This is a genomic window from Pandoraea morbifera, assembly GCF_902459575.1.
Taxonomy (GTDB): Bacteria; Pseudomonadota; Gammaproteobacteria; order Burkholderiales; family Burkholderiaceae; genus Pandoraea; species Pandoraea morbifera.
Genome location: NZ_CABPSD010000011.1, coordinates 57,672 through 168,634 on the forward strand (window position 1 = coordinate 57,672; position 110,963 = coordinate 168,634).

Genomic DNA, 110,963 nt, shown 5'->3' on the forward strand with positions numbered 1-110,963 from the left:
CACCGTGAAGCTCTGCACGAGCGTGGCGAACATCACGAGATGACCGTTGGTGGCGAGGAACACGAGCATGGCGACCACGTTGAGCAGCATGCCAAGCACGGCGGTGCTGCCGTCGCTGTTGGGAGTGAGCAGGGTCGCGAACGACAGGCCCATTTGCAGGCCGACGAAATCGCCCGCCATGCTGATCGCCGAGAACACGATCTGCATGCACCAACCCAGCGCGGCGCCGATCACGATCTGCTGCACCATGATCCACAGGCCTTCCCACGAAAACGGCGAGACGGCCGGCATCGGCCCGAGCACCGGCGCGAGCGCGAGCGCAACAATGCCGGCCAGGCCGATCTTGACGGTCGAGGGTACGGAGACGTCACCGAAGAGCGGTGCGCTCATCGACAATGCCAGCAGACGCACGAACGGAAACAGGAACGCCGCGATGACGCCCGAGAGCTGTTCGTAAGTGAAGCTGATCACCGCCGGTGCGCCCGCGCGGCCTAGCCGACCAGGCCCGGAATGCCGGTGAGCAGCTGGCGCATGTAGTCGACCATCAGGTTGAGCATCCACGGGCCGGCGATCACGAGCGTGACGAACACGGCGAGTAGTTTCGGGATGAACGACAGCGTCATTTCGTTGATCTGCGTGGCCGCCTGGAACAGGCTCACGAGCAGACCTGAGACGAGCGCGACGAGCAGCAGCGGCGCGGCGAGCAGCAGTGTCACCTGCATTGCCTGATGGGCCAGCGCCATGACGGTTTCCGGAGTCATATCCTGCGCCTCGCCGCTACATGGTGAAGCTCTGGGCGAGTGAGCCCAGCAGCAGTTGCCAGCCGTCGACCACCACGAACAGCATCAGCTTGAAAGGCAGCGACACCGTGGAGGGCGAGACCATCATCATCCCCATCGACATTAGCACGCTTGCGACCACCAGGTCGATGATGAGGAACGGAATGAAGATCGTAAAACCGATCTGGAAGGCCGTCTTCAGCTCGCTCGTGGCGAACGCCGGCACGAGAATGCGCATCGGCACGTCTTCCGGGCCGTTCATCGGCGGCGTCTTCGCCAGCTTGGCGAAGAGCGCCAGATCGGCCTCGCGGGTTTGCTTGAGCATGAACGCGTGGAACGGCTTGGCGCCCGTGTCGATCGCCTGCTCGAAGCTGATCTTGTTGGCGGCGAAGGGCTGATAGGCGTCGGTGTAAGCCTTGTCGAACACCGGCGACATCACGAAGAAGGTGAGAAAGAGCGCCAGCCCGATCAGGATCTGGTTCGGCGGCGAGGTGGTCACGCCGATGGCGTGCCGCAGCAGCGAGAGCACGATGATGATGCGCGTGAAGGCCGTCATCATCAGCAGCATCGCGGGGAGGAACCCCAGCGATGTGAGCAGCAACATCGTCTGCACGGACAGCGAATACGTCTGTCCACCGCCCGGCGCGGGGGTGCTCGTGAGCGCGGGGAGCGTGGCCTGCGCGAAGGCGGCGCCCGGCATCATCAGGGCGATGAGGGCGGCAGCCACGAGGGCGATCGGCATGCCCCGCGTGAGCCGCGCGAGCGGGGCCGACCCCGGCGCTGGTCCAAGCGCCGGACCCATCGGGCTCCGGGACTGACCGCGTGACATCAGGAATCCTTTTTCATCGATTCGCGCAACTTTTGCGCAAAAGCCTGCGCGGTACGGTTGGCTTGCGCGCCCGGATGGGCCGCGGGAGGCGCGGCGGGCAGGTCGGCGACCCGATCGGCGTCGATCACGTGCAGGCTGCGCACCTGCCCGGGCGCCACGCCCAGCACGACCCAGTCGCCCGCGACTTCCACCACCACGACGCGCTCGCGCTGACCGACCGCGGCGCTGCCGACGATGCGCACGTTGCCGCCGCCGAGCGGACGTTGCAGACCGAAGCGCTTGGCGAGCCACGCCAGCCCGAACAGCAGGGCCAGCACCAGCACGAGGCCGAGGCCCGTCTGCACGATGCCTGCTCCGCCGAGGCTCGGCACGGCCGCCGCCTGCGAGGCGGCGCCCTGCGCGTGGGCGGTGGCGACGAATGCCGCCGGGAAATACGTAATAAGCGTGGCTGTGGCCGCCACTCGGGCGGCGGCGGCGGCCGCGGCGCGCCACACGGGCTTGCCGCGGACATCGGAAGGAATCATCGGTTGAGCTTACGGATGCGTTCGGATGGCGTGATGATATCAGTCAGGCGGATGCCGAACTTGTCGTTCACGACCACCACTTCACCCTGGGCGATGAGGCAACCGTTGACCAGCACGTCCATCGGTTCGCCGGCCATGCCGTCGAGTTCCACCACCGAGCCCTGCGCGAGCTGCAACAGGTTCTTGATGGCGATCTTCGTGCGGCCGAGTTCCACGGTCATCTGGACCGGGATGTCGAGGATCAGATCGATGTCGTTGTGCGTGGCCGTGCCGGGGTTGCCGGCGGTGGCGGCCAGCGGCTGGAACACGGGGGCGGTCGGCTGTGGCGCGGCTTCGGCGACCGGTTCGGCAGCCGTCTGCTCCGCCATGGCACTGGCCCACTCGTCCGCCATGGCCTGGGCGTCGTCACCGGGCGTTTGAGGGGTATCGCTCATCAGTCGTTGTCCTTCGAGTAATCGCTGTGCGAATGGTTGATCATCTGGTTCACGCGCAGCGCGTATTGGCCGTTGAAGACGCCGTAATTGCAGTGCATCACAGGCACGCCATCGACCTTGGCTTCCAGCACCTCGGGCACGTCGAGCGGAATCACGTCGCCCACGCGCATGTTGAGCAGTTGCGACAGCGTCATGTCGATTTGAGCGAGATTGGTCACGATCTCGACATCGGCGGCCTGCACCTGCTGCGAGAGCAGTCGCACCCAGCGCTTGTCGACTTCGAGGGTTTCGCCTTGCAGCGGGCTCGAGAGCTGGTCGCGCAGCGGCTCGATCATCGAATACGGCATGCAGATGTGGAATTCGCCGCCGACCGAGCCGAACTCGATGTCGAAGGTCGTGGTGACCACCACCTCGTTTGGGGTAGCCACGTTGGCGAACTGCGTGTGCATCTCGGCACGCACGTACTCGAATTCCACCGGATGCACCGGCTTCCACGACGCGCCGTAGTTCTCGAACACCAGATCGAGCAGACGCGCGATGATGCGCTGCTCGGTCTGCGTGAAGTCGCGGCCTTCCACGCGGGTGTGGAACCGGCCGTCGCCGCCGAACAGGTTGTCCACCACGAGGAACACGAGGTTCGGGTCGAACACGAACAGCGCCGTGCCGCGCAGCGGCTTGATGTGGACCAGATTCAGATTGGTCGGGACCGGCAGGTTGCGGATGAACTCGCTGTACTTCTGCACCCGCACCGGGCTCACCGAGATTTCGGCGCTGCGGCGCATGAAGTTGAACAGCGCAATACGGAACAGGCGCGAGAAGCGGTCGTTGATGATCTCGAGCGTGGGCATGCGCCCGCGCACGATACGCTCTTGCGTCGCGATGTTGTAGGGCCTGATGCCGGAATGATCTACCGACTCGGACCGGTCATCCTGCTCGCCGGTGACACCCTTCAGAAGGGCATCGACTTCTTCCTGCGACAGGAACTCCTCATGCGCCATGAATCACTCACTGAATTACAAACGCGGTGAACAGCACTTCGCCCACGGCCTGCTGCGGCATGTTGGCCGCGAACGGTTGCGCGACCAGCGAGCGGATTTCGCTTGCCAGGCGACGCTTGCCGTCGATCGTGGCCAGATCCTGCGGCTGCTTGGACGACAACAACAGCAACACGCGGCTGCGCACTTCGGGCATGTGCTGCGTGATGCGGGCTTGCGTCTCGGCGTCCGCTACCTTGAGCGAGAGACCGATGTGCAGGTAACGTTCGCCGTCCTCGCCGGTCAGGTTCACCGTAAACGGGTCCATGCTCACGAAGACCGGGGGCGGCGGGGGCGGCGGTGCTTTCGCCGCTTCGTTGCGTCCGGTCAGCAAATACACGGCCGTTGCGGCGCCGGCGGCGGCCATGAGGGCGACCGCGACGATCAACAGAATCCATTTGCGCATGCCCCCGCCAGAGGGGGCCGCGGCTTGCGTCGATGCGGGATTTGCCATGTATTCGCCTGCTATTGGGTAATGATTGTCGGCCAACCCGCCATCGGGTGATCGGCCGAAAAGAAGGGACAATCGCGTCTAACTCGCGTCTTTGTCTTAACGGCAGAAACGCTCGCGGGCTTTAGGGGCGCTGCGGCGCACCGTCGCGCCTGTCCGGGCGGCCCCGCCGCTGCCGGATGTCGCCGAGCCGTACGCCAGTCGCGAAGGTCAGGCCCCGTCAGGCGAACGTGTCGACGAGACCGTTGACGGCGCGCACCGGCACATTGACCGCGGTGGCAACCGGTCCGTCGTCGGCCGGGCCGAAGCCGCCCGTGCCGCGCGCGTTTCCGTTCCCGCTACCGTTCCCGCTGCCATTGCCATTGCCGTTGGCGCCCTGCTGCGCGAAGGCTTGCTGCTGCGCGCTGTCGCTGCTCACGGTGGTATTGCCCAGGGCGATGCCATTGTTGGCGAGGCTTTCGCGCAGTTGCGGCAGCGCGGCCTGCACCGCATCGCGCACGGCGGCGTGCTGCGACACGAACATCGCCTGTGCCGAATCGTTCGCCACGTTCAGCACTACGTGGAGCGGGCCGAGATCGGGCGGGTTCAGGCTCAGTTGCGCGGTCTGCGCATGCGCGGACGAAAGCCACACGACCTGTTGCGAGAGCTGGTTGTTCCAGTCCTGCGTGCCCACGCGCGCGTTCAACGCGAGCGCCGCGGGCAGATTGGCCTGGGCCTGAAGCTGCGGCTGGGCATCCACGACGGGCGTTGACGCCTGCGCGGCCTGTGCGGCGGCCTGAATCGCCTGGGTGGCGGTGTTCGCCTGGGCAGCGGCGTCGCGATTGCCTTGGGCTTGCGTCATGGCATCGACCATGCGCTGGGCGTCTGCGCCCGTCGGCGACGTCGACTTGGCCTCGGCCGCGGCCGGTTGCTGCACGGCGGTCGGCTGCGCCGTCGTGGCGTTCTTTGCCAGGGCGTCGAGCGACAGGCCGCCGGTCTGGTTCGCCGGCGTGGCAGCTGGCGTGACGGTACCGGTCGCCGGCGTCTGGCCTGCGGCCGTGGCCGCTTTCGTGCCGTTCGCGTCGGCGCCGACCGGCGGTTGGGCGGCCAGTTGGGCGGCGCCGCTCGCTTGGAGGGCGCCGTTCGCGGCGGCCGCAATGGCGGCACCCTTGCCCGGTTTGGCATCGGCGGTGTCCGCGCCCGCCGTGGCGGCGGGCGTGGGCGCTTGCGGTGGCGCAAGCGGTGCGCCGTTCATTGCGGCAAGGGCGACGGCCAGGGCGGCTGCCGGGTCGCCGGGTGCTGCGGTGGCCTGCGCTTCGTCGTCGGCGTTCTCGTCTTTGTCGGTGTCGGTCGTCGTTGCCTTCGTCGCCTTGGACGAAGCATTCGAAGCGCTCGTTTGATTGTTTTGCGCCGTCTGCCCGGCCTGGCTCGCCGAAGCGTTGCCGTTGGCCGCGTTGTCGGCAGACTTCGTGCTGCCGGTGTTGTTCGAGGACGCGGCCTGCGCAGTGTTGCTTGCCGCCGGTGCTGCGGTTTGGCGCGTCTGCTGCGAGAGCACGGTGGAGAAGGGCAGCACACTGCCATCGTCGGCGTTCGACGCCCCGGTGCGATTGGCCCTGGCGGCTTGGGTGGCGCCGGCGGCGTCGGTCAGGAAGCTCAGCATCGACATGTCGGTTCGGTCCTTCAAATCGGGGATTCGGCGCGGCGTCGCAGGCTGCGCGCGGCGTACTCGTCGTTTTCCTTCTGTTCGCGACGCGCGACACGCAGCGCCGTGCGGGCTTCTTCGCGCGTGGCGAGCGTGCCGAAGGAATTCAGGCGGCGCTGTTGCGCTTGCCATTCCCGGCGTGCGGCCGCGAGACGCTCCTCGGCTTGCTCGAGCAGCATGGCCTGCTGTCCGATGGCCGTGTCGAGCGTGTCGATGAATTGCTGGAAGTTGCGCCAGTCGTGTCCCGCCATGCCTTGAACCGTCGCCGTCTGCATGCGCGTGCGGTATTCGTGGCGATATTGGCGCAAGGCGTCGAGCTGACGCTCGACCTCGGCCCGCTGCGTCTGACGCTCGCCGAGCAGGCGTGCGGCTTCGTCCACGTCCTTCTGGGCGAGTTCGATGAGCAACTTGAGGGGCAGGGTGGAATTCATGGCCGCCTCCGATCAGTGGAACAGGCCGCGCAACTGCTGCACGGCGTCCGGATAACTGGCCCGCTCGCGCATTCCCTGCTGCAGGAAGCCTTCGAGACGGGGATAGAGCTCGATGGCCTGATCGAGCATCGGGTCGCTGCCCGGCGCGTACGCGCCGACATTGATGAGGTCGCGGTTGCGCTGGTAGCGCGAGAGCATCTGCTTGAAACGGCGCACCGTGTCGAACTGGTTGTCGTCGATGAGCGCGGCCATCGCCCGGCTGATCGACTGTTCGATGTCGATGGCGGGGTAATGGCCCGATTCCGCCAATTGGCGCGAGAGCACGATATGGCCGTCGAGAATGGCGCGGGCCGAGTCGGCGATCGGATCCTGCTGATCGTCGCCCTCGGTAAGCACGGTGTAGAACGCCGTGATCGAGCCGCCGCCGTCCGGGCCATTGCCGGCGCGCTCCACGAGCGCGGGCAGCTTGGCGAACACGGAAGGCGGATACCCTTTGGTGGCGGGCGGCTCGCCGATGGCCAGCGCGATCTCGCGCTGCGCCATGGCATAACGGGTGAGCGAATCCATGATCAGCAACACGTCTTTGCCCTGATCGCGGAAGTACTCGGCCAGCGTGGTGGCATAAGCCGCGCCTTGCAGGCGCAGCAACGGCGAGACGTCGGCCGGTGCCGCCACCACGACCGAACGCGCCAGACCGTCCGGCCCGAGAATGTTCTCGATGAAGTCCTTCACTTCGCGGCCGCGCTCGCCGATCAGGCCGACGACGATGACCTCCGCTTGCGTAAAGCGGGCCATCATGCCGAGCAACACGCTCTTGCCGACCCCCGAACCCGCGAAGAGCCCCATGCGCTGGCCCCGTCCCACGGTGAGCAGGGCATTGATCGCGCGCACGCCGACGTCGAGCACCGACTCGATGGGCGCTCGGCCGAGCGGGTTGATCGGCACCGAGGCGAGCGACGCGCTGTCGGTCATGCCGAGCGGGCCGAAATCGTCGAGCGGGCGTCCGGCGGCATCGACCACGCGGCCGAGCAGCGCCTGGCCCACGGGCAGTCGTTTGCCGTTGTGGCGCTGGCTCGGCAGCGGGCCGTCGGCGGCCGGTTCCATGGGGAACACGCGGGCGCCGGGCAGCAGGCCGGAGACTTCCGTTTGCGGCATGAGAAAGAGGCGATCGCCGCCGAATCCGACCACTTCGGCTTCGGCGGTCGCCGGTTCGCGCGATGCGTCGTGCACCGGCAGCTCGATCAGGCAGCCGGCGCCCACGGGCAGGCGCAGGCCGACGGCTTCGAGCACGAGACCCGCGGCGCGGGTGAGCCGGCCGCAGCGGCGCGTGGGTTCCACGGCGTGCACGTGCGCGATGCGCTCGCGCAGGGTGTTCTGCCAGCGGCGCAGATGCGCGTCGCGCGCGATCTCGCGGGCGTTCAGGGCGTGAACGGCTGGCTTCGGCGCGGGCGCGTCGGCATCGGTCGGTCCGTCCGCTTCCCCGGTGACCTGTGCGGCAGGGCGCGGCGCGGGCTCGGCCGTGACGTCGTCGTGATCTTCGGGTTGCAGCGCACCGGCCTGCACGGGCGAGGCCGGTGTGTCGATCTCATCCCACAGTCGCACCGAAGGCGTCGTGCCGTCGTTCGCCGGCACCGGCTCGGGCGATGCAGCCGGTGCCTCGCCATGCGTGTTCTCTGTGCTTGCCAGCACCGGCGCATGGGCGGTGAGCGGGGTGAGCTCGGCGTTCACCATGGCAGATCCTTGCCGAGGGCGGCCATCACGCGCTGCCAGCGGGTGGCAACGGTGGCGTCGACTTCGCCGCTGGCCGCTTCCGCCTTGCAGCCGCCGCGCTCGATGGCCGGGTCGGCGCGCACGGTCCAGCCGGCGGCCTGCAATTCCGCGCCTACGTGGTCCTCGACGAGCGCCACATCTTCCGGGTTGAGCCACAGACGCGGCGAGCCGGTCAGCGGATCGTTGGCGAGCAGTTCGCGCACGATGGGCAGCAACGTTTCCGGACGCACCGCGAGCGTCTGGCGCAGCGCCTGGCGCGCAATGTCGAGCGCCAGCCCAAGCAGCGGCTCGGCGACTTCCCGGTCGATGGCATTCACCGCGTTGCCGAAACCATGGGCGATGTCGGCGAGTTGCGCCGCGCGGGTGTCGATTTCGTGCTGACCGGCGGCCTGACCGGCGGCATAGCCTTCGGCGTGGCCTGCCGCGTACCCTTGTGCATGACCCTCGGCGCGAGCCTCCTCGCGCCAGGCGGCGATCTGGGCGGCCAGCGCCGGATCGTCGAGCGGCCGCGGCGGTTCGGGTTGGGGCGGGGGCGGGGGCGGCGGCGGATCGAACGACGCCATCTCCCAGCGTTGCCAGGCGGAGAGGCGTTCTTTCGGAATGATGGTCGACATGCGCGCGGGCCCCGTTCAGTTATACGTAGGCGTCGTCGCCGCGGCCGCCGATCATGATGGCGCCTTGGTCGGCCAGACGCCGCACGACCTGCAGCACCTTCTTCTGCTCGGCTTCGACTTCCGAGACACGCACCGGACCGCGCGACTCGAGGTCTTCGCGCAGCAGTTCGGCCGCTCGCGCGGACATGTTCTTGAAGAACTTCTCGCGCAGCTCGGCCGGCGCGCCCTTGAGCGCGATGATGAGCGACTCGGACTCGATTTCCTTGAGCAGCACCTGGATGCTGCGGTCTTCCACGTCGAGCAGGTTCTCGAACACGAACATCTCTTCGACGATCTTCGCCGCGAGGTCCGAGTCGTAGTTGCGCACGGCTTCGATGACCGACTCTTCGTGTACCCCGCCCAGATAGTTGAGGATTTCCGCGGCGGTGCGCACGCCGCCCATCGGGCTGCGCTTGATGTTTTCGCTGCCCGAGAGCAGCTTGGTGAGCACATCGTTGAGCTCGCGCAGGGCGGCCGGCTGAATGCCGTCGAGCGTGGCGATACGCAGCACCACGTCGTTGCGCAGGCGTTCCGTGAAAAGCGCGAGCACTTCCGACGCCTGGTCGCGGTCGAGATGCACCAGGATCGTGGCGATGATCTGCGGATGCTCGTGACGGATCAGCTCGGCCACGGCATTGGAGTCCATCCACTTGAGGCCTTCGATGCCGCTGGTGTCGCCACCTTGCAGAATGCGCTCAATGAGGCCGGCGGCCTTGTCGTTGCCCAGTGCCTTGTTGAGCACCGAGCGGATATATTCCGACGAGTCGAGCGAGAGGGCGGAGTGCTGTTCGGCTTCGAGCACGAAGTCCTGGAGCACGTCGGCGATCTGGTCGCGCGTGACCTGCCGCAGCGAGGCCATGGCCGCGCCGAGCTTTTGCACCTCGCGCGGCGCGAGGTACTTGAAGACCTCCGCCGCTTCGTCTTCACCCAGCGACATCAGCAGGATGGCGCTGCGTTGGAGTCCCTCAGCCGCGCTCATCGCCACCACCCACCCATGATTTGACTACCGTTGCCACGATCTTCGGATCCTGTCGCGCGACCTGGCGCGCATACTGCAAGTTGCGCTCGTACGCGCTGAGTTCGCCCGACTTGCCGGGCGTGCCGTCGGCGCTCTCGCCCTCGGCGCCTTCCGCAGCCGCGCCACCCGCACCGGCGAGCGAGGGCTCGGCCGGCGGCGGCGGGGTGAGGTGCTTGCGGATGGCCGGGCGCACCACGCCGAACCACAGATAGATGCCGATCAGCCCGATCAGCGCCCACTTGCCGACCTGTTTGGCCAGCTCGATGTTCTGGCGCTGGCGCCACCACGGCAGGTTGGCTTCCGGATCCTCTTCCACGGTGAACGGGCTGTTCACGATGTTGAGCGTGTCGCCGCGCTGGGCGGAGAAGCCGATGGCTTCCTTCGACAGATTCTGGATCTGGTCGAGCTGCGCCTGCGTGAGCGCGACCATGGCGGCCTTACCCTTGGCATCGGTGCCCGGACGATAGTTCACCACCACGGCGGCCGACAGGCGCTTGAGTCCGCCCGTGGCCTGCTGTACGTGGCGAATCGTGCGATCGACCTCGTAGTTGACCGTGGCGTCCTTGCGATCGCTGCGCGGCCCCTGCGGCGCGCTGGCGGCGCTCGCCGGGTTCGCGCCCTGCTGGGCGAATTGTTGCTGCTGCTGCGTGATCGGTGCGGTGGCCTGGCCCGGCGGCTGGTTCGACAGCGCACCCGGCACGCCGCCCGGCGGCGTGATGCCGATCTGCGAGGCTTCGCTGCTTTGCTGGCTGCGCACCGCCTGCTCACCGGAGTTTGGCTTGTAGTTCTCGGACGTTTGCTCGACCTGGTTGAAGTCCACATCTGCCGTGACCTGGGCATGCACGTTGCCCGGGCCAACGATCGGGTTCAGGATGGCTTCGATGCGGCGGGCGTACGACTGCTCTAGCTCGCGCACGTACTTGAGCTGGCTCGCGTCCAGACCCAGCGCATTGCCGCTTTGCGCGGAGAGCAGGTTGCCATTCTGATCGAGCACGGTGACGTTCTTGACCGGCAGTTCCGGCACGCTCGACGCGACCATGTGAACGACGGCGCTGACCTGGGCGTCGTCGAGGACGCGGCCCGGGTAAAGCGTGACGAGCACCGAGGCGCTCGGCTTCTGCTGCTCGCGCACGAAGACCGACGGCTTGGGGATCGCCAGGTGCACGCGCGCGGCCTGCACGGCTGAGAGCGACTCGACCGAGCGGGCAAGTTCGCCTTCGAGCGCGCGCTGGTAATTGACCTGCTCCGCGAACTGGCTGATGCCGAACTTCTGGTTGTCCATCAGTTCGAAACCGACCAGACCGCCCTTGGGCAGGCCCTGGGAAGCCAGGCGCAGCCGAACGTCGTGCACCTGTTCGGCGGGCACCAGAATGGCACCGCCGCCCTCGGCGAACTTGTACGGCACGTTCATTTGCTGGAGCGACGTGATGATCGCGCCGCCGTCACGGTCGCTCAGGTTGCTGTACAGCACCTTGTAATCGGGCGCACGGCTCCATAGGAAAACGGCGATCAGCAACGCGATGAGCGCCGCACCCCCGATGAGCAGGGGCAGGCGTTCACGCGAACGCAACTGCGCCAGCAGAGGGGGTTTGGCGGCAACGTCGGCCGGCTGCGTGGCGGCATTCATGCGCGGCTCCACGCCAGCGGCATTGTCATGACGTTCATCGCGGTGGAAGTGCTCACTAACATGCGACAGGATTCTCCGGGGGTACGCTTGGCACGGCGCTCAGGTCCTGGGGAGCCAAGGAGCGGAAAGGATCCGGTCTCTGGCGCGCACGATGCCGATGGTCCTGATTATTCGTTGGCGAATGTGGAATCGTTCTGTGGATTAGGCGGGTGTTTTGCCGTTAATTAAGGTGTTGGGGGCTTGCCGACCGGTGCTAAGCTCCGACCTAGCTGATAAAAGGCTATCCATAGGCGAACAAGAGGCAAACCGGCCAGCGCCGCGCGATGTCGCGTGCCGCCGGGCCAATCGAGGACAGGCAATATGGCTATTCCGGGGATCGAATCGGTACTGCAGAAGCTGGGCGGCGTGGCGTCGCAAGCGGCGGGCTCGATCATGGGTACGTCGAACGCCGGCGCGGCGTCGGCGTCGAAGACGGGCGGCTTCGCGTCCGAGCTCGAAGCGTCGCTCAAGCGCGTGTCCGCATCGCAGAACGGCGCCGAGGCGCAAGCCCGGGCGTTCGAAATGGGCGAGCCGGGCGTGGCGCTCAATGACGTGATGGTCGATCTGCAAAAGGCGAACATCGGCTTCCAGATGAGCCTGCAGGTGCGCAACAAGCTGGTTTCGGCCTACACCACCGTGATGAACATGCAGGTGTGATGCCGTGGGCCGTTGCGGGCGTGCGTCGCCGCTGACATTGGCGGAGGCATAGCGTATGCAACGGGCATGAGGTGAATGCCGTGAATGAATAAGCCCCGTCGTCAGGCGGGGCTTTTTTATTGTGGGAACGGCTTGGCGTCGTGGTGAGATCGAGCCGTGCGAAGGCAGTCTGGCGCCCGCGGAAGTCAGGCCGCCGCTTCGGGCCCGGCAGGCGGGGCCGTCGGCGCGTCAGCGGCTTCAGGCGGTGCTTCGGGGAGCGCTTCGGGCGGCAGCACTCCCGGGGGCAGTGGCGGCGGCTTGCCGCCCCGGCCCGCTTCGAGCTTGTACAGCCAGGCCAGCAGTTCCGCCACCGCCTGGTAGAGCTGTGCCGGAATGCGCTGGTCGAGATCGACCTGCATCAGCAGGCTCACGAGTTCCGGCGACTCGTGCACGTACAGTCCATGCTCTCGCGCCGTACGCACGATGGTGTCGGCCAGCAGACCGTAGCCCTTGGCCACGACGCGCGGCGCGGTGTCTTTGGCGCCGTAGGCAAGCGCAACGGCGGTGCGGCGCTCGGGCGGTAGCGTCATGCGTTACCTCCCGTCGGCGAACCGCCTGCCCGCGTGTCATCCGATCCTTGTGCGGGAGGCGACGTCCGGCCTTCGCTCGTCGGGGAGGTGACGACGTCGGCGTCCAGGGGTGCAGACGACCCGACGGGCGCACTCGAACCGCTCGCGGCGCCTGTCGGTCCGCCGCCGAGTGTGTCGTCCACCTTGCCGTCCATCGCTCCGAACGACAACTGACTCGCGATGAGACCGACGGCCGCGAGCCGCTGGCGCAGCGCCTCACCCTCGTGCGAGAGCACATCCGCCGATGCCGTGGAATCGGTCAGCACGCGTGCCTGCAACTGCTGGCCGGACAGGCCAAGCGTAACGTCGACGGTGCCGAGCGACGGCAGCGAGAGCCGCAAGTGCGTGTGCCAGCTCGATGGGGCCGCCGCCTCGCCGGGGGTGCCTTGTCCGGCACGCTCCTCGACCTGCCACTCCATCGGTGCGCCGGGCCACGCCATGCCGTTCCATTGAAACTGCGGATTGACGAGCATGTCGAGCTGCTGGCGCACGAGCGTCACGCTCTCGGCCGGGGTATTGACCACGGCGGCGATTGCGCCCGCCGGTCCATGGGGTTGTCCGACGGCGGGATTGGCCGTGGCGGCACCGCCGTCGGCCGAGGGCACGGCGGCGAGGTCGTGACCGCTCGGCAACACGGCGGTCGTGGCGTGCGCCACGCTGGCCGCATGGGCCAGCGCCGTGGCGGTGTTCGGGAGATTCGCGCTCGCGTTCAATCCGCCGTCGGCGGTATTGCCGGGCGTGGGTTGGCCGGGCACGCCCGCCTGCACCGGCGCCGGCGGCGTTGCGCCGGGCAGGCCGGCCGCGCTGAGCGTCGGCCAGCCGGTCGCGAGCGACGCTTCCGCCCCCGCGGGTCCCAGCAAACGGGTGAGCGGGCCGGGGCCGGGCAGCGTGGCGTCGGCCCCCGCGGCGCGCAACTGCGCGGCAAGATTGGCCGACGCCGGCCAGCGTAGTTGCGGCTCGGCCTGCAACTGCTCGAACGAGCGGCTGCCCGAGGCCCATTGCGCCAGATGCGATTCGTAGAAAAGTCCGCTGGCGGACAGCGCTTCCTTCAATGCCGAGGCGAGCAGCGGCGCCAGCGCGGGCGCGCCCGTGCCGGGGGCGGCCGGCCACACCGGCGAACTGGCCTGCACGGGACCGGGCGAGTCGGGGGCGAGACGCAGGATCGTGTCGATGGTGCGGGCGGCGGCGGAAAGCGTCGCTTGCTGGACCGGCGTGGGCAGCCGGGCGGCGGCCTGCGACGGTGTGTTGCCCAGACCGACGGCCGTGGGTGAGGCCTTGGCGGCGAGGTCGCCGAGGGCCGAGGTGGCGTCGCCGGTCGGCTGCGTGCCGGCAATGGCGCTGGGCGCGTTCGTCGACGCCCCGCCCTGGCCGAGGCCGAGCAGCGAGTCGAGCCGCCGTGCGAGTGTCGTGGCCAGAACCGAGTCGAGACCGGCCATGCGTTACTCCGAAGTGCGAGCGTCGTGACGCGCCGCCGATGTCGCCGCGACGCGGCGCATCGGATGCGGGTCAGGCACCCAGGTTCAGGCCGTAGACTTCGTGCAGGGCACGTTGACGGCGCGTGCTGTGGATCATCGCATCGAGGTGCGCGAGACGCGGCACCACGAGATCCCGAATGGCGGCATCGTCGGCCAGAATGCGCCGGATGATCGCGTGCTTGCGCGCGCGCTCGTCTTCAGTGAGCGGCAGAGCGGCGTCGATTTGCTTGATCGAATCCACTTGCGCACGGTACTGCGTCTCGAGATCGATGAGCGCGTCCCAGTCGCCGTCGCGCGCCACGCCGAGCATGCGCTCGGTGAGGCCGGCAATACTTTCGTAGCAGTTCAGCAAAGTCGTGGCTTCATTCATAGCGCACTCCGGTGCCCGCCTGTGCGGCGGGGACACCCGTGCCGGTGGCCGGGGCAATCTCGCGCCAGGCCGAGGCAATCGTTTCGAGCAGGGTATCGACTTCCCGTACCTTGGCAACGTCGTTCTCTAGATTCGCCTCGAGCAGACGCTGACTCATGTAGTCGTAGAGATCGCGCAGGTTACGGGACAGTTCCCCGCCGACTTCCATGTTCAGGCCGTCGCGCAACCCGCCGATGATGCCAATGGCCTTGGAGATCGCCTGGCCGCGATCGGCGATGCGACCGTCCTCGAAATGAACGCGGGCCTTGGTGAGCGCTGCCTTGGCGCCGTCGAACAGCATCACGATGAGCTGATGCGGGCTGGCGGCGACCACCCCTGTTTCGAGACCGACCTTGCGATAGGCATTGGCGGCGTTTTGACCGTACATGACTTTCTCCGAAGCGCGTGGACGTCGAGCGTTGCGCGCTGGCTCCGATTACTTCGAGGACGAAGACGACGAGGACGAACCGCCCAGCACCTGCTTGAGGTAGTCGCTCGTGTTCTGCAGCTTGGCCATCGTGGCGTCAAGCGCGGTGAACTGCGCTAGATAGCGGTTCTGCATCTGCGTCATCTGATCCTGCCAATCCGATTCCTGCTGCTGGATCTGCTTGATCGTGGCGTTCAGGCTGCTCGTGGCGGACGAGATCGCGCCCTTCGTGCTGAGGAAGTCGGTGACCTGGTTGTTCAGCAGCGACGCGTAGCCTTGCGAGAACGACACCGTACCACGGCTGCCCGTATTCGAACCGCCGATTGTCAGCTTCAGGCCGTCCACTGCCGTACCCGCGCCGCCCGTGAGGGTCTGGCCGCTGCCCACGGCCGACAGGCCGCCGATGGTCCCTTGCACGTCGACGCCCGTCGTGAGCGTATTGGCGCCGAACACGCCGGCATACGCCGAGCCGCCCGTGACCTGCACGCGCGAAGCCGAGCCGTAGCGATTCGACGTGATCGTGAGAATGCCGTTCTTCTGCGCCACGCTCACACCGGAGCCGGCACCCGAGAATACGCTGTTGCCATTGATGGCCGACTGAATGGCCGTGGCGAGCTGGTCCGCCGTGTAGGTGCCGTTCGGAATGACAATGCTCGCGTTGTTGCCGTCGAGCAGGATGTTCAACTGATTGTTCGCCGCCGTGATGGTGGTGCTGGCGGGGAGCGTCACGGAGCCGGTCGCCGTGCCCTGCGTGGCGATCTGCGTGATGTTCACCGCGTAGTTACCCGGCTGGGTCTTGGTCGACGAGCTGTTGTACGTGATCAGACTGTCGGAACTGATGCCGTTCGTGGCGAGCAGCGATGCGAGTTGCTGAAAGCCGGTGCCCGTCGACATCGCCTTGTTCAGCGCCGAGGTATCGAGCGCGAGCGTGCCGTCGGTCTGGAAGTTCACGCCGATCTGCGCGAGCGACGAGAGGCCCGTGCTTTGCACGCCCGGGAGGCGTCCGTTCAGGATGTTCTGCAGCTGCGTTTGCACCAGGGTCACCGTCGAGTCGCCGATCAGCGCCCCCGTGGCCTGACCCGTCGGGTCGTACTTGGTGAGCGTGGTCATGGTGCTTTGCAGCGTGTTGTACGCCGTGACGAAGCTCTGGACCGCGCTGGTGACCGCGCTGGAATTGTTGGACAGGGTGACCGTGGTGGTACCTGTCTTGATGAGCGACAGCGACAGGCCCTGCACCGAATTCTGCACATTGTTCGTGGCGCTGGTGATGGCCAGGCCGTTGACGGTGAGCTTGGCATTCTGTGCCGCCGCCGTTTGCGTGAGGTTCTGCGTGCCCGTCGCGTCGTAGGTGAGCATGTTCGTGATCGTCGCGTCGCCACCGGCGGCCGCGGAGATGTTCATGCTCATGTTCTCGCCCGTAGTCTTGGACGTCAGCACGAGGCGATACGGAGTGCCGCTACCGTCATTGACGATCGTCGCATTGACCGGCGCGCCGGACGCGTTGATCGCGTCGCGGATGCCCTGCAGCGAGTTGTTGCTGCTGTCGATGGTGATGGTCACCGGCGTTTGCGACGCGTTGGCAGTGAACCCCGCGCCCGAATAGGTGCCATTGGTGAGCGTGCCACCCGTGATCGTGCCGAACGAAAACGTCAGTTTGGTTGCAGTGCCCGAACCGATGGCGCTCGTCTGGTTGGCCACCCCGCTCGTCGACAGGCTTTGCGCCTGCGCCAGTTGCGAGACATTGACGCTGTAGGCGCCGGCCGCCGCGCCGGTGGAACTCGACGCGGTGAGAATCGTGTTGTCAGCGACGTTGGCCGACATTTGCAGATACTGCGAGGCGCTCGACAGGGTCAGCAACGACGCCTGGAACGCGGACAGCGAGGATTGAAGCTGACCGAGCGCGGAGAGCTTGGTCTGGTAGCTGGACTCCTGGTTCTTCAGCAGCGTGAGCTTGTTGTTCGCCGGCTGCATCAAGCTCGTGACAAGGGCGTTGACGTCCAGCCCCGAACCGATACCGGGGGAGGAGATGCTGCCAGTCGAAGACGTTGAAGTTGCCATGTTTTCTGCTCTCGCTTTGTTGAACTCGGGCTTCCTTGCCGACGTGCCGCAACAGGCCGGTCTGTAAAGCTTAAGGCGGCGGCACCGCGTATTGCAGTGACGCCGCCGGCGGACCGCACGCTCGCGCGTGCGGTTTCACTTCAGTGCCGCTCTCCGGTATTACTGGAGGAGCTTGAGCACTTGCTGCGGCAGCTGGTTGGCTTGCGACAGCATCGAGATACCGGCTTGTTGCAGGATCTGCGAGCGGGTCAGGTTGGCCGTTTCCGCTGCGTAGTCCGTGTCTTGCACGCCCGAACGCGCTTGCGTCAGGTTTTGCGTCGTGGTCGACAGGCTCGAGATCGTCGACTGGAAGCGGTTTTGCGTTGCACCCAGCGTTGCGTTGAACGAGTCAACCGTCGTGATGGCCGCGTCGATCTGCGAGAGCATCTTCGTGGCGTTGTTCACGCTCAGCACGTCGGCCGTGGCCAGGCTGCCCGACGTCGTGTACGTGCCGGCGGTCAGGCCGAGCTGCGTCAGGGTAGGCGGCGTGGCGGTGCTGGTCGACGAGATCGCGAACGCCTGGCCCGAGCTGATGTGCATCGCGCCGGTCGAGTCGATGAACGCGTTGATGCCGATGTTCGCCGAGTTGATGGCCGTGGCCAGATCCGACGAGTTCTTGAACGTGCCGGTGATGTCGTGGGCAACGCCGTTGACCGTGAAGGTCAGGTCGCCGGTCGACAGGGTGGTCTGGAACTGCGAGGCCACACCGGTCGACGTGACAGCTGCGCCGCCTGCGGCGATGGTGGCCGGCAGGCCCAGGGTGGCCTGGTCGGCGCCGCCGACGGTCAGTGCGGCAGCCGGGTCGGTGTTGGCGATCACCAGTTGGCCCGACGAGTTGACCGAAGCGATGTTGGCGGTGAAGCCAGCCTTCGCACCTGCCGTGTTGATGGCGGCGGCCAGATCGTTGGCGTTGTTGTACGTGCCGGCGGCAACGCTCTGTGCCGTGCCGGTGCCGTCCTGAATCGTCAGGGCGCCGGCGGCGACCGTGAACGACAGCGGGTTCGTCGTCGAGTTGGCGGTTGCCACGGCGCCGATGCTCGACGTCGTCATGCTTTGCGTCAGGTTGACCGAGATGGTCTGGCCGGCGTTGGCGCCAACCTGGAAGTTCGCCACGCCCATCGTGCCGTTGAGCACCGACAGACCGTTGAACTGGGTTTGCGACGCCGTGCGGTTGATTTCAGCCAGACGCTGCTGGACTTCCTGGTCCAGGGCGGCGCGGTCCGAATCCGAGTTCGTGGCGTTGGTGGCCTGAACGGCCAGCGTGCGGATGCGTTGCAGGTTGTCGGTGATCGACGACAGGGCGCCGGCAGCCGTCTGCACCAGCGAGATGCCGTCGTTGGCATTGCGCTGGGCTTGCGTCAGACCGTTGACCTGGGCGGTCATGCGGTCGGTAATGGCCAGACCGGCGGCATCGTCGGCGGCGCTGTTGATGCGCAGGCCCGACGACAGACGCGTGATCGAGGTTTGCAGGCTGCCCTGCGAGGTGCTGAGGTTGCGTTGAGCAACCAGCGAGAAGATATTGGTATTGATGACGGATGCCATTTAGCAACTCCTTTCCCAAAGATTTTTTGGCTCCGGCTTAAGCGCCGTAACTTTGGCTCACCAGCCAATCGCCGAAAGCCGCCGTTGTAGGGGATATCGGACGCCCGTTGGGAAAATTTAGGGTGGTTTTGCAAAATGCTTCACCGACCCGCATCGACTGACCCCGTCGATGTCGGAAAAACACTAATGCAACAGTCTATAAATTTCCTCGGCGATCGATCTGCCGAGGAAAGGGGCAATCTGCCGCCTTTTCAAGTCCTGTAAGGCGCTGACGGGCGCAGGAGCGGCAAAAGCGGGACGACGTGCGGCGGCGATTTCGCCGTCAGGCGCAGGATTCGGCGGGGAACCGAATTTTTTCCGGGCGCCGCGAAAAAGAATTCGCAATGGCGCAATCGGACCCACGAAAAAGACCGTGGCCCGCTGTCGCGGGCCACGGAGTGAGTACTTAGTCCGGGGGTGTCGGACCGTCTACCGGCCGATGAGCATCACACGCCGACCGGGCCCATTTCGGCGCTGACCAGACCGTGTTGCATCACGTAATACGTGAGTTCGGCGTTGTTGTTCAGGCGCATCTTCTCCAGCAGCCTCGTGCGATACACGCTCACCGTCTTCACCGACAGCGAGAGCGCGTTGGCGATGTCGGTGAGGCGCTTGCCCGAGCCGATCATGCACAGCGTCTGGTATTCGCGGTCCGACAGGCGTTCGTGCGGCGGCTGGTCGGCGTCGGGGCCCAGATAGTCGGCGAGCGTCTCGGCGACCATCGGGCTCACGTACTTGCGGCCCGACGCGACCTGGCGCACGGCCGAGACCAGTTGCTGGGCGTTCGAGCGTTTGCTCAGGTAGCCGGCGGCGCCAGCCTTCAGGGCGCGCAGCGCGAACTGGCCCTCGCCGTACATGCTGAAGATCATGATCGGCAGACGGGGATGCTTGCGACGAAGCGTCTTGAGAATCTCGAGACCGTTCGTGTCGGGCAGCGAAATGTCGAGCAGGACGATGTCCCACTGCGCCGCGTCGGTCATCTCCAGCGCTTCCGCGCCGCAATCGGCTTCGCCGATCACGGCGATGCTCCCGCTATCGGTGAGCAATTGCCGCACGCCCTGACGCACGATGGCGTGGTCGTCGACGATGAGCACTCTAAGCGTCATGATGCGTATCCGTGAAGAGCAAGTGATTCCGGGGCTCGGGGGCCGGAGGCGAGTGCGGCCGCCGGGGACGACAGAATCTGGTGCCAGGGCAGCCGCGCACAGACGAGCGTCCCCGATCCTTGAGCACTGCCATTGCCATGACCGATACGAAGTGTGCCGCCGAGCGCCGTGCAGCGCTCGCGCATGCCAACAAGTCCGAAATGTCCCTGCTTGCGACGCGCGCCGCGGGCCAGGCCGCAACCGTCGTCGGAAATCGTGAGTTTGAGTGAACGATGGCTGCTGTCGAGCGCCACGACCACGCGCGAAGCGCGCGCATGCCGGGCGACGTTGGCCAGGGCTTCCTGCGCAATGCGGTACAGGGCCAGCATCGCGTCGGCGTTGAGATGTGCCACGCGCTCGCGCGTCACGTCGTCGCAACGCCAGATGCAGGCAAGTCCGCTTTGCTCGCCGAAGCCGCGCACCCATGCGCGCAGCGCCATCACGAGGCCGGCTTCCAGCGCGGGCGGGCGATGGCGGCCGACGAGCTCGTCCGCGGCATTCTGCGCGGCGCTCGCCGCTGTCTGAATCTGGGTACAGAGGGATTGCCACTCGGCGGCGTCCGCCGGCGCGTGCATCGCGAGGCGCGAAACCACCAACTGCAGTGCCGTGAGATGGGCGCCGAGCCCGTCGTGCATCTCCTGCGCCAGACGCGCACGCTCGGTTTCGCGAGCGGCGTCGATCTTTCGCGCAACGGCTTGCGACATCGGTCGCGCCGCCACCGCCCGCGCGGCTCGCGAGGCGGTCTCTGCCGGCAGCGCCGTGTCACAGGCGGCGGGCTGATCCGAAGCCGGGGCGGCGGCGCGCGCGTGCATCGCATCGTCCGGTGACGACGCGCGACGTCTCGCAGCCTGAACGGCAGGATCGACGAGATACGACATGAAGGCAAATCCCTGAGAGAAAAAGTCCCGTGCCGCAACCCACGCGGCGAGACCCATTTCAATTTAACAAACTTTACATTTCGTCACAAATACACGCGGTGGGCAACCGCATGGTTGACAGCGAAGCCTAACTATTTGATTTGGATCAAGAAGTTTTTGCTTGCGTGAGGAGGATTTCGCGAAGGCCCCGAATATATCAGGGTTTGTCCTAGCGCATCCAGTCGATCGTATGTTTCAAACGACATCTCACGGCTAAATGATTGTAACGCCTTAATTTTTATTGCAGCTTCATACGATTGCGATTTTCTTTCAGGCACGCACGCGGGTATACCACGCGCACCATCGGTCAGGGACTTCGCGTGACGTTGCCTACAGCGCGTTGCTTTCGGTGTCCGAATCCACGGGAAGCGTCACGGTCACGACCAGGCCCACCCCGTCGTCACCGGGCGCCAGCGTCACCGAACCGTGACTCGCGGCCACGATTTCCTTGACGATCGCCAGCCCGAGTCCGGTACCGGGCTGCCCGGGAGGGGCGTTGCGGTAGAAGCGCTCGAACACGCGTTGGCGCGCCTCGGCCTGGATACCCGGTCCGTCGTCGATCACGCGCAGCCTTGCCGTGCCGTCCTGGCGGTCGATGGCGACGGTCACGCGCCCGCCCTCGTGGATATAGCGGATCGCATTGTCGACAAGATTCATGACCATCGCATGAAACAGCTCGCCGTTACCCATGACCCAGACGTGGGTCTCCGAAGTTTCCAGCCCCAGGTCGATGCCGCGCCGCTGGGCAAGCGCCACCAGCTCCTCGAGCACGCCGGCCGCCACGCCGACGAGGTCGATCCGCGAACGGGAGAATGCGGGCGTGTCGGCCGCCTCGGCCTGAGACAGCAGCAGCAACTTGTTGGTCAGGTCGTTCAGTCCGCGACTGCTCGTCTGCATGGCAGCCAGCACGTCGGCCAGTGCGGTGCGGTCGTCCAGTTGCGCGGCGAATTGCAGTTGCGTGTCGAGCAGGGTGAGCGGCGTGCGAAGCTGGTGTGCCGCGTCGGCTACGAAGCGACGCTGCTGCTGGGCCTGGGCTGAGAGTCGCTGGATGCACAGATTGATGGCGTCGACGATGGGGCGCAATTCGGTCTGCAACTGACCGGCGCGAATCGGGACCAGCTCCTGCGGCGCGCGCCCGGCGACTTCGTCCTTCAGGCGAATGAGCGGGTGCAGCTCGACGGTAAGTCCGATTAGCACCAACAGGGCGGCGAGCGCAGCCATCGCGATCTGACGATGCAGCGACGGCTCCCACAATTGCGCGACCATCTCGTCGTGCGCGCGCATCGTCTCCGCGACCACGACCGCCACGCGGTGAGGTTTGCCCGAGTCGTACATGGTGCGTACGAAGCTGATGGCGCGAAGCGCCTCGCCATCGACCATGATGTTCGAATAGGCGGGCCCCGCTTGTGGAAAGAGCGGCGGGTGCGGAAAACCCGGTGGGCCGGCGAGCAGCTGGCCGGTCTCCGTGATTACCTGGTAGAACACCCGGTCGCGCGCGGGCGACGCGAACAACTCCAGCGCCGAGGGTGGAACTGTGGCGCGAAGTGCGCCGTCCACCCAAGTGAGCTGGCCCGCGATGACCTGCGCCGACGTCAGCAGCGCACGATCCTGCACGAGCTCGGCGGTATCGCGCGCGCTTCGATAGGCCAGCCACGCGCTCGCGCCGATATACAGCGACAGTGGCAGCATCAGCCACATCAGCAGCCGCACGCGCAGGCTAAGCATCTTTTTCGCGCAACAGGTAACCCAGGCCGCGCAGGGTCATGATCGCCGCACGGCTCGTCTCGAGCTTCTTGCGCAGCCGGTGGATGTAGATCTCGATGGCGTCGGCGCTCGGTTCGTCGTCCAGCCCGAACACGCCGTCGACCAGCGCGCTCTTCGCGACCGTCTTGCCCTGCTTGCGCATGAGAATCTCCAGCACGGCATGTTCGCGCGACGGCAGCGCGAGCGGCGCGCCCGCGATCGTAAACTGGCGCGTGCCCGAGTGATAAGCGAGGTCAGCGCACACGAGGTCGGCACTCTGCTCGGGGGCGTGCCGCCGCGCGAGTGCCTTCACGCGGGCAATCAGTTCGCGCACCTCGAAGGGCTTGACGAGGTAGTCGTCGGCGCCCGCGCCCAGGCAGTCGACTTTCTCGTCGACGGAGCCGCTGGCCGTCAGAATGATGACCGGCACGTTGTTGCGGCGTTCGCGCAGCCGCCGCAATACGTGCTTGCCGCCGAGTTTGGGCAGCATGAGATCGAGCAGCACCACGTCGTATGTCTCGGTCTGCAGCAGGCGATCGGCCGCGTCGCCGTCGCGCGCGGCGTCGACAGTGAAGTTGTCGTCGCGCAACATGCGCGCGAGCCAGTGGGCGAGGGTGTCGTTGTCTTCGATCAGCAGCAGTTTCATGACGGCAAGGGCGTGATACCTACAACGCGCGGACGACGCGCGTACAGGGCGTGGCGAACCCGGGGGCAGCACGACGCGACGGCGAGTGTGCCCGCGCAGCCGACGCAAGCCAACAGCGGGTAAACACCCATCCATCTCGCCCGAAAACCTGCATGGGACGAAAGCTTGATGAAAGCTTCCGTTTTCTACAATCGGCTCCAGGGTAGAGGAATCGATATGGAGAGCCGCTGCCCTGGCCCGCAACCGAACGACGCGAGGCCGGCCGGCGCCGACATCGTCGCCCGAGCCATTATCCCTAAAACGATGGAGACACCACAATGCGAGCAAGCCTTGGCGTGCGTGCGCCGAAAGCCTTTGTGAAACCCCTTCTGGCCGCCATGGTCGGCGCGTCGCTGGCGATGGCCGCCGCGCCGGGGTTCGCCGCCGACAACGGCAAGATCACGATCATGGTGGGCGGCATCACCAAGATGATCTATCTGCCGGCCAAGCTTGCCGAGCAACTGGGCTACTTCAAGGACGAAGGCCTGAACGTCGAGCTGCTCTCGCAGCCGGCCGGGGTCGACGCCGAGAACGAACTGCTCGCCGGTGCCGTGCAGGCGGTGGTCGGCTTCTACGATCACTCCATCGACTTGCAGAGCAAGGGCAAGGAAATCGAGGCCATCGTGGTGTTCGGCCAGGTGCCCGGTGAAGTCGAGCTGGTCAACGCGAAGAGCCGCGACACCATCAAGAGCATGGCCGATGTGAAGGGCAAGACCCTGGGCGTGACCGGCCTTGGTTCGTCGACCAACTTCCTTACGCAGTACCTCGCCGCCAAGCACGGCATCACGTCGGCCCAGTACTCGGTGCTGCCGGTGGGCGCGGACAATACGTTCATCGCCGCGATGAAGCAGAACCGGATCGACGCGGGCATGACCACCGAGCCGACCGCGTCGCAACTGATCAAGACGGGCGATGCCTCCGTGCTCGTGGACATGCGCACGATGGAAGGCACGGTCGCCGCCCTCGGCGGCGCTTACCCGGCGTCGAGCCTGTACGTGCAGCGCGCATGGGCCGACACGCACAAGGCCGAGGCCGCGAAGCTCGCCCGGGCATTCGTGAAGACGCTCAAGTTCATCCAGACCCACTCGGCCGCCGAGATCGCCGAGAAGATGCCCAAGGACTACTACGGCAAGAACAAGGACCTCTATCTGCAGGCCCTGCAGAACTCGCTGCCGATGTACTCGCCTGACGGGCGCATGCCGAAGGGCGGTCCCGAGACCGTGCTCAAGGTGCTCTCCGCGTTCAATCCGAACGTCAAGGGCAAGCACATCGACCTGTCGAAGACGTACACCAACGCGTTCGTCGACCAGGCGAAGTAAGGCGCCCGCCGCCTCGCGTCACCTTTTGACCTCGTAGTACCGGCGCACGCGGTCCCCTCGGCCGCCGCGCCAACCGAGCCGCCCGCACCCGACGACTGTCCGGTGTGCGGGCGAGCTCACCCTGAAAAAACCGCAACGACACCGTTTGCCCTTCGACGTAACTGAGGAGCCGGGCATGACCCAGACCATTACCCCCACGGCGCCGACCCGCGCGGCGAGCGCCGTCTCGCGCGACACGCCCGCCATCGAATTCGACAACGTGTCGTGCCGCTTCATCTCGCCGGACGGCAAGGCCACCGTCGCGCTGCGCAACTTCAGCATGTCGGTCGCGCGCGGCGAATTCGTCGCGATCGTCGGCCCGACCGGCTGCGGCAAGTCGACCACGCTGTCGATGATCACCGGCCTGCTGCGCCCGACCGCGGGCAGCGTGCAAGTGATGGGGCAGCCGGTCAACGGTATCGATCCGCGCATCGGCTTTGTGTTCCAGAACGACGCCGTCTTCCCGTGGCGCAGCGTGCGCGAGAACGTGGCGGCGGGCCCGCTCTTTCGGGGCCAGTCCAAGGATGCCGCCTACGCCCAGGCCGACGAATGGATCAAGCGCGTGGGGCTCGACAAGTTCGGCAGCCACTATCCGCATCAGCTCTCGGGCGGCATGCGCAAACGTGTCGCGCTGGCGCAGACGTTCATCAACAACCCCGAGATTCTGTTGATGGACGAACCGTTCTCCGCTCTCGACATGCAGACGCGCACGCTCATGCAGGACGAACTGCTGCAACTGTGGTCGTCGACCTCGGGCTCGGTGGTGTTCGTGACGCACGATCTGGAGGAAGCCATTGCGCTGGCCGATCGGGTGTTTGTGCTCACGGCGCGCCCAGCCACCTTGAAGAACGTCTACACGATCGACTTGCCGCGCCCGCGCGTGATGTCCGAGATTCGCTACGAACAGCGCTTCATCGAGATTTCGCGCGAGATCTGGGCCGACCTGCGTGAAGAAGTGAAGATCGGTTGAACGAGACCGGATGAACGAGTTTTCGCGGCCCACGGGGTCGCATCAGTGAATCGACGGGCCGCGTTGCCGGGAGTTGCAGCGCGTGCCTTTGCCGTCAGGAGGAGGGCATGAACATGAGTGAACAGGCCGTGCTGGCAGGATTGGGCGACGCCGATCTCGCACGCGAGGAAGCCGCGGCGCAACGTCGCATCAAACAACGTCGCGCGCTGGTGATTTTCCTGCGCGTGGCGATTCTGGTGATCGGGCTCGGCGGTTGGGAGCTGGCCGCGCGCGTGGGCTGGATCGACCCGTTTTTCTTCTCGCAGCCGACGCTGATCGTGCAGCAGATCTATGACTGGTGCGTGGAAGGGACCTCGCAGGGGCCGCTCTGGACGCAGGTGCTCGTCACGCTCGAGGAGACGGTGCTCGGCTTCTTTATCGGGGGGATTGCCGGGGTCATTTGCGGCATCGTGCTCGGACGCAACAAGCTGCTCTCGGACGTGTTCAGCCTCTACATCCAGATCGCGAACTCGATCCCGCGCGTGGTGCTCGGTTCGATCTTCGTGATTGCCTTCGGCCTGGGCATGGCCTCGAAGGTTGCGCTGGCGGTGGTCATGGTGTTCTTCGTGGTGTTCGCCAACGCCTTCCAGGGCGTGCGCGAAGCGGATCGTTACATGATCGCGAATGCGCAGATCCTGGGGGCCTCGCGTCGTCAGGTCACGATGTCGGTGGTGATTCCGTCGGCCCTGTCGTGGATTCTCGCGAGCCTCCACGTGAGCTTCGGCTTCGCGCTCGTGGGTGCCGTCGTCGGTGAATTCCTCGGATCGAAGCAGGGTATCGGTCTGCTCATCTCGACCGCGCAGGGGGCTTTCAATGCCAGCGGCGTATTCGCGGCGATGATCGTGCTCGCGGTGGTGGCGCTGGGCGCGGACTATCTGCTTACATCGCTCGAGCGCCGTTTGCTGAAGTGGCGGCCGGCCGCGTTCACGACCGAATAAGCGCAAGCTTGACCGAAGCGGAAAGTCAAAGCGGCGCCACCCGCAAAAGGTGGCGCCGCTTTTCCTTTGGAGACGCGCCGGCGCATCGCCCGGCGCCTGTCGGTCAGATGTTGAGCTTGGTGACCTTCGTGCCTTCCACGTTCAGGTTGGCCATCAGACCGGCATTGGTCATGACGATCACTTCCACCGGAGACGTGGCCGTATTCAGATCGACAGCGCCGTTCGCGCCGATCTTGACCAGGGCGACCGAGGCGTCCGCGCCGGCCGTCCAGCCATCGGTGCGCTGGAATTTGTCGAGGGCGTCCTGCGTCATGAACAGGAAGATCACGGCCTTCGACTGCGCACCGATCTGCAGGCCGAACGACGCCGTCACGGTGTTGTAGTAGCCCTTGGTCGCGCCGCCCACACGCAGCGCGCCTTCGCCATATTCGCCGCCCACGACGAAGCCGGCTTGCAACACCGACGGGAACACCAGCACGCCGCGGGCCTTGTTCACGAGCTCGCGCGAGCCCTGCACCGACGCATACATCTTGTCGAGCGCACCGTTGACGGCCGCGTCGATCTCGCGACGCTTGTTCGCGTTGGCGCCCGGCGCGCTGCCGCCCTTGTCGGCTTGCGACGGCGTGGTCGTGGTGCAGCCGGCCAGTGCGAAAGCCGCAGCGGCAACGGCGACGGAAGTCTTCATCAGGAATTCGCGTTTTTGCATTTTCTCCCTCCGGGTAGCGTGTACCGCCCCGCAGGGCAGGGCGGCATGGATGCGGATAAAACGTCGTGCCGCCGGAAGACCCCGAAAGGCCTCGCATCGCGGCAGTGAAGCGGATAACAAGGGCAATGTTTCGGCATCCGATGTGATTGCGACGACGTTCCCGACTTCGCATTCAGGCACGTACTGCGTGCGGCCCGTCGCGCCGGTATCTCGCGATATTGCACGGTAACGAGATCCAGGCGCGGCGCATCGGCATGACGACGATTATGCGGTCTCTGTCGGTATTGTCAAGAAAAGCACGCATTAAGTTCCGCTAACTTGTTGCTAACGTCGGCTAACTTGTAGGAGTCCGCCTACGTGCACTTGCGCATGTATTCTTCCTTGAGCGCCTTGCGCGGGTTTGTGCGTGTAGGAATGTCGACGCGATTGCCCTCGGGCGAATCGACGCGCTTCTTGCGCGTGTACACCGGCTTGTCCGGCGTGTTGGCAATCTTGTCGGCGAGGGCGCGGCATTCGTCGCGAAGCGAGGGGGAGGCTGCGCCGGCCGCGCTGGCCTGGGCGGCAGCCTGATCGCGTGCGGCTTGCGAGCATTGCTCGGGAGGAAGTGAACGACCAAGGCTGTCGAAGCACACCGGCGTCTGCGCGAATGCGATGCCGCTCGCACCGAACAGTATCGCGGCGGCGGCGGTTTGCCACCAGTGCCGGGACAGACGTTTCGGAGTCCTTGCCCTTGCGTGGGGCGGTACCGTCGCGAGGGCGGGGCGAGCGCAGGACAAGCACATCGGGGACAGCGTGGCGGTGCGGCGTGGCATCGTCGATCTCCTCAATGGACCCCGCCGTTGCGCGGGTGACCTATTCTGGCATCGCCCCGGTCGGATTGTCGATAGCCGCGACACGGTGTCGCGCGCCCGACTGGAATCGAACCCTGTGCCGACGCCCGCTCGGCAGCGTGCATGCTCGCGGTGGCAGATGCCAAAGCAAATGGCAACCTTGTCGTCCGTGCTTCGAATGGGCAAATGTTTGCAGTAGATCCCGCCGACTCTCAAATCCTGTCCGGAGACCCGAATCTCAAGGCGATGCTGTTGGAAGCGCAGAAGGGGAGTGCTTTCGGTGCGATTCTCTCGGCATTAATTATTGCGTCGGGTGGCTCGACGGAGACAGCCTTGGAGGGGGCGCAACTGGGGCAGGCTGTGGAGGGTGTCGGTGCGGGCGTAACGTCGTTTGGTACGCCGAGGACTGCATTACCTGTGGAGGTTAAGCCCGGAAATGCCACAAACAAAGGGCCGTTGACAATCGCCGAACAAATGGGGATCTTGCGGGAAGCAGCCGCCGGTGGTTCTCTTGGGAAAGGCAACTTCGGTCCAGGGCAAGCGACCGCTGCAGACTCAAATAAGCTCGGCGAAGCATGGGTTGGTCCGGGATACCGTATTTTGAGCGATGGCTCGTCATGGGTAAGTAGCGACGGTCTTCGGGTCTATCGTCCGCCGTCGGAGAAGCCGAACAGTTCGTATGCCACAACCGGCGTGCAGGCAAATTTCGAGGCAAAGCTCACGGCCGGAAGTAGGCCGATTAGCAACGGACATCTGAATATCACACCATGAAAGCTGAAATCAAATCGTTGCATTCCTTGCTGTTGGAAGACAGGTTGATCGACTACTGGCCAGATGATGTGTCGAACTTCGGCACATGGATTCGAGCCTACATTGGTCCACGAGGTGAGGTGAGTTCCGAATCGTTCGACATTCACGTTTGCACGCCGGAATGGCTCAAGGCGCAGTGTGCCACTCAAAGTCCGCTTTGGGGCAGGCACATGCTGATTGTCGAAGTCTACGATTACGACACCATTAAGACGGCTATTGAACGTTACGTAGCAGCTGTCGACGGTGACGATTGGGCGGACATCGCCGCAAAGTTGAGCCGAGTTGGTGCATGGGAGTTTGAAGATTATCAGGATCGGTAACGGGACCACCCGTCATAGGATTTTTGAACACACGCTCGCGGAGCACATTCAAACGGTTGCGGGTGAATTGCCTGTTGACGAAGTCGGCTTGTGGTAAATCGTACCGGCAGGTCGGCAAGGGTTTAGCTTAAGTGGTGCTGACTTGGAAGCGTTTGTGCGTCGCTGCAACCGAGCACGATGACGTTCTACTACGACCCGCAGCAAGAAGCGATCCAACTCCAACAAGCCGCTGTGACGCAAACGGGCAAGGCGAGCTTCGTCAATGGACTGTCGACGAACAGCACCTCGCAACTGACGGTAATGGACCAGCAGAAGCTGGTGCTGTACGGCAATGCCGTAGAGTACGCGAAGGCGAACAACATTCAGTCGGGCCAGGCGCTGACCGCGGGTAGCGACTTCCTGTAGTGCCTCCTCTCGCGAACTGCGTTGAGTTTTTCTTTTGATACCGAAGGTGAGGCAGTCCTGAACGGCGTCCACTCGATTTCAACTGGCGTCTGAGATATGGCTTTCCCATCCCATTTCCACATCGTGAAGTAGCGCCTTGAGACCATTTCGGCCCTTAAGATTCAGGCCGCTTTTGTCTGAATCCTCGTAATTTGTCGCAATGCGCATCCGATGCGTGGCCGATACGCAGAGATTGCTGTTGCCTGATTTTCTGTCGGGTATTTTTGATGCTCAGTGGACTTGATGGCCTGAACTGAGCATGTGACGCGGGCTGAAGGGTGGGAAGGCGAGCCGTCGCGTCGCAACGGCGACGATCATTGACATCATCACGCAAAAAATCGCCGCTGCCAGATGGATTTACGTGGATTGAGGCCGACTGGAAATGCCTACGTCACGCCTACACGTAGTCATGCGTTGCGTGTAGGCATTCCACAGAATGCACGCAAGCATTTGATTGGATTGGCGCGCCCGACTGGAATCGAACCAGTGACCCTCGGCTTCGGAGGCCGAACAAGCGGGTGTTTATCGATGTTGATCGATTCCCATGAAAATCGCCAAAACCAATGAAATACAAGGCTTTATTGTGGATTTTAAGATCGCCGTGAGTTGACTTGAGTTGATCGATTCGCTCAGAATCGGGTTACAAATGGGTTACAAGTGCTCTGTAACCCGGTTTCCGACTGGGGCGGATGGTGGCCAAAATCAACTTTACGGCGGCACGCGTGGAGCGTCATGAGTGCCCTTCCGGCAAGGTGCAATCATTTCTATGGGACTCCCGCGCGCCGGGCTTGGGCCTGCGCGCTACGGCGGGCGGCGCTAAGACCTATGTCTTTCAGGGAAAGCTCCACGGCCGCACCCTAAGGCTCACCTTGGGGGATCATCGAAGCGTCACCATCGAGCAGGCCCAGGACGAGGCGCGGAGATTGCAGCGGCTGGTAACGGCGGGCGTCGATCCGCGCGTGGACAAAGCTGAGACCTTGGAGGCAAGAAAGCGGGAGCTTGAGCAGCGCCGCCAGATCGAAGAACGCGGCACACTCATAGCCCGCGATGCGTGGAATACCTATATGGCCGAGCCTCACGAGCAATGGAGCGATCGTCATAGGCTCGATCATGAAAATGCTGCCGCCCTTGGCGGGCAGGCAAAGAAGCGAGGAAAGGGACTCACGACGGCAGGGCCATTGGCGCCATTACTGGCCTTGCCGCTGGCTTCGATCGACGCCGCAGTGGTCCGGGAGTGGGTTCGCAACGAGCGCGCTGCCCGTGAGACCGTCGCGGTGAACGCCTTCCGCAAATTCCGTACTTTCATCAACTGGTGCGCGAAGTCGTCGCGGTACGCTGGTATCGCGAACCATGACTGCTGCCGCGATGACTCGGTGATGAGCGCCGTCCCAAAGCAGCGCGCCAAGGAGCATGATTGCTTGCAGCGTGAGCAGTTGGTGCAGTGGTTCAACGCCGTCAGATCCATATCCAATCGGGTCATCTCCGCTTACCTTCAGGGATTGCTTATCACCGGCGCGCGCCGCGAGGAGCTGGCGGCGCTTCGCTGGGCTGACGTTGACTTTCAGTGGCGCAGCCTGCAACTGTCGGACAAGGTCGAGGAGACTGGCCGGACGATCCCGCTCACTCCTTATCTGTCGAGCCTGCTGGCGGCGCTGCCACGCCGGAACGAATGGGTGTTCTCTAGCCCGTTGGCAGCAGACGGGAAGCTGACAGAGCCCCGAATTGCGCATACGAAGGCTTTGGCGGTTGCGGGCCTCCCCCACGTTTCCCTGCATGGCTTGCGTCGCTCCTTCGGGACGTTATCGGAGTGGTGCGAGGTGCCGGTGGGCGTGGTTGCCCAGATCCAAGGGCACAAGCCCAGCGCACTGGCCGAAAAGCACTACCGCCGGCGGCCGCTTGACTTGCTCCGCATGTGGCATGACAAGGTGGAGGCGTGGATGCTGGAACAGGCTCGCATTGAATTCGATGCCGCCGTGGCCGACAAGCCGTCGCTGCAAGCCGTCAAATGAATGCATGTGCCTCGTGTGAGCGCCGCCGTCCAACGCCTCGGCTTTGGTGGTGGTTTATGTCGCGCGGCGCGGCGAGCGTGCATGAAATGATGTAATGCGCAAAAGGAACGTGATGAGCGATAGTAATTTCGACGCGGAGTGGATTCTGGCCATTCGCGATTTCCAGAGGCATGGGTATCCAGAGGACCTGGCCGAAATGCTTGAGTCCGATCGAGAAGTCCCCTTTTACGTTCGAAGCTTCCTTGCGGCCTATATAACTGGCCGCACCGTTATCGCCCAGCGCCGGGGAAAGCACAACGCCCAACTCCGCCCCCGGCACGTTCGGGAAATCGAGGCAGCCCTATTGGGACTCTACAGGGCCACGGAGTGGATTCTGATAAACATCACAGAGTTTGCCGATGAACGCAGGCAGGAGGAGCGTGAAATACGCAGAACCGTAGACGAGGTTCGCGCGGCAGGTTTGCAGCGAATCGCAGGGAAATATGGCGTGTCCGTCAGTAGAGTCCGGGAGCTCCATAAGGCCAAGGAGGACACAAGTTGGGCGAGGGTGGAAGCGGGGGAGTTGGAACTAGACATGGTCGGGCCAATGTGGGGGGCGGACGTGGTCGCTGCGATACGCACCACTATGCTCGCTAAAGCACGGCAGATACTGGATGACCCCGAGGCGTTCGACCCTTTTTCGGAATAACGCGTTTATTCCGTCAACCCGTTTTTACTAAAACCCCCACGAGCACGAAACTGGCACCCAAGCGGATCAACGGTGATTCGCAAAATTTGGGAGTCAGTGACTATGACGGTTCACCAGGCGGCAACTTCGGTGAGTTGCCCGTTCCTCACGACGGAGCAACTCGCCAGCGCGCTGCACTTGCGCCCGCAGAGCATCCGCAAGCGCTACATGGAAACCGGCAGCTATCACGGCGTGCGCCCGGTGAAACTGCCGAATCGCTTCCTCGCATGGCCGACGAACGCCGTTGAGCAACTGCTGAACGGGGGCCAGTGATGACACAAAAGAAAATGGGCGCCGGCCAGGGCGCCCACATCAGCTACATCAGTTCCGCTGCCGATCATACCGCACCCGCTATGCGTGCGTCGAACGAAATTGTCACGCGTCGCGTTGACGGTGCGCTGGTCGTGGACAGCCGCACTATTGCTGACGAGTTCGGCCGTCGCCATGACAACGTGATGGCCACGCTTCGCGACTTGATTCGGGACGGCACGATCAACGCCCTTGATTTCAAGGACGTTGAATATCGTGACGCGAAGGGAGAGCGCCGCCAGATGATCGAACTGAACGAGCGCGCTGCTTTGGTGGCGACGCCGTTCGTTGGCGGGCGGCGCTCGCGTGAGGGGCAGAAGCGGATCGTGTCCGCATTCCTGCACTACCGCTCCGTCGCGACGAGCACGAGCGGGCCGGATCTGACGAACCCCGGCGTGCTGCTGGGGCTGTTGGAGACCCACGCTCGGCAGTCGCTGCAACTCCAGCACCAGGTGACCGTGCTGGACCCCAAGGCACAGGCGCTCGATCGCTTGGAGTGCGCTGACGGCGCACTGTGCATCACGGATGCCGCCAAGAACCTGAAGGTGCCGCCGCGGAAGTTGTTCGGATGGCTCTCCTGCAATCAGTGGATCTACCGCCGAGGGGTATCGTGGGTCGGCTATCAGGCTGCGATCGTGCGTGGGCTGCTGGAGCACCGGGTATCGGTGGTGCCGCGTAATGACGGGTCAGAGGTCGTTTCCACGCAGGTAAGGGTGACGCCCAAGGGGCTGGCCAAGCTCGCAATCGAACTGGCGGCGCTGGCGTGATGAAAATTCCCTTGATGGCCGTAAACAACGCGGCGTATACTTTCTACGTCACCGAAACAACGGTGACCCGGGGTGAGAGCCGGAAAAACACAGGCGGACAGCCGCCGCACGCGGCTATTTTTTCGTCCGTCATGCCTTCGCGTGCCCCGATCAATGGGCGGGCCTTGGTGGGGAGGGCTTTGGCCCTGCCGGTCCCTGTGTTCCGGTCTCTCAACCCTGCTTTGTGCCCGCCCACCCCGTTTGAGAGCGGACGGCGGGCCTCCTTCGCAAACACAGGAGGTCGCATCATGCGCCAAGCCCTCGCTCGTCCTGAGCAAACGCAATCCCCCATCGAGATCATCCGCGCAGCATTGCGCGAAGCCGCTACCGCACCGACCGTCTTTGACGCGCTCGACGTCACTGGCGAAGCCCTTCGTCGTTTGGCTGAACTCGCTCAAGCTGAGGTGGCTCATGGATAAGGTCCGTTGCCGTCCTGGCGATATGGCGTTAATCAAGCGCTCGTGGAATCCGCTGCTCATCGGCAGTCTCGTCCTCGTGAAGACGATGAGGCCCGATGGTAACTGGCTGGTGAACTTGCTTGGCCAGCCCGCGCTCCTGCCGAGTGAAGACCGTCGTAAGTACATCGTCGCGTCCCGAGTAATCGCGGAAGACAACGCTTTCGTGCCGCTTCGTGGTGAAGTCGGCATGTCGGACATTGCTTTCCAAAACTGGAAAACGGAGGTTTGCGATGCGTAGCCCCACCGAAGCATTGGAGCGCGCTGAACGTGAGCTGCGTGCAGCGGCTCGAGCCCTCCGCCAGGCCGAAGCAATGTTCACGGCCATCGGCGCCGCGATCGACGCTGGCACACCGGTCGCGGCCGGCAGCCTTGCTGATATCGGCTTCGAGATCACGTGCACCTATAGCGAGCGCGCCGAATCGGAAGTCGAGTGGATCACGGAGGCCCGGCATGGCGCATAAACCCTCGTTGGAGCACGCCGGAAGACAACGCCTCGGTGAATTGCGGGTCGCTGGCGATGCCCTCCACCGGTTGGAGGGCATGAGCTATGCCTAGCCGCACCGGCCGGAAGGCGCTCGACCCGCGTGGCTTCATCGTCGTCGCACCGGGCGGAATGGCGTACTTCCCGCCGGTGCCCATCGACGAGGTACGGAGGGCCGTAGAGCGGCTCTCGCGCCCCAAAGAGACCGAGTGGGCAATTGTCCCCTTCACATTCTGGCTGAGGGAGTACTGGCCATATGGCTCGTTCGTGAAGGCGTACAACGCCGACCGCATCATGCGTCGCCACCGCGGAAACAGTGAGTGGAGGGGGCTGCCCGGCCATCCGTCCCGGGAGGGATGCGAATGAAGCGGCAACGCGTACCGGGCGACCCAAACGGACCGCACGCGCGCATCTATCATTCGCTGCTCAATAGCGCCGCCTGGCGGGTTCTAGGACCATCGTCGGTCAAGTTGTTCATTGACATGCGGGCGGCGCTCACCGCGACGAATAACGGCAATCTGGCGGCTTCGCTGGCCGACATGAAGCATCGGGGCTGGTCATCATCCTCGACGCTGGCCAAAGCTCTGTATGAGCTCCGGGCGCTGGGTTTTATCTCGGTGACGGTGCAGGGTGGATTGCGACGCGGCGCCAGGGTGCCGAACCTCTATCGCTTTACTGATCTGCCGACGCTTGAGCAACCCAGAGTTGGTGTGCAGGCCATGGAGGCGACGCACGACTATCGGCAATTCAGTTCGGTGAAGGAGGCGGAGCAAGCGCTGGTGAAGGGGCTCGAACAATTGCAGGAGGAAGGGCGGAAAAAGCAGCAGCCCAAAAAAAATCTCCCTGTGCGGAAATCGAACCCGTCCAGTTCGGAATCCGAACCCGAAGCACGATTTTCCAGTTCGGTTTTCGAACAGGGCGCGTGAATTCGGGTTCGGAAATCGAACACTGGCGAAAAGTGGAAAAAGCCTTTGATTTCGGGCGTTTCAGGGCGGTTTTTGGGTGTTTTTGAAAGTGACGATCCCTGTTCGAAAATCGAACTCCCTTTATATGTTGCCATACCTACGCGCAGCGAAACGCGGTTTTCAGGTGTGTTGGAGCACCGCAAAGGAGGGGGCAAACACGGTCGCGGTCAAATTTGCGCGAACTGGAACCGCTCCGAATTCGGGCCTGTTCCGAAAACCGGAACCGTTCCGGAAATCGGAACTCGCGGGGCGAGAGATTGAGGTACGGCGGATGTGTCACGTGCGACTCTCGCGTGTCCGCTCGGGGAGATCCGTCACTGGTGAAGTGCTCGTAACGGGCTCGCACCGTTGCAGTAACGTTCCACAGTGCGGCGGTAGGTCATGGTTTGCTTGGGTGTCCGATAACTGGACACCCCCGCACAAAATGCGCCCCCGCAGCAAATGCGCCGGCGCATTCCATGCACGAAGCGGTTCCGGCACCGGGGAGACGTAGGGCAGAGGATAGGAGTGATGGCAAAACAGAGTGGAGCGCCGCCACATGCCGGCGGCCGATACCCGGTAGAAGACGGCCCATTTACGGCCTACATGCCGCGGGCGTCGGATTCGTTGATCCGGGAGTGGCGGGCAGAGTTGGTCGTGCTGATCGACCGATGTGCTCATGAAATGGAGACAGACGAGGAGCGGATTGAACAGTTCATAGCGGCGGCGCTTCGTCAGCCAGACTATACGGTGTGGATTGACCTGGTGTACTACCGGGAGTGGGCGGCGCTGATCGAGCCCCGGGAGGCGGGCGGAGGATACCAATGAGGGCAATGGCGGACGTGTTCGTCCAAACAAAGATCGACGTGGCCGAGTTCCTGGCCATGTGGATGCAGGGGCTGCCAGACGGTGACAGGGCGGCGCTCGAAGATAAGTTGCGGGCCGGGCATCACCTCGGCTTTCACGTCGTCGCCACGGGGCCCGTGAGCGCGCATATCACGCTCACTCATCCGGCAGGCATTGTGCATATCGCGCGAACGATCGAGGCGGACATAGCCCGACGTTGAAAGGTTGGCCGACACCCGTCGGGGAGACGGTAGGTTTTTCAGTGGACAACCTTGGAGGAAAGTAACCATGACGGAGAAGATTCGAACGGTGCGCCTGTATGGCGCCTTGGGAGCGAAATACGGGCGCGTGCACCGGTTCGCGATAAGCTGCCCCAGCGAGGCATTCCGTGCGCTGGCAAGCCAGTGCAAAGGGTTCTATGAGGATCTGATGGGTAGCCGCGCCCGAGGTATCGGATACGCGGTGCTGGTGGGTAAGCGTCATCTGAGCTGCGCGGAACTCGACCTGCCGCCTGGCACGGATGACATTCGTATTGCACCGGTGGTGCTGGGGGCGAAGCGCGGCGGATTGTTTCAAGTCCTGTTGGGCGCGGCCATCATTGCCTCTGCCTGGTACCTCGGACCATCGTCATCGCTCGTTGGAACCTTCAGTGCTGGCGGTGCCACGCAGGCGGGTGCCTTGTTCGGTGCTGCGATGTTCGTGGGCGGCATCACACAACTGCTGTCGCCGTCGCAACAGGGGCTCTCAGTCAAGGATAGCCCCGACAACGGGGCGAACTATAACTTCAATGGCCCGGTGAACACGCAGGCTCAGGGCAACCCTGTGCCTGTTCTGTACGGCCGGATGATCGTTGGCGGTGCCGTCATCTCTGCGGGAATTTATGCAGAGGATCAGGCATGACGAACGCGATGGTCGATGGCGCCGAACCCGAGATGCAGGAAGACGCTGCGCCGAGTTACGGCGGTCTCGCAGGGTAATGCCGACGCGACCGTCTAAGCACAGGCCAGCGTTGCCCTCGACGGCCCGACATGAACTGCCGGAACTGAGTCGGCAGACGCGCCGCGAGATGCACACCGGTGTAAAGCGGTGGCTCGCGATTCGTGAGTTCACGCTGACGCGCGACAGGTTCACGTGTCAGGCGTGCGGGCGAATAGTCGCAGGCAAGGGCGAAGCGCACGTCGATCACGTGAATGGCGACAGTCACAACAACCCGCCCGACGGCAGCAACTGGCAGACGCTGTGCGTGCCATGCCACTTGGCCAAGACGGCAAAAGAGAACGGCGGATTCGGGAATTCCCCGTCAAATGAGAGTGGTTCGCGTCTGACGGGTGGGGGGAGGTCAAAACTTTGAATCGTTTTGCTCCCGGCACGGGCGCGTAGTGTTTTTTTCGCGTGCCCGCTTCAGAAATTCGGGTTTTTGATCTCTTCCTCCAACCCGCCGACCATTTAGGTCGAAACCCCTTAATACGTTATGCCAAACCCTGGAAAACCCCGCGCTCTTAAACTGCTCACCGGTAGCAGACGAGCAAACGATAGTGGCCCCGGAGTGGATCTGCCGCTTGTCCAAGAATATCCGGCGCCGCCAGACTGGCTACCGAACGCGTTCGCAACAAAGGAGTGGCATCGAGTGGTGCCGCTGCTCATGAACGTGGGGTTGCTTACCGAAGCCTCGCTTACGTCCCTCGGTCACATGTGCGCTGTGCATGGCCGGATCTTGCAGGAGTACGCCGCCGGAATGACGCCCACGGGAAGTCTCCTCAGCATCTTGCGCAACTACCAGAACGATTTCGGCCTGACCGCCATGGGGCAACAGAAGATCGGGTCACCCGGCGAGGCAAAGGGAGGGAACAAATTCGCCAATAACGGGTGCAAGCCCGGCCGAAAATAGTTCGACCATCCGTGCGTTTTGTGCGGAGAATCCCGAAAAACCGTTGAGTCGTCGAGACGCTAATCCCGATTGCTTGCCCTATAAGTCGGAACTAAACGATCGGGTTCCTCTAGGCTCTCACGGAAATCACGGCACATCGCACGTGGCCGATTGCGGTTATTCCGCGAAAAGAACACTGCGCTGCCGCCGCGGGATCGATATTCTGCGAAGGCGTTGTCGAATCTCCTCAAATTGAGGGAAACGACTTCCGCCTACGATTCCCGAGTAAGCGCCGCCATCAACTTTCATATGTTGATTGACATTGACGCCCGCTTGATTGTGGTGTAAGATCGAGCCCGAACCAAGGGGAGTTTGCGTAGCAAACTCCCCTTGCCCCTATGTGCAATACTAGGGTGAATTCTGCGACCGAAGGTTGCAGATTGGGGCGGAGACTATCCGCATTTACGCTTGGAGCAAAAAGATGACTATCGAACAAGGTTTCGCTTCGGGAAGCGATGCGGCCGTTTGGGCTAGCCTTGACGAAGCAAAAAAGCTCTACCAGTCGTACTTGGACGTGACCGAAACTTCCAATTGGACGTGGGATGCGAATGGCGTCTCATCGTCAATTGATGTTCAAGCAGATTTTCCCCCGCTATCTCTGTCAACGTACCGCTGAGGTCGAATGGCCTCGTGGAATGAACTGACCGCCGAGTACGAGCGGTTGTCCGCCGACAAGCGGAATGAATTTCTCACATCGCAGATAGCTCATAGTCTGAGGGAGATTGGCAAACTTCGCGGTGGCACAAACGTGCTTCTGTACGGTTCAGCCTTTCTTCAAAAGCCAGCGGTGCACCCGACTGCAATTCAGATCATGCCGGAGGACATTAACGGCTTCATGGCCACAATGTACGGCATGGATTGGAGTGCAGGTCTTACGCTGATTTTGCACACACCTGGCGGCGTCACTACTGCGGCGCAGACGATTGTTTCTTATTTGCTAAGTAAATTCGCCCACATTGAGGTGATAGTGCCGACTTTCGCTATGTCGGCAGGCACGATGATTGCGCTTGGATCCCAAAAGATCGTACTGGGTCGACAAAGCCAGTTGGGTCCCATTGACCCCCAAATGCCGGTGAACGGCAAGTTCGTCTCCGCACAGGCGATCGTGGATCAGTTCAACCGTGCTAGGGAGGAGATTTTAAAAAATCAGACTGCCGCGCACGTGTGGGCTCCGATTTTGCAGACGATCGGCCCAGCTTTGCTCCATGAGGCGACGAACGCCATTGACTACAGTAAGTCAATGGTGCGTCAGTGGCTTGCAGCTCGGATGTTCTCCGGAGATTCGGCGGCGGACGATAAAGCGAAAGCGGCAGCCGACCATTTTGGTGACGCAAGCAATCACAAAGATCACGGTCGGCGAATTGACCGAGATGAGGCAAGCAAATTCGTGTCGACGGAGGCGCTTGAGGACAATCAGGCATTGCAGGAGGTTGTCCTTACGACGTATCACCTAATGACGATTGTGTTTGAGCAATCACCGGCGACAAAGATGATGGCCACTGGCCATGATCGCCTCTGGTTGAAGAACTCGCCGAAATAATGATTCGGAATGTTTGCCCACATGAAGCCCTTGTGAATCACAAGGGCTTTGTTTTTTTCGTGGACCGCTGGACGTGTCAGCGCCGTCCTGCCGTCCCCATTCGCTCGTGATGCGATCGTCGCGCCGTAGCGCTTATATCTGCGCTGGGAACCCTCGAATCATGAGTTGAGTCGTTGCGTCGTCAAGCACAAGAGTGACTAATCATCTTGCCTTTCTGATCGGATAAATCGGAGGCCTGGAAGGGGGGGAGCCGTCGGGCCGCAGACCTGCCTTTTGGGCTAGGAGTGCCTCGAACGTCGCCCAGGTCATGATTATGTGTCCGTTGGCACGAGTCACTACGTCGATGCCGAACTGTTTCTTGAACCAGGCAACCTGGATTGAGCATCGCTTCTTCCCCGTGATCTGCACTAGATCGTCGTCGCTCAATAATCGACTGTCCATTCAATCCCTCCGATGGTCCGCGCGCTTGATACATGCAGTTTCGATCGTACTATGATATCCATTCGGCCATTTCCGGCGCCGCTCGAGCTATGCCCACCATCAATTTCGTGTATCGCGGCTGCACTGTCGACATCCAGATCGCGGATCAGGCCGACACCTGGGAGATTTCGATCAGGGTCATGCCATTTGATGGCGTCGAACTGATCGAGCCATTCGGAGCCAGAGAGCTGAAGCTGGCGAAAGGCGACTCGCTCGACCTGATCCAGGCGGCACTCATTGATGAAATCCAGTCGGCGATTGATCATCGGCTGGTCGGGGGGGGCTGACTCCCTTGGCGACTTACCGATAAGGGTTACGGCGACGATGCTCGGCTTGGTCACAAGGTTGGAACCGTCAAGGGGCATGGTCGTGCCCTTACGGTGGCTCGCTTCCGACTCGATCGCCCTCAGCGAGGTGTCACGACTGCGCAAAATGGCGTGAGCGCTGATCGCCGCCAGGCGGCTGGCCGAGAACTGACGCTTCCGGCTATGGCCGACGGGTTAGGCGGTGTTTGGATGTCCTCGATGCGCTGAGCGCGGCGAGTGGCGCAGCTATGAAATTTCGTTCATTGATAGTCGTTTGAAGTTCAAGCAACTGTCAAATGACCGTCAAATAAGATTTTTGCGATTATGTTATTGTTTTGTAAGGGTATTTTTGTGTTCCGCGCAGCTTTCGACCGTAATTCCCTTGCACAAGTCAAATAGAGCGCCGCCATCGCATACAACTCACACCCAGTGCGGTACGTACTTCATGAACTTCTTGCCGGCTTGCTCGTCATACGGACGGATCACGCCATGCTCCACCGCCTCTTTGATATATCGAGAGGCCATCGCACTGTTCTTCGGGTCTATGCCGAAGCGCTCCCGTAGAGACGTGTTGGTCATATAGTTTCGACTCACGTATCGCAGACATGCGTGGAGATAGCAGGCTCGGATACGATCGCGCTTGTCCATTTGTGCTAGAGCTTTATGCGCAAACAGCACGGCCCGCGTGCTTTCCCCGGACGTGGAAAACTCTGGTGCGGGGAGCTGATATATCTCGGTCTCGTATACGACTTTGTCGACGCCGCTCCCCCGCTCTTCGCATATCCCAAAGCGACGCATAAGTGATGCAAGGGCTTCATTTCTTGATCTCGGTGGCGTGTCCAGAAACCGCTCCACATCAACGAGCGGCACGCCGGGGTTTGAGACTTCCATGCGATCCGAAAAAATCTCGATCATGGGGCCGGTGCCGCCAACAGCGAGGTCTTGATGTATGAGCGCATTGACCACCAGTTCGCGCACGGCTAGCTCGGGATACATCGGCACCGTCTTCCGAAGCGCCTTCCCGATGACCTCGTTTGTTGGAAGAAGGTTGTTCACAAAACCAATCAGACCTTCGAATCCGGCGGCATATCCCTTGGTGCCGACTCGCTCGCGGAGTGTCGTGATGCGGTCGTTCCCCGCATAAGCAATAACGCGAACGGCTTTGCGTCGAAGGTTTGGAAAATCGTCCAGTCGTTTGGCGAACAACATGGCACCCAGGTTGGTGATGTTCCAACGTCCTGAAGTGTTCTTGCTGATCAATTGCTCTGTGGACAAGCGCTCGATTATTTGAGAGCGATTTTCCGGAAGTGGAGTCTCAGAAAGATCGAAATACGCTGGATAGTCTAGGACGTTTAAAACTTCCTCTTCAGGCATATCCTCGGCAGCGAGGAGTACCTCAAAGGGGGTTTGATCGAAGATGCGCCACAGTGCGCGCTCCTTCTCTGGAAACTCTTTTAGCTTCTTCGTATATGAGCCGATTCGGATGAATTCGTTGTGCTGGAACTGTACCGGGTGCCGGTAAGCGCGACCTATTTCCAGTAAGACGACGTGTTTTCCGTCCACGGCCGTCTCCATGAATTGAAAGGGTACCTTGGGATTCAGCATCCTCAGCAACCAGTTCTCAAGCATCTCACCGCCGACCTTCGCTGTTTTGGGGTCGAATGCCGTGCCAACGATTTCGTGCGTGTCATCGGCGACTCCCCAAAGCAAATAGCCGTATGCTTTGTCCAAGTGTGCAGCCGAATTCGAGAGCGCGGAAATGTACTCGCCGATTTCCTGAGGCTTTTCTTGGTTCTCCTTGAACTCAACCCATTCCGTTTCGGTAGGCAGTGCCACCAGTTCTCTAACTAGGCGAGTCAGCCTGTCACTATGGAGCGGTTGATGCATTGGCATTGGGGGAGGGAAGTGGGATGCAGCAATACTAGCAAACCTGGACTCGGTATCTTGCACAAATCACATAATCATTTACGTGACACAGGGGGTGGTGGTGATTGATGACACTAACGACAAAGTGCGCAGAAACGTCGTTACGCTAAGTGCAGCGATAGTCGTTATGGCTTTCTTCGGCCTATCGCTTTCACCCCAAGCCTCAATCGGTCTCTTTGTGAAAGGCGAGTTCCCGGCATGGAAAGTCTGGGCATGCTTGCTTGCAGCACTCGTGTACTGCTTTCTGCGATACCGATTCGAGTCGTCAACGGATCAGGCCATTCAGCATATGCAGAAAGAACACGGATCAATCCGAGACCGCTTGGTCGAAACACTGTTGGCAAAAGACATCCGTGCGCACATTCTTACGGGCAGGCGGCCCGTGTACATCACGGATATTGATGAAGAGCCATTCGTCGAAGAAAATCGCCGTCAAGGCCTGGGGCGACTCCGCGACGTCGGCGTTCGGGTGAGCTTTACAAAAGAGGAGCGCCCAACAAAATGGGCTGGGCGGGTTTCAGTGGCCCTCACGCTCGAAGGTGAGCATGGAATCTCAAATCGGCAGGGAGGGAACCTAAGGGAATTCCGTGTCTCTGGTATCAAGCGAGCGCAATTTCAACTGCGAGCCCTTGGCCGAGTCTTATATTCAAAAGGCGCTGTCGATGTTTGGATGCCGTTTGGCCTGTCGGCGATAGCAGCCTGTATCTGCGTTTATAGACTGCTGTACATCGCGGTGAATTGAACCGAGACCAACGGCGTTATTGTTGCCCGTACTCGTCTGAAGAGAAACCGCTCGTGCGCGCCGCCCGCGTTTCGGTCCGCGTGCGTCGATCAAAACGGGTTACAGGCGGGTTACAACCTCGCGGTTGGCGATTCGCAACCCTACTGCGAGTTGACGTAACCCATTGAGAAGATTGGCGCGCCCGACTGGAATCGAACCAGTGACCCTCGGCTTCGGAGGCCGATACTCTATCCCCTGAGCTACGGGCGCTATGCAGACCACCGGTGAGGAGTGCGCGAACGCGTTACCGGCAGGCAAAGAGGTAGAAGCATAGCGGTTTTGCGGCGCGCCGTCCATGCCCCGTGCATCGGCCTGCCCCACAATGCGGCATTTCGTTGCCGCAAGCCGCTCTGGCGCGGATTTCCTGTGGTTGCGTCAGGGCCGTACTTTGCGCACGAAGCACGCGGAACACCGCTTTGCCTTTCGCGTAAGTTAGGGAAAATACGGGACTTTTGCGGCGTCCGCGCACCGCCTCGGCGTGTCATCCGTCGAGGGATTGTTGCTACAATGGTTCGTTATTTTGACTGGATGGCGTAAGGGCCTGTCGGCCGTCCGGTGTGATGCACTCGGTTTCCACAAAAACTATTGAGAGATCCCGCATGAGTGAAGCACATAACGAGCACGAGTCTCCGATCAAAACACCCAAGCAGCTCATCGCCGCCGTCGTTGCAGGTTTTCTGGTTCCGATCGTCATCATCGTCCTGTTGGTCAACTACGTAGGCAACAGCACCCTTCCCGCCGCAGGCAGTTCCGCCATGACCGAAAAGGCCATCGCCGAGCGCATCGCGCCCGTGGCCAAGGTCGAAGTCAAGGACGCCAACGCGCCGCGCGTGTATCAGACGGGCGAGCAACTCTACAAGGCCGTATGCGCCGCCTGCCATGCCTCGGGCGCGGCCGGTGCCCCGAAAGTCGGCACCGACGATTGGGCACCGCGCATCAAGCAGGGCTACGACGAAATGCTCAAGATCGCGCTGGCCGGCAAGGGCGCCATGCCGCCGCGCGGGGGCACCAGCCCCGACGATGTGACCGACTATGAGATCGGCCGCGCCATCGTCTACATGGCGAACGCGTCCGGCGGCAAGCTGCAGGAGCCGGCGGCACCGGCCCAACCGGCGCAGGCCGCCTCCGATGCCAGCGCCGCCGCCCCGGCATCGGGAGCCCCGGCCGCCGGCGCCGCCGCGACCGCCGCCGCCGCGATGGCCGCGCTCAAGACGCCCGCCCCGGCCGCTGCCAGCACGGGCAGCAACCTCGAGGCCGGCAAGAAGCTTTACGACACGGTCTGCATGGCCTGTCATGCCGCCGGCGTGATGAACGCTCCGAAGTTCGGCGACAAGGCCGCGTGGGCGCCGCGCATTGCCACCGGCATCGAAACACTGCACAACGCGGCCCTCAAGGGCCTGAACGCCATGCCGGCGAAGGGCGGCGCCACCAATGCGTCGGACGACGACGTCAAGGCCGCCGTGGATTACATGGTGAGTGCGGCGAAGTAACCGGCCAGACACCGGTGCGATACAAAATCCCCGCTTCGGCGGGGATTTGCTTTTTGCTGCCGCTGCCGACGCAACGGTTCACGCGGCCGGTGGTCCCGCGCCGGATCAAGCCGCACTACCTACCGGGTACCACGCGGCACCACTCGATACCCGACACCATGCCGACGCCCGCCCGGCGGCAGGCCCCATACGCCCCATACGCCCCATGCGGCCCCATACGCCCTACACGCGCACGACCAACTGCGGATCGAATGCCGTGTTCTCGACGCGTCCCTCAAAGCAGTAACCACGAGGATTGCACAGCACGCGCGTGCGGCCGACCCGGTAATCGAACGAATCGTGCGTATGGCCATGGACCCACAATGCGGCGTCCGACTGATCGACGAACGACGTCAAATCCGAAATGAACGCCGGGTTCACGGGGGACCCGGCAAAGCGCGGATGAATGCTCTGCGGCGTGGGGGCATGGTGCGTCACGATCACCGTCGGCCCCTCATGGGGCGTGGCGAGTGCGCGCGAGAGCCAGGCGACATTCTCGCGACATAGCGCGGCAGAGTCGTCCGGCGAGAAAAACGGCAGATCGGACCACGGCGCCGCGGGGTCGCCCACCCGGATGCGCGTGAAGTCCCGCACGAACTTCCTCGATTCCTCGATGACCGTGTCGTGCTTGCCCTCGGCGTCGTACAGCGCGAAATCGGTCCAGAGGGTGGTGCCGATGAAACGTACGCCATCGATCACCACGGACCCCCGTTCCAGCATATGCACCTGGGTGCCCGCCGTCAGGCGCCGCAGCTCGGCAAGCGTGCCCGCGAGCGTGGCGCCGTAGAACTCATGGTTGCCAGCTACGTAGATGACGGGGCGCGAAAGTTGTTTGGCCCACTCGATGGCTTGCGCCGGACGGCTGATGTCGCCGGCGAGGATCGTGACGTCGGCGTCGACGTCGGGAATGGCCAACGGCGCCACGGACAAATGCAGGTCTGACAGGATATGCAGTCTCACGCACCACGCTCCACAAAGACTCGGGGATGGGTGCCGCACACGCGCGTCGCAACGGCGTGTGCCGGACGCATTGCCAGCGGTGCGCCGCAGGTGTGGGCATTGGGTCGAAATCGACGCAAACGGCGTGACTTTTCGCCCGTTTTTTACCGACTATCGCCCGCGCCGCGCCGATGGTCAAGATGTCTTTGGCTTCGAAAGGCTGCGCTCCTATAGTGAAACTTCACCTGACGAGTGGAGACGAGCCTATGCGAAAACTGTTGGTTGCTGTCCTGCTTTGTTTGACCGGTCTGACGGGGGTGGTCGTGGCGTCGAGCCCGGCGGCCGCGTGTGACCAAACGTCTTCGAGTGGTGGCAAATAGCAGCAAGCATTGACTTCACGGCGTGCCTGCCGCCGCCGACAGCCCCGGTATGGACACCGCCGTTCCTCAGGCCAGCCCCCGCACGCGGGGGCTTATTCATCTCAGGCGCCGGTCGAAGACGGCGTTTTGTTCGCGCCACCGGCGAGCATCGCCTTGAGGCTGGCGAGCCGGTCCTTGGGTGACATCGGGGCGTCTTCGGGCGGCGGGGGCGGCGCTTCGTCGAGTTGCATCTCGGGCACGAAGCGCGAAATTTCGCACGAATAGGTCTCGCGCGCCCGCTTGCGCTTCTTGCACCATGACAACTGAAGCGAGCGCTGCGCGCGGGTGATGCCCACGTACATCAGGCGGCGCTCTTCCTCGATCTTCTCGGCGGTGACCTCTTCGTCTTCGCGAATGTGCGGCAGGATGCCTTCCTCCACGCCCACGAGGAAGACATGCGGATACTCGAGGCCCTTGGAGGCGTGCAGCGTCGACAGGCGCACGGCGTCCGGATCGTCGCCGTCGCGTCCTTCGAGCATCGACATCAGCGCAATGGTCTGAGTGAGTTCCATCAGGCTCTTGCCGTCGTCGTCGAGCCCGTCGGCATTGTCGAATCCGGTCGTCTGCGCTTCGTCGCCGCGCGTGCCCTTGCGCTTCATCCATTCAAGGAATTCGAGCACGGTCGTCCAGCGCGACTGGGCCTGGCGCTCATCGAACGTATCGTAGAGGTAGGCCTCGTAGTGAATGCCTTCCATGAGATCGTCGATGACCTCGTTGGCCGGATCGCGCGCCGCGCGCGCCGCAATGCGCTGAATGAAGTCGCAGAACGCGCGCAGCGGTTCGAGCTGACGCGGTTGCAGCCGCGCTTCCACGGCGCCCATGTAGACCGCCTCGAACAGCGAGACCTTGGCCTGCCCCGCGAAGCCGCCCAGCACTTCCAGCGTGGTGCTGCCCACGCCGCGACGCGGGGTGGTGACGGCGCGAATGAACGCGGGGTCGTCGTCGGGATTGGCGAGCAGGCGCAGGTAAGCGCACAGATCCTTGATTTCGGCCTTGTCGAAGAACGACTGTCCGCCCGAGAGAACGTACGGAATGCGCTCGCGACGCAGCACCTGTTCGAAGATGCGCGCCTGGTGGTTGCCGCGGTACAGGATCGCGTAATCGCGAAACTCCGCGCGACGCTCGAACTTGTGCGCCGAGAGCCGAAAGACGACCGACTCGGCTTCGTGTTCCTCGTCGTTCATCGCGGTCACGGTGATCGGATCGCCCAGGCCGTGCTCGCTCCACAACTTCTTTTCGAAGATTTTCGGATTCTTCGCAATGACGTTGTTCGCCGCCGTGAGAATGCGCGACGTCGAGCGATAGTTCTGCTCGAGCTTGATGACCTTGAGCGTGGGGAAGTCGACCTGCAGCTGCTTGAGGTTCTCGAGCGTGGCGCCGCGCCAGCCGTAGATTGCCTGGTCGTCGTCGCCCACGGCGGTGAATGCCGCGCGCTTGCCCGCGAGCAGCTTGAGCAGCAGATATTGGCAGGTGTTGGTGTCCTGGTATTCGTCGATGAGCAGATAGCGCAGCTTGTTCTGCCAGCGATCGCGCACTTCCTCGTCGCGCTCGAAGAGCTGCGCGGGCAGCCGGATCAGATCGTCGAAATCGACGGCCTGGTAGGCCTGCAACGTGGCCATGTAATTGCGATAGACCAGGGCTGCCTGATGCTCGTCGGCGGTCTCGGCCGCGGCCAGCGCCACTTCGGGCGTGACCATCCCGTTCTTCCACAGGGAGATGGCCGTCTGCACCCCGCGGATCATCGCCTTGTCGGTCGTGCCCAATTGCTCCTGGATCAGGCCGAAGCAGTCGTCGGCATCGAGAATCGAGAACTGCGGCTTCAGACCGACGTGTTCCGCCTCGCGGCGCAGGATCTGCACGCCCAGCGAGTGGAACGTGCAGATCGTGAGCTGATTGACGGGCACCTTGCGCCCCTCCTTGCCGGGCGTGGTGAGTGTCTTGCCTTCGAGCTGCTTGGCCACGCGTTCACGCATTTCGGCGGCGGCCTTGTTCGTGAACGTGACGGCGGCGATGTGCTTCGGCTCGAATCCCTTCGCTTCGATGAGCCACGCGATCTTTTGCGTGATGACGCGGGTCTTGCCGCTGCCCGCCCCGGCCAGCACGAGGCACGGGCCGTCGAAGTAGTGCGTGGCTTCGTTCTGGGCGGGATTGAGCGGAAAGGACGACATGGTGTGAAGCGGATGGGGTGAGCGCGGCCAGACGCGGGCGGTGCCGGCCATGTGCCGGCGTGCGCGGTGGTGGGCAAGTCTATCACGCGGGGCGCCCCCGTCCGGCACGTGAGCGCGACGCTTTTGTCGCGCCGGTTTTACCCCGCGAACGCGCTTACCGTCGGCGCCCGCCGACTGTGGGGCGCGCGCGACGCCGGGTGGCGCGGCTGGTGCCGCGCGCTGGCGCCGACACAGACCGGGTGCCTATAATGCAAAACGTTGCCATCGTGGTGAGGTCGCCGTGCAATGTCCAACTTGTGGGACGAACAACGCGCCGCGCGCGCTGCACTGTGAGAAGTGCGGCGCCAGACTCGCGGATGCCGAGCCGGGTTTCCGGGGCGAGGGTCTCGCGGCGGGCGCCGTGGCCGGCGCGACGGCCGACGCTGCCGACAGCCGCCTGAGCGATTCGGCAAAGGCCACGGATGCCGCGTCGGCGATGCCCCCGAATCGGGCGCGCGACCGGCGCGATCGGAAGGATGAGGAGCCGGGCTGGCTCAATGGCGCGCTCGTTTTCGGTACCGCGGTGTTCGCGGCCATCGCGCTGCTCGGCATCTGGTGGAATTTGCGCGCGCCCTATGTCGACCCCACGCCCAAGGCGCCCGAGGGCATTGCGGTCGCGCCATTTAACAATGGCAACGACGCGCCGACGGCCACCGCGCCGGGCGATATTGGTGGTACGGGCGCAGGCGCGCCGAACGAGGCGTCGGCCGCACAGGCCAGGGCGCAGGCGCTCGCGGCGATCGATGCCGCAGCGTCCGGCGCCGCCGCCGATGTCGCGGCCGCGAGTCAGAGCGTGGCGCCGCTGACGGCGTCGGCCGCCACGGCGGCATTGACTGCCGCGGCGACCCAGGTGACGCCTCCCGCGCCGTCCGTCACGCCGTCCGCCACCGCTCCCGACGAGATGATGCAATTGCTCAGCCGACGCGTCGCGGGCGGCAAGTCCTCTCAGCCGCCGGCCGCCCCGCCGGATCTGCCGGCGCATTACGATGCGAACGACATCGGCGCGATTGCCGCGCAGAATACGCCGCCGGCGAGCGCCTCGGCACCGCTGGCCGCCTCGGCGCCATCGGCCGCGAGCACGATCGCCGCCGCGCTCGCGCGATGCGAGCGCTATCGCTGGTACGAAGTGATACCGAAGCAACGCTGCATCTGGGCCGTCTGCAATGGCAGATGGGGCCGCGACGGATGTCCGGCGGGCGCCAATCCGGGGGAATCCCACTGACGGTATTTGTGCCAAATTGACAGTGCCAGGCTTTCCCCGTAAAGTGCGCGAGCGTGGTCGGGAGAGCGCACCGGGAAGCACATGCCGGGGCCGCCGAAGGGGTAATACCCACAAACTCTCAGGCATCAAGGACCGTCCGCGCCGAAGGCTTTGCCTTCGATCTCTGGAGAGCGGTCGCGGCGTGCACGGCACGCGGGCGATCCACCGAAGGGGCTGGCGGGATCGACATGGCGTGCGCTAGGCACACCGATCCGCCGGGCAATCTCTCAGGTACCAAGGACAGAGGGGTCATCTCGCCAACTGGCATTGCGTGGGGCACGTGTACGGACACGCGCCCCATGCGGTAAGTGCCGGTCGTCGAGATGACCCCTTTTGCATTTTCGGACGCTGGTCTCCGAAGATCCCGAACCTTGACACCTGACGGCCCGACGCCCCGATGACCGATCTCAAACGTACCCCGCTCAACGACACGCACCGCGCCGCCGGCGCTCGCATGGTTGACTTCGGCGGCTGGGACATGCCCGTGAACTACGGCTCCCAGATCGAAGAACACAACGCCGTGCGCACCGACGCCGGCATGTTCGACGTCTCGCACATGTGCGTGGTCGACCTGCACGGCTCGGGCTGCCGCGAATTCCTGCGGTATGCCGTGGCCAACAACGTCGACAAGCTGCAAACCCCGGGCAAGGCCCTCTACACGTGCATGCTCAATCCGGGCGGCGGCGTGATCGACGATCTCATCGTCTACTTCATCGCCGAAGACTGGTTCCGCATCGTCGTGAACGCCGGCACGGCCGACAAGGACCTCGCCTGGCTTGGCCAGCTCAACGCCCACGGCGACTACAACCTCACTCTCATTCCGCGCCGCGACCTGTCGATCGTGGCGGTGCAGGGGCCGAACGCCCGCGCCAAGGTCTGGCAGGCCGTGCCGGGCAGCCAGACGGCGAGCGAAGCACTCAAACCGTTCAACGCCGCATTCGCCAGCGACACCCCCTTCGGCGAGCTGATGATCGCCCGCACAGGCTACACCGGCGAAGACGGCTTCGAGGTGATCGTGAACGCCGATCACGTGGTCGCCCTGTGGAACGCGCTGGTCGCGCAGGGCGTGCGCCCGGCCGGCCTCGGCGCACGCGACACGCTGCGCCTGGAAGCCGGTATGAACCTGTACGGACAGGACATGGACGACGATGTCTCGCCGCTCGACGCCGGCCTGGGCTGGACCGTGGAGAAGGAGAGCGAGCGCACGTTCGTCGGCAAGGACTCACTGATCTCGCGTGGCCAGACGTGGCGCTTCGCGGGCCTCGTGCTCGACGGCAAGGGCGGCGTGCTGCGCGCCCATCAGGTCGTGGTGACCGACGCCGGCAACGGTGAAATCACCAGCGGCACCTTCAGCCCGAGCCTGCAGCAATCGATCGCCTTTGCCCGCCTGCCGAAGGGCGTTCCCGACGGCGCCGTCGTGCAAGTGCAAATTCGTGACAAGCAATTGCCCGCACGTGTGGTCAAATTACCGTTCGTGCGTCACGGCAAGGCCGTGGTGGCCTGAGCAACACCGGCGCCACGGTACGGCGACACGATTTACCGATAACCGAATACCCCAATCACTGAATTCCGGAGCGTCAACATGGCGAATATCCCCGCTAACCTGAAGTACACCGAGTCCGACGAGTGGGCCCGTCTCGAAGCTGACGGCACCGTGACCGTGGGCATCACCGATTTCGCGCAGGAATCGCTGGGCGACATCGTGTTCGTGGAGCTGCCGGACACCGGCCGCACCGTCGCCCAGGACGAAGCGTCGTGCGTGATCGAGTCGGTCAAGGCCGCCGCCGACGTGCATGCGCCGATCAGCGGCGAGATCGTCGAGACGAATGCCGAAGTGCCGGGCTCGCCCGACATGGTCAACGCCGACGCGTACGGCAACTGGCTGTTCCGCGTGAAGCCGTCGAATCCGGCCGAGCTCGAAAAGCTGCTGAGCCCGGAGGCCTACGCGAAGAAGATCGGCGCCTGACGTTGCCGAACGACGCCCCGCGGGCTCCGGCTCGCGAGGCGTCGCCGGCCAGGCACCGCTACCTGCCCTTCGCGCAGCACGCGTACCCGCGCAACCGAGCAACTGAAATATCCCGCCGTCACTTGCCGTGATCGAACGAGAGAACTGACCCATGAACGCCTTGACTGACCTGCAAGCGCCGCGCCGCTCGCTCACCGAGCTCGAGCAGCGCGAGAACTTCTCCGCGCGCCACATCGGCCCGGACACCCCCGAACAACAAGCCATGCTCACCGAGCTGGGCTACGCCTCTCGCGCCGCGCTGATCGACGCGGTCGTGCCCGCCTCGATCCGCCGCGACGGCGAGCGCTTCGCCGCATCGCTCGGCCAGTTCGCCGCCGCGAAGACCGAGTCGCAGGCACTTGCGCAATTGCGCGCGCTGGCCGACCAGAACCAGGTCTTCAAGTCGTTCATCGGTCAGGGCTACTACAACACCTTCACGCCGGGCGTGATCCTGCGCAACGTGCTGGAGAACCCGGCCTGGTACACGGCTTACACCCCGTATCAGCCGGAAATCTCGCAGGGCCGCCTCGAAGCACTGCTGAACTACCAGCAGATGATCATCGACATGACGGGCCTGGCGATCGCCAACGCGTCCATGCTCGACGAGGCGACCGCCGCCGCCGAAGCGATGACGCTGGTCAAGCGCACCGGCAAGTCGAAGTCCAACACGTTCTTCGTGGCGGACGATGTGCTGCCGCAAACCATCGAAGTGGTGCAAACGCGCGCCAGGCCGCTCGGCATCGAAGTCCAGGTCGGTCCCGTGGCCGCCGCCGCCGAAGTCGAGGCGTTCGGCGTGCTGGTGCAGTACCCGGGCGTGGGCGGTGACGTGCGCGATTTCCGCGCGCTGGCCGACACGATCCACGCGAAGGGCGGCATGCTGGTCGCCGCCGCGGACCTGCTCTCGCTCGCGTTGCTCACGCCGCCGGGCGAGTGGGGCGCGGACGTTGCCGTCGGCAACAGCCAGCGCTTCGGCGTGCCGATGGGCTTCGGCGGCCCGCACGCCGCCTATCTGGCCACGCGCGACGAACTCAAGCGCTCGATGCCCGGTCGTCTGGTCGGCGTGTCGGTCGACTCGCACGGCAAGCCGGCGCTGCGACTGGCGCTGCAAACGCGCGAGCAGCACATCCGCCGCGAGAAGGCCACCTCGAACATCTGCACCGCGCAGGCGCTGCTCGCCATCATGGCCAGCATGTACGCTGCGTATCACGGCCCGCAGGGGCTGCGCGTCATCGCCGAGCGCGTGCACCGTCTGACGGCCGTGCTGGCCGCCGGTCTTGCCGCCCTGGGCGCCGCGCCGCGAAACGCCACGTTCTTCGACACGCTGACCGTGCCTGTGGCAGGTCGCGCCGACAGCATTCACACCGTGGCCGCCGCCCGCCGCTTCAATCTGCGTCGCGAGGACGCCGATACGGTCGGCATCTCGCTCGACGAGACCAGCACGCGCGACGACGTGATCGCGTTGTGGGAAGTGGTCGCCGAAGGGCTCGGCAAGCAAGCTGTCGCGCTGGACTTCGACGCCATCGAAGCCACCGTCTCGAACGGTTATCCGGCGGCGCTCGCGCGCCAGAGCGCGTATCTCACGCATGCGGTGTTCAATCGTTATCACTCCGAGCACGAAATGCTGCGTTACCTGCGCAGTCTTTCGGACAAGGATCTGGCGCTCGATCGCACGATGATCCCGCTCGGCTCGTGCACGATGAAGCTCAACGCCACCTCGGAGATGCTGCCGGTGACGTGGCCGGAATTCGGCCAGATTCACCCGTTCGCCCCGGCCGACCAGACGGTGGGCTACCGCACCATGATCGACCAGCTCGAGCAGATGCTCGTGGCCGCGACCGGCTATGCGGCGGTGTCGTTGCAGCCGAACGCCGGCTCGCAGGGCGAGTACGCAGGCCTGCTGATCATTCAGGCGTATCACGCCTCGCGCGGCGAAGCGCATCGCGACATCTGCCTGATCCCGGCGTCGGCGCACGGTACCAACCCGGCATCGGCCCAGATGGCGGGCATGCAGGTCGTGGTGGTCGCATGCGACGCCAATGGCAACGTCGATCTGGCCGACCTGCAGGCGAAGGCCGAGCAGCATCGCGACCGTCTGGCCGCGATCATGATGACGTACCCGTCCACGCATGGCGTGTTCGAGGCGGGCGCGCGCCAGATCTGCGAGATCGTGCATGCGAACGGCGGCCAGGTGTACGTCGACGGCGCCAATATGAATGCGATGGTGGGTCTGTGCGCACCCGGCGAATTCGGTGGCGACGTGTCGCACCTGAATCTGCACAAGACGTTCTGCATTCCGCACGGCGGCGGCGGCCCCGGCGTGGGGCCGGTCGCTGTCGGCGCGCATCTGGCGAAGTTCCTGCCGAACCAGCGTTCGACCGGTTATTCGCGCGATGCCGACGGTATCGGTGCCGTGTCGGGCGCTCCGTACGGTTCGGCCTCGATCCTGCCGATCTCGTGGATGTATGTGGCGATGATGGGCGCGAAGGGCCTGACGGCCGCTACCGAAACCGCCATTCTCAACGCCAACTACCTCGCGAAGAAGCTCGCGCCGCACTACCCGGTGCTGTACACCGGGCCGGGCGGGCTGGTGGCGCACGAGTGCATTCTCGACCTGCGTCCGCTCAAGGACACCAGCGGCATCACCGTCGACGACGTGGCCAAGCGACTGATGGATTTCGGCTTCCATGCGCCGACGATGAGCTTCCCGGTGCCGGGCACGCTGATGGTCGAGCCGACGGAATCGGAGTCGAAGCACGAACTCGACCGCTTCATCGAGGCGATGGTCACGATCCGCGAGGAAATCCGCGCGGTGGAAGAGGGACGCGCGGACCGCGAGGACAATCCGCTCAAGCACGCGCCACACACGGCCGACGTGGTGACCGCCGACGAATGGACGCACGCCTACGCGCGCAGCCAGGCAGCGTATCCGGTCAAGGCGCTGCGCGAACGCAAGTACTGGCCTCCGGTCGGTCGCGCCGACAACGTGTATGGCGACCGAAACCTGTTCTGCGCCTGCGTGCCGATGAGCGACTACGAGTGATCGTCGCGTAATTCGGACACATGGGGGCCGGCGGAAACATTGCCGGCCCCTTTTTGTCTCTCCGGATATCTCTCCGGATGCCTCTTCGGACGTAATACGGGCGTGGCAGACTCGACGGCCGACGAGACATCCTCACGTTTCAGATCTTCAGGAAAGCCTCATGGCCGTTTCAGTTTTCGATTTGTTCAAGATCGGTATCGGACCGTCGAGTTCGCATACCGTCGGGCCCATGCGCGCCGCGCTGATGTTCGTTCAGGGACTGGAGCGCGACGGCCTGTTGCCGCAGGTGGCGTCGGTTCGTGCCGAGTTGTATGGCTCGCTGGGTGCGACGGGCAAGGGGCACGGCACCGACAAGGGCGTACTGCTCGGCTTCATGGGCGAAGCGCCCGATACGGTTGATCCGTCGACGATTGCCGCGCGGCTGGCCACGCTGCGCAAGTCGAAGGTGCTGTCGATTCTCGGTCGCCACGATGTGCCGTTCGTCGAAAAGGAACACATGGTGTTCTATCGTCGCGAGGCGATGGCGGAGCACCCGAACGGCATGAAATTCCATGCCTTCGACGGCGCGGGCAACCCGTTGCGCGAGGGACGCTATCTGTCGGTCGGCGGTGGCTTTGTCGTGACTGCGGGCGCGTCGAACGCGCAGGTGCTTTCGGCGCACGATCAACTGCCGTACCCGTTCCGCACGGGCAAGGAGCTGCTCGAGATGTGCCGCGCTAGCGGTAAGTCCATCGCCCAGCTGATGTGGGAGAACGAGAAGGTCAGGCACCACGGCGATACGGCGGAAGCGGACATCCGTCGTGGGTTGCTCAATATCTGGCATGTGATGCAGTCGTGCGTGACGCGCGGTTGCGGCATCGGCAACGACGAGGCCGACGGCGAACTGCCGGGGCCGCTCCATGTGCGGCGTCGCGCGCCGGAGTTGTACCGCCAGCTCACGCAGCGCGCGGAACGCACGCTGTCCGACCCATTGTCGGTGATGGACTGGGTGAACCTGTACGCGATCGCCGTCAACGAGGAGAACGCGGCGGGCGGGCGCGTCGTGACGGCGCCGACGAACGGCGCCGCCGGCATCATCCCGTCGGTGCTGCACTACTACGACCGCTTCGTGCACGGCGCGAACGAGCAGGGTGTGATCGATTTCCTGCTCACGGCGGGTGCCATCGGCATTCTCTACAAGCTCAACGCGTCGATCTCGGGCGCGGAGGTCGGCTGCCAGGGCGAGGTCGGCGTAGCGTGTTCGATGGCGGCAGGCGCGCTCGCGGCCGTGCTGGGCGGCACGGTCGAGCAGGTCGAGAATGCAGCCGAAATCGGCATGGAGCACAACCTCGGCCTGACGTGCGATCCGGTGGGCGGACTGGTGCAGATTCCTTGCATCGAGCGCAATGCCATGGCGTCGATCAAGGCCGTGAACGCCGCACGTATGGCGTTGCGCGGCGACGGCGCTCACTACGTGTCGCTTGACTCCGTCATCAAGACGATGCGCGAGACGGGCGCCGACATGAAGACCAAGTACAAGGAGACGGCGCGCGGCGGATTGGCGGTGAATATCGTCGAGTGCTGACACGGCGCCACGTCGCACACGTGTCGGCGAACGATGCGCGTGCGACCCACGGGCCGCATGCGCGCGCCGTAAAAGACGTTTCAGCCGTCGCGCCGTTGCCGGTCCTGCCGGTCATTCAAACCCGCCTCACGGGAATCCCGTGGGGCTTTTTTTCGTCTTTGGGCGAGTGATTTCTGATTTCGCGCGAAGCCTTCGAAAGTTCCGGGCGTTTCCTAATCCCCGGTGTCGAGTCGTCGTCGAGAATGGCAAGTTTTGACGACTTTGCTGTCACGCCCGATGCGGCGCGAGGCGCTCAGACGAAAGGGGGTTCGACCATGCGAAAGCAACAATCCGGGATCTTCCTGATCTCGGCGGCGATTGCCGTCGCCGTGCTGGGGGTGATGATTTCCTTCTGGGGCGTGCATCAGGCAAGGCAGATGCGCACCGAAAAGGCCGAGCGCATGGGCGAAGCGCTGAAGCTCATGGGCGACAAGGTGCAGAGCTTCGTGGTGGAGCATCACAACGACATCGTGGCGTTGCTGGGCCCATCGGCAAAGCCGTTCACGGTTCGGGGCGTCACCTTTGAAAGGCGCCAGGATTGGCTCGACCGGCCCAGTATCGACAATCTGACGGCGAGCAGGCTGCTCGCGGCCACCAACGCCACCGGCATGGGCGCGCGTCCGCCGGGAAGTCGCGGCGAATACGGCATTCACGTGTATCTCGAATGCGACAAGACCACAAATGTGTGCAACATCGAAACGCTCACCTACATCGACACACCGATCTACAAGACCTACGGCAGCGCTCCCGACTGGGACGCGGCGGCGGTCGCCGTGCGCAAGATCGGCGCACTGGGCGGCATTCAGCACGAAGGCGGTCAGGTGTTCCGGTTCCTCGATTCATCCGGTCAAACCGGGACCGTCGCGAGCCCGCTCGGAAAGCCGGGACTCATCGCGGTGCGCGGGGGCTATTCGACCAGTGCGATGGACGTTTACGTCCGGCGCGATGGCTCGACGATGCGGGGACCGCTTGATTTCGAAGAGAAGGACGCGCAGGGCGGGAGGGTGAAGCGGCACGACATTGTCGGCGTGGGCAAACTCGACGCGGAGCGACTCAGTGGCACATCGTTGACTGCCAGCGCGGCGACCGTCAGTGGCCCGCTCGTCGCGAACTCGGCGACGCTTCAGGGCCAGCTCGACATGGGGGGAAATGGGGCATACCACAGCATCGTGGGCGTGCAGGACATCAGCGGCAATGGCACGTTGCACATGGGGGCCATGGAGCTCACAGGCCCGGCGGCCGCGCAAAGCCTGGTCGTGGGAGGACCTGCGAACGTCGGCGCGCGGCTGAGCGTGGCGGGGGATACCGTGCTGGAAGGGACGCTGAGCGCGAAGAACGGCGCGAAGCTCGACGGGAAGCTCGAAATGTCGGGCAATGACATCGTCAAGGCCGACAAGGTCGAGGCCGACCTGTTCCGCTCGGCGAAGGGCGTGGTCGAGCTCAACGGCGCCAAGCAGCAGGGCGAGGAGTGCCACGTCTGGGGATTGACACGCGACGCCGACGGCCGGCTGCTTTCGTGCCAGCGCAGTCGGCCGGGCAGCAACACGTGGCATTGGAAACTCGCGAGCACCCCCGGCAGCGTGACGGATGTGCCGACCTACATCGTCAAGGAGATCGAAAAACTCGTCCGCGTCGACGACAACTGGAAAGTCACGCGCTACTCGCTGACGCCGTCGCGTGCGGGGCTGAGGTTGGGATCGGCGCTCTACTTCTACGTGGCGTCCCAATCCGACGCCACGCTGCTCGCATGCGCGGTCACGAATGTGGGGCGCGGTGGCGCGTCGATCCGGCCCGGCGCCAGTCAGGGCGAGTACATCGTGACGCAGTCGCCACGCGGGACCGAGCAACTGGTGTGCCTGTCGAAAGGGGCGGGTACGCCGTACGTGCGCGAGAACGCCTGGTTCTGGCGAGGGTGGCCGACGATCGATGTTCACGGCAGCGTCGTGAAGAGCGGCTTCTGGTCCGTGCGCGATTTCGTTTCCAAACTGCCATCGATTCATCGCGACGTTCGAAAGCCGGACAAGATCCTGAAGGACACCGACACGGGGTTTGCCCGCGAGTTGAAGCAGTTGTTCGACACGTTCGGTACGTGGGCATCCGCCGGCGATCTCAATGCGCCGATTGCGCAGGGTGGCATGGGCTTTTACCGCTATACGACCCGACACCTCGGTGGAACGTCCGCGGTGCTCGTCAAGAATCCGAATGGCCCGGTGTCCTGCAAGATCAAGTCGGACTTCGCGGGCGCGTTTCTCGATCATTCAAGCGATACGATCCGGGTCGGCACACGCGCGGCGCACACCGCAGGTCCGGGCAGAACGCTCGCGGTCGACGTGCAATGTGCCTTCTCGCGTGCCAGCGATCTTCACCACAGCTCTTTCACGCCGTGCAGTCCAGGCACGTGTCCGCTTCCCTGATGGCCGCGCTCGTCTTGCACCGGTACGCGTGCACCCGCGCCGATCCACGCCCTCGCTCGCCCTCCGCAAACCTCCGAGCCCTGAACGCCGCAGTTTTGCGACGCGTCACGCCACCGTCACATCCGGGCGATATGCTCTTCGGCGATGTCTCCTTGCCTTGTCTTTGAGCCGCCCGGCGATCGCCGAGCGGCTTTTTTATTGGCGCGCGTCCGAACCTGCATAGGAATCGACGCAAAGTGCAGCAGCAAACTGTCGCAATGGCCCAATCCTTGAGATTCTCCGTCCCTCGCCTCTCATTTCAGAGGGGTGATGCACGATTGCGACAGGAGACGACTGACATGGAAAGCTGGGTTAAATCGATGGTGGATGCCGTCGGCGGGGTGCTGTCGGGCTACCCCCTGGTGATCGCCCTGCTCGGCGCGGGCCTTTACTTCACCGTGCGCTTCGGCGGCATACAGATTCGGGCGTTCGCGCACAGCGTTCGCCTGTTGCGAACCTCGGGTGACATCGCCGGCATTTCGCCGTTTCAGGCTTTCGCCACGGGGCTGGCCAGCCGCGTCGGCACCGGCAATATCGCGGGCGTGGCCGTGGCGCTGACCATCGGCGGTCCGGGCGCCATCTTCTGGATGTGGATGACGGCATTGCTTGGCATGGCGTCGGCCTTTGTCGAATCGACGCTTGCCCAGATATTCAAGGTTGCGCATCGGGACAACACGTTCCGTGGCGGCCCGGCCTACTACATTCAGCTCGGTCTCGGCTCGCGCAAGTTCGGGGTCGTTTTCGCCGTCGCACTGCTGTTTACTTTTGGCTTCGCCCTCAACTCCGTGCAGTCGCACTCCATCGCGGAGGCGCTCGAAGCGTCGTTCGGCTGGGAGCGCCAGTGGATCGGCATTGCGCTGGTCCTGATGACCGCGCCGATCATCTATGGCGGTGTGCGGCGTGTCGCACGCGTGGCCCAATGGATCGTCCCTGTCATGTCGGTGGCCTATCTCGGGCTTGCGGTGTTCGTCTGCCTTGCGAATCTGCACGAGATCCCCGGCATGATCGCGTTGATCTGGCGCCACGCCTTCGGGCTGGAGCCTGCGGCGGGCGGCATCGCCGGGTATGCCGTCGGTCAGGCGGTGCTGATGGGGGTGAAGCGGGGGCTCTTCTCCAACGAGGCCGGCATGGGCAGTGCGCCAAACGCGGCGGCGGTCGCCACCACGCGGCATCCGGTTCAGCAAGGGCTCATGCAGATGCTCGGCGTGTGCTTCGACACCATCGTCGTGTGTTCGGCGACAGCATTCATGATCCTGCTCTCGGGAGAGTTCATGCCGGGCGCCGCACCGGAGGGCGCAGTGCTCACGCAGCGTGCACTGGCCGCGCACTTCGGCGACTGGGCGGTGATCTTCACCGGCCTGACGGTGTTCTTTCTGGCGTATTCCAGCGTGCTCGGTAACTACGCGTATGCGGAAGTGAACATGGACTACATGACGCAGCGACCCTGGTGTCTGCATGTCTTTCGCTCGCTGGTACTGGCGGCGGTGATGCTCGGTTCTGTCGCGAGCCTGCCGCTGGTGTGGAGCTTCGCCGACGTCGGCACGGCATTGATGGCATTCATCAACCTGATCGCCATTGCATTGCTGACCCGGTACGCGTTGCTCGCCTGGCGTGACTATCAGACGCAGCGCAAAGCCGGTGTCGCCGAACCGGTGTTCACGCGCGACGTGCTGCCGCCCGAGTTGCGCGAACGCCTGCCGAAGGACGTCTGGTAGCGAGCGCCGCGCGATGCCGCGATGACGTCGCCCGGAAAGCGGGGATCCCGGCAAACGCGGAATTCAAAAGCAAGGGCCGGTGAGACGACTCACCGGCCCTTGGCGTTTGCGACTAATGAACCGTCGTCAAACGATCACTTGCCGCCGACCGTCTCGAGTACGGTCCACTTGCCGTCGACGACCTTGTAGAGCGTGATCGAGCCATACTTCAGATCGCCCACCTTGTCGTACGCCAGCTCACGCGTGGTCACACCGGGCATGCTCGTCTTGGCCAGCGCAGGCAGGTACTTCGCCGGGTCAGTCGAGTTGGCCTTCTTCATGGCGGACATCATGGCCATGGCGCCGTCGTAGGCGTACGGCGAGTACGTTTCCGGAGCCGCGCCGAACTTCGCCTTGTAGCGCTGTTCGTAAGCGGTGCCGCCAGGCATCTTGTCGAGCGGCAGGCCGGCGAGCGAGACAACCGAGCCGTTGGCGGCGTCGCCGGCGATCTTCAGGAACGCATCCGACTTGACCATCTCGCCAGCCATCAGCGTGCTCTTCATGCCCAGCTCGCGCATCTGCTTGGCGAGCGGGCCAGCCTGGGCGTCGGCGCCGCCGTAGAAGACCATGTCAGGGTTGGCGCGCTTGAGGTTGGTCAGGATCGCGCGGAAGTCCACGGCCTTGTCGTTGGCGTACTCGCGGCGCACGATCTTGCCACCGGCTGCCTTCGCCGCTTTCTCGAACTCGTCGGCAAGGCCCTGACCGTAGGCGGTGCGATCGTCGACGATCGCAATGTTCTTGAAGCCCAGCTTCTTGACGGCGAACGTGCCTACCACCGACCCCTGCTGGATGTCCGAGGTCATCATGCGGAAGGTCGTCTTGAAACCCTGTTTCGTGTATTCCGGCGCGGTCGCCATGGCGATTTCCGGGATACCGGCGCCGGCGTAGATGCGCGATGCCGGGATCGTGGTGCCCGAGTTGAAGTGGCCGAGCATGCCCTTGATGCCCGAGTCCACCAGTTTCTGTGCAACCAGCGAACCCTGACGCGGATCCGCCTGATCGTCCTCGGACTGCAACACGAACTTCACCGGCTTGCCTTCGATGGTCGGCTTGGTGGCGTTGTACTCGTCAACGGCCATCTGGATGCCGTTCTGCATGTCCTTGCCGTAGTGCGCCTGTGCGCCCGTGAGCGGTGCGGCAAAACCCAGCTTCACTTCCTGCGCCTGTTGTGCGCCGGCGGTACCGAACGCGAGCAGTCCCGCCACTGCGACTGCGCTGAGCGTAAGCTTCGATTGCATCAACCCTCTCCTTGCATGTGTATGTCGTTGAGTGGCGCGCCTGCGGGATCGCCGCGGCGCACCTTTCTTGAAATGCCATCGGCACAGGACCGGTCGATCCTGGACGGCATGCATCGCAATCAAACGCATAATGCGTCCGACGCGGCAGTATTGGATGGCTGCGCGCGCCGGTCAAGAGGGACATTTGCCGATAGAAGGTGCTACCGGGTTATGGCGTGGGTTGCGCCGCGGGCGCATCGGTGCTACCCGGCGTGGCGGGGGCGCCGTCGCGGATCTGGCGCAGGGCGGCTTCGGCCGCTTCGAAACGGGCGAGAACGTCGGCGGACGGCGCCCGGCCGAGACGACTCACGACCACGAGCGCCAGACCGCCGAGGGCGAAGCCGGGCACGATTTCGTACAGGTCGAACCAGGCGAACTGTTTCCAGATGAGCACCGTGGCGGCACCCACCACGATGCCCGCCAGCGCGCCGTTGCGTGTGACGCGGGGCCAGAGCAGGGTGGCCAGCACCAGCGGACCGAACGCCGCGCCGAAGCCGGCCCAGGCGTAGCTCACCATGCCCAGCACCCGGCTGTTCGGGTCGAGCGCCAGCAATACTGCGACGACCGCCACGGCCAGCACCATCGCGCGCCCGATCCACACGAGACGGCGCTGGCTGACCGGCCCGCGCGCAAACGTCTTGTAAAGGTCCTCCGTCAGCGCGCTCGCGCAGACGAGCAACTGGCACGACAACGTGCTCATCACTGCCGCCAGAATCGCGGCGAGCAGAATGCCGGCGAGCCACGGCGTGAACAACTGGGTGGTCAATGCCATGAAGATCGTTTCCGGGTTGGCGGCCACCCCGTCGCCGATCAGCGGACGTGCGCTATAGAACGCCAGGCCGAAGAACCCCACCGCCACCGCGCCAGCCAGGCACAGCGTCATCCAGGTCATGCAGATGCGTCGCGCCTGCGGGATCGCGGCGGCCGAGCGCGCCGCCATGAAGCGCACGAGAATATGCGGCTGGCCGAAATAACCGAGGCCCCACGCGAGCATCGAGATCACGCCGACGGGGGCGAGCTCCCCGAACCAGTCGGTGTGTGCGGGGTGGACCGCCGTCACGGCGGAGATCGCCGCGGCCGGGCCGCCGTCGATGGTGATCACGGCAATCGGCGTGACCACCAGCGCGGCGAACATCAACGAGGCCTGCACGGTGTCGGTCCAGCTCACCGCGAGAAAGCCGCCGATGAACACATACGCGATGGTCGCCACGGCGCCGATCCACAGCGCTGTGCGGTAGTCGAGCCCGAACATCGTCTCGAACAGGCGCGCTCCGGCCACCACCCCCGAGGCGCAGTAGATCGTGAAGAAGATGAGGATCACGAGCGCCGTGACGATGCGCAGCACGTGGCTACCGTCGCCAAAGCGCTGCGTCAGGTATTCGGGCAATGTCAGGGCGTTGCCGCAAACCTCGGTGTGCACGCGCAGCCGCGCGGCGACCAGATGCCAGTTCGCCCATGCGCCCACGGCCAGGCCGATCGCGATCCAGACGCCCGACAGGCCGCCGACGTAAATGGCGCCCGGCAGCCCCAGCAGCAGCCAGCCGCTCATGTCGGACGCCCCTGCGGAGAGCGCGGTGACGAAGCTGCCGAGGCGACGTCCACCGAGGATGTAGTCGGAGAGATTGTTGGTGGACCGGTAACCGAGCCACCCGATCACCAACATGAGCAGCAAATAGACGGTGAATGACACCGCAGTGGGATTCCACAGGGACATGTAGCCTCCTTGAGCGGCGGCGCGGTGCGCGTCGGACGCCGATCTCCCGGCATGACGAAAGTGGCGACAACGCGCAACGACGACCGCTGTGGCCGACGATACGTGTCGCCGGCACGGGTTGACCGCGCGAAAGCGGTGAGACGCGTTTATATGTCGGGGGCGGGCGCGACGATACCGTGAAAGCGCTCAGTGTGCGGAGCTACGGTAAATGCGGCTCAACGTGGGCCGCGGATAAGGCGCGGCTGACCGTCTCATGTCGAGCGGACACGCGAGGGGAGCGGGAAGCGTCGGTGAATAACCGCTTTTCACGTAAAGCGGCCGCACATGTTCGCAAGAATCGAACATGCGTGGCCGTCAGGCGCGCCTTGGGCGCGCCACGGACGCGATCGGCCGCGAGGTGCACGCTGTCAGATTTAGGACGAATCTTGCGAGATTCGTCCCCGGATCCGATGTCGCGCGCCGCGCTCCCGGCCGTCGGCGCTATCTCAGCCGATGGTCATGAGGTTGGCGTTGCCACCCGCGGCTGCCGTATTGACCGACACCGAGCGTTCGCACAGCAGTCGCTCCAGCGCGTAGTCTTCGCCCGCCGAGAGGGCTTCGGGCGAGAGGCCTTGCGTCGAGAGGATCGGGCCGTTGCGCGTGGCGATGCGACGGTTCAGCGTGAGCAATTCGTCGCTGTCGCCTTCGAACAGCACGGCGGCGAGCGACGGTTCGCCGGCCGCGTCGGTCCCAGCGGCCAGCACCGAGGCGCGCGCCTTGAGCGTGTCGGGCAGCGCACTCACCAGCTCACGCGCGGCGGGGCTGTCCGCGAAGACTGCCGTGTTGCCGGTTGCCAGCACGGCAGCCAGTTGCGTGCGGGCGCCCAGCGGCGTGGCGGCCACGCACAGCACCGGACCGCGCGGCTCCAGTCCGTACGTGTTGCGCTCGCCGGTCGGTCCTGGCAGCACGGCCGTGGCGTCGAGCGCCGACGTGGCCAGATAGCGATCCACGCGATCGATCGCGGCGGCGCTGTCCGACTGACGATGCAGCCAGTCGCGATAACTCACCAGCGGCGAGAGCGCGGCGTCGTTGCGGTTGAGCTCGGGAGCGAGCGCGGCCGGGCGCGTGGCGAGCAGACGCGGCAGATACATTGGACCGCCCGCTTTCGGACCCGTCCCAGACAGGCCTTCGCCGCCGAAGGGCTGCACACCGACCACGGCGCCGATCACATTGCGGTTCACGTAGATGTTGCCGACATGGGCGCGCTCGGTCACATAGGCGATGGTTTCGTCGATGCGCGTGTGCACCCCGAACGTCAGGCCGTAGCCCGTGCCGTTGATCTGGTCGAGCAGCTTGTCGAGCTGGGCGCGCTTGAAGCGGATCACATGCAGCACCGGACCGAAAACTTCGCGTTGCAGTGCCTTCAGATCCGTGAGCTCGATGAGCGTGGGCGGTACGAACGTGCCGTGTCGCGCGGCTTCGGGCAACGGCAGTTGGTCGACCGGGAAGCCCTTGGCGCGCATCTGCTCGATATGACGGTTGATGCCGCCTTGCGCTTCGGCATCGATCACGGGGCCTACATCGATGGAGAGGCGATCCGGGTTGCCGATCGCCAGTTCCTGCATGGCGCCCTTGAGCATGTGCAGCGTCTTGTCGGCGATATCGTCCTGCAGGCACAGCACGCGCAGCGCCGAGCAGCGCTGACCGGCCGAATCGAAGGCCGATGCGAGCACGTCGTACACGACCTGTTCAGGCAAGGCCGACGAGTCGACGATCATGGCATTTTGCCCGCCGGTCTCGGCGATCAACGGGATCGGACGGCCGTTGGCGTCGAGCCGTTCGGCCAGCGTGCGCGCGATGATGCGCGCGACTTCGGTCGAGCCGGTGAACATGACGGCCTTGGTGCGGGCGTCGGCCACCAGGGCGGCGCCGACGGTTTCACCCGTGCCGGGCAGCAGTTGGAGCGCGCCGGCAGGCACGCCGGCGGCCTGCATCAGGCGCACGGCCTCGGCCGCGATGAGCGGCGTTTGCTCGGCAGGCTTGGCGATGACCGGATTACCGGCGGCCAGTGCCGCGGCAACCTGGCCGACGAAGATCGCGAGCGGGAAGTTCCACGGGCTGATACACAGGACCGGGCCCAGCGGGCGGTGCGTGTCGTTCGAGAAGCCCTGACGGATCTGCGCCGCGTAGTAGCGAAGGAAGTCGACCGCTTCGCGCACCTCGGCCACGGCGTTGGGCAGCGACTTGCCGGCTTCGCGCACGCACAGTCCCATGAGCGTGGGCATGTGGGCTTCGAGCAGGTCGGCGGAACGCATCAGACAGTCGGCGCGTTCCTCGACCGGCGTGGCCTGCCAGATCGGCGCGGCGGCCACGGCGTGCGTCAGTGCGGCTTGCACGTCGTCCGAGGTCGCCTCGATCACCTGACCGACGATGTCGCGCAGATCGGCCGGGTTACGCACCGGGCGCGGGGTGCCGGTCGTGCGTTCGCCATCGGCGAGCATCGGTGCGGCGCGCCACGGCGTGCCGGCGCTCGCGAGCAGCGCCGACGACAGCGAGGCGAGACGATGTTCGTTGGACAGATCGAAGCCCGACGAATTGGCGCGCGACGTGCCGTAAAGATCGCGCGGCAGCGGAATCTTCGCGTGCGGCGCCCCCAGCGGTTGCACCTTCTCGGCTTCCGTCACCGGATCGGCGATCAGTTCGTCGACGCTGACGGTCTCGTCGGCAATGCGGTTCACGAACGACGTGTTGGCGCCGTTCTCCAACAGACGGCGCACAAGGTAGGCGAGCAGCGTTTCATGCGTGCCGACCGGCGCATATACCCGGCACGGTCGCGCGAGCTTGCCCGACGCGATGGGGCCGACGACTTCCTCGTACAGCGGTTCGCCCATGCCGTGCAGGCACTGGAATTCGTACTGGCCGGGGTAGTAGTTGTTGCCCGCGAGGTGGTAGATGGCGGAGAGCGTGTAGGCGTTGTGCGTGGCGAACTGTGGGTAGATCGCATCCGGCACGGCGAGCAGCTTCTTCGCGCAGGCGAGGTACGACACGTCCGTGTAGATCTTGCGCGTGTACACCGGATAGCCTTCCAGGCCGTCGACCTGCGCGCGCTTGATTTCCGTATCCCAATAGGCGCCCTTGACCAGGCGCACCATGATGCGGTGCCGGCTGCGTCGGGCGAGATCGATGATGAAGTCGATCACGAACGGGCAACGCTTCTGATACGCCTGCACCACGAAGCCGATGCCGTTCCAGCCGGCGAGTTCGGGGTCGAAGCAAAGCGCTTCGAGCAGGTCGAGCGAAATTTCGAGGCGGTCGGCCTCTTCGGCGTCGATGTTCAGGCCGATGTCATACGAGCGGGCCAGCTTGGCAAGCGCTTGTACACGAGGCAGCAGTTCGGTAACGGTACGCTCGTGCTGGCTTCGCGAATAGCGCGGGTGCAATGCCGAGAGCTTGATGGAGATGCCGGGGCCTTCGTAGATGCCGCGACCCGCCGAGGCTTTCCCGATCGCATGGATCGCCTGCTCGTAGCTGGCGTAGTAGCGCTGGGCGTCTTCTTCGGTCGTCGCGGCCTCGCCGAGCATGTCGTATGAGTAGCGGAACCCCTGGGCTTCGAACTTGCGGCTGTTGGCAAGCGCCTCGGAGATGGTTTCGCCCGTCACGAACTGCTCGCCCATCAGGCGCATGGCGATGTCGACGCCCTTGCGGATGAGTGGTTCGCCGCCGCGGCCGATCAGGCGAGTGAGCGCCTTCGTGAGACCGGCTTCGCTGGTCGTCGTCACGAGCTTGCCGGTGATCATCAGGCCCCAGGTCGCAGCATTGACGAACATCGAGGGCGAATTGCCCATGTGGGCGTGCCAGTCGCCCTTGCTGATCTTGTCGCGAATGAGAGCATCGCGCGTGGCCTTGTCGGGAATGCGCAGCAGCGCTTCGGCCAGACACATCAGCGCCACGCCTTCCTGGCTCGACAGCGAGAATTCGTGAATCAGGCCTTCCACGCCGCCGCCCGTGCTCTTGCCGCGCAACGCAACGACCAGCTTGCGGGCCAGGTCGGCGGCCTGCGTGGCCGTCGACGGCGCCAGCTTGGCCTGGCCGATCAGCACCGGCACGCATTCCGGCTCAGGACGGCGATAGGCCGCCGTGATCGCCGCGCGCAGCACGGATTGCGGTTGCACGTTCTGGGCAAATTCGAGGAAGGGGTGCGGTACGGTGTCGTCGCCGGCGTGGCCGTCGATCACCTCGGTGCCGGACTGGGTTGCACCACTGAGTTCGGGCGGCAACGCGCCGCTCTCGATGCGCTCGAGATAGGCGAAGATGGCCTGCTTGATGAGCCAGTGCGGGGTGCGCTCGATTTGCTGTGCGGCCGTCTTGAGCCGCGTGCGGAGGACGTCGTCGACCTTGACGCCAAGCGTGGTGTTTGCCATGAAAGGGTTACCTGAAGACGCAAAAACGTGACACCCATAGCGGGTGAATGGCGGCATCGTAACCGGCTTTCCGAGGAGGTGCAACCAGCGTCAAAATTCGGGTTGCACCGAGTCGGGGCGAACGGGCTTGCGGGGGAGGGGCGGTGCGGTGAGGCCCCGGGGGCGTCCCGGGGCCGAGGGGTTACTTCTGGTCGGTGCCGTACGTCTTGCCGAGGTACTCGGCGATCAGCTTGACCTGATCTTCGGGAATCGGCGCGCCGTACACCTTCACCATCTTCGCGACTTCCGCGTGCCAGAAAGCGGCGGGCATCGGCGGCTGGGTGTTGACGTAGTCCACGGAGTGACACATCACGCACCAGGCGTTGGCGGCCTGATGACCGGCAAGCGTGGAAGCCTTGAGCTGTGCGGTCTCCTGCGGCAGCTTGATCTCCAGGGCGTGCGCCGAAGACGCGCCGAGCGTGAGAAGGGCGCCGCTCAGGCCGGCCAGCAAGGCGGCGACGTTCGCAAATTTGACTGCGTTCATGATCGTCCCCTGTCTCAAGCCGCGACTACGCGCACGGATTCCACGCCGTTGCGCAGATAGCCAGCCGGATTCCACAACGATTGCAGCGGTTGCGTAACCCCTGCACGATTCGTCGCCCGCACTTTCAGAACATACTCGCCCGCCTGTGGCGGGGTGAAATTCGCCGTCCATTCGCGGAACGAGTATTTCGACAACTCCTGGCCCAGTTTCGCGGCGTGCCATGTCTGGCCGCCGTCGGTCGAAAATTGCACGTCGCGAATGCCTTCGCCGCCGTCGAATGCAATGCCTCGCACGCGCATGGCCTTGCCGGCGGCGACCTGCTGACCGTCGGCGTGGCTGGTAATGAACGAACGCACGGTGAAGCGGCCGATCGGCTTCGTCTTTTCGGGGGCCTTGCCGGGTTCGACGCAATTGCAGTCGTTATCCGGGATGCGATAGGCCGTGGCCATCCAGAAACCGTCGAATACCTTGTCGATGACGTTGATGTCGGCCAGGTGCTTGACCCAGTAAGTACCGTAGTACCCGGGCACGACCAGCCGCACCGGGAAGCCGTTGAGCATCGGCAGGTCCTTGCCGTTCATGGCGAACGCGATCATCACTTCGCCGTCCATCGCGTGGTCGAGGTCGAGCGCCTTCACGAACTCCGGCGTGGCAGGCACGATCGGACGGTCCAGACCCTCGAAGGTGACCTGCTTCGCACTGGGCGACACCCCTGCGCGCTCGAGAATTCGCTTGAGCGGAATGCCGCGCCAGCGGGCGTTGCCCATGGCGCCGTTGGCGATCTGCCCGCCTGCCACGCGCGGCTCGAAAAAGCCGCGGCTATTGCCCGAGCACTGATGGACGGCCACGATTTCCACGGGCGGGCCAAAGTCCTTCTTCAGCGAGGCGAGCGAGATCTCGAGCGGTTTGCTCACACTGCCGCCCACGCGAATGCGGTGCTTTGCCGGATCGATGTCGGTGGGGATGCCCGCAAGGTGATAGCGCACGAAGAAGGCGTCGTTGGGCGTGATCAGCCCGTCATTGAACACCTCGAAGGGCGTTTCCAGTTGTGGCGGTCGTGCCGTGAGCCGGATCAGCGGACGCTTTTGCGGATACGCGACGAGTTCGCGCTCGCCGTTGGCGAATGGCAGCGTGACTGTCGTCGGCGCGGTGGCCGCCGCGAAAACGTCGAGCGCCCGCCCGGCCAGCGTGGCCCCGACGCTCAGTGCCCCGGCGCGGCGCAGAAAGCGACGCCGCGAGACTTCTGCCAGCGCCGACTCCGGCGGCGCCTCGGAGAACGCGTATTCGGGCGGGAGAATGGGGGATGCGGCGGATACAGCGGTATGTGGCGCCGTGGGGGGCGCGCTCCGGTCGTGCGACTTCATCGGATGTCTCCTGTAGAACTTCTTTGTCGTGCAGATGACGTGAACCGTTCGTCGTGCGGCGTTCGACTTATGGTCGCATCGTCGGAGATTCTGGCGATGTTGTCAAATTTCCGGAACGCTGTATACCGATTTATATTTCGAGGGGATCCACTTCGAGGTGCCATCGCACCGGCGCCCGGAGAGCGCGCAGCTCGCTCATCCATTGCGTGAGAAAGCGCTGGAGCGCGCCGCGATGCGGGCTTTCCACAACGAGTTGCGCGCGCTCCGTGCCCGCGATCCTGACCATCGTCATCGGCACCGGGTCCCACAGGGAGATTCGCGGGTCGTTCAGCGCCGGGGTGGCGGCGATCTCGCGCGCCTGCCGCAGGAAGGCCATGGCGTCGTCGAGCTTGCGGGCCTCGGCACGCAGCAGGGCCTGGTGCGTGAACGGCGGCAGCAGTGCGACACGTCGCTCCTCCAGTTGCTGCGCGGCAAAGCCGGGGTAGTCGTGACGCATGAGCGACGCGAATAAAGGGTGCGAGGCGTATCGGGTCTGGATCAGCACGTCGCCGGGGCCGTCGGCCCGGGCGGCCCGGCCGGCGCGACCGGACACTTGCATGAGTTGTGCGAAAAGTCGTTCGGCGGCTCTGAAGTCGTGCGAGAACAGTGCGCTGTCGGCGTTGACCACGCCCACGAGCGTGACATTGCGGAAGTCGTGTCCCTTGGCGACCATCTGCGTGCCGATGAGGATGTCGACCTCGCCGGCATGCACCTGCGCGAAGAGCGCCTGTGCGCTGCCCTTGCGGCGTGTACTGTCGGCGTCGATGCGGGCGAGCCGCGCGTCGGGGAAGTGGGCCGTCAGCGCTTCCTCGATACGTTGTGTGCCGCGCCCGAGCGGCGCGAGATCGAGGTTGCCGCAGTCGGGGCAGGCGTGCGGGATGCGCGCTTCGGCGCCGCAATGATGACAGCGCAGACGGCGTTCCGGCTTGTGCAGCACCATGTGCGCGCTGCAACGGCGGCAGTCGCTGATCCAGCCGCAGGCGTCGCAATTGAGCACGGGCGCGTACCCGCGCCGATTCAGGAAGAGCAGGCTTTGCTCGCCCGCTTCGAGACGCGCCCGGAGGGCGGCGAGCAGCGGTTGCGACAACCCTTCGTGCACCTCGCGCTGGCGCTTGCGCTCGATTTCCATGTCGATGAGAGAAACTCGCGGCAGCACCGCGTCGGGTGTAGCGCGCTCGGGCATGGCGAGTCGCACGTATCGCCCCTGCTCGGCGCGCCGCCAGCTGTCGAGCGAGGGGGTGGCCGAGCCGAGCACCACGGGAATGCGCAGGCGGTTCGCCCGCCAGATGGCGAGGTCTCGCGCCGAATAGCGCAGGCCTTCCTGCTGCTTGTACGACGGATCGTGCTCTTCGTCGATCACAATCAAACGCAGATGCGGCAGTGACGCCATGATCGCCAGCCGTGTGCCGAGCACCACGCGGGCTTCGCCGCGGTGCGCCGCAAGCCAATGCCGGGCGCGCTCGCCTTCGGCCAGCGCGCTGTGCAGGGTGACGAGTGTCTCGTCCGGGAACCGTGTGCGAAAGACGCCTTCGAGTTGCGGCGTCAGGTTGATCTCCGGCACGAGCACGAGTACCTGCGCCTCGGGCTCGCGCAGCGCTTCGGCGACGGCGCGCAGGTACACCTCGGTCTTGCCGCTGCCCGTCACCCCGTACAGGAGGAACGGCGTGCAGGCGGGCGTATCTTCGGCGGGCCTGTCGGGCCTCGCCCGGGCGGCGGCCAGACGCCGCGCACCGGCGGCGGCGAGCGCCTCGTGAATGGCGGCTACGGCATCGGCCTGGCCGGTCGTCAGGGTGCGGTCGGCTGCGGGCGGGGCCGTGGCGCCCGACACATCCAGTGCGTTCAGGTCGCCGATGCTGTCGCTGTCGTCGCGTTCGTCCGCTTCGCGTACCGTTTCGTGAAACGGCACCGTTTCCACCACGACCCAGCCGGCGGCGGCCCACTGCTTGAGCACGTCGGCCGCTTTCGCGCAGAGGGCGCGCGCTTCGTCGGCGTCCAGCGTGCCGGCTTGCGCGAGCCCCTCGGCCAGGCGGCGCTGCGCGCGCAGCCGGGCGGGCACATTGTCCATGAGCGCGGGCAGCGCGCCGTCGGCCACGCGAAAGCGCTGCACGCCCCGTCGGGCGAGCAGGCGCGACCATCGCATCGGCGTACGAAGATGTCCGGGCACGGCGGGCAGCGCCACTTCCCCAATGCCGCGCTGGTAGTAGCGCGCGGCAAACTGCATCAGATCGCGCCAGTCGTCGCCGAGTGCCGGCAATTCGTGCCATACCGAAGTCACATCTCGCAGCTTCGCGGACGGAACGTCGCTGCGCTGCGTCAATTCCCAGACAATACCCACGACCTGTCGCCGTCCGAACGGAACCTGGACCAGTTGACCGAGGGACGCGGCCTGATCGAGACGATAGTCGAACAGGGTAGGAAGTGGCGTGTCGAGGGCCACGCGGGCGATAGTGGGCACTCCGGTACGCGAATCGGTGACCGGGCGCGATGCGTCGTCCAATGACGCAAAAGAGGGGGCGGACAAATCGTCGGCGCGGCTCAAACTTAAAGTGAATCCTGAGAAGTTTCGCTAAACCCCGGATTTGAGTCGGCTTTCCGGCGGGTGTGAGGCGCTTGTGGATAACTATGTTGAGAACTGTGGGGATTATTGCCCCTCAGCCTCGCCACACGGCCCTCGCGCCGCGCGGCGCTCCGACTTTGGGGCAAATAAAAAAGCTTTTTGATCAATAGCTTATGAATAGCGTGGACGGTACCTTGCCTGGCACTCCCACTTGCGGCGGCGCAGCGAGAATTTGTGCATAAGTCTTCGGGACAACGCCGCAAATTGGAAGGGTTCTTCGATGACTTGACCCTTGACATCGCGAGCTTCAAACGGCGGTTGGGTTTGCAGGGCAAAATGACCCGCAAAGCCGCGCCGACGCTGGCGCGGGTCACCGCGGGTCACCGTTTACGCCATCTGGCGCAGCTTGCGGCTATAACTGTGCACCTCGTCGACGAGCGCCGCGACGTGCTGGGGCTGCGTGAACTGGGAGATGCCATGCCCCAGATTGAAGACATGACCCGGTGCATTGCCATACGCGTCGAGCAAGCGGCGCACCTCCATCCGGATAGCCTCGGGCGAGGCAAAAAGGGCCGTAGGATCGAAATTGCCTTGCAGTGCACAACGTTCGCCCACGCGGCGACGCGCCGCAGCGAGATCGACCGTCCAGTCCAGTCCGATCGCGTCGGGGCCGGTCTCTGCGATGGCCTCGAGCCACTGACCGCCGCCTTTGGTAAAGACGATATGCGGAATGCGCGCGCCGTTCCACTCGCGGTGAACGCCGGCGAGCGCCTTTTGCATGTAGGCGAGCGAGAAGCGCTGGTAAAGGCCGTCGGCCAGGGCGCCGCCCCACGTGTCGAACACCATTACCGTCTGTGCGCCAGCTTCGATCTGCGCGTTGAGGTAGTCGCCGACCGCCTTCGCGTTCGTCTCGAGAATGTGCGTCATCAGGTCCGGACGCTCGTACATCATCGTCTTGACGGTGCGGAAGTCCGACGATCCGGCGCCTTCGACCATGTAGCACGCAAGCGTCCAAGGGCTGCCGGAAAAGCCGATGAGCGGCACGCGGCCCTTCAGGGCGCGGCGGATTTCGCTCACCGCGTCGAAAACGTAGCGCAGGCTGTCGAGATCCGGCGCGCGCAGGCGGCGCACGTCGGTTTCGGTGCGCAGCGGATGCGCGAAGCGCGGCCCTTCGCCGGCTTCGAACGACAGGCCGAGGCCCATGGCGTCGGGAATCGTGAGGATGTCGGAGAACAGGATCGCGGCGTCGAGCGGGAAGCGCTCGAGCGGTTGCAACGTGACCTCGGTGGCGTAAGCGGGATTCTTGGCGAGTGCCAGGAAGCTGCCGGCCTTGGCGCGGGTGGCGTTGTACTCGGGCAGGTACCGGCCCGCCTGGCGCATCAGCCAGATCGGCGTGTACTCGGTCGGCTGGCGCAGCAGGGCGCGCAGGAAAGTATCGTTTTGCAGAGCTTGGGACACGTCGCAGCGGTGGGTTGGAGGGTTTGGGCAAGCGGCCATTTTACTCGGGTATCCCGCGCGCGGTCGGTTTGCGGGCCGTTATGCCGCAGATAAGACGAAAAGCGGCCACGAATGAGCGTGAAGGTCGGGAAGACGTCACACCGGGCCATGCGGCCGGGGGAATGCCGGGGGCACGGGTATGGCGGGAAGACAACGCCGGGCCTGTCGTGACGGTTGGCGGCGCTCGTGTGTGTGATTAGTATTGGGCGTCGCGCACCGCATCGGACAGCGCGTCGGCACTTCGTCAATACCATCGCAGAACAACAGGAGACAAGCATGAATGCCATGAAGACGGCCGCCCGCGCGGTCCTCGTGGCGGCAACGGCACTCGCCGCATCCGCCACCTTCGCGCAATCCACCCCCGCACCGGCCGTCCATTCCCGGCTCGACGACATCGTGAAGTCGGGCACGTTGCGCGCTTGTGCCACGGGCGATTACAAGCCTTACTCGTATCGTCGCCCGGACGGACAGTTCGAAGGCATCGACGTGGATCTCGTCGCGTCGCTCGCGAAGTCGTTGGGCGTGAAGCCCGAGATCGTGCCGACCACGTGGAAAGGCCTGATGGCGGACTTCACCGCCGGCAAGTGCGATATCGCGGTGGGCGGGATTTCGGTCACGCTCGATCGCGCCGCGCGCGCCTACTACAGCCGGGTGGTCATGGTCGACGGCAAGTCGCCGATCGTGCGCTGTGCCGACGTGTCGAAATACCAGACGCTCGCCGACCTGAACAAGCCGAGCACGCGGGCCATTGCGAACCCCGGGGGCACGAACGAGCGCTTCGCGCGTCAGTACCTGCCGAACGCCAACCTCACGATCTACCCTGACAACGTGACGATCTTCCAGCAGATCGCCGAAGGCAAGGCCGACGTGATGGTCACGGATTCATCGGAGACGCTGCTGCAGCACAAACTCAACCCGACGCTCTGTCCGGTGAATCCCGACAAGCCGCTGCAGTTCGGCGAGAAGGCGTATCTGCTGCCGCGCGGCGACGACATCTTCAAGCAGTACGTCGACCAGTGGCTGAACCTCGCGCAGAAGACCGGCGAGTATCAGGCCGTCGTCGACAAGTGGCTGAAGTAAGCGCATCGCCCGCTGCGGCGGGCGAACGCCGGGTGAAAGATGGCGTCGGCCGTCTCGTCACCGGAATGCTCGCCTGAACGTCGCCGTGTCAGGCGAGCCAGTCCCGCAGGCGCTTCGCGGCGTCGTGCATCACGAGCCTCGCCTGCGGTACGAACGGCTGCAACCGTGCGAAGCTGTGCGTGAGACCGGCGGCCGGCACGACCTCGGCCCGGGCGCCGGTGCGCGCCACGAACTCGGCGTACGACACGGCTTCGTCGTGCAACGGGTCATACTCGGCCGCAATGACGAGCGTGTTCGGCAACGGATGCCGGGGCGCCTCGGCCATCAGGTTGACACGGACGTCGTTCGCCGCCGGCTCGGCATCGCCGAGGAACATCTTCCAATACCAGCGCATTTCGTCGCGCGTGAGCCCGACGCCGTTGGCCAGACGCTCGTAGCTCGGCGTATCGAAGCGAGGCTGCACCACCGGATAGATCAACAACTGCGCACCGATCATGCCCGGATGCCGGTCGTTGAACCATGCCGCCGCCTGCGCCGCGAGATGTCCCCCGGCGCTGTCGCCGGCGACGGCCAGACGATCCAGGCGGACCCCGAGTCGCGCCCGCTGCTCCGCTGCCCATGCGAGCGCCTCGCGCGCATCGTCGACGGGCGCGGGAAACGGATGCTCGGGCGCCAGGCGGTAATCCACGCTGAGCACGGCCACTTCGCCGTCCTGCGCAAGAAGGGCGGTGACCGTGCCATGCGTATCGACGTCACCCACCACCCAACCACCGCCGTGGAAGTACACCACTAGCGGGACTTCGCCAGTCACCGGTCGATACAGCCTGGCGCGCAGGTTGCGCCCGGGCAGGGGAATTTCGAGCGTCTCGCTGCGAAGCCCGGCCGGCAGCGGGCGCAGCGCCTCGGTGGCGATGGTGGCGAACCTGGCGCGCACCGCCTGTGGGCTCTGCGCAGCGGCGTCGGCGGGCTGGGGGTACTTGCGCCCCATTTGGTCGTAATAGGCGAGTAGATCGGCGTCGATGGTCATGTTGGCAGGCGGACGGCGTGGCGTTGTCGGAAAGGGATGCCGGGTCGATCCGGCGCTGGCGGAACGGGCCGCAGAACGCAATGGAAAGCAGGTCGGCCGGTCAGCGGGCGTTCGTGCGCTGACCGGCCGGTGAGACGCCCGCGCCGAGCATCTGCCAGCGCTGATGCTCGATCTTGACGCAGCGGTCCATCACGACGTCGAGCCCCGCCGCCAGCGCGACGGCCGCGGCCTCGTCGTTTTCGATGCCCAATTGCATCCACAGGCTGCTGGCGCCGATCGCGACCGCTTCGTCGGCAATCGGCGGAATGTCTCCGCTGCGGCGAAAGCAGTCGACCATCTGGATGCGCACACCCTCGGCGCGCAAGGCGTCTGCCGCCTCGGTCAGACTGGCGTAGACCGTCTCGCCCAGAATCTTCTCGCCCGAGTCGGCAGCCTGCGGGTTGATCGGCACGATGCGATAGCCGTGCTGCTGCATGTAGCGCGACGTCGTGTAGCTCGGCCGATCGGGCCGCGGCGAAAGACCCACGACGCCGATGACGCGGTCGCGCGACAGAATCTGCCCCAGTCGTTCAATGGTTTCCATGCGAATGCGGCCCCCGGGGCCGAAGCGGTGGTTGGACGAATTCGGTGTTCGGTGTGCGTCGCCGATGCCCCAAATGAGTGCGCCGGCGTATCGCGGAGGCGTCGCAGGGCGTCCGGGCAACCACTTTGCTGCCACGCACAAAGATTGAAGTTAGCACATTGACGCCGACGGCGTGCAACCCGGGCACCGAACGTGCCGACGCCGAAGCGGCGAACCCGGCATCCATCGAGCGGATGCTTCAGCGGGCGAGTTACTCAGGAATGCGAACCAATTCGCCGTCGCGATGGAAGCCGTGAAATCCTTGTGGGACAAGGGAGACAGGCCATGTGGGCGTGTCCGAATGCGCGCCAGGTGTTACAACCTGAAACACTTTGTTACCCCTCCTGCCAAACGTTTCCCACACAATGCATCTCAACGCTGATGTGCTTATCCCCCGGTAACGCAGCAGCGCGACTGTATCGGCAAACGCGTCCCCCGGCGCGATTGCGAGGTAGTTCGATGCAGTGCTCCGAATCTGGTCTCCTCGCGCTAACCCCGTAGCGTGTGGTTTTGGCGGGCCCGTGTGTCCCGCCATTTTTTTTGCCTGCGCGGTCCTACATCTTTCCTAACCCTTCCTCCGACATGTCGTGCGATTTGATTCGCTCTCCGAGTCATGTCCGGAAATCAATTCACTCCTGCGTAATTCCCTGACAGGTTTCATCAGTGGACGTCGGGCAGATGCCTGGTGCGACGTTGCACGCGCATGTCATTCACCGTGTGGCTCTGAGCCACGGTTTCAGCCAGCCCAGTCCCGCGCGCGTTGCGCCCTGCGGTCGGTATTCGCATCCCACCCAGCCCCCGTAGCCGAGTTCGTCGAGCAAACGGAACAGGAACGGGTAATTCACTTCGCCCGTGTCGGGCTCGTGGCGCGCCGGTACGCCGGCGACCTGCACGTGGCCGATGTTCGCGATGTGCTGGCGCAGCTTGACTGCCAGGTCCCCCTCGACGATCTGACAGTGATACACGTCGAACTGCACCTTGAGGTTGCTGGCACCGACGGCCTGACGAATGGCGTGCGCCTGATCCTGGCGCGTGAGGAAATAACGCGGGAAGTCGCGCGGATTGATCGGTTCGATGAGGATCGTGACACCGTGCGCGGCGGCCTGACCGGTCGCGTACGCGAGATTTTCGAGAAAGACGGCGTGGCACTGCTCGGGCGATTGGGCCGGGTCGGGACACCCTGCCATCACGTGCAGCTGGCGGCACCCCAGGGCGTCGGCATAGTCGAGCGCGCGCTCGAGGCCGTCGCGAAAGTGCGCTTCTCGCCCGGGCAGGGCCGCCAGACCGCGTTCGCCGTTCGCCCAATCGCCGGCAGGGCTGTTGAAGAGCACTTGCGTCAATCCGGCGTCTTCGAGCCGCGCGCGTATCTCCTGCGCGGGATGGTCGTAGGGGAAAAGGAATTCGACGCCCCGGAAGCCGTCGCTCGCAGCCTCGTGAAAGCGATCGAGGAACGGCACTTCCTGATAAAGCAGCGTCAGGTTCGCGGCAAATCGTGGCATGGAAATCTCCGTGGCCCGAAGCCGGGCGCTCAGGTGGGCGTATGCCCGTCACGATATCACTCCCCGTCGACCTGAGCCGCCGCCACGCTGCGCAACTGAAAACGTCCATCGTCGTTGAAAAGCCAAGTCTCCACGGCGCGTACGCGACCGCTGCTGTCGACCAGCGCGCGGCTCGGCGCGGGCAGCGGGCTTGCACGTCGCAGGCTGGCCACGGCAATGCGCTCGGCCTCGCGGTCGCCGTTGCTGCGATAGAGCAGCACGCTCGTGATGTTGCCGCCGCGATCCACCCAATACTCGAGCGATACCACCGAGCGCAGCATGGGCTGGGGATTGCCCGGCGTGATCTGTCGCGCATTGACCTCAGTGACGCGCTGCGCCGCCGCGACCTTGTACTGGTCCAGCGCGGTGAGCGGCGCCGGGCGGTGAAGCAGATCGAGAACGAGGGGCTTTTTGGGTTCGAAATCCGGATTGGCGCAGCCGGAGAGCGTCAAGGCACAGGCTGCCACGGTAAGCCAGCCCGCCGCCCGCCAGCATGGCAGGCGCGGGGAAAGTTGCGTATTCATCTGCCATCTCCCGCAACGTTGGCGACACTTCGCTATTCACGTCTTGCGCCAGGGGCACGGCATCTGGGCCGCGCCCCCGGCGTTCCGCCTGCCTTCCCGACGGGGGTCTCAATGCGGCCGGATGCCGTACGACCAGTTCGGCATCAGCGTATTGGACGGCAGGTTCTCATCCTGCAACTTTCGCGCGGTTTCGATGCCGGCCACCGGCAGGCCGGTGGGATCGAGCAAGCCGATCTGCACCAGTACGCTCGCCTGATCCCAGTAGATATGTTCGTGTTCAAGCTTGTCGCCCCGGAAGCGAACGATCGCCACGAGCGGAACCTCGACGCGGCGTCCCGTCGGCGCCACACCCGGCAGCATCCAGTCGACCGGCGTCGTGTGGGTGAACGAGAACAGCAACTCGTCGACGAGCTGGGTCGCGCCAATCGTGCGCGAAATCGGAATCAGCCGGGTGTCGGGTGGATTGCTGTCGACGAAGTGGTGGCGGTAAAAATGCGCGAGCTGTTGATGGCCGACCCCGCCCGTCATCGTGGGGATGTGATTGACGTACGGTTCGGCGACCATCGTCTTCATCAGCGGCTCGATTTCGCGGATGGCGAATTCGTATGCGCAATGCGTCTCCCACAACGATGCGAAATCGAAGTGCGGGCCGATCGCGCGTCGCAGGGCACCGATGGTGCGCTGATGTGCCAGCTGTGTCGCGGCCCGGTTGAAGTGATCGCCAGGGCGCGCGAACGCGTGATCGGCGTCGGGGTAGGCGTATAGCGTGACGTCGGGACGGCCGCCCAGCCGTGTCGCAAGCATGTCGCGCACTTCGGCGGGGGCGTATTTGTCGAGCTCGGCGATATGCAGCACCAGCGGCGGGTGGTCGGTGGCCAGTTCGTCGACGTGCTGCTCCAGCCCCACGCCGTAATAGCCCACGGCCACGTCAGCGCTCGTGCGCGTGACCGACAGCGCGGCAAGCTTGCCGCCAAGGCAGTAGCCGACGACGCCCACACCGCCCACGCATTCGGGCAGCGCGCGCAATGCATCGACGCTCGCCCCCACGTCCTCCATCCCGAGATCGACGTCGAAACTCTGGAACAGCGCGAATGCACGTTGCCAGTCGCCCGGCGTGTAGCCGAGGTCGATCCCGGGCTCGATGCGCCAGAACAGATCGGGGGCCAGGACGACGTAGCCCTCTTCGGCGTATCGGTCGGCAAGTTCGCGAATGTAAGCGTTCACGCCGAAGATCTCCTGACACAGCACCAGGCCGGGACCCTTGCCCACGCCTTCGGGAAGCGCCAGGTAGGCCTGAAAGGTCTTGCCGTCGCGCGACTTGATGCTGATGAAGCGTCCTGCCATGTCACTGTCTCCAGAAAAGCCGGATCGGGCGACGTACCGCGCTACTTGCCATCTTAGGTGGCGCCGGGCCGGTGCGCAGCGCGGTTAACACGTAGTCCAGGCACGAAGCGCGCGTAGAGCGGGGTGCCGGTCGGGCTGCGGCGCGTACGTCGAACGATGCGAAAAGTTAACGTTGAGAAGCGGATAAGAAGCGGATAAGAAGCGAATCAGAAGCCGATGAGACGCCAACCAACGTCCGGATCGGCGCCAGACGCGCGGCACCGGGGTCCCGCGAGTGGCGGTATCCGACGATACCATGCATACTCGGAGCGCACGTTCCAGGCGTGACGCAGGGCGTCGCGCCGGACGCTTTCTGGACGCATTGGATGGAGTGACCATGATCACCGTGTATCACAACCCGCGCTGCTCGAAGTCGCGAGAAGCGCTGGCGCTCGTCGAAGGATCCTCGGCCGTGGGCGGCGGCGACCTGCAAATCATCGAGTATCTGAAGACCCCGCCCACGGCGGCGGAGCTCAAGCGTCTGCACGCGCTGCTGGGCGTGCCCGTGCGGGAGATGATCCGCAGTAACGAGGCCGAGTATTCGGAACTGGGACTGGCCGATCCGGCATTGACCGACGACCAATTGCTGGCGGCCGTGGCAAAACATCCGAAGCTGTTGCAGCGTCCGATCGTCGTCAATGGCGAGAAGGCAGTGATCGCACGCCCGCCGGAGTTGGCGAACGGCGTGCTGTGACACGCCGCCGGGCGTGTCGGGCCTGACTGCGCCGCGCCGTGTCCGGGCGAACCGGCTTCGATGCGGCGGGCGCGTCGCGGTGCACGGCCCGCGTGGTGTCCTGCTGGCGGCGCTCAGCCGTGCGCTGCGCTGTCCTTGCCCGGACCGGCCTCGGGCGATTCGGCGTTGGCGGCCGCGGCCGTCGCCGGCTCGGCTGCCGAACCGAATACCGGCGCGTCGGCGTTGGCGGTGAGTCCGGCGCCTCGCCAGCCGGGCAGCTCGGTGAGCGTTTTTTGCTGCTCGCGCAGCTCGGCGAGCATGTTGCAGAACAGGGCGCCTTGTTCGAGCGCGTCGTCGAGTGCGACGTGCGTGTGCGGCAGCGGGTCGAGCCAGACCTGCGGCAGGCGCGGCTTTATGCACTTGCGATACGGCATGCCGGTCATGGCGAATGCGAGCGTTTTGATGTCGAGCGCGGACCACGAGAACGGGCAACGACCGACGAAGCGCATCATGTACCAGAACATGAACGTGAAATCGAAACCTGCCGGGTACGCCACGAACACCGGTTTGCCAGGAAGCTTCTCGACCCATTTCACATAGGCCTTGAGGGCCTTGGCCGGGTCTTCCGGATCGACGCGGCAGGCGGCCCATGCGTCCGGCTCCGTTTTCCACCACTTCATCGTGAGCGGATGCCCCTTGGCGTCGGGCAGGCATTCCAGGTTGGCGCTGAACGTGCCGATGAGCTCCTTGTCGGCCGTGTAGGCCGCCGAAGCGAAACTCAGCATCGAATGCGGGCCCGGGATGGGGCCGTCCGCCTCGACGTCGGTGCTGACGAAAATCTCCTCGTCCACGGGAATGATGCGCGATGGCGTGCGGGAGACGGCCTGGCTCATACGGCGCTCCGGGCAAGCACGGCGTCGGCAACATAAGGGTTGGTCTGGCGTTCCTGCCCGAACGTGGACACAGGGCCGTGACCCGGAATGAACGTTACGTCGTCGCCGAGCGGCCAGAGCTTGTTGCGGATCGATGCGATCAGGTCCGCATGGTTGCCGCGGGGGAAGTCCGTGCGGCCGATGGAGCCGGCGAAGAGTACGTCGCCCACGCTGGCCAGCCGCTCGTCCTTCGAAAAGAACACCACATGCCCGGGGGTATGGCCGGGGCAGTGGAACACATCGAGCGTGACGTTGCCGAAGCTCACGGTGTCGCCGTCGCCCAGCCAGCGGTCCGGCGAGAACGGTTCCGGCTCGGGGAAGCCGAAACGCGCGCTCTGCGCCTGAAGCTGGTCGATCCAGAAGGCGTCATCCGGGTGCGGGCCCTCGATCGGCACGTGGTACTTCGCCGCCAGCGCCCCTGCGCCGCCGCAGTGGTCCAGATGGCCGTGCGTGAGGAAGATCTTCTCCAGCGTTACCCCCTGACGTTCGATCTCGCCGGCGATCCGGTCGATGTCGCCGCCGGGATCGACCACGGCGGCGCGTCGGGTCGCATCGCATACGAGCAAGGTGCAGTTTTGCTGGAAAGGCGTGACAGGAATCAGGGTGACGTTCATGAGGTATCGGGGACGCGGTTTTTCGCTATTGTAAAACGGGCCGGGCAGCGCCCGCCCGGCGTGACGGCACGGTAGGCATGCGGCGGCGTTTCGACGAAATCGCGAGCTGTCTTGCTTGCCGCGCTCATTGGAGGCGGACCCTCAAATCGCCGTAACGCTTTGTAACCAAGTATTTGCGCGTAAGTGAACGCTCGCTGATAGGTTGACGAGGGGGGCGTGTTAAACTCTCGGGCTATGCGAACACGCGACATGCTCACACGGTTCGCGGTCTGCTGCGCCCTCGCCCTGACGTTGACAGCCTGCACAACGCCGCTCGAACCCACCAGCCAGACGGCTGCCGCCACCTCGGCGACAGGCGCGCGCACCCGTGCGCGCGAAGCCAGCGCACCAGTCGGCTCGAGCTTCGATCTGCATTGGCCCGGGCGGTCTTACCGCAACGGAGGTCTCAGCCCAGGCGATCCCGATGCACCGGAGCGCGACGGCGAAGCACGATTGCGCGCCGACGCCGGTACGTTCTTCCAGACCGGCATGGCTTCCTGGTATGGCAAGCAGTTTCACGGCAAGCGCACCGCCACCGGCGAAGCGTTCGACATGAACGAGGCCACGGCCGCCCATCCGACGCTGCCGCTGGGGAGCTTCGCGCTCGTGCGAAACATGGCCAATGACAAGACGGTGGTCGTGAAGATCAACGATCGCGGGCCGTACGCGCGCAACCGCATCATCGATCTTTCCTACGCCGCCGCCAAACAGCTCGGTTTCGTGCGGGCCGGTCACGCCAAGGTGGAGATCCGCCGACTGTCGCGCAGCGAAGTCGCCGCCCTGGGTCTCGACGACGCCAACGACGCTCGCTGAACCACGTTGGGGCGCCGAAGTGCCCCGAACCTCGTGGGGCGCGCCGACATCCACCGATCCTATTCCGAATTTCGTCTCGGGCGACGCTCGAAAAGCGGGACACCGATCGCCCGTTTGTTGCACAAACTGATGCACTCGACGTTGGTTTCTCTCACATTATTTCGTTTTTTACCGAATCTCATTGGCTGAACGCGTCGCACGAACGTGCGCAGGTGGAACCACTCGCGAACAAATCGGCTAATTTTTTTCTGATTGCCGCATCAATGTGCCACGAATCCGGTGCAATCCGATGTGCCACGGGCCTTTCCGAAGGTTGCGTCGGCAACCGTTGTTCGCTTCAGGGGATGTGGGTAGACTGTGCCCCACGCGCAGGTGCACGCTTTGTGTGCATCCGGACGATGCCCGCCGAGACTCGGGCACGGCGCACCTATCAAAAAGCATTCCTGGAGGAGTTTCGATGTCGACGATGGGCAAATTCGCCAAGCGCACCCTGTTGTGTGCGGTGGCCGCAACGTTGCTGGGGGCGACGGGCGCAGCATTCGCGCAAACGAAGTCGGTGGCCGTGCTGGCCATCGTGGAGCATCCGGCGCTCGACGCCATTCGTGATGGCGCACGCGACGAACTCAAGGCCGAAGGCTACGAGGTTGGCAAGAACCTGAAGTGGGAGTACCAAAGCGCGCAGGGCAATGTCGGTACGGCGGCCCAGATCGCTCGCAAGTTCGTGGGCGACAAGCCCGACGCGATCATTGGTATCGCCACGCCCACGGCGCAGGCCGTGGCCGCCGCGACGAAGACGGTGCCGCTCGTCTACTCGGGCGTGACCGATCCCGTCGCCGCGCAACTGGTCAAGAGCTGGGAGCCGTCGGGCACCAACGTGACCGGTGTGTCGGACCGTCTGCCGCTCGACAAGCAGGTGGCGTTGATTCAGCGCGTCGTGCCGAACGCCAAGCGCGTAGGCATCGTGTACAACCCGGGTGAGGCCAACTCGGTGGTCGTCGTCAACGAGCTCAAGAAGCTGCTGCCCGCCAAGGGCATGACGCTGGTCGAAGCGGCCGCGCCGCGTACCGTTGACATCAGCTCGGCGGCGAGCAGCCTGGCCGGCAAGGTCGACGTGATCTATACGAACACCGACAACAACGTGGTGTCGGCATACGAATCGCTGGTGAAGGTGGCCAACGACCGCAAGATCCCGCTCGTCGCGTCGGACACCGACAGCGTGAAGCGCGGCGCCATTGCGGCACTGGGCATCAACTACTACGATCTCGGCCGTCAGACGGGCAAGGTCGTCGTTCGTATCCTCAAGGGTGAGAAGCCGGGCGCGATCGCCTCGCAGACGAGCTCGAATCTGGAACTGTTCGTGAACCCGGGCGCTGCCGAGAAGCAGGGCGTGAAGCTCTCGGCGGATCTGGTGAAGGAAGCGAAGGAAGTCATCAAATAAGCAAGCGCGCGTAACACCGGCGACGCGGGCAACGCCCGTGGCGCCGGGATGCGACAGGGCGGCGCCAGGACACGATCTGTCCCCGCCGCTCTTTTCCTATCGAATGGGCGAGACGGCTCCCCCCGAACCGCGGTCGCACAACGACCGGCTTTGACCTGAACTGCCGAGACCCGGCATGGACCGTCTTGCGCAGTGGAATTACGAACATGTCCCTTTTTTCTATGATGGGCGCACTGGAGATCGGCCTGATCTTCAGCCTGGTGGCGCTCGGGGTGCTGATTTCCTTTCGCATCCTCAATTTCCCCGATCTGACGGTTGACGGCAGTTTCGCGCTCGGCGGCGCGGCGGCGGCGACGCTCATCGCCGGTGGCATGAACCCGTTCGCGGCCACCCTGGCGGCCATGGCGGCCGGCGCGGTGGCCGGCTTCATTACCGGGTGGTTGAACGTGCGCCTGAAGATCATGGATCTGCTCGCCAGTATCCTGATGATGATCGCGCTGTACTCCATCAACCTGCGGGTGATGGGTGCGCCGAACGTGCCGCTGATCACGTCGCCGACGGTCTTCACGCTGCTGTTGCCCGACAGTGTGACGAGCTGGCTGCCCGACTACGTGGGCCGTCCACTGCTCCTGTTCGTCGTGGTGGCCGTGGTGAAGTTCGGTCTCGACTACTTCTTCTCGTCGCAGCAGGGCCTCGCCATGCGTTCCACCGGTGCCAATCCGCGCATGGCGCGCGCGCAGGGCGTGAACACCGGGCACGAGATTCTGGCCGGCATGGCACTCTCGAACGCGCTGGTGGCCCTCGCCGGTGCGTTGTTTGCGCAGTCCCAGGGCGGCGCGGACATCTCGATGGGCATCGGTACGATCGTGATCGGTCTGGCGGCGGTGATCATCGGCGAGACGATCCTGCCGGCGCGCCGACTCATTCTCACAACGCTGGCCGTGGTGGTGGGCGCGGTGCTGTACCGCTTCTTCATTGCACTGGCATTGAACAGCGATTTCATCGGTCTGAAGGCGCAGGACCTCAATTTGGTAACGGCATTGCTCGTTGCGGTAGCGCTGGTGCTGCCGGCGACGCGTCGCAAGCTGTTCGCTCGCAAGAACGGAGGTGCCTGATCATGTTGAGCGCAAAAGACCTCAAGATCACTTTCAACCCGGGCACGCCGATCGAGAATCGTGCGCTGCGCGGCATGTCGCTGGAGATCCCGACGGGGCAGTTCGTGACCGTCATCGGCTCGAATGGCGCGGGCAAGTCGACGTTCCTGAACGCGATCAGCGGAGATCTCTCGGTGGATTCGGGCACGATCTCGATCGATGGCAACGACGTCACCCGAAAGACGGCGTGGCAGCGCGCGAGCCAGGTGGCGCGCGTGTTCCAGGACCCGATGGCCGGCACTTGCGAGGCGCTGACCATCGAGGAAAACATGGCGCTGGCGGTCAAGCGCGGCGAGCGCCGGGGTTTCGGCTTCGCGCTGAACCGGGAGCTGCGTGAACGCTTCCGGGAAAAGCTGAGTCTGCTGAACCTGGGACTGGAGAACCGGCTCTCGGACCGTATCGGCCTGCTCTCCGGCGGCCAGCGTCAGGCGGTCAGTCTGCTGATGGCGTCGTTGCAGCCGTCGCGCATCCTGCTACTCGACGAGCATACGGCGGCCCTAGACCCGAAAACAGCCTCATTCGTGCTGGAGCTCACGGCGCGCATCGTGCAGGAGAGCAAGCTGACCGCCATGATGGTCACGCACAGCATGCGCCAGGCGCTCGATTACGGCGAGCGCACGGTAATGCTGCACCAGGGCAAGGTTGTCCTCGATGTCTCCGGGGACGAACGCAAGGGGCTGGATGTGCCTGATCTGCTGCAGATGTTCGAGCGCACGCGCGGTGAGCAACTCGATGACGACGCATTGCTTTTGAGCTGATCGCTCGAATGCCCATGAAAAAGCCCGCTTCGGCGGGCTTTTTCTTGCGTCGATGCGCGGGAAAACCACGCTGTCGGCATCGGACACTTCCGATTTTCGAACACCGCGGCGTTGCCTCATGGAAGCGTGCGACGTGCCGAAGTTGGTCACGTTGGCCGCGATCGGGCGCATGCGGCACGCGGGTTCAGTCGTGCTTCAGCGCGAGGGCGCGTTCGTAGAGGGCGTTCTTCGGCGCGCCGGTGATCGCCGCAGCGAGCTTGGCGGCGCTCTTCGTCGGCAGTTCGGCAACGAGCAGGGCGAGTACACGTTCGGCTTCGGCGTCCACGCCGTCGCCGACCGCGCTTGCCGCCGCGCCCGATACCGCGAGCACGAACTCGCCACGCTGACGGTTCGCGTCGGCCTTCAGCCACGCCACGCCGTCCGCCAGTGCGCATTCGTGAATGTCTTCGAAGCGCTTGGTGAGCTCGCGCCCGATCAGCAGGCGCCGCTCGCCCGGCAGTCCATCCGCCAACGCGGCGACTGTCTCCACGATGCGATGCGGCGCTTCGTAGAACACATGGGCCGAAGTCGAGCCCGCGAGCGCCGAGATGGCCTGCGCGCGCTGCTGTGCCTTCGACGGCAGAAAGCCCACGAACGTGAATGTCTCGACCCACGCGCCCGCGGCCGAGAGCAGCGTGATGACCGCGCTGGCGCCCGGCACCGGCATCACACCGAGACCCGCCGCCCGCACCGCCTCGACCAGTCGCGCGCCCGGGTCGGACACGCCGGGCGTGCCGGCGTCGGAGATGTAGGCAATGCGCTCGCCTTCGCGCAAGCGCGCCACCAGACGCGTTGCCGCTTCGTTCTCGTTGTGCTGATGGGCCGCGATCAACGGCTTGTCGATGCCATAGCGCTGGAGCAACTGCGCGCTATTGCGCGTATCTTCGCAGGCAATGGCATCGACCATGTCGAGGATGTGAAGCGCGCGCACGGTGATGTCGGCCAGGTTGCCCAGCGGCGTGGCCACGACGTACAGCGTGCCTGTCGGGTAATGCTGGCCCTCGGCCAGCGCCATCAGGCGTTCATCCATGGCATTGATCTCCGGTCGGCGGCGTTGGCGCGCGGCGCGCGCGGGCTGGGGGGAGACCGGCACGGCCGGTAACGGTAAACATCGGAACAACCATGTCGAATCGGCGAGGAGAGTCGTTTGAAGGCCGTGCACAGGCGTTGCTCGAGCGCCGCGGCTGGCGGCTTCTGGTGCGCAACTATCACTGCCGTGGCGGCGAAATCGACCTCATTATGCGGGATCGGGAGGGCGTGCTGGTATTTGTCGAGGTCCGCGCCCGCTCGCGCAGCGACTTCGGCGGGGCGGCGGCGAGCATCACGCGGACCAAGCGGCGTCGACTTGCGCTTGCCGCGCGCCATTACCTGCTGCGGCGTCCGGCGGCTTGCTGCCGGTTCGACGTCGTGACCTTCGACGGGTGCCCGCCGGTGGTGCGCTGGCTTCCGGACGCCTTCCGGGCAGACGATCTCTGACGGAACCCGCCTGCGTCGGCCCTGTTACACTTGCGAAAGTGCCGTTTTCAGGACTGACGGCCTCAGAACGCCGGCCGGCGCGGACAACGACCCCTCGGGGCACCCGCGCGGGACTGGTGGCATTTGCGATACCCTGGCAAACGACCATGTCGATCGAACGAATTCAGCAACACTTCACGGATAGCGTCGCGACCAAACTGGCAGCGCGCGATGCGCTGGCCGACCCCATTGCCGCCGCGGCGGACCTCATGGTCGAGGCGCTGTCCAACGGCAACAAGATTCTCGCGTGCGGCAACGGCGGCTCGGCGGCCGACTGCCAGCACTTCGCCGCCGAACTCGTCGGCCGCTTCGAGCGCGAGCGGCCCGAACTGCCGGCGATCGCGCTGACGACCGATTCGTCGATCCTGACCGCCGTCGGCAACGACTACAACTTCGACGTGATCTTCTCGAAGCAGGTGCGCGCGCTCGGACACGAGGGCGACGTGCTGCTCGCCATCACCACGTCGGGCAATTCCGGCAACGTGCTGGCTGCCATCGAGGCGGCGCATCAGCGCGGCATGCACGTGATTGCGCTCACCGGCAAGGGCGGTGGCAAGGTCAACGGCGCGTTGGGCGAACTCGACGTGCACATTTGCGTGCCGGCCGATCGCACCGCGCGAATTCAGGAAGTTCACCTGCTGACCATCCACTGCCTTTGCGACCTGATCGACTCGGCGCTGCTCGGCGACGAGTGAACCTATTGTCGCCACGAGGCGTCAAGATCATGACGGGCACCGGGTCGCGGGGGCGGGCGGTGCCGGCTGGGCGCGGCGGGGGCCGCCCCGTTCGACCATCCAACAAGGAGAATGCCCGATGAGTTTCCAACGCGCGGTCAAGCCGCTTGCCGCGGCAGCGTTGATTGCCGCAACCCTGGCCGGTTGCGCCCCCATCATTCTCGGCGGTGCGGCGACTGGCGCCCTCGTGGCGACCGACCGCCGTTCGGTCGGTGCGCAGACGGAGGACCGGGAAATCCAGGTCAAGGCCGAAGCCAATATCGCCAACAATCTGCCCGATGCCGCGCACGTGAACGTGACGGTGTTCAACCGCCGCGTGCTCCTGACCGGTGAAGTGCCGAACGACGCCAGCAAGCAGCGTGCCGTCGAGATCGTCAAGCAGATCAGCAACGTTCGCGGCATTGTCGACGAACTCGCCCTCGGACCGGCCAGCTCGTTCGGTTCGCGCTCGAACGACGCGTGGATCACCAGCAAGGTCAAGGCCAACCTGATCAACACGAAGGAAATCTCCGCCAACGTGTTCAAGGTGGTCACCGAGCGCGGCGACGTCTACCTCATGGGCCTGGTGTCCGAAGAGGAGGGCCGCATCGCCGCGAACGTGGCCAGCCGTATCGATGGCGTGCAGAAGGTCGTCAAGCTGTATGAGTACGTGAAACCGGAAGAAGCGCAGCGTCTGTCGACCGAGGCCGAGAAGAACCCGGCACCGGTGCAGGAGGGGGACGCGGGCGCCACGGTGACCACCACGCCCATCGGCAACGATACGGTGACGGCCAAACCCCTGTCCTCGCCCGCGCCGATCAGCGACGCGCCCGTCAAGCCCGGACCGTCGAACAAGACCGGCAACTGACGCACCGGTCCGGAACGCTGGCGAGCCGCAACGCATTGCGACTCGCCGCTTTCGGTCATCGGCTTCGGACCGAACGCTTCAGTTCGCCTTCAGCCGCATTCAAGCGCTCTCGACCGGTTCCCGCGGGCCCAACCCAACCCCAACCCAACCCCAACCCAACCGTTTCGGACGACACGCGTGCCCACACCTGCCGCTTACCGTCGCGTCGGTTCCACCGATGCCGAATCGCCCCGCCGCCATCGTTCCCGCGATCCGCGCGCGGCGCGTATGATCGCGGCGGCGCTCGTCTTGGGGGCTGCCTTGGGGGGCACGGCCAAGCTCGCGCACGGCGCACCGACAGCCGGGGCACGCGCGGCGTCGCCCGTGTATGTGGCGCCGGAAGCGGCACCGTCGGCCGCCGATCGGTTGGACTGGCAGGCGCGCGACTGGGCGATGGCGTGCATGAGCTGTCATAACGCGTCGGCCCCGATCAGCGCGGGCAAGGCAGTGCTTCCCGTACTGGAAGGCCGGCCGGCGGCCGAACTCATGGCCACCTTGCAAGCCATGCGCGACGCCCGGCGCGGCGCCACGCTGATGCCGCAACTCCTCAAGGGCTACCGCGACGACGAGTTGCAGCGCATCGCCGCTTACTTCGCCGCCCAGCCCGCGCCGTCCGGCGTCGGCAAATCGTCGGCCAAAGCGAACCCGGCGAACCCGACAAACCCCGCGCGCACCGCGCGATAGGTCAGACATGATGCGTCGTCGCGATTTTCTCTTCGGTATCAGCGCAACGGCCGCGTGCGTCGGCGCGACGCCCGCGTGGGCCGCGCCGCTCTGGCCGACGCCGGTCAAGGCGCGCTCACGCGTCGTCGTGATCGGCGGCGGCTTTGGCGGCGCCACGGCGGCCAAGGCGCTGCGCGTGCTCTCGGGCAATACGGTCGACGTCACGCTCGTCGAACCGAATGAGGCGTTCGTCTCCTCGCCACTGTCGAATCTCGTCGTCGGCGGCAATTTGCGCGTGAGCGACCTCACGGTGCCGTACGATATGCTCGTCAGGCGCCACGGCGTCGTGTGGCGTCGCACGCGGGCCAATGGCATCGACGCCGCGAGGAAGCAGGTGCAACTCGCAGACGGTGCGCGCCTGTCCTACGACAAACTGATCGTGGCGCCAGGCGTGTCGTTGCGTCGCGAGGCCATTGCGGGACTGTCCGATCCGGCGCTGCGCGACGCACTGCCGGTCGGCTGGACCGACGCGCGCGAAACCGCGCTGCTGCATGCGCGTCTGAAGGCGATGCCCGACGGGGGCGTGTTTGCCATCACCATTCCCGAAGCGCCGTTCCGCTGCCCGCCCGCGCCGTATGAGCGAGCTTGCCAGGCGGCCGCATGGCTTCGGCAACACAAACCGCGCGCGAAAGTGCTCGTGTTCGACGCCAACGATCAGGTGCTCGCCGAAGCCGAGCAGTTTCACGACGTGTGGCGCACGCAATTCGCCGGGATCGTCGAGTACCACCCGCAATTCAATTGCACCGAGGTGGCCACCGACGGCACGAGGCACCTGGCGCGTTTCGAACTGGGCGAGGAAGTTCGCGCCGATGTACTCAACGTCATCCCGCCGATGCGCGCGGGCGACATCGCGGTGCAAAGCGGACTCGCCACCGCCAACGGACGCTGGTGCGACGTCGATTTCCTGACCTTCGCGTCGGCGGCGCAGCCCGATATCCACATCCTCGGCGACGCCATCCAGATCGCGCCGCAAATGCCGAAGTCCGGGCACATGGCGAACCAGCACGGCAAGGTGTGCGCCGCCGCCATCGTTGCCACGCTCGCCGGGCGAACGGTCAACCCCGAGCCCCTGTACAGCAACACCTGTTACACGTTCGTTTCGGCCACCGAGGCGATGCACGTCGCCAGCGTGCACCGTTACGACACCGCGCAACGCACCATGCTGCCGGTTCCCGGCACGGGCGGCGCGTCGCCACGCGCCTCACGAGACGAGTTTGCCCTGGGACTCGCATGGGCACAGGGCATCTGGGCCGACATGCTGGCCTGATGCGGATGCCGGCGGGACACGCACCCGCCGCGACCACGTTTGGAGGAGATTCTCTAAGCGGGGGAACGTACGCGCCGCCACAGGATGCCCCGCGGGTGTTGTTCGGGTGCCGCATTCCCCCAGGTTTCCCTCGTTGACGGGGCCTGCGGCCTCTCGGTTACACTGGCCCAACGAAAAAAATCAGCGTTGGGGGGCATAGGGATGGCGTATCGCCAGGGAGGGTCCCGTCTTGCGTCACGCGTCGCGCGTGGGGACTCGGTGAAGTCGGTTCGCAACCGCAAAGTCGTTCAGATCGTTGCCGTCACCTTGTGCACGCTCAGTCTGGTCGGCGCGCAACAGGCGTGGGCCGATGCCAGCCCGGTGCGCGGCGACCCGATGCAAAGCATTCCGAAGATCGAGGTGCCCAAGGCGCCGGCGCCCACCATTCGGATTCAGCCGCCGACTCAGGAAGATGCGCTCAAGGCATTGCTCGCGCGCAAGCTCACCCCCAAGCGCTTTGGCATCGAGGGCGTGAAATCGCTGCCGTTCGATCAGGTCGCGGGCCTTTTCGCCCCGATGGCGGGCAAGGAAGTGACCATCGGCGATCTGGTCGAGAAGGCCAACGAAGTCACGAAGCTGTATCAGGACGCGGGGTATCTCCTGTCCTTTGCCTTCGTGCCCGCCCAGGACTTCAACGACGGTTTCGTGCGCGTGACGGTCGTCGAAGGTTACATCGCCAGCACCAAGATCACCGGCAAGCCGGGACCGTCGGAGCAGCGGCTGCGCGATATCGCGGCACACATCGAGGCGGAGCGGCCGCTCAAGCGCGCCACCTTCGAGCGCTATCTGAACCTGCTCACGCTCGTGCCCGGCATGAAGATCAAGGCCGATGTACAGCCGCCCACGCAAACCGACGGTGCGACGGAGCTTTCGCTGGATGTTTCGCGCCAGCCGGTCGCGCTCGGCACGTCGCTCTCGTATAACAACCCGGGCATTCGCGGCGTGTTCACCGTGGCGAGCAATGCCCTCACGCCGCTGGGCGAGCAGATCCAGCTCACGGCCATCGCGCCGAAGGGGCACAACGACGAAGAGTTCTACGCGGCGTCGTACATCCAGCCGCTGGGCTCGAACGGCCTTCAGGCGCGCCTCGACGCATCGCACTATCGCGGTCAGCCTGACGATCAGGCGCTCGCCGGCCTCACGCGACATCTCGACACGAAGCGCATCGCCGTGGGCGTGTCGTACCCGATCCTGCTCAACAACCAGCGCAGTCTCACGGTGAGCGGTGGCATGTACGGGGTGAATTCGCGCGACCGCTACGAAGTGCCGAACTCGCCCAATTACATCAATTCGCAGACGAACGTACGCGCCGGGCAGGTGCAGCTCGCCTACAACGAAGTCACCGACAAGCAGACCCGCAGCGCCACGCTCGGCGTCTTCAAGGGCTTCAACGGCATGGGGGCGAGTCAGTCTTACACGACGCAGCCGGCCGGGGTCGCGCAGATCCTCGGACCTTACGATCTCGGCTTCTGGCGCTTTACGCTCGACGGCAAGCAGGGAGTGGTGCTGCCATGGGATTTCGGGGTGATCGTGTCCGCCGGAGCGCAGTACAGCAGCAATACGCTGCCGACGTCCGAACAGGCGACCTTCGGCGGCCAGCGCTTCGGCCTCGGTTACCCAGCCGGTGAAATTGCCGGAGACAAGGGGTGGGGCGCGTCGATCGAACTCAACCGGATGTTCCGCACCGACTTCCGTTATCTGAAGACGATTCAGCCGTACCTCATTCTCGATACGGCGCGCGTCTACGTGAACTACGGCCAACTGTTCCACAACCGGCTCGCCTCGGTGGGGCTGGGGGTTCGCATCTCCGACAGCAAGTACTACTCGCTCGATCTCTCGATTGCCAAGCCGATGGCGGACGCACCCACCAACTCGCCGAATCGTCCGCTGCGCTTCAACGCGAACTGGTCATATCAGTTCGAGTAAGGCAGTCGGTCGCCACGGGGGCACATCGGTCGCCCCCCGCCATTTTTCTTATCAGGTTTTTCCCTGATGCCTCAAAGCTGCATGCCCTCGCACCTCCCGGCACCCGGCAGGACAACGACGCCGCCGTACCTCGCGTATTGGCATGACACGCGGCGCGCTATATCCGGCGGTATACATGGGAGGCGTGCAGTCAAACACCGGAATGACATCGGCCGAGGCGATACGTCGGCGTCCGACATGTTGCAGTGCAGCTTGCACACTTCGCCCGTTATTTTGATTATCCGTATATGCGTATGTAGGCATATACGGTATCTCTTGTGCCTTCACACGAACTCAAAGACTGACTGTCATGGAAGAACTCGATCGCGTATTCGAAAAGGTGTCGCATTACTTCAGCCTGCTCTCCGAGCCCACCCGGCTGCGGATCCTGCACGCGCTGTGTGGCGGCGAGCGCTCGGTCAACGAGGTAGTGACGGAAGTGGGTTCGTCGCAAACGAATGTGTCGCGACATCTGGGCGCGATGTACCAGGCGGGCGTGCTGGCGCGTCGACGCGACGGGAACCAGGTGTACTACGCGATCGCGGATACCGGGGTGGTCGAGATCTGTCGCGCCGTGTGCATTCAGGTCGCCGGCCGAATCGAGGAGGAGGCGCTGCCCGAGCGTGCCGTCGATGGCTTCATGCCGCGCGGGAGCTGATGCCCGTCGGCGCGCGTGGCGCAGACCGAATTGAATCCGTAACGCAGCAACCTGGCACGACCGTGCGGCAAAAAGACCGCCAGCGACAACCAAAACACAAGCGATAATCCGCCAGCCTCCTTGCGACGCCGGCGGACGCCACGAAACGCGAGGAGACAGGGTGAGCGACAAAGCATCGCGAGCCGGCCGTTTGCGCCGGGCTCCGGAGAATTTCATCGACGGCACATTGGCCGGCGACATTGCGCGCGAGGGACTCAATGCCACGCGACGCAGCTTCCTGCAACGCAGCTTCCTGGCCGCCGGCGCCGCGCTCGCCGGTGGCGGCGCCTTCGCGGCGGACGCCCCGGGCGCCGTCGGCGCCGGCGACCCCATGATCCTCGAGCCGCGCCCGTGGGCGACGTCGCTCGGCCAGCCCGTCGCGGCGCGCCCGTACGGCATGCCGTCGAAGTACGAGGCCAATCTGCAACGGCGTCAGTCCCCCGGGCTCACGCAAACCGCACAGGCTTCCGTTGCCTTCACGCCGCTGCAAGGTCTGTTCGGCATTATCACGCCCAGCGGCCTGCACTTCGAGCGTCATCACCAGGGCTGGCAGGAGATCGACCCCACGCAACACCGCCTGATGGTGCACGGCCTCGTGCGCGAGTCGAAGGTGTACACGATGGACGACATCATGCGGTTGCCCTCCGTGTCGCGCATGCACTTCATCGAGTGCGGCGCGAACACCGGCATGGAGTGGGGCAACGCGGCCGTGCCCACGGTGCAATACACGCATGGCATGCTGTCGTGCTGCGAATTCACGGGGGTGCCGCTCTCGGTACTGCTCGACGACGTGGGCGCCGACACCCGGCGCGGCCAGTACGTGCTCGCCGAAGGCGGCGACGGCTCGGGCATGACCCGCACGATCTCGATGGAGGCGGCGCTCTCCGACGTGCTCGTCGCATGGGGCATGAACGGCGAAATGCTGCGCCCCGAGAATGGTTATCCGCTGCGCCTGGTCGTGCCCGGCGTGCAGGGGGTGTCGTGGGTGAAGTGGCTGCGCCGCATCAAGGTCGGCGATGCGCCGTGGAATACCAAGGATGAAACCAGTCACTACGTCGATCTGATGCCGGACGGCCAGCATCGTCAATACACGTCGATTCAGGAGTGCAAGTCGGTCATCACGTCGCCATCGGGTGGACAGGCGCTGCTCGATCGCGGCTACTTCAACATCACCGGGCTGGCATGGTCGGGACGCGGCCGAATCAGGCGCGTGGATGTCTCCACCGACGGCGGCAAATCGTGGCGTCAGGCGCGCATCGAATCGCCGGTGCTGCCGAAGTGCCTCACGCGCTTCAACTTCGATTGGCAATGGGACGGTTCGCCCGCGCTGCTGCAAAGCCGCGCGGTGGACGAAACCGGCTTCGTGCAACCGCGGTATCGGCAACTGCGTGAAGTGCGCGGCACGAAGTCGATTTATCACAACAACGCCATCCAGACGTGGCAAGTGGCGGCCAACGGGGAGGTGACCAATGTTCACGTTGACTGAACAGAAGTCGCCGAGTCCGGCGCATCGCACGAAAAGCCGTGTCCTGGCAGTCGTGATCGCCGGATTGTGGGCGGGGGCGCTGGCCGTTGCCGCGATGACCGTGCTTGCATGGCTTTCCAGCCCGGCACAGGCCGCACCGGCCACGGTGCAGAAACCGGGATCAGGCGGGGCGCAAGCGCCGATCAAGGCACCGCCCGGCATCGGTCGCGACGCCACGGCCGCGGAACTCAGCGCTTGGGACATCGACGTGCGCCCCGACTTCAAGGGCTTGCCCAAGGGGCACGGGTCGGTTGCTGACGGCCAGAAGCTGTTCGATGCGCGCTGCGCGTCGTGTCATGGCACGTTCGGCGAGAGCAACGAGGTGTTCAACCCGCTCGTGGGCGGCACCACGGCCGACGACATCAAGACGGGGCACGTGGCGTCGCTGCGCGCGAACAATCAGCCGGTGCGCACGACGCTCATGAAGGTCGACACGATCTCCACGATCTGGGATTACATTCGCCGCGCCATGCCGTGGAACGCGCCGCGCTCGCTCACGCCGGATGAGGTGTACGCCGTCACTGCGTACATCCTGAACCTCGGCGAGATCGTGCCGTCGGATTTCGTGCTCTCCGACAAGAACATCGCCGACGTGCAGAAACTCATGCCCAATCGCAACGGGATGACACGCGCGCACGGCATGTGGCGCGTGGGCGACAAACCGGACACTCATAACAAGGCGTGTATGCAGGATTGTCCCGAGGCTGGTATCGTGACGTCCGCACTCCCTGCGTACGCCCGCGACGCACATGGGGATCTGGCCGCGCAAAACCGGATTATCGGCCCGGTGCGCGGTATCGATACGAAGCTGCCGCCGCTGTCGGGCACCGCCGCGCAAAATGCGTCGGTGCGCAAGACCGCGGCTCTCGCCACGCTCGGCATGGCGAGTCCGGACGCGCCGGCCAAAACCGCCGCTGCGACGTCACCGGCAGCAACGCTTGCGGACAAGAACGGTTGTCTGGCATGTCACGGTGTGACCGACAAGAAGATCGGGCCCGCCTTCTCGGAGGTCGCCGCCAAGTATCATGGGCAGTCGGATGCGGCTGAAAAACTGGTGGCGAAGATACGTGCCGGAGGCGCCGGTAACTGGGGCAGCATGCCAATGCCGCCGCAGTCGCAGGTCGCCGAAACCGACGTCCGTACGATGGTCGACTGGATTCTCCATGGTGCACATTGAGCGGGCAGGGTGTCCGACGGCCGCGCCATGTCACCCAGGCTGCCGCAGGACCCCGTCCCCTACACAAACCGAAGGAGATACGATGAAGAAGTTGCTGATCGCTGCGGCCATGCTGGCCGGTACCTCGCTGGCGCACGCCGGTGTCGATGTCGCTGCAGCGACCAAGCTCGCGGCCGCCAACGCCTGTATGGGTTGCCACGCCGTCGACAAGAAACTCGTGGGCCCGTCCTATCAGGATGTCGCAGCCAAGTACAAGGGCGACAAGGATGCCGTGGCCAAGCTGGTCAAGAAGGTGAAGGGCGGTGGCTCGGGCGTCTGGGGTCCGATTCCGATGCCGGCGCACCCGAACTTGTCGGATGCCGACGCCAAGACCCTGGTGGAGTGGGTTCTGGCAGGCGCCCCGGCGAAGTAAGCCCGGGGCAGGGGGCTCGCCGGCCGGTTGTCGCGTAGTCGTGGCGGCCGGTCTGGCGGGCGAACGGCGGCCGTTGCGATGCGCACATACCGTGCGTATCGCGGCGGCGGCCTTCAAAGAAGGAAACTCATAGAGATGAACCAACAGCGACGCGACATGCTGCGGTTTTCCGCGGTAATGGGACTGGCGGTTGCCGCCGGGCTGATCAAGCCCGAAGAGGCCCGCGCGGCACAGGAGTGGAACAAGGCGGCGTTTGCCACCCGCAGCGTGGCCGATACGGTCAAGGCGCTCGGCGGCACGAGCGCGAGCCCGAGCGATCAGGTCGTGCTGAGTGTTCCCGACATCGCCGAGAACGGTGCGGTCGTGCCGGTGGTGGTGGCAAGCAAGGCGCCAAACACGCAGATGATCGCGATTCTGATCGAAAAGAATCCGAACACGCTCGCCGCGTCGTTCGATATTCCCGAGGGCACGGAGCCATCGGTGACCACGCGCGTGAAGATGGGCCAGACCTCGAAGGTCTATGCGCTCGTCAAGGCGGACAACAAGTACCTCGTGGCCGAAAAGGAAGTCAAGGTCACGCTGGGCGGTTGCGGCGGTTGAGCGACGCATCGTAGAACTAGAGGAGCCACAACATGGGTAACCCGATGCGCATTCGCGCAACCGAGGCCGGCGGTGTCGTCGAGGTCAAGGTGCTGATGAGCCACATCATGGAAACCGGCCAGCGCAAGGACGCTTCCGGTAATATCGTACCGGCACACTTCATCCAGAACGTGACCGTCACGAGCAACGGAAAGACGGTGCTGTCGGCCCAATGGGGGCCGGCGGTGTCGAAAGATCCGTTTATGTCGTTCAAGTTCAAGGGCGCCAAGAAGGGCGACAAGGTCTCGGTCACGTGGACCGACAACAAGGGCGACTCGCGTACTGACGAGGCAACCATCGCCTGACAACGGGGCGAGCGTCGGAATGCCTCGGCGGCGCGCAGGCTGGCATGCCTGCCGCCAGGCATCCCGGCCGGGTGGGACGGCGTGGCGTTGCGGTCGTGCCGCGCAGTGTGTGCAAGCGGGCGCTTGCGGGGAAGGGTCCCCGTCGCGCGCCGACCAACCCCACAAAGAGGAGACTCAGATGAACGAGGCGCAACATAGCGCACGGTCGCGCAACACATGCCGCGCCGCATGGCGGCCCGGCATGCGCGGCGCAGTGCTTGGCGGCATGCTCGCCATCGCGGGCCTGAGCGCACCCGCATTCGCCGCGGAGAGCTCCACGGCCGATGCCATCGCGCAATACCGCGAGATGCTGGCCGACGGCAATCCGGCCGAACTCGTCGAAATGCGTGGCGAAGCGCTCTGGAAGACGCCGCGCGGCCCGAACAACGTATCGCTTGCGCAGTGCGACCTGGGCCTGGGCCCCGGCGTCGTGAAGGACGCCTACGCGCAACTTCCGCGCTACTTCCCCGACACTGGGCGCGTGCTCGATGCCGAGTCGCGCATCGTCGAGTGCATGGTGAATCTGCAGGGCTTCAAGCGTGCGGACGTCATCAAGCAGCCCTTCTCCAAGGAAGGTCAGGACCCGACCGATCTCGAGTCGCTCACTGCCTACGTCGCCGGTCAGTCGCGCGGCGCGACCATCCGCGTACCGCAGTCGCACAAGGAAGAGAAGGAAGCCTACGCGCGCGGACAGAAGATCTTTTATTACCGGGCGGGTCCGTACGACTTTTCGTGCGCGTCGTGCCACGGGGCGGACGACAAGCGCATTCGCTTGCAGGATCTGCCGAATCTGACAAAACCTGTCGCGGCGCGTCAGGCGTTTGCGACGTGGCCGGGGTATCGCGTCTCGCAAGGGGCGTTGCGCACGATGCAGTGGCGGATGAACGACTGTTTCCGTCAGCAGCGCATGCCCGTGCTGAATTACGGCTCGCAGGCGTCGATCGATCTGATTACCTTCATCGGTGTGATGGCCAATGGCGGCAAGATGGACGCCCCCGGCCTGAAGCGCTGACCGACCACGAGGCATACCCATGAAAACATTCGCATTGCGCGCGACGGGCGTCGCGCTGGCAGCGGCCGGGGCACTCGTCGTCGGCATGGCCTTTGCCGAGGGCGAGAGCGTGAAGCTCGTCACCGGGACGACCGATGCGGCGGTCGTGCAGGAACTGCGCAATTCATTCCACGGCTCCGGCATCGCCCAGCTCGATCGCATCGACCAGAGCGAGTTGCAGAAGCTGTGCACGCAGTACGCCACCAAGCCCATGCCGCCAAAGGTTGCCGAGCGTCTGCAAAAGGCGGAACTGGCGAGCGTCAAGGCGCCGGCCGACGGCAAGTATCTCGGCGACTGGAAGGAAGGCGAGAAGGTGGCGCAGAACGGCCGTGGCATGCAGTTTTCCGACAAGGCCGACACGGTCAACGGCGGCAACTGTTACGCCTGTCACCAGCTGACCAAGAGCGAAATCTCGTTCGGCAACATCGGTCCGTCGCTGTACAACTACGGCAAGCTGCGTGGTGATTCGCCCGAGGTGGTCAAGTACACGTGGGCCAAGGTCTACGATTCGCACAGCTTCATGGCGTGCTCGAACATGCCGCGATTCGGCTCGGCGGGCATTCTGACGGAACAGCAGTTGAAGGATGTGATGGCGCTGCTGCTCGATCCGGCCTCGCCGGTCAATCAATAACGCGCTTGCGCATCGCCGCGTGAACAGACGTGCCGCGGCCGGATCTCGTCATCCGGTCACGGCAGTCTGCACCCGGCCTCCGGAGTGCCGCATGAAACCCCTGATGGATTCGATTCATCGCATTGGCTCGCGCGCCTCGGCCGTGGCCTTGCTGGCGATGTGCCTGAGTGCGCCCGCGACCGCGCTCGAGGTGGGCGACACGGTTTCACTGCCGTCACTCACGCTGCTGGATGGCAAGACGATGCCCGCGAGCGCGTTCAAGGATCGGACGGTGATCGTCGAGTACTGGGCGTCGTGGTGTCCGTTCTGCGCGCAGCAGAACCCGCACGTGCAAAAGCTTTTCGAGGCCACGCGCGGCAAGCCGATCCAGATCGTCACGCTGTCGATCGACAAGAAGCCTCAGGACGCCGTCGACTATCTCAAGGCGCACGGCTACACGTTTCCGGCGGGTATGGAAAACGACGCGTGGCAGGCCGCGCTCGGCAAGCGTCGCGGCTTGCCAGAACTCTATGTGATCGGGCGCAACGGCAAGGTGTTGCGCAAGGAAGTGGGCGAGATGTTTGGCGAGGACGTGGCGGCGCTGGCCGATTACGCGGGCAAGTGAGCCCGGCGGTGGCTTCGACAGGCAACCGCAGCCCACGACAGACATTGACAAGGCAGGAGCGCCGCGCGATGCGTGCGCCACGGAGACGAAATGAATCGACGCGAGTTCATGCAGGTGTTGGCGGTGGCGGCAGCGGGCGGCATGGCGCTGTCGCATCAGGAGACGGCGGCGGCCCAGGCGGCCGCGGCGTTCTATGATCTGCCGAAGTTCGGCAATGTGCACCTGCTGCACTTCACCGATTGCCATGCGCAGTTGCTGCCGATCTATTTCCGCGAACCGAGCGTGAATCTCGGCATTGCCGACCAGGCGAACAAGCCCCCGCATCTCGTGGGCGAGGCATTCCTGAAGGCGTACGGGTTGCGTCCCGGCACGCCCGAGGCCTATGCGTTCACCTATCTCGATTTCGCCGCCGCGGCGAGAACGTATGGCAAGGTGGGCGGTTTTGCGCATCTGGCCACGCTCGTCAAGCGCATGAAGGCGTCGCGCCCTGGCGCGCTGCTGCTCGACGGCGGTGACACCTGGCAGGGTTCGGGCACGGCCATGTGGACCAAGGGCCAGGACATGGTCGACGCCACGCTGGCGCTCGGGGTCGACGTGATGACGGCGCACTGGGAATTCACCTACGGTGCCGAGCGCGTGAAATCCGTTGTCGAGGAGCAGCTCAAGGGCAAGATCGATTTCGTTGCCCAGAACGTGCAGACGAACGACTTCGGCGATCCGGTTTTCTCGCCATACACGATCAGGACAATGAACGGCGTGCCGGTGGCGATCATCGGTCAGGCATTTCCGTACACGCCGATTGCGAATCCGCGCTATTTCGTGCCGGACTGGACGTTCGGTATCCAGGAGGAGCGCCTTCAGGCGATGGTCGACGAGGTGCGCGGCAAGGGCGCGCAGGTCGTGGTCGTGCTCTCGCACAACGGCATGGACGTCGATCTGAAGCTGGCGTCGCGCGTGCGTGGCATTGATGCGATCATGGGCGGCCATACGCACGACGGTGTTCCGAAGCCCGTCGTTGTTCCGAATGCCGGGGGTAAGACGCTCGTGACGAATGCCGGCTCGAACGGCAAGTTCCTGGGGGTGCTGGACTTCGACGTGAAGGGTGGCAAGCCGGTGGATTTCCGTTACAAGCTGATGCCGGTGTTCGCGAATCTGCTGCCGGCCGATGCGCAGATGCAGGCGCTCATCGAGCGCGCACGCGCCCCGTTTGCGGCCAGGCTGGCCGAGCCGCTGGCGGTGACCGAAGGCCTGTTGTATCGACGCGGCAATTTCAATGGTACGTTCGATCAACTGCTGCTCGATGCGGTCATGGCGGAGAAGGACGCCGAGATCGGCTTTTCTCCGGGTTTCCGGTGGGGAACGTCGTTGTTGCCGGGGCAGACGATCACCATGGAGCAGTTGCTCGATCAGACGGCGATCACCTATCCGTATACGACGCTCACGCCGATGACTGGCGAGACCATCAAGACGGTGCTCGAGGATGTGGCCGACAACCTGTTCAACCCCGATCCGTATTACCAGCAGGGGGGCGACATGGTCCGCGTGGGCGGCATGGATTACGCGATCGATCCGATGGCACCGATGGGCAAGCGCATTACCGACATGCGTCTGAACGGCAAGCCGATCGAGGCGGGCAAGACATACAAGGTGGCAGGCTGGGCCCCGGTCGCCGAAGGGGCGCAGGGCGAGCCGGTGTGGGATGTGGTGGCTCGCTATCTGCGCGCGCAGAAGACGGTCGTGGCGAAGGCGCCCAAGGTCCCGCTCATCAAGGGCATGAAGGGCAATGAGGGCGCGGCCTGAACGATTCGTGGCGCCTCGGGGTTGAGGGGCGGGTGCGAGAGGGCCGCCGGGTCGTCGGCATCCCCTCGATATAATCCCGAGCAATTTTGTCGGCTGCTCGCCAGTCCCGCAAAAACCGATATAATCGCTGCTTGATGTGGGGCGGTAGCTCAGCTGGGAGAGCGTCGCGTTCGCAATGCGAAGGTCGGGAGTTCGATCCTCCTCCGCTCCACCAATCTCTCGTTTTCCCGTGGGAGCCTGCTCCCATGTCGCATTTCTGCCGTTCATCGCTTCCACTTGGTGCTTTTCGCTTTGGGTTTCCCTGTCATCCGAGCGCTGAGTGCGATTTTGCCGATACTCCGTCGGGGTTGGCACCGAATTTCTTCATAAATACTTGTCATCGTATGGGCGCATTCGCAAGTGCTGATAGAATTGTTCGACTTCGTGCAGAAGTCGGCTGCGCTGCATTCGCGATGTTCGGAAACGCGACGGCAAGCCGGCCTCCTGCCGAGTAGCTATTCCATTCCTGGAAAATTCAGAAAGGTGCTTGCCCTATGTCGAGTCGTCAGACGTTAATCCAGAGGGATACCGATTTTCGAGTCCTTCGAATTTTGCAGGAGACGCCGGACATCACCCAGCGCGAACTCGCCGAGAAGCTTGGCGTCAGCGTGAGCGGGATGAATTATTGCCTGAAAGCATTGATTGCCAAGGGTTGGGTGAAGGTGCAGAACTTCAGCAACTCGAAAAACAAGTTCGGCTACGTCTATATTCTGACGCCCCGCGGGCTTACCGAGAAAGCTGCGCTGACCAGCGAATTCCTGTCGCGAAAGATGCAGGAATACGAGGCGCTGAAGGCCGAGATCGGGGCGCTCCAGTTCGAGGTTGAAAATCAACAGAATGAGGGACATGAGCAAAATGCCTGTAGTTAGTCCAGTCATCTTGTGCGGTGGTTCGGGTTCCCGCCTTTGGCCACTGTCCCGCTCGGGCTTCCCCAAGCAATTTCTGAGTCTGACGGGGCGTGAGACGCTTTTTCAGCAAGCGCTGGCGCGTCTTATCGGGGTGGCCGACACGAACATCAAACTGACCGCACCGTACGTTGTCAGCAACGAAGCCCATCGCTTCCTCGTGACAGAACAGATGCGGGAAAGCGGTGTCGAACCCGCGAGCGTCCTGCTTGAGCCGGTTGGCCGTAACACTGCACCGGCACTGACGCTGGCCGCACTCGCGGCACGTGAGGCGGGCGACGATCCTGTGCTGGTCGTCACGCCGTCAGATCATGCGATCACTGACGAAACGGCATTCCTCACAGCCGTTCGGCGCGCGGTTACCCACGCCGCAGAGGGCGCATTCGTTATCCTGGGCGTCACGCCGGACCGGCCCGAGACCGGGTTCGGCTACGTTCGGGCCCAGGCACGCGCCGACAGCGCCGACGAAAGCGTGTCTGCCGTTGAGCGCTTTGTCGAAAAGCCCAATGCCAGCGACGCACAAAAGTACCTGGATGAGGGCGGCTATTTCTGGAATGCAGGAATGTTCGTCGTGCGCGCGTCGGTTTGGCTACAGGCGTTGCGCGCTTTCCGGCCTGACATTGCGGACGCGGTCAATGCGGCCTGGCAACAACGGACACGAGACGGCGCGTTTCTTCGTCCCGACCGTGACGCGTTTCTCGAAGTCCCTGGCGAGTCGATCGACTATGCGGTGATCGAGCGGTGCCCGGGCAGCGAGTTCCCCATCAAGATGGTCGCCCTGGATGCCGGTTGGAGCGATCTCGGTGCATGGGACGCCGTTTGGGATGCGCTCAAGAAAGACGAGAGTGGGAATGCGCACGTCGGCGACGTGATTCTGGAGAGAACCCGTAACACGCTAGTTCATGCGACGAGCCGTCTTGTCACCGTTGTCGGTGGCGAGGACCTGGTTGTCGTGGAAACGGCCGACGCGGTCCTTGTGACGCACAAGAACGAATGTCAGCGGGTCAAGAAAATTGTCGAGACACTCGGCCATGGGAACCGCGGCGAACGAGATCTGCATCGGAAGGTTTATCGCCCGTGGGGATGGTATGACAGCGTCGACGAGGGCGACCGGTTCAAGGTGAAGCGCATCCAGGTAAAGCCGGGTGCCAGCCTGAGCTTGCAAAAGCATCGGCATAGAGCCGAACACTGGGTCGTCGTATCGGGCGTTGCAGACGTCGTGTGTGGCGACAAGGTCTCACGGCTTACCGAGAATCAGTCGACGTACATACCTGTTGGCGAAGTCCATCGCCTGACGAATCCCGGCGATACGCCGCTAGAGGTTGTCGAAGTGCAATCCGGCGGATATCTCGGAGAGGATGACATCGTGAGGCTGGAAGACATCTACGGCCGAAAAGAAAACCACTAACGCAGCGGAACGCCGCGCGTCGCTTGAGCCAGTCCAGGACGTCCTGGACTGCGACGCCCGCGAGTACCGTGTCATGTCGCAATAAACACCGGAATTTCCTGATGACGACCAGGCCAATTTACGTAACGCAACCGACCCTGCCTCCGCTTGAGGAGTTCATCCCGTATCTCGAGGAAATCTGGGATCGGAAGATGCTGACCAACGGGGGGCCATTCCACCAGCAGCTTGAAAAAGCGCTGTGTGAGTATCTTGGGGTTGAGCATGTTGCGTTGTTCTCCAACGGCACGCTTGCGCTCGTCACCGCGCTTCAGGCGCTGAAGATTACGGGCGAAGTTATTACGACGCCATACTCGTTCGTGGCGACTGCACATTCGCTGCTTTGGAATGGACTGACCCCCGTATTCGTCGACGTCGATCCCAAGACGCTGAATCTCGACCCGGCAAAAATCGAGGCGGCCATTACGCCGCGCACGACGGCCATCATGCCGGTACATTGCTATGGTCATCCATGCGACACGGCAGCGATCGAGAAGATCGCCGACAACTATCATCTGAAGGTCATCTACGATGCCGCGCATGCGTTCGGTGTTCAGGACGCGGGCGGTAGCGTCTTGCGGCACGGCGATCTTTCCGCGCTCAGTTTTCACGCGACGAAGGTGTTCAACACCTTCGAGGGCGGCGCGCTGATTTGCCCGGATGCCAAAACGAAGCAGCGCGTGGATCAGCTCAAGAATTTCGGTTTCGTCAACGAAGTCACGGTGGTCGCGCCTGGCATCAATGGCAAGATGAGCGAAGTGAACGCAGCCTTTGGCATGCTCCAGCTAAAGCACGTCGATGCTGCGTTGCAACGTCGTGAGGTCGTCGATAAAGCGTACCGCACGGGTCTCGCAGACGTTACGGGAATCGAATGTTTGCCGGACGCCGGCGAAGCGAAGGCCAACTTCGCATATTTCCCCATCCTCGTGCACGAGAACTACAAACTTTCGCGCGATGCGTTGTATCAGGCGCTGGGTGAGCGAGGCATCCACGGCCGCCGGTATTTCTATCCGCTGATTTCCGACTTCCCGATGTATCGCGGACTGCCGTCTGCGCAGCGAAGCAATTTGCCGCATGCGGCTGCGGCTGCGGACAAGGTTATCTGTCTGCCGATCTACCCGGCACTTGAGGATGAAAACGTCAAACGCATCATCGACACGATTCAGGAGCTGGGACGATGAAGGTAGGCATTATGCAGCCGTATTTTCTACCCTATATCGGCTATCTTCAGTTGATGAATCTGGTCGATAAGTGGGTAATTTTCGATGATATTCAGTTCATCGATAAGGGGTGGGTGAACCGTAATCGGATACTCCATCCCGATGAAGAAAAGGAATGGCAGTTCATCACCTTGCCTCTGAGCAAGCGTGGTCAATTCGACAAGATCTCGGCGCTCCGCGTTGACCATACTGCGAAGTGGCGAGAGCAGATTCTTGGCAAGTTGACCATGTACAAGAAGAAGGCGCCGTTTTACAAAGACGCTGTCGCCTTCGTGAATCAGTGCTTCTCAGCGACGCACGACGATCTTTCGGCGTTCCTTGAGCATACCCTGAGAACGACGGCACGTACGTTCGATATGCGCTGTGAATTCCTGACACAGTCACGAGCCGGTTTCGATACGTCGCAAGTTGAGACGCCGGGTCAATGGGCGCTGGAAATCTCGAAACAACTCGGCGCCGACGAATACATCAATCCTCATGGCGGCGTCGAGATTTTCGACGAGGCCGAGTATGCCGCGAACGGTGTGAAGCTGACGTTTCTCAAACCGACATTGACGCCGTACAAGCAGCGGCGCGAGGGATTCGTGCCTGGCCTATCCATCGTCGACGTGATGATGTGGAATTCGATCGACGATATCAAAGCGATGCTCGAGAACGATTTCTCTCTGAAGACAAAGGCTGAGTTGGTGGAGGCGGGGGAAAAGTAAATGGCTATCCTGAAAAATCCCGAGCAGCGAGATGCATTCTCGCGTCGATTGAAATTCGCCGGTGCCGCGCGAGAAGCGTGGCGGTACGTCATCGAAAGAACGCCGCATTCGAAACACAAGAAGGTTTTGCTTCCGGCGTATATCGGTATCACCGATCGTGAAGGCTCCGGCATCTTCGATCCCGTCGAATTGGCGCAGGCAAACCCTGCGTTTTATCGGGTCGACGATCTTCTGCGCCCCGATTACGACGATATCGCCCGCCAGCTTGCGAACGGCGACGTCGGCCTGATTCTCGTGGTTCATTATTTCGGCGTCGTGGAAGTTGATTTGGCACGAGTGCGGGCGCTTTGCGACGCCAATGCCGTGGTAATGATCGAGGATTGCGCGCACGTTTCGGGCGTTCTAACCGCTCCTGGCCCGATCGGGCAAGTTGGGGATGCGGCCTTCTACAGCTTGCACAAGGCAATCGCAGCCCCTTCGGGCGGGATGCTCAAGATCAACAATCCTTCGGCGTTCCTGGACATCGATTTTGCCAATGCCGGTTGTGATCCCACTGTCGTGGAACAGTTGTACGCGACCGATTTCGAGACCGTCAATCGCATCCGCCGCGAGAATTATGCATACATCGCCGGACGTCTTTCCGGTGTCGAAGGGGTGACGGTGCTCTATCCCGAAATAGGGGACAAGATTCCGCATGATTTCCCTATTTGCATTCACGACGGTTTGCGCGAAAAGCTGTATTTCCGTTTGGCGGATCATGGCATGCCGACCGTCGCGCTCTATTACCGGATGATTCCAGAGATCGATCGCAGTGTGTATCCGGTGAGCCATGGGATTTCGCAGAGCATTCTCAATCTGCCGGTGCATCAGGAAACGACGCTCGCAGATCTCGAACGACTTCTCGATACGTTGACGCTGGAGCTCAAAGTACTGCGAAAAGAGACGCTCAATGCCGGAGCCGAGCGTGCGGACTGATAGCCAGACGGGGTCTTCCGGCGGGTCGGTCACCGACGAGATTCGCGAATTGCTGTTCGACGAAAACGTTCGTCGTGGCGGGAAGTTCATCCCGGGCGACTTTGACGCTTATGTCGAAAAGATCCATCGTCACGCCGAATTCTTTCGTCATTATCGCAACGGCAAGTGCGACGCGTTTATTGCTTTTTATTGCAATGATCCCGATGCGAAACGGGCTTTCATCACGCTGGTACTCACTGCCCCTTCGGCGCGAGGCTCGAAAGTGGGTGCCGGACTGGTCGCCGCGGCGGTAGCGACGGCGCAGGCTCGAGGGTTCTCGAGTGTCGAGCTGGAAGTCGACGTGGAGAATGCTCCTGCGGTGGCGCTCTATAAAAAATCCGGATTCGACGTGCTTCGCGAGACCGCCGGTCGTTACGTCATGAAACGATCGCTGGATTCGTCCGCCAACGACGACGGGCCGCTCCGCCGTTAAGCCGGTATGAAAATGCTAATCGGAACCTCTTTGAAGCAAGGCGGGATCGCTCTGTGTCCTTGAGATACAACATCGCGGCCAACTATGGCGCGCAAGCCTACGTTACGTTGATCGGCATTCTGATCCTGCCGTTCTATGTTCGGCATTTGGGCGCAGAGGCTTACGGACTGGTCGGATTTTTTACGCTGTTACAGAACTGGTTCAACTTACTTGACCTTGGCCTGAGTCCGACTGTCGCGCGCGAAACGGCTCGCTATCGCGGCGGCGCGCTCTCGGCTTTGAATTACCGGCGACTGTTGCGCAGTCTTCAATTGATTTTCGCGGCGATCGCGATAGTCGGAGGCGCCGCGTTGATGTTTGGCGCAGGTTTCATCGCGCATACGTGGCTGAAGGTCCAGCATTTGCCGTTTGCAGACGTCCGAACCTCGATTCAATTGATGGCGCTCGGCGTCTCGTTGCGATGGATGTCCGGCCTGTTTCGTGGGGTGGTCTCGGGCTCGGAGCAATTCGTGTGGCTTAGCGGATTCAACGCGATCATCGCGACGTTGCGATTCCCGGGCGCGTTGCTCGTTCTGATTTGGGTGTCTTCGTCGCCCGTGGCGTTTTTCGCTTACCAGTTTCTCGTCGCGCTCGTCGAGCTTTTGGGATTGATGACGATGGTGAGGAAGCATCTTCCTTCACTTTCCGCCGGGGAAGAGATCGGTTGGTCCGTCGAGAGCCTTGTTGGCGCAATTGCGCCGGTGCTCAAGTTTGCGCTGAGCACCGCATTCACGTCTGCCGTATGGGTGCTGGTCACGCAGACCGACAAGTTGATTCTGTCGAATCGCCTTCCCCTGGACGAGTACGGCTATTACTCCCTGGGCGTTCTCGTTGCTGGCGGTGTGTTGATGGCGTCGGGGCCGATTACCAATTCGGTCATGCCAAAAATCACGAAACTGCATGCCGAAGGTGAAGAGAACGAAATTACGCGACTATATCGGGCCACAACGCAATGGGTAGGCGTCGTGGTGATCCCGGTAGTCGTCGCAATCGCGTTGTTCGCGCATCACATTCTTTTCGTCTGGACGGGAGACGCCGTTCTCTCGTCGCATGCTGCACCGATTTTGATTTTCTACACACTCGGTAACGGACTGCTGTGTCTGAGCGGGCTGTCGATCCTGCTTCAATATGCGCACGGCAACATGCGCCTCCACATTATCGGGAACGTGATTTTTGGGGGCGTATTTTTCCCCTCGCTCATCTGGGCAACGAGCCAATTTGGCGTGATCGGTGCTTGCTGGACGTGGCTCGCTCTGAATACGGCGTCCTTTGCACTCTGGTTGCCGGTCGTACATCGAACCTTTCTGCCGAAATTGCACGTGGCGTGGCTCGTGCGAGATGTGGGCACGATTGTTTTGGCGACACTGATTCCCGCCGCATTGCTTTCGTGGACGGTGAAGTGGCAGGGTGATCGACTCATCGACTTATTCATTTTCTGCGCTATTGGCATGATCCTGGTTGTCGCAGCTGCCATCGGTTCGTCGGTGATGCGGGAGGCCGTACTCAGGTACGTAACGCCTCGAATCCGACGGGTCTGAGGCATGGTGGACATTGCATATCTATGACATACGAAATCGATTCCGAACTGCTGCATCCCGACGCGGAAGATGCGCGCCTTGTGCGAAACCTTGCGACGAATCAGGCGATTCGGCGTTCGCCGGTTTTGCGTGCGGCGTGGCGGGCGTTAAAGGGGTTGGGTAAATCGCCAGCGAAACAAACGGCGGCCGCTCGCGGTGTCACCGGGGATCTCGTCGTGGTTTTCCGCCACGTCTACATTTCTCAGGACGCAAAGCGTTTCCCGCCGAAAGCGCGCCCGGCGGGCTTCGACCATAACAAATGCTTCGATAATCTTGTGCGCACGGTGAAGGCCAGCGCTCACGCGAATCGCGTGAAAATTGTCGTCTTGTATAACGGGACACAGGCACAACTGGAGGCAGACTCTTTTGAGCAACGGTTGCGCAATTGCGGACTGCACGTGCAGGTGAAGTTGCTCGCGGCAAAATCTGCGGTGGAAGCGGTGCTCACGATGTTCCGAGTGGTCCGTGCCATGCCGTTGAAGCCGGACGATATCGTCTACCTGCTGGAAAACGATTATCTTCACGCTGACAACTGGGTTGATTAAGTTTTCGAGGCATACGAGGCATTGCCGGGCATCGAATACCTGTCGCTTTACGATCATCCGGATCGATACAAATTACCGCACCGATATTCGCGCTCCACGCTCTACGTGACGGCAACACGCCATTGGGTTTCCGCACCGTCGACCTGTGGCACCTTCCTCGTGAAGTTCGGCGCGCTGTGCCGCGATTTCAAGTATCTGTATTCAACGAAGAACGATCATCAGATGTTTCTTCGGCTGACTCAGCGACTGAAGCGGCCATTGCTCACACCCGTACCGGGCCTCGCAGTGCACTGTATGACCGCGCATCTGGATCCGTTGCAACGATTCGAGGAGTCGTTGATCGGAGCGCCTGAATGAGTCAAGGCCAATTCATCGTCTTCGATGTCGACAAGACACTCATTGACGGTAATCTGCATGAGCACATTCTCGATCGGTGGTGCGAAGGTTCGAGATGGCGAAGCTGGTTGCGCGCCAGCGTACCTGTTTTCTCGAAGTTGCTACCGCTCGCAACCTTGCGCAGACGCGTCGAGTATTTTGCGACGCAGATGATCAATGCGCACGATATGGGCAGGCTTACCAGCGAGATCTTGTCCGACGGCACCGCAACCAACCTCGACCTTGTCCGTCGGATTCGTCGTTATCGTCGTCTCGACTATACGGTCGTGCTGGTTTCCGCCGCGCCACAACGAGTCGTTGCGCCGTTAGGGCGACAACTTGGGCTACCGGTGTTCGGATCAACGTGTATCTGTGGCCTTGTCGTTCGGGATCTGCTGACCTGCCCCCTTCAATAGGGCCAATGGGCTTCTAGCAAAGTCCCTTTAAACCAACTCCTGGAAAGCGGCAGGAGC

At 63.9% G+C, this 110,963-nt stretch carries 109 protein-coding genes, 3 tRNA genes and 2 riboswitches (1 of these 114 only partly in view); of the genes, 66 read left to right on the top strand and 46 right to left on the bottom strand.

The window, feature by feature from the left end:
• The 13 genes from fliR to fliF all read right to left on the bottom strand — a co-directional run.
• Positions 1–471, bottom strand: partial view of a flagellar biosynthetic protein FliR gene (gene fliR, locus PMO31116_RS17590; RefSeq protein ID WP_023598375.1) — the 5' portion only. Its footprint begins 321 nt before the window's first position; only the first 471 of its 792 coding nucleotides appear in the window; the start codon lies at positions 469–471; its stop codon lies off the left edge, out of view.
• Between the two features lie 20 nt (positions 472–491).
• A complete protein-coding gene (fliQ, locus tag PMO31116_RS17595) occupies positions 492–761 on the bottom strand; it encodes a flagellar biosynthesis protein FliQ (RefSeq protein WP_010807718.1) in 270 nt (89 codons plus the stop codon).
• Positions 762–777: 16 nt separating this feature from the next.
• Positions 778–1,521, bottom strand: a complete 744-nt coding sequence (fliP, locus tag PMO31116_RS17600; RefSeq protein ID WP_150567861.1) for a flagellar type III secretion system pore protein FliP — start codon at positions 1,519–1,521, stop codon at positions 778–780.
• Positions 1,522–1,607: 86 nt separating this feature from the next.
• Entirely contained in the window at positions 1,608–2,132 is a 525-nt protein-coding gene (gene fliO / locus PMO31116_RS17605; RefSeq protein WP_150567862.1) for a flagellar biosynthetic protein FliO, read from the bottom strand.
• Positions 2,129–2,566, bottom strand: coding sequence for a flagellar motor switch protein FliN (gene fliN / locus PMO31116_RS17610; protein WP_023598378.1), 438 nt, complete (start codon positions 2,564–2,566; stop codon positions 2,129–2,131). The genes fliO and fliN overlap by 4 nt, the downstream gene beginning before the upstream one ends.
• Positions 2,566–3,564 (bottom strand): flagellar motor switch protein FliM, encoded by a 999-nt coding sequence (fliM, locus tag PMO31116_RS17615; protein ID WP_023598379.1) that lies wholly within the window; start codon positions 3,562–3,564, stop codon positions 2,566–2,568. The genes fliN and fliM overlap by 1 nt, the downstream gene beginning before the upstream one ends.
• A 7-nt stretch (positions 3,565–3,571) precedes the next feature.
• On the bottom strand, positions 3,572–4,054 hold the full coding sequence (gene fliL, locus PMO31116_RS17620; protein ID WP_023872622.1) for a flagellar basal body-associated protein FliL: 483 nt from the start codon (positions 4,052–4,054) through the stop codon (positions 3,572–3,574).
• Positions 4,055–4,271: 217 nt separating this feature from the next.
• Complete coding sequence (locus PMO31116_RS17625) at positions 4,272–5,696, bottom strand: flagellar hook-length control protein FliK (RefSeq protein WP_150567863.1); 1,425 nt, start codon at positions 5,694–5,696, stop codon at positions 4,272–4,274.
• 14 nt (positions 5,697–5,710) lie between these two features.
• Entirely contained in the window at positions 5,711–6,163 is a 453-nt protein-coding gene (fliJ, locus tag PMO31116_RS17630) for a flagellar export protein FliJ (protein ID WP_023598382.1), read from the bottom strand.
• 12 nt (positions 6,164–6,175) lie between these two features.
• Positions 6,176–7,894 carry a flagellar protein export ATPase FliI gene (fliI, locus tag PMO31116_RS17635; RefSeq protein ID WP_246185354.1) on the bottom strand — a complete coding sequence of 573 codons (1,719 nt, stop codon included), beginning with the start codon at positions 7,892–7,894 and terminating at the stop codon, positions 6,176–6,178.
• Entirely contained in the window at positions 7,888–8,547 is a 660-nt protein-coding gene (gene fliH, locus PMO31116_RS17640; RefSeq protein WP_150567864.1) for a flagellar assembly protein FliH, read from the bottom strand. The genes fliI and fliH overlap by 7 nt, the downstream gene beginning before the upstream one ends.
• A gap of 19 nt (positions 8,548–8,566) precedes the next feature.
• A complete protein-coding gene (fliG, locus tag PMO31116_RS17645) occupies positions 8,567–9,565 on the bottom strand; it encodes a flagellar motor switch protein FliG (protein WP_145864833.1) in 999 nt (332 codons plus the stop codon).
• Positions 9,552–11,231 (bottom strand): flagellar basal-body MS-ring/collar protein FliF, encoded by a 1,680-nt coding sequence (fliF, locus tag PMO31116_RS17650; protein ID WP_150567865.1) that lies wholly within the window; start codon positions 11,229–11,231, stop codon positions 9,552–9,554. Before fliF ends, fliG begins: the two co-directional genes overlap by 14 nt.
• 360 nt (positions 11,232–11,591) lie before the next feature.
• Here fliF and fliE point away from each other — a divergent pair, with 360 nt between their 5' ends.
• Positions 11,592–11,927, top strand: coding sequence for a flagellar hook-basal body complex protein FliE (gene fliE, locus PMO31116_RS17655; RefSeq protein WP_023598387.1), 336 nt, complete (start codon positions 11,592–11,594; stop codon positions 11,925–11,927).
• 185 nt (positions 11,928–12,112) lie between these two features.
• Here the strand turns inward: fliE and PMO31116_RS17660 are convergent, their stop codons facing one another.
• The 10 genes from PMO31116_RS17660 to PMO31116_RS17705 all read right to left on the bottom strand — a co-directional run bounded on the left by PMO31116_RS17660 (position 12,113) and on the right by PMO31116_RS17705 (position 22,975).
• Positions 12,113–12,496, bottom strand: coding sequence for an EscU/YscU/HrcU family type III secretion system export apparatus switch protein (locus tag PMO31116_RS17660; protein WP_150567866.1), 384 nt, complete (start codon positions 12,494–12,496; stop codon positions 12,113–12,115).
• Positions 12,493–13,971, bottom strand: a complete 1,479-nt coding sequence (fliK, locus tag PMO31116_RS17665) for a flagellar hook-length control protein FliK (protein ID WP_150567867.1) — start codon at positions 13,969–13,971, stop codon at positions 12,493–12,495. Before fliK ends, PMO31116_RS17660 begins: the two co-directional genes overlap by 4 nt.
• Positions 13,972–14,041: 70 nt before the next feature.
• Entirely contained in the window at positions 14,042–14,380 is a 339-nt protein-coding gene (locus PMO31116_RS17670; RefSeq protein WP_150567868.1) for a flagellar protein FliT, read from the bottom strand.
• Positions 14,373–14,807 (bottom strand): flagellar export chaperone FliS, encoded by a 435-nt coding sequence (fliS, locus tag PMO31116_RS17675; RefSeq protein WP_150567869.1) that lies wholly within the window; start codon positions 14,805–14,807, stop codon positions 14,373–14,375. The genes PMO31116_RS17670 and fliS overlap by 8 nt, the downstream gene beginning before the upstream one ends.
• Before the next feature lie 48 nt (positions 14,808–14,855).
• Positions 14,856–16,904, bottom strand: a complete 2,049-nt coding sequence (fliD, locus tag PMO31116_RS17680) for a flagellar filament capping protein FliD (RefSeq protein ID WP_150567870.1) — start codon at positions 16,902–16,904, stop codon at positions 14,856–14,858.
• 159 nt (positions 16,905–17,063) lie between these two features.
• Positions 17,064–18,485 (bottom strand): flagellin N-terminal helical domain-containing protein, encoded by a 1,422-nt coding sequence (locus PMO31116_RS17685; protein ID WP_150567871.1) that lies wholly within the window; start codon positions 18,483–18,485, stop codon positions 17,064–17,066.
• 485 nt (positions 18,486–18,970) lie between these two features.
• Positions 18,971–19,630, bottom strand: coding sequence for a response regulator (locus PMO31116_RS17690; protein WP_023598394.1), 660 nt, complete (start codon positions 19,628–19,630; stop codon positions 18,971–18,973).
• Complete coding sequence (locus PMO31116_RS17695; protein ID WP_174971430.1) at positions 19,627–20,547, bottom strand: sensor histidine kinase; 921 nt, start codon at positions 20,545–20,547, stop codon at positions 19,627–19,629. The genes PMO31116_RS17690 and PMO31116_RS17695 overlap by 4 nt, the downstream gene beginning before the upstream one ends.
• A 369-nt stretch (positions 20,548–20,916) precedes the next feature.
• Entirely contained in the window at positions 20,917–22,311 is a 1,395-nt protein-coding gene (locus PMO31116_RS17700; protein ID WP_246185355.1) for a sensor histidine kinase, read from the bottom strand.
• Positions 22,304–22,975, bottom strand: a complete 672-nt coding sequence (locus PMO31116_RS17705) for a response regulator (protein WP_150567873.1) — start codon at positions 22,973–22,975, stop codon at positions 22,304–22,306. The genes PMO31116_RS17700 and PMO31116_RS17705 overlap by 8 nt, the downstream gene beginning before the upstream one ends.
• Positions 22,976–23,352: 377 nt before the next feature.
• Between PMO31116_RS17705 and PMO31116_RS17710 the strand changes: the two genes are divergently transcribed.
• From PMO31116_RS17710 to PMO31116_RS17720, 3 genes are all read left to right on the top strand, one after another.
• Positions 23,353–24,333: an ABC transporter substrate-binding protein gene (locus tag PMO31116_RS17710; RefSeq protein ID WP_425494809.1), complete on the top strand. Its 981-nt coding sequence runs from the start codon at positions 23,353–23,355 to the stop codon at positions 24,331–24,333.
• 175 nt (positions 24,334–24,508) lie between these two features.
• A complete protein-coding gene (locus tag PMO31116_RS17715; RefSeq protein ID WP_150567875.1) occupies positions 24,509–25,342 on the top strand; it encodes an ABC transporter ATP-binding protein in 834 nt (277 codons plus the stop codon).
• A gap of 107 nt (positions 25,343–25,449) precedes the next feature.
• Entirely contained in the window at positions 25,450–26,319 is an 870-nt protein-coding gene (locus PMO31116_RS17720; protein ID WP_023598400.1) for an ABC transporter permease, read from the top strand.
• Positions 26,320–26,422: 103 nt separating this feature from the next.
• Here PMO31116_RS17720 and PMO31116_RS17725 read toward each other — a convergent pair whose 3' ends face one another.
• Positions 26,423–27,025 (bottom strand): BPSL1445 family SYLF domain-containing lipoprotein, encoded by a 603-nt coding sequence (locus PMO31116_RS17725; protein ID WP_150567876.1) that lies wholly within the window; start codon positions 27,023–27,025, stop codon positions 26,423–26,425.
• Positions 27,026–27,378: 353 nt separating this feature from the next.
• The gene (locus PMO31116_RS17730) at positions 27,379–27,837 is read right to left on the bottom strand and encodes a hypothetical protein (protein ID WP_150567877.1); all 459 of its coding nucleotides are present in this window, start codon (positions 27,835–27,837) and stop codon (positions 27,379–27,381) included.
• A 204-nt stretch (positions 27,838–28,041) separates the two neighbouring features.
• Between PMO31116_RS17730 and PMO31116_RS17735 the strand changes: the two genes are divergently transcribed.
• The 3 genes from PMO31116_RS17735 (at position 28,042) to PMO31116_RS17745 (ending at position 29,390) form a co-directional block, all read left to right on the top strand.
• A complete protein-coding gene (locus PMO31116_RS17735; protein WP_150567878.1) occupies positions 28,042–28,626 on the top strand; it encodes a hypothetical protein in 585 nt (194 codons plus the stop codon).
• The gene (locus PMO31116_RS17740; RefSeq protein ID WP_150567879.1) at positions 28,623–28,985 is read left to right on the top strand and encodes an immunity 8 family protein; all 363 of its coding nucleotides are present in this window, start codon (positions 28,623–28,625) and stop codon (positions 28,983–28,985) included. Before PMO31116_RS17735 ends, PMO31116_RS17740 begins: the two co-directional genes overlap by 4 nt.
• Positions 28,986–29,162: 177 nt before the next feature.
• On the top strand, positions 29,163–29,390 hold the full coding sequence (locus PMO31116_RS17745; protein WP_150567880.1) for a hypothetical protein: 228 nt from the start codon (positions 29,163–29,165) through the stop codon (positions 29,388–29,390).
• 499 nt (positions 29,391–29,889) lie between these two features.
• On the opposite strand, the gene PMO31116_RS17750 is transcribed toward PMO31116_RS17745, so the two are convergent.
• A tRNA-Arg gene (locus tag PMO31116_RS17750) sits at positions 29,890–29,984 on the bottom strand.
• A 137-nt stretch (positions 29,985–30,121) separates the two neighbouring features.
• Here PMO31116_RS17750 and PMO31116_RS17755 point away from each other — a divergent pair.
• The 16 genes from PMO31116_RS17755 (at position 30,122) to PMO31116_RS17820 (ending at position 39,476) form a co-directional block, all read left to right on the top strand.
• The gene (locus PMO31116_RS17755) at positions 30,122–31,438 is read left to right on the top strand and encodes a tyrosine-type recombinase/integrase (RefSeq protein WP_150567944.1); all 1,317 of its coding nucleotides are present in this window, start codon (positions 30,122–30,124) and stop codon (positions 31,436–31,438) included.
• A gap of 112 nt (positions 31,439–31,550) precedes the next feature.
• Positions 31,551–32,126 carry a hypothetical protein gene (locus PMO31116_RS17760; RefSeq protein WP_150567881.1) on the top strand — a complete coding sequence of 192 codons (576 nt, stop codon included), beginning with the start codon at positions 31,551–31,553 and terminating at the stop codon, positions 32,124–32,126.
• 102 nt (positions 32,127–32,228) lie between these two features.
• Positions 32,229–32,438: a DNA-binding protein gene (locus tag PMO31116_RS17765; RefSeq protein WP_150567882.1), complete on the top strand. Its 210-nt coding sequence runs from the start codon at positions 32,229–32,231 to the stop codon at positions 32,436–32,438.
• Positions 32,438–33,241, top strand: a complete 804-nt coding sequence (locus tag PMO31116_RS17770; protein ID WP_150567883.1) for a phage antirepressor KilAC domain-containing protein — start codon at positions 32,438–32,440, stop codon at positions 33,239–33,241. The genes PMO31116_RS17765 and PMO31116_RS17770 overlap by 1 nt, the downstream gene beginning before the upstream one ends.
• A gap of 287 nt (positions 33,242–33,528) precedes the next feature.
• Positions 33,529–33,699 (top strand): hypothetical protein, encoded by a 171-nt coding sequence (locus tag PMO31116_RS23760; RefSeq protein WP_174971433.1) that lies wholly within the window; start codon positions 33,529–33,531, stop codon positions 33,697–33,699.
• Complete coding sequence (locus PMO31116_RS17775; RefSeq protein ID WP_150567884.1) at positions 33,692–33,976, top strand: hypothetical protein; 285 nt, start codon at positions 33,692–33,694, stop codon at positions 33,974–33,976. Before PMO31116_RS23760 ends, PMO31116_RS17775 begins: the two co-directional genes overlap by 8 nt.
• The gene (locus tag PMO31116_RS17780; RefSeq protein WP_150567885.1) at positions 33,969–34,199 is read left to right on the top strand and encodes a hypothetical protein; all 231 of its coding nucleotides are present in this window, start codon (positions 33,969–33,971) and stop codon (positions 34,197–34,199) included. The genes PMO31116_RS17775 and PMO31116_RS17780 overlap by 8 nt, the downstream gene beginning before the upstream one ends.
• 86 nt (positions 34,200–34,285) lie before the next feature.
• On the top strand, positions 34,286–34,585 hold the full coding sequence (locus PMO31116_RS23895) for a hypothetical protein (protein ID WP_217424758.1): 300 nt from the start codon (positions 34,286–34,288) through the stop codon (positions 34,583–34,585).
• Positions 34,582–35,145, top strand: a complete 564-nt coding sequence (locus PMO31116_RS17785) for a hypothetical protein (protein WP_150567886.1) — start codon at positions 34,582–34,584, stop codon at positions 35,143–35,145. Before PMO31116_RS23895 ends, PMO31116_RS17785 begins: the two co-directional genes overlap by 4 nt.
• 549 nt (positions 35,146–35,694) lie before the next feature.
• A complete protein-coding gene (locus tag PMO31116_RS17790) occupies positions 35,695–35,991 on the top strand; it encodes a hypothetical protein (protein WP_150567887.1) in 297 nt (98 codons plus the stop codon).
• Positions 35,992–35,996: 5 nt separating this feature from the next.
• Positions 35,997–36,230 (top strand): hypothetical protein, encoded by a 234-nt coding sequence (locus PMO31116_RS17795; protein ID WP_150567888.1) that lies wholly within the window; start codon positions 35,997–35,999, stop codon positions 36,228–36,230.
• 67 nt (positions 36,231–36,297) lie between these two features.
• Positions 36,298–36,909, top strand: coding sequence for a tail assembly protein (locus PMO31116_RS17800; RefSeq protein ID WP_150567889.1), 612 nt, complete (start codon positions 36,298–36,300; stop codon positions 36,907–36,909).
• A gap of 166 nt (positions 36,910–37,075) precedes the next feature.
• Complete coding sequence (locus tag PMO31116_RS24460; protein ID WP_217424759.1) at positions 37,076–37,360, top strand: HNH endonuclease; 285 nt, start codon at positions 37,076–37,078, stop codon at positions 37,358–37,360.
• Between the two features lie 195 nt (positions 37,361–37,555).
• Positions 37,556–37,897: a hypothetical protein gene (locus PMO31116_RS17810; protein WP_150567891.1), complete on the top strand. Its 342-nt coding sequence runs from the start codon at positions 37,556–37,558 to the stop codon at positions 37,895–37,897.
• Positions 37,898–38,357: 460 nt separating this feature from the next.
• Entirely contained in the window at positions 38,358–38,552 is a 195-nt protein-coding gene (locus PMO31116_RS17815) for a hypothetical protein (protein ID WP_150567892.1), read from the top strand.
• 6 nt (positions 38,553–38,558) lie between these two features.
• Positions 38,559–39,476, top strand: a complete 918-nt coding sequence (locus PMO31116_RS17820; RefSeq protein WP_150567893.1) for an SDH family Clp fold serine proteinase — start codon at positions 38,559–38,561, stop codon at positions 39,474–39,476.
• Positions 39,477–39,677: 201 nt separating this feature from the next.
• Here PMO31116_RS17820 and PMO31116_RS17825 read toward each other — a convergent pair whose 3' ends face one another.
• Positions 39,678–39,917, bottom strand: coding sequence for a DUF4224 domain-containing protein (locus PMO31116_RS17825; protein WP_150567894.1), 240 nt, complete (start codon positions 39,915–39,917; stop codon positions 39,678–39,680).
• Between the two features lie 89 nt (positions 39,918–40,006).
• Between PMO31116_RS17825 and PMO31116_RS17830 the strand changes: the two genes are divergently transcribed.
• Positions 40,007–40,243: a hypothetical protein gene (locus PMO31116_RS17830; RefSeq protein ID WP_150567895.1), complete on the top strand. Its 237-nt coding sequence runs from the start codon at positions 40,007–40,009 to the stop codon at positions 40,241–40,243.
• Between the two features lie 438 nt (positions 40,244–40,681).
• Here the strand turns inward: PMO31116_RS17830 and PMO31116_RS17835 are convergent, their stop codons facing one another.
• Positions 40,682–42,097: an ATP-binding protein gene (locus PMO31116_RS17835; protein ID WP_246185356.1), complete on the bottom strand. Its 1,416-nt coding sequence runs from the start codon at positions 42,095–42,097 to the stop codon at positions 40,682–40,684.
• A gap of 145 nt (positions 42,098–42,242) precedes the next feature.
• On the opposite strand from PMO31116_RS17835, the gene PMO31116_RS17840 reads away from it, so the two are divergent.
• Positions 42,243–42,929, top strand: a complete 687-nt coding sequence (locus tag PMO31116_RS17840) for a hypothetical protein (RefSeq protein WP_150567897.1) — start codon at positions 42,243–42,245, stop codon at positions 42,927–42,929.
• 173 nt (positions 42,930–43,102) lie between these two features.
• Here the strand turns inward: PMO31116_RS17840 and PMO31116_RS17845 are convergent.
• Positions 43,103–43,178, bottom strand: a tRNA-Arg gene (locus PMO31116_RS17845).
• A 389-nt stretch (positions 43,179–43,567) separates the two neighbouring features.
• Between PMO31116_RS17845 and PMO31116_RS17850 the strand changes: the two genes are divergently transcribed.
• Positions 43,568–44,458 (top strand): c-type cytochrome, encoded by an 891-nt coding sequence (locus tag PMO31116_RS17850; RefSeq protein ID WP_150567898.1) that lies wholly within the window; start codon positions 43,568–43,570, stop codon positions 44,456–44,458.
• Between the two features lie 222 nt (positions 44,459–44,680).
• Here the strand turns inward: PMO31116_RS17850 and PMO31116_RS17855 are convergent, their stop codons facing one another.
• Positions 44,681–45,457, bottom strand: a complete 777-nt coding sequence (locus PMO31116_RS17855) for a metallophosphoesterase (protein ID WP_150567899.1) — start codon at positions 45,455–45,457, stop codon at positions 44,681–44,683.
• Positions 45,458–45,917: 460 nt separating this feature from the next.
• Positions 45,918–48,023, bottom strand: a complete 2,106-nt coding sequence (locus PMO31116_RS17860; RefSeq protein ID WP_150567900.1) for a UvrD-helicase domain-containing protein — start codon at positions 48,021–48,023, stop codon at positions 45,918–45,920.
• A 280-nt stretch (positions 48,024–48,303) separates the two neighbouring features.
• Here PMO31116_RS17860 and PMO31116_RS17865 point away from each other — a divergent pair, with 280 nt between their 5' ends.
• From PMO31116_RS17865 to PMO31116_RS17895, 7 genes are all read left to right on the top strand, one after another.
• Positions 48,304–49,284 (top strand): zinc finger Ran-binding domain-containing protein, encoded by a 981-nt coding sequence (locus PMO31116_RS17865; RefSeq protein ID WP_150567901.1) that lies wholly within the window; start codon positions 48,304–48,306, stop codon positions 49,282–49,284.
• 48 nt (positions 49,285–49,332) lie between these two features.
• Positions 49,333–49,429, top strand: a riboswitch (glycine riboswitch).
• An 8-nt stretch (positions 49,430–49,437) separates the two neighbouring features.
• A riboswitch (glycine riboswitch) is annotated at positions 49,438–49,577 on the top strand.
• 143 nt (positions 49,578–49,720) lie between these two features.
• Positions 49,721–50,827 (top strand): glycine cleavage system aminomethyltransferase GcvT, encoded by a 1,107-nt coding sequence (gene gcvT, locus PMO31116_RS17870; protein ID WP_150567902.1) that lies wholly within the window; start codon positions 49,721–49,723, stop codon positions 50,825–50,827.
• Positions 50,828–50,905: 78 nt separating this feature from the next.
• Positions 50,906–51,289, top strand: coding sequence for a glycine cleavage system protein GcvH (gene gcvH, locus PMO31116_RS17875; RefSeq protein ID WP_150567903.1), 384 nt, complete (start codon positions 50,906–50,908; stop codon positions 51,287–51,289).
• Positions 51,290–51,440: 151 nt separating this feature from the next.
• Positions 51,441–54,368, top strand: a complete 2,928-nt coding sequence (gene gcvP / locus PMO31116_RS17880) for an aminomethyl-transferring glycine dehydrogenase (RefSeq protein WP_150567904.1) — start codon at positions 51,441–51,443, stop codon at positions 54,366–54,368.
• 160 nt (positions 54,369–54,528) lie between these two features.
• Positions 54,529–55,932, top strand: coding sequence for an L-serine ammonia-lyase (locus PMO31116_RS17885; protein ID WP_150567905.1), 1,404 nt, complete (start codon positions 54,529–54,531; stop codon positions 55,930–55,932).
• 314 nt (positions 55,933–56,246) lie between these two features.
• Positions 56,247–58,385, top strand: a complete 2,139-nt coding sequence (locus tag PMO31116_RS17890; protein ID WP_150567906.1) for a hypothetical protein — start codon at positions 56,247–56,249, stop codon at positions 58,383–58,385.
• A gap of 338 nt (positions 58,386–58,723) precedes the next feature.
• Entirely contained in the window at positions 58,724–60,139 is a 1,416-nt protein-coding gene (locus PMO31116_RS17895) for an alanine/glycine:cation symporter family protein (protein WP_150567907.1), read from the top strand.
• 134 nt (positions 60,140–60,273) lie between these two features.
• On the opposite strand, the gene PMO31116_RS17900 is transcribed toward PMO31116_RS17895, so the two are convergent.
• The 7 genes from PMO31116_RS17900 to hemE all read right to left on the bottom strand — a co-directional run bounded on the left by PMO31116_RS17900 (position 60,274) and on the right by hemE (position 73,549).
• Positions 60,274–61,416 (bottom strand): branched-chain amino acid ABC transporter substrate-binding protein, encoded by a 1,143-nt coding sequence (locus PMO31116_RS17900; RefSeq protein WP_145864817.1) that lies wholly within the window; start codon positions 61,414–61,416, stop codon positions 60,274–60,276.
• Between the two features lie 208 nt (positions 61,417–61,624).
• Positions 61,625–63,169, bottom strand: a complete 1,545-nt coding sequence (gene putP / locus PMO31116_RS17905) for a sodium/proline symporter PutP (protein WP_023598414.1) — start codon at positions 63,167–63,169, stop codon at positions 61,625–61,627.
• Positions 63,170–63,654: 485 nt separating this feature from the next.
• On the bottom strand, positions 63,655–67,569 hold the full coding sequence (putA, locus tag PMO31116_RS17910) for a trifunctional transcriptional regulator/proline dehydrogenase/L-glutamate gamma-semialdehyde dehydrogenase (RefSeq protein WP_150567908.1): 3,915 nt from the start codon (positions 67,567–67,569) through the stop codon (positions 63,655–63,657).
• A gap of 181 nt (positions 67,570–67,750) precedes the next feature.
• Positions 67,751–68,092: a SorB family sulfite dehydrogenase c-type cytochrome subunit gene (sorB, locus tag PMO31116_RS17915; RefSeq protein WP_150567909.1), complete on the bottom strand. Its 342-nt coding sequence runs from the start codon at positions 68,090–68,092 to the stop codon at positions 67,751–67,753.
• A gap of 14 nt (positions 68,093–68,106) precedes the next feature.
• On the bottom strand, positions 68,107–69,456 hold the full coding sequence (gene sorA / locus PMO31116_RS17920; protein ID WP_246185357.1) for a SorA family sulfite dehydrogenase catalytic subunit: 1,350 nt from the start codon (positions 69,454–69,456) through the stop codon (positions 68,107–68,109).
• 130 nt (positions 69,457–69,586) lie between these two features.
• Positions 69,587–71,950: a primosomal protein N' gene (locus PMO31116_RS17925; protein ID WP_246185358.1), complete on the bottom strand. Its 2,364-nt coding sequence runs from the start codon at positions 71,948–71,950 to the stop codon at positions 69,587–69,589.
• A 489-nt stretch (positions 71,951–72,439) separates the two neighbouring features.
• On the bottom strand, positions 72,440–73,549 hold the full coding sequence (gene hemE / locus PMO31116_RS17930; RefSeq protein WP_150567911.1) for a uroporphyrinogen decarboxylase: 1,110 nt from the start codon (positions 73,547–73,549) through the stop codon (positions 72,440–72,442).
• A gap of 285 nt (positions 73,550–73,834) precedes the next feature.
• Between hemE and PMO31116_RS17935 the strand changes: the two genes are divergently transcribed.
• Positions 73,835–74,629 (top strand): transporter substrate-binding domain-containing protein, encoded by a 795-nt coding sequence (locus tag PMO31116_RS17935; protein WP_150567946.1) that lies wholly within the window; start codon positions 73,835–73,837, stop codon positions 74,627–74,629.
• An 88-nt stretch (positions 74,630–74,717) separates the two neighbouring features.
• Here the strand turns inward: PMO31116_RS17935 and PMO31116_RS17940 are convergent, their stop codons facing one another.
• From PMO31116_RS17940 to PMO31116_RS17960, 5 genes are all read right to left on the bottom strand, one after another.
• On the bottom strand, positions 74,718–75,656 hold the full coding sequence (locus tag PMO31116_RS17940) for an alpha/beta hydrolase (protein WP_150567912.1): 939 nt from the start codon (positions 75,654–75,656) through the stop codon (positions 74,718–74,720).
• A 100-nt stretch (positions 75,657–75,756) separates the two neighbouring features.
• A complete protein-coding gene (locus tag PMO31116_RS17945) occupies positions 75,757–76,239 on the bottom strand; it encodes a CoA-binding protein (RefSeq protein WP_150567913.1) in 483 nt (160 codons plus the stop codon).
• Between the two features lie 749 nt (positions 76,240–76,988).
• Positions 76,989–77,777 carry a 2-oxo-tetronate isomerase gene (otnI, locus tag PMO31116_RS17950; protein WP_150567914.1) on the bottom strand — a complete coding sequence of 263 codons (789 nt, stop codon included), beginning with the start codon at positions 77,775–77,777 and terminating at the stop codon, positions 76,989–76,991.
• A gap of 56 nt (positions 77,778–77,833) precedes the next feature.
• On the bottom strand, positions 77,834–78,340 hold the full coding sequence (locus PMO31116_RS17955) for an energy transducer TonB family protein (RefSeq protein ID WP_150567915.1): 507 nt from the start codon (positions 78,338–78,340) through the stop codon (positions 77,834–77,836).
• 108 nt (positions 78,341–78,448) lie between these two features.
• Entirely contained in the window at positions 78,449–79,684 is a 1,236-nt protein-coding gene (locus PMO31116_RS17960) for a dienelactone hydrolase family protein (protein WP_150567916.1), read from the bottom strand.
• 376 nt (positions 79,685–80,060) lie between these two features.
• On the opposite strand from PMO31116_RS17960, the gene arsC reads away from it, so the two are divergent.
• Positions 80,061–80,417, top strand: a complete 357-nt coding sequence (arsC, locus tag PMO31116_RS17965; RefSeq protein WP_150567917.1) for an arsenate reductase (glutaredoxin) — start codon at positions 80,061–80,063, stop codon at positions 80,415–80,417.
• A gap of 113 nt (positions 80,418–80,530) precedes the next feature.
• On the opposite strand, the gene PMO31116_RS17970 is transcribed toward arsC, so the two are convergent.
• Together PMO31116_RS17970 and PMO31116_RS17975 are read right to left on the bottom strand one after the other, a co-directional pair.
• Complete coding sequence (locus tag PMO31116_RS17970) at positions 80,531–81,289, bottom strand: 3'-5' exonuclease family protein (protein ID WP_150567918.1); 759 nt, start codon at positions 81,287–81,289, stop codon at positions 80,531–80,533.
• Complete coding sequence (locus tag PMO31116_RS17975) at positions 81,286–81,942, bottom strand: MBL fold metallo-hydrolase (RefSeq protein WP_150567919.1); 657 nt, start codon at positions 81,940–81,942, stop codon at positions 81,286–81,288. Before PMO31116_RS17975 ends, PMO31116_RS17970 begins: the two co-directional genes overlap by 4 nt.
• Before the next feature lie 249 nt (positions 81,943–82,191).
• Here PMO31116_RS17975 and PMO31116_RS17980 point away from each other — a divergent pair, with 249 nt between their 5' ends.
• The 4 genes from PMO31116_RS17980 to PMO31116_RS17995 all read left to right on the top strand — a co-directional run bounded on the left by PMO31116_RS17980 (position 82,192) and on the right by PMO31116_RS17995 (position 86,144).
• Positions 82,192–82,794, top strand: a complete 603-nt coding sequence (locus PMO31116_RS17980; protein WP_150567920.1) for a septal ring lytic transglycosylase RlpA family protein — start codon at positions 82,192–82,194, stop codon at positions 82,792–82,794.
• A gap of 457 nt (positions 82,795–83,251) precedes the next feature.
• Positions 83,252–84,232, top strand: a complete 981-nt coding sequence (locus PMO31116_RS17985; protein ID WP_150567921.1) for an ABC transporter substrate-binding protein — start codon at positions 83,252–83,254, stop codon at positions 84,230–84,232.
• Between the two features lie 206 nt (positions 84,233–84,438).
• Positions 84,439–85,347 carry an ABC transporter permease gene (locus PMO31116_RS17990; RefSeq protein WP_023872591.1) on the top strand — a complete coding sequence of 303 codons (909 nt, stop codon included), beginning with the start codon at positions 84,439–84,441 and terminating at the stop codon, positions 85,345–85,347.
• A gap of 2 nt (positions 85,348–85,349) precedes the next feature.
• Positions 85,350–86,144 (top strand): ABC transporter ATP-binding protein, encoded by a 795-nt coding sequence (locus tag PMO31116_RS17995; protein WP_150567922.1) that lies wholly within the window; start codon positions 85,350–85,352, stop codon positions 86,142–86,144.
• 184 nt (positions 86,145–86,328) lie between these two features.
• Here the strand turns inward: PMO31116_RS17995 and rsmI are convergent, their stop codons facing one another.
• Entirely contained in the window at positions 86,329–87,213 is an 885-nt protein-coding gene (rsmI, locus tag PMO31116_RS18000; RefSeq protein ID WP_150567923.1) for a 16S rRNA (cytidine(1402)-2'-O)-methyltransferase, read from the bottom strand.
• A 92-nt stretch (positions 87,214–87,305) separates the two neighbouring features.
• Between rsmI and PMO31116_RS18005 the strand changes: the two genes are divergently transcribed.
• The 27 genes from PMO31116_RS18005 to PMO31116_RS18135 all read left to right on the top strand — a co-directional run bounded on the left by PMO31116_RS18005 (position 87,306) and on the right by PMO31116_RS18135 (position 110,906).
• Positions 87,306–87,659 carry a YraN family protein gene (locus tag PMO31116_RS18005; RefSeq protein WP_150567924.1) on the top strand — a complete coding sequence of 118 codons (354 nt, stop codon included), beginning with the start codon at positions 87,306–87,308 and terminating at the stop codon, positions 87,657–87,659.
• A 146-nt stretch (positions 87,660–87,805) separates the two neighbouring features.
• Entirely contained in the window at positions 87,806–88,393 is a 588-nt protein-coding gene (locus PMO31116_RS18010; RefSeq protein WP_023598436.1) for a phosphoheptose isomerase, read from the top strand.
• Positions 88,394–88,511: 118 nt separating this feature from the next.
• Positions 88,512–89,279, top strand: a complete 768-nt coding sequence (locus PMO31116_RS18015; RefSeq protein WP_150567925.1) for a BON domain-containing protein — start codon at positions 88,512–88,514, stop codon at positions 89,277–89,279.
• A gap of 177 nt (positions 89,280–89,456) precedes the next feature.
• A complete protein-coding gene (locus PMO31116_RS23765; RefSeq protein WP_174971445.1) occupies positions 89,457–90,002 on the top strand; it encodes a c-type cytochrome in 546 nt (181 codons plus the stop codon).
• A gap of 10 nt (positions 90,003–90,012) precedes the next feature.
• A complete protein-coding gene (locus tag PMO31116_RS18025) occupies positions 90,013–91,308 on the top strand; it encodes an FCSD flavin-binding domain-containing protein (protein ID WP_150567947.1) in 1,296 nt (431 codons plus the stop codon).
• Between the two features lie 258 nt (positions 91,309–91,566).
• Entirely contained in the window at positions 91,567–93,273 is a 1,707-nt protein-coding gene (locus PMO31116_RS18030; protein ID WP_246185360.1) for a ShlB/FhaC/HecB family hemolysin secretion/activation protein, read from the top strand.
• Between the two features lie 349 nt (positions 93,274–93,622).
• Complete coding sequence (locus PMO31116_RS18035) at positions 93,623–93,970, top strand: ArsR/SmtB family transcription factor (RefSeq protein WP_023598443.1); 348 nt, start codon at positions 93,623–93,625, stop codon at positions 93,968–93,970.
• Between the two features lie 160 nt (positions 93,971–94,130).
• Positions 94,131–95,495: a sulfite dehydrogenase gene (soxC, locus tag PMO31116_RS18040; RefSeq protein WP_150567927.1), complete on the top strand. Its 1,365-nt coding sequence runs from the start codon at positions 94,131–94,133 to the stop codon at positions 95,493–95,495.
• A 94-nt stretch (positions 95,496–95,589) separates the two neighbouring features.
• Positions 95,590–96,711, top strand: coding sequence for a c-type cytochrome (locus PMO31116_RS18045; protein WP_150567948.1), 1,122 nt, complete (start codon positions 95,590–95,592; stop codon positions 96,709–96,711).
• Positions 96,712–96,793: 82 nt separating this feature from the next.
• Positions 96,794–97,123: a c-type cytochrome gene (locus PMO31116_RS18050; protein ID WP_023598446.1), complete on the top strand. Its 330-nt coding sequence runs from the start codon at positions 96,794–96,796 to the stop codon at positions 97,121–97,123.
• Positions 97,124–97,258: 135 nt separating this feature from the next.
• A complete protein-coding gene (soxY, locus tag PMO31116_RS18055) occupies positions 97,259–97,723 on the top strand; it encodes a thiosulfate oxidation carrier protein SoxY (protein WP_023598447.1) in 465 nt (154 codons plus the stop codon).
• Positions 97,724–97,755: 32 nt separating this feature from the next.
• Entirely contained in the window at positions 97,756–98,067 is a 312-nt protein-coding gene (soxZ, locus tag PMO31116_RS18060) for a thiosulfate oxidation carrier complex protein SoxZ (RefSeq protein WP_150567928.1), read from the top strand.
• 265 nt (positions 98,068–98,332) lie between these two features.
• Positions 98,333–99,118 carry a sulfur oxidation c-type cytochrome SoxA gene (soxA, locus tag PMO31116_RS18065; RefSeq protein WP_246185365.1) on the top strand — a complete coding sequence of 262 codons (786 nt, stop codon included), beginning with the start codon at positions 98,333–98,335 and terminating at the stop codon, positions 99,116–99,118.
• A 19-nt stretch (positions 99,119–99,137) separates the two neighbouring features.
• Complete coding sequence (soxX, locus tag PMO31116_RS18070; protein WP_150567929.1) at positions 99,138–99,788, top strand: sulfur oxidation c-type cytochrome SoxX; 651 nt, start codon at positions 99,138–99,140, stop codon at positions 99,786–99,788.
• 91 nt (positions 99,789–99,879) lie between these two features.
• Complete coding sequence (locus PMO31116_RS18075) at positions 99,880–100,392, top strand: TlpA family protein disulfide reductase (RefSeq protein WP_246185361.1); 513 nt, start codon at positions 99,880–99,882, stop codon at positions 100,390–100,392.
• Positions 100,393–100,482: 90 nt separating this feature from the next.
• On the top strand, positions 100,483–102,192 hold the full coding sequence (gene soxB / locus PMO31116_RS18080; RefSeq protein WP_150567930.1) for a thiosulfohydrolase SoxB: 1,710 nt from the start codon (positions 100,483–100,485) through the stop codon (positions 102,190–102,192).
• Between the two features lie 138 nt (positions 102,193–102,330).
• Positions 102,331–102,406 (top strand) — tRNA-Ala (locus PMO31116_RS18085).
• A 319-nt stretch (positions 102,407–102,725) separates the two neighbouring features.
• Positions 102,726–103,100, top strand: a complete 375-nt coding sequence (locus PMO31116_RS18090) for a MarR family EPS-associated transcriptional regulator (protein ID WP_150567931.1) — start codon at positions 102,726–102,728, stop codon at positions 103,098–103,100.
• Positions 103,078–104,544: a mannose-1-phosphate guanylyltransferase/mannose-6-phosphate isomerase gene (locus PMO31116_RS18095; protein ID WP_425494808.1), complete on the top strand. Its 1,467-nt coding sequence runs from the start codon at positions 103,078–103,080 to the stop codon at positions 104,542–104,544. The genes PMO31116_RS18090 and PMO31116_RS18095 overlap by 23 nt, the downstream gene beginning before the upstream one ends.
• Positions 104,545–104,645: 101 nt before the next feature.
• On the top strand, positions 104,646–105,761 hold the full coding sequence (locus PMO31116_RS18100; RefSeq protein ID WP_150567932.1) for a DegT/DnrJ/EryC1/StrS family aminotransferase: 1,116 nt from the start codon (positions 104,646–104,648) through the stop codon (positions 105,759–105,761).
• Positions 105,758–106,507 carry a WbqC family protein gene (locus PMO31116_RS18105; protein ID WP_150567933.1) on the top strand — a complete coding sequence of 250 codons (750 nt, stop codon included), beginning with the start codon at positions 105,758–105,760 and terminating at the stop codon, positions 106,505–106,507. Before PMO31116_RS18100 ends, PMO31116_RS18105 begins: the two co-directional genes overlap by 4 nt.
• The gene (locus PMO31116_RS18110) at positions 106,508–107,482 is read left to right on the top strand and encodes a DegT/DnrJ/EryC1/StrS family aminotransferase (protein ID WP_150567934.1); all 975 of its coding nucleotides are present in this window, start codon (positions 106,508–106,510) and stop codon (positions 107,480–107,482) included.
• Positions 107,457–107,954 carry a GNAT family N-acetyltransferase gene (locus PMO31116_RS18115; protein WP_150567935.1) on the top strand — a complete coding sequence of 166 codons (498 nt, stop codon included), beginning with the start codon at positions 107,457–107,459 and terminating at the stop codon, positions 107,952–107,954. Before PMO31116_RS18110 ends, PMO31116_RS18115 begins: the two co-directional genes overlap by 26 nt.
• 59 nt (positions 107,955–108,013) lie before the next feature.
• Positions 108,014–109,531 carry a lipopolysaccharide biosynthesis protein gene (locus tag PMO31116_RS18120; RefSeq protein WP_174971450.1) on the top strand — a complete coding sequence of 506 codons (1,518 nt, stop codon included), beginning with the start codon at positions 108,014–108,016 and terminating at the stop codon, positions 109,529–109,531.
• Positions 109,532–109,554: 23 nt separating this feature from the next.
• Complete coding sequence (locus tag PMO31116_RS18125) at positions 109,555–110,115, top strand: hypothetical protein (RefSeq protein ID WP_150567937.1); 561 nt, start codon at positions 109,555–109,557, stop codon at positions 110,113–110,115.
• A gap of 21 nt (positions 110,116–110,136) precedes the next feature.
• On the top strand, positions 110,137–110,472 hold the full coding sequence (locus PMO31116_RS18130) for a hypothetical protein (RefSeq protein ID WP_150567938.1): 336 nt from the start codon (positions 110,137–110,139) through the stop codon (positions 110,470–110,472).
• Positions 110,469–110,906, top strand: coding sequence for a haloacid dehalogenase-like hydrolase (locus tag PMO31116_RS18135; protein WP_150567939.1), 438 nt, complete (start codon positions 110,469–110,471; stop codon positions 110,904–110,906). Before PMO31116_RS18130 ends, PMO31116_RS18135 begins: the two co-directional genes overlap by 4 nt.
• Positions 110,907–110,963: the final 57 nt, after the last annotated feature.

Bases quoted from the DNA above. Each gene is read 5' to 3' on its own strand.
- PMO31116_RS17985 (WP_150567921.1), top strand. From the start codon at position 83,252: ATGTCGACGATGGGCAAATTCGCCAAGCGCACCCTGTTGTGTGCGGTG.
- PMO31116_RS17970 (WP_150567918.1), bottom strand. From the start codon at position 81,289: ATGAGCCAGGCCGTCTCCCGCACGCCATCGCGCATCATTCCCGTGGAC.
- PMO31116_RS17730 (WP_150567877.1), bottom strand. From the start codon at position 27,837: ATGCCACGCCGCACCGCCACGCTGTCCCCGATGTGCTTGTCCTGCGCT.
- soxX (WP_150567929.1), top strand. From the start codon at position 99,138: ATGAAAACATTCGCATTGCGCGCGACGGGCGTCGCGCTGGCAGCGGCC.
- sorA (WP_246185357.1), bottom strand. From the start codon at position 69,456: ATGAAGTCGCACGACCGGAGCGCGCCCCCCACGGCGCCACATACCGCT.
- PMO31116_RS17830 (WP_150567895.1), top strand. From the start codon at position 40,007: ATGCCCACCATCAATTTCGTGTATCGCGGCTGCACTGTCGACATCCAG.
- fliK (WP_150567867.1), bottom strand. From the start codon at position 13,971: ATGGCCGGTCTCGACTCGGTTCTGGCCACGACACTCGCACGGCGGCTC.
- putP (WP_023598414.1), bottom strand. From the start codon at position 63,169: ATGTCCCTGTGGAATCCCACTGCGGTGTCATTCACCGTCTATTTGCTG.
- fliN (WP_023598378.1), bottom strand. From the start codon at position 2,566: ATGAGCGATACCCCTCAAACGCCCGGTGACGACGCCCAGGCCATGGCG.
- PMO31116_RS17895 (WP_150567907.1), top strand. From the start codon at position 58,724: ATGGAAAGCTGGGTTAAATCGATGGTGGATGCCGTCGGCGGGGTGCTG.
- PMO31116_RS17690 (WP_023598394.1), bottom strand. From the start codon at position 19,630: ATGACGCTTAGAGTGCTCATCGTCGACGACCACGCCATCGTGCGTCAG.
- PMO31116_RS17995 (WP_150567922.1), top strand. From the start codon at position 85,350: ATGTTGAGCGCAAAAGACCTCAAGATCACTTTCAACCCGGGCACGCCG.
- PMO31116_RS17760 (WP_150567881.1), top strand. From the start codon at position 31,551: ATGAGCGATAGTAATTTCGACGCGGAGTGGATTCTGGCCATTCGCGAT.
- PMO31116_RS18010 (WP_023598436.1), top strand. From the start codon at position 87,806: ATGTCGATCGAACGAATTCAGCAACACTTCACGGATAGCGTCGCGACC.
- PMO31116_RS18095 (WP_425494808.1), top strand. From the start codon at position 103,078: ATGAGCAAAATGCCTGTAGTTAGTCCAGTCATCTTGTGCGGTGGTTCG.
- fliG (WP_145864833.1), bottom strand. From the start codon at position 9,565: ATGAGCGCGGCTGAGGGACTCCAACGCAGCGCCATCCTGCTGATGTCG.
- fliH (WP_150567864.1), bottom strand. From the start codon at position 8,547: ATGTCGACCATCATTCCGAAAGAACGCCTCTCCGCCTGGCAACGCTGG.
- PMO31116_RS17710 (WP_425494809.1), top strand. From the start codon at position 23,353: ATGGTCGGCGCGTCGCTGGCGATGGCCGCCGCGCCGGGGTTCGCCGCC.
- PMO31116_RS17940 (WP_150567912.1), bottom strand. From the start codon at position 75,656: ATGACCATCGACGCCGATCTACTCGCCTATTACGACCAAATGGGGCGC.
- PMO31116_RS17685 (WP_150567871.1), bottom strand. From the start codon at position 18,485: ATGGCATCCGTCATCAATACCAATATCTTCTCGCTGGTTGCTCAACGC.
- PMO31116_RS18125 (WP_150567937.1), top strand. From the start codon at position 109,555: ATGACATACGAAATCGATTCCGAACTGCTGCATCCCGACGCGGAAGAT.
- PMO31116_RS17850 (WP_150567898.1), top strand. From the start codon at position 43,568: ATGAGTGAAGCACATAACGAGCACGAGTCTCCGATCAAAACACCCAAG.
- PMO31116_RS17765 (WP_150567882.1), top strand. From the start codon at position 32,229: ATGACGGTTCACCAGGCGGCAACTTCGGTGAGTTGCCCGTTCCTCACG.
- fliP (WP_150567861.1), bottom strand. From the start codon at position 1,521: ATGCCGATCGCCCTCGTGGCTGCCGCCCTCATCGCCCTGATGATGCCG.
- PMO31116_RS18110 (WP_150567934.1), top strand. From the start codon at position 106,508: ATGGCTATCCTGAAAAATCCCGAGCAGCGAGATGCATTCTCGCGTCGA.
- soxZ (WP_150567928.1), top strand. From the start codon at position 97,756: ATGGGTAACCCGATGCGCATTCGCGCAACCGAGGCCGGCGGTGTCGTC.
- fliI (WP_246185354.1), bottom strand. From the start codon at position 7,894: ATGGTGAACGCCGAGCTCACCCCGCTCACCGCCCATGCGCCGGTGCTG.
- PMO31116_RS17890 (WP_150567906.1), top strand. From the start codon at position 56,247: ATGCGAAAGCAACAATCCGGGATCTTCCTGATCTCGGCGGCGATTGCC.
- PMO31116_RS17625 (WP_150567863.1), bottom strand. From the start codon at position 5,696: ATGTCGATGCTGAGCTTCCTGACCGACGCCGCCGGCGCCACCCAAGCC.
- PMO31116_RS17770 (WP_150567883.1), top strand. From the start codon at position 32,438: ATGACACAAAAGAAAATGGGCGCCGGCCAGGGCGCCCACATCAGCTAC.
- PMO31116_RS17815 (WP_150567892.1), top strand. From the start codon at position 38,358: ATGACTATCGAACAAGGTTTCGCTTCGGGAAGCGATGCGGCCGTTTGG.
- soxB (WP_150567930.1), top strand. From the start codon at position 100,483: ATGAATCGACGCGAGTTCATGCAGGTGTTGGCGGTGGCGGCAGCGGGC.
- PMO31116_RS17960 (WP_150567916.1), bottom strand. From the start codon at position 79,684: ATGGCAGGACGCTTCATCAGCATCAAGTCGCGCGACGGCAAGACCTTT.
- rsmI (WP_150567923.1), bottom strand. From the start codon at position 87,213: ATGGATGAACGCCTGATGGCGCTGGCCGAGGGCCAGCATTACCCGACA.
- PMO31116_RS18050 (WP_023598446.1), top strand. From the start codon at position 96,794: ATGAAGAAGTTGCTGATCGCTGCGGCCATGCTGGCCGGTACCTCGCTG.
- PMO31116_RS18090 (WP_150567931.1), top strand. From the start codon at position 102,726: ATGTCGAGTCGTCAGACGTTAATCCAGAGGGATACCGATTTTCGAGTC.
- PMO31116_RS18005 (WP_150567924.1), top strand. From the start codon at position 87,306: ATGTCGAATCGGCGAGGAGAGTCGTTTGAAGGCCGTGCACAGGCGTTG.
- soxY (WP_023598447.1), top strand. From the start codon at position 97,259: ATGAACCAACAGCGACGCGACATGCTGCGGTTTTCCGCGGTAATGGGA.
- arsC (WP_150567917.1), top strand. From the start codon at position 80,061: ATGATCACCGTGTATCACAACCCGCGCTGCTCGAAGTCGCGAGAAGCG.
- PMO31116_RS17820 (WP_150567893.1), top strand. From the start codon at position 38,559: ATGGCCTCGTGGAATGAACTGACCGCCGAGTACGAGCGGTTGTCCGCC.
- PMO31116_RS18015 (WP_150567925.1), top strand. From the start codon at position 88,512: ATGAGTTTCCAACGCGCGGTCAAGCCGCTTGCCGCGGCAGCGTTGATT.
- PMO31116_RS17860 (WP_150567900.1), bottom strand. From the start codon at position 48,023: ATGTCGTCCTTTCCGCTCAATCCCGCCCAGAACGAAGCCACGCACTAC.
- PMO31116_RS17705 (WP_150567873.1), bottom strand. From the start codon at position 22,975: ATGAAACTGCTGCTGATCGAAGACAACGACACCCTCGCCCACTGGCTC.
- PMO31116_RS23895 (WP_217424758.1), top strand. From the start codon at position 34,286: ATGCCTAGCCGCACCGGCCGGAAGGCGCTCGACCCGCGTGGCTTCATC.
- PMO31116_RS17700 (WP_246185355.1), bottom strand. From the start codon at position 22,311: ATGCTTAGCCTGCGCGTGCGGCTGCTGATGTGGCTGATGCTGCCACTG.
- hemE (WP_150567911.1), bottom strand. From the start codon at position 73,549: ATGGCCGCTTGCCCAAACCCTCCAACCCACCGCTGCGACGTGTCCCAA.
- putA (WP_150567908.1), bottom strand. From the start codon at position 67,569: ATGGCAAACACCACGCTTGGCGTCAAGGTCGACGACGTCCTCCGCACG.
- PMO31116_RS17885 (WP_150567905.1), top strand. From the start codon at position 54,529: ATGGCCGTTTCAGTTTTCGATTTGTTCAAGATCGGTATCGGACCGTCG.
- fliS (WP_150567869.1), bottom strand. From the start codon at position 14,807: ATGTACGGTCAAAACGCCGCCAATGCCTATCGCAAGGTCGGTCTCGAA.
- PMO31116_RS24460 (WP_217424759.1), top strand. From the start codon at position 37,076: ATGCACACCGGTGTAAAGCGGTGGCTCGCGATTCGTGAGTTCACGCTG.
- PMO31116_RS18035 (WP_023598443.1), top strand. From the start codon at position 93,623: ATGGAAGAACTCGATCGCGTATTCGAAAAGGTGTCGCATTACTTCAGC.
- fliD (WP_150567870.1), bottom strand. From the start codon at position 16,904: ATGGCAACTTCAACGTCTTCGACTGGCAGCATCTCCTCCCCCGGTATC.
- soxA (WP_246185365.1), top strand. From the start codon at position 98,333: ATGCTCGCCATCGCGGGCCTGAGCGCACCCGCATTCGCCGCGGAGAGC.
- PMO31116_RS17780 (WP_150567885.1), top strand. From the start codon at position 33,969: ATGCGTAGCCCCACCGAAGCATTGGAGCGCGCTGAACGTGAGCTGCGT.
- sorB (WP_150567909.1), bottom strand. From the start codon at position 68,092: ATGAACGCAGTCAAATTTGCGAACGTCGCCGCCTTGCTGGCCGGCCTG.
- fliJ (WP_023598382.1), bottom strand. From the start codon at position 6,163: ATGAATTCCACCCTGCCCCTCAAGTTGCTCATCGAACTCGCCCAGAAG.
- otnI (WP_150567914.1), bottom strand. From the start codon at position 77,777: ATGCCACGATTTGCCGCGAACCTGACGCTGCTTTATCAGGAAGTGCCG.
- PMO31116_RS17980 (WP_150567920.1), top strand. From the start codon at position 82,192: ATGCTCACACGGTTCGCGGTCTGCTGCGCCCTCGCCCTGACGTTGACA.
- PMO31116_RS18100 (WP_150567932.1), top strand. From the start codon at position 104,646: ATGACGACCAGGCCAATTTACGTAACGCAACCGACCCTGCCTCCGCTT.
- PMO31116_RS17935 (WP_150567946.1), top strand. From the start codon at position 73,835: ATGAAGACGGCCGCCCGCGCGGTCCTCGTGGCGGCAACGGCACTCGCC.
- PMO31116_RS17975 (WP_150567919.1), bottom strand. From the start codon at position 81,942: ATGAACGTCACCCTGATTCCTGTCACGCCTTTCCAGCAAAACTGCACC.
- fliF (WP_150567865.1), bottom strand. From the start codon at position 11,231: ATGAATGCCGCCACGCAGCCGGCCGACGTTGCCGCCAAACCCCCTCTG.
- fliE (WP_023598387.1), top strand. From the start codon at position 11,592: ATGGCTATTCCGGGGATCGAATCGGTACTGCAGAAGCTGGGCGGCGTG.
- PMO31116_RS23760 (WP_174971433.1), top strand. From the start codon at position 33,529: ATGCGCCAAGCCCTCGCTCGTCCTGAGCAAACGCAATCCCCCATCGAG.
- PMO31116_RS18025 (WP_150567947.1), top strand. From the start codon at position 90,013: ATGCGTCGTCGCGATTTTCTCTTCGGTATCAGCGCAACGGCCGCGTGC.
- fliQ (WP_010807718.1), bottom strand. From the start codon at position 761: ATGACTCCGGAAACCGTCATGGCGCTGGCCCATCAGGCAATGCAGGTG.
- PMO31116_RS17790 (WP_150567887.1), top strand. From the start codon at position 35,695: ATGGCAAAACAGAGTGGAGCGCCGCCACATGCCGGCGGCCGATACCCG.
- PMO31116_RS18075 (WP_246185361.1), top strand. From the start codon at position 99,880: ATGAAACCCCTGATGGATTCGATTCATCGCATTGGCTCGCGCGCCTCG.
- PMO31116_RS17740 (WP_150567879.1), top strand. From the start codon at position 28,623: ATGAAAGCTGAAATCAAATCGTTGCATTCCTTGCTGTTGGAAGACAGG.
- PMO31116_RS18045 (WP_150567948.1), top strand. From the start codon at position 95,590: ATGACCGTGCTTGCATGGCTTTCCAGCCCGGCACAGGCCGCACCGGCC.
- PMO31116_RS18135 (WP_150567939.1), top strand. From the start codon at position 110,469: ATGAGTCAAGGCCAATTCATCGTCTTCGATGTCGACAAGACACTCATT.
- PMO31116_RS17955 (WP_150567915.1), bottom strand. From the start codon at position 78,340: ATGAATACGCAACTTTCCCCGCGCCTGCCATGCTGGCGGGCGGCGGGC.
- PMO31116_RS17775 (WP_150567884.1), top strand. From the start codon at position 33,692: ATGGATAAGGTCCGTTGCCGTCCTGGCGATATGGCGTTAATCAAGCGC.
- PMO31116_RS17715 (WP_150567875.1), top strand. From the start codon at position 24,509: ATGACCCAGACCATTACCCCCACGGCGCCGACCCGCGCGGCGAGCGCC.
- PMO31116_RS17725 (WP_150567876.1), bottom strand. From the start codon at position 27,025: ATGCAAAAACGCGAATTCCTGATGAAGACTTCCGTCGCCGTTGCCGCT.
- fliO (WP_150567862.1), bottom strand. From the start codon at position 2,132: ATGATTCCTTCCGATGTCCGCGGCAAGCCCGTGTGGCGCGCCGCGGCC.
- gcvP (WP_150567904.1), top strand. From the start codon at position 51,441: ATGAACGCCTTGACTGACCTGCAAGCGCCGCGCCGCTCGCTCACCGAG.
- PMO31116_RS17990 (WP_023872591.1), top strand. From the start codon at position 84,439: ATGTCCCTTTTTTCTATGATGGGCGCACTGGAGATCGGCCTGATCTTC.
- PMO31116_RS17660 (WP_150567866.1), bottom strand. From the start codon at position 12,496: ATGACGCTACCGCCCGAGCGCCGCACCGCCGTTGCGCTTGCCTACGGC.
- PMO31116_RS17720 (WP_023598400.1), top strand. From the start codon at position 25,450: ATGAACATGAGTGAACAGGCCGTGCTGGCAGGATTGGGCGACGCCGAT.
- PMO31116_RS17695 (WP_174971430.1), bottom strand. From the start codon at position 20,547: ATGTCGTATCTCGTCGATCCTGCCGTTCAGGCTGCGAGACGTCGCGCG.
- PMO31116_RS17745 (WP_150567880.1), top strand. From the start codon at position 29,163: ATGACGTTCTACTACGACCCGCAGCAAGAAGCGATCCAACTCCAACAA.
- fliL (WP_023872622.1), bottom strand. From the start codon at position 4,054: ATGGCAAATCCCGCATCGACGCAAGCCGCGGCCCCCTCTGGCGGGGGC.
- PMO31116_RS17900 (WP_145864817.1), bottom strand. From the start codon at position 61,416: ATGCAATCGAAGCTTACGCTCAGCGCAGTCGCAGTGGCGGGACTGCTC.
- PMO31116_RS17785 (WP_150567886.1), top strand. From the start codon at position 34,582: ATGAAGCGGCAACGCGTACCGGGCGACCCAAACGGACCGCACGCGCGC.
- gcvT (WP_150567902.1), top strand. From the start codon at position 49,721: ATGACCGATCTCAAACGTACCCCGCTCAACGACACGCACCGCGCCGCC.
- gcvH (WP_150567903.1), top strand. From the start codon at position 50,906: ATGGCGAATATCCCCGCTAACCTGAAGTACACCGAGTCCGACGAGTGG.
- PMO31116_RS18115 (WP_150567935.1), top strand. From the start codon at position 107,457: ATGCCGGAGCCGAGCGTGCGGACTGATAGCCAGACGGGGTCTTCCGGC.
- fliM (WP_023598379.1), bottom strand. From the start codon at position 3,564: ATGGCGCATGAGGAGTTCCTGTCGCAGGAAGAAGTCGATGCCCTTCTG.
- PMO31116_RS18105 (WP_150567933.1), top strand. From the start codon at position 105,758: ATGAAGGTAGGCATTATGCAGCCGTATTTTCTACCCTATATCGGCTAT.
- PMO31116_RS17795 (WP_150567888.1), top strand. From the start codon at position 35,997: ATGGCGGACGTGTTCGTCCAAACAAAGATCGACGTGGCCGAGTTCCTG.
- PMO31116_RS17945 (WP_150567913.1), bottom strand. From the start codon at position 76,239: ATGGAAACCATTGAACGACTGGGGCAGATTCTGTCGCGCGACCGCGTC.
- PMO31116_RS17735 (WP_150567878.1), top strand. From the start codon at position 28,042: ATGTTTGCAGTAGATCCCGCCGACTCTCAAATCCTGTCCGGAGACCCG.
- PMO31116_RS17800 (WP_150567889.1), top strand. From the start codon at position 36,298: ATGACGGAGAAGATTCGAACGGTGCGCCTGTATGGCGCCTTGGGAGCG.
- PMO31116_RS17670 (WP_150567868.1), bottom strand. From the start codon at position 14,380: ATGAATGAAGCCACGACTTTGCTGAACTGCTACGAAAGTATTGCCGGC.
- PMO31116_RS17825 (WP_150567894.1), bottom strand. From the start codon at position 39,917: ATGGACAGTCGATTATTGAGCGACGACGATCTAGTGCAGATCACGGGG.